Below are 86,468 nucleotides of genomic sequence, written 5' to 3'. Positions count from 1 at the left end.
GCCAACGGCATCATGCACGTGACCGCCAAGGACCTGGGCACGGGCAAGGAGCAGAAGATGACCGTCACCGGCGGCTCCTCGCTGCCGAAGGACGACATCGAGCGGATGATGCGCGACGCCGAGGCCCACGCGGAGGAGGACCGGCGCCGCCGCGAGGCCGCCGAGACCCGCAACCAGGGCGAGCAGCTCGTCTACCAGACCGAGAAGCTACTCAAGGACAACGAGGACAAGGTCCCGGGTGACGTGAAGTCCGAGGTCGAGACCGCGATCACCGAGCTGAAGGAGAAGCTCAAGGGCGAGGACGCCGCGGAGATCCGGACTGCCGTCGACCGGCTGACCACCGTCGCACAGCGGATCGGCACCGCGATGTACGCCCAGCAGCAGGAGGCGCAGGGGGGCGCCGGGCCCACGGCCGGCGGAGCCGGCGGCGAGGAGGACATCGTCGACGCCGAGATCGTCGACGAGGACAAGCAGGAGGACAAGGGCGAGTAGGCGCGGGAGGGACGACAGCAGCTGAACCGAGGTGCGAGGCGATCGAGCCATGACGGACAGGAAAATCATCACGGTGATCGGTGCGACCGGTAGGCAGGGCGGCGGACTCGTGCGGGCCATCCTCGCCGACCGCGAGGAGGAGTTCACGGTACGCGCCGTCACCCGACACCCCGACGGGGAAGTCGCCCGGGAACTGAAGCGGCTCGGCGTCGACGACATCGTCCGGGCCGACATGGACGATCCGCCCACCCTCGCGCCGGCCTTCGCGCACGCGTACGGCGCCTTCGTGGTCACGAACTTCTGGGAGCACATGTCCGCCGAGCGCGAGAAGACCCAGGCGCACGCGGTCGCCCGGGCCGCCTCGCACGCCGGAGTGCAGCACGCGATCTGGTCCACCCTGGAGGACACCCGGGAGTGCATCCCGCTCGACGACGACCGCATGCCGACCCTCCAGGAGCGTTACAAGGTGCCGCACTTCGACGGCAAGTCGGAATCCGACCACTACTTCCTCGACGAGGCGGTGCCGACGACGTTCCTGCGCACCACGTTCTACTGGGAGAACCTGTTCGGCGCCTTCGCCCCGCAGCGCGGCCCGGACGGCGCCTTCGAGCTCACGTATCCCATGGGCGAGAGCCGGCTCTCCGGCATCGCGGTCGACGACATCGGCAGGACCGCCCTGGCGATTCTCCGGCGCGGAGCGGACCTCATCGCCGCCACGATCAGCATCGCCGGGGAACACCTCAAGGTCGCCGACATGGCCGCGGCCCTCACCATGTCCCTCGGCGTGCCCGTGCGGTACCGGCCTCTCACAGCCGACGAGTGGCGTGCGCAGGGGACTCCGGGGGCTGATGAATCGGGCAACATGTTCCGGTACTACGCGGACTGCGAGCACCGCTTCACCGCAGCCCGGGACCTCATCGCCATCCGTGAGCTGAACCCCGCCCTCCAGGACTTCGCCACCTGGCTCGCCGCTCATCGTGGCCGACTGCTCACCACATGGCAGTGACACCCGACCGTCGTTGCCGCCTTCGCGCACACCCCCTGCCGGAGTGCGGGGTACTCGGAAAGCCGTAGGGCAGCGGAGGCGCTCGTCGGCTCGGACTCACGACTCATCGCCGGCGCACGCGATCAGGAAAACCGGAGCCTGGAAGCGCCGCCGGTGCGGCCATGAGGAGCGAGAAGGCTGGTGAGATGGCATCCTGGGACGGCCCCGCAACCCGCCCGCTCAGCGACGGGCGGTGCCATCCGGCCCCGCGTAGAACCCGGGCAGCGGACGCGCGAACGGGAGGCCACCATGCTCATCAGTCACGCCATGGACGGCGACACCCTCTGCATGACCATGCACGATCAGCTCGACGTCACCAGCCGGGCCGCAGCCTCCCTGGAGATCGAGGCAGCCGTCCACACGCATCGCCCCGGCCGGATGACCGTACGCGTCCCGGCCGGCGAGCCGACCCCGGCGACACTCAGCGCCGTCGTCCGCGCACACCGCATGTGTGCCGCCCTCGGCATCCCCCTGAGCCTCACCGGGGCGACGGACGTCGCCCCGGGACCGTTCCACTGGATGTGCCCCTCACCCCACTCGGCGAGGGCCGCCCCGCCGCGCAGCTCGACGGCATGACCTGTGTACGTGTCGGCGCCGGTCGCTGTCTGCGGCACCTGCGGTGTCTCCAGCTTCGCGGGGAACCGCTCTCTGCTCTGCTCCTGTACGTGATGACCGCGGTCGCGGCCGTCATCGTGCTGGCTGCCCTCGCCGCGATGCTCGTCGGCACCGGGTGATGGACTGCCCTGTCACTGGCGGAGTACAGGATGACGCCGTCGTGAGGGCCCCGTCTGCGCGTGTCGGCCAGGGGTGGGACCGGGCGGACAGCAGGATGGTCGCGCGCCGGTCCCCATTCCGGAAGGAGACCGCCGTGCTCGGAAGGCAACAGCTCGCGGACCGGAGCGAGATGACGACCTCCGGTCACGGCGGTTGAGTCGATGAGCGATTCGATCCCAGGGGCGGCCGGCGTCCCGTGGTCGCGTGCGGGGTCGAACACCTCGCGGAGCTCCAGCAGCTCTACCGTGAGCGGCCGTTCGTCAACGAGGAACTGTGGACCGCGAAGATCGACCGGGCGATTCGGCAGAACCCGTACGGACTGAACAATGAAGCGCTCGCCAAGGAGACCGGCCTCAACCTGATCCAGATCGAAGCCGCCGCGGCGTGGCGCCTGCGCGGTGAGGGGCGGTTCGGGGCTCCCGAAGGGCCGTCGACCACGTGAACGACGCGCACGTCATGTGTCCCTTCCCGCTCCCGCGGCGGTAGTACCGGGACGGACGATGACGACCGGGCAGGAGGCGTGCACGGCACACTGCTGACTGACCGAGCCGAGGAGCAGGCTGGCGAATCCGCCCCGCCCTCTGCTGCCCACGACCAGCAGGTCCGCGCCCACCGACGCCTCGGTCAGGACACTGGCCGGATTGCCGCGAGCCACGTGTTCTTCGAGGGGCACGTCGCCGGTCTGATCGATCACAGCGCGGATCTCGTCGGACACCGCCTGTCTGGCCTGTCCCGCGTCGAAGGCGGCGTCCACGGCGGGCGCCGACCAGCCCACCGCCCCGGGTACGTCGTAGGCGCCCCAGGCTTCCAGCTTCGCGCCGGTCGCACGTGCCTGCTGTACCGCCCACCGCAGCGCCTCGTACGAGGCCGGGGAGCCGTCCACTCCGACGACGATGCGCGGGGTGGTCTCCTCAATGTGCTCGCTGGTGTTCATGACCGCGCTCCCTTCACTCGCGCGTACATGTGCCCACCCGTCACCGCCCGCTGCCGCAGCGGCCCCGTACGTCTACCGGTTACCCGGACCGCTGACTGTCACGCATCGGTCAACGGCCGCTCCCCTCCGGCGCAGCCCTGCTGACTTCCGCGCCCGGGCAGGAGTTCGGCCTTGCCGAAGAGAAGGGCATAGCCGGAGGGCAGCTGCCTGATGATGCGGTCGGTGAGGTCGGGGCCGACCAGTCGGGCGATCGGGGTGAGGACCGCACCGACGTCCCAGCGGATGGTGGCCAGGCTGTTGCCGGTGCGCTGGGCGAGATCCTTGACGAACTCCCAGCCCGTGAGCGGGATGGTGGCGGGGATCTGCGCGGTGAGGGTCAGCGCCGCTTCGAGAGGGAGGCGGGCGGCGAGCTCGACGCGTTCGTCCCCGACGAGTTGTCTTCCCAGCGCCGCGAGGACGGAGCGGACCGCGTGCTCGGCGCGCTCGCGGGTCGGGTAGGCGCCCTCGTGACGGACGCGTTCGAGGAGGCCGGCGTAGGAGGCTCCGCCGCGCTCGGTCGCGGACCTGCCGGCCGGAGCCGTGGTCTCGGTCCCGTTCTGGGTCTTGGTCGTGGTCTCGGTCTGGAGGGTCATGGTGGTGCAGGTCGCCGTTCTCTGCGGGCCCGAACCTCGCGGCCGGGCGGAGCGAACAGGTGTCGACAGGAGGGCCGGGCTCACCGGGGAAGGTGCGGTCGGCCGAAGAGCAGGTCGTATCCGGGTGGGAGCTGCAGGAGTGTCTGGGCGGTGAGTTCCTCGCCGGCCGCGTCGGCGGTGACGCTGAGCACGGCGCTGACGTCCCAGGCCGCCGTCCGTTCGGTGGCTCCCTCGATCCAGGCGGCCGTCGCCCGCACGAAACGTTCCGGTGAGAGCGGTTCGGCGGCCTGGAGCGGGTTGAGCAGGACGACGGCGAAGGTCTCCGGCAGGCGGGCGGCGAGCGCGGCCCGCACGTCGCCGACCAGATGGGCACCGAGCAGCGCCAGCACGACCCGGGCGGCCCGTTCGGCCTCCTGCGGTGTGCCGTAGTCACCACGTTCCTGCACCCGGTCGAGGAACGTCTGCCATGGCAGTCTCATCGCGACCCCTTGTGTACGTGGGGGATGCGGGGTGACGGGAGCGGAGGGGCGAACGAGGGGGAGAGGATGTCGCCCTCCGCTCCCGGCCTAGGGCCTGTCCGGCGGATCAGGGTCGGACCCGGCCATGATCCGCCGGGCAGGCCCTAGGGGCGGCTCAGCCGCTGATCTCCTTGCGGTCGTCACCGCTGCCGATGGCGATCTTGCGCGGCTTCGCTCGTTCGGCGATCGGTATGCGCAAGGTGAGCACGCCTGCCGCGTAGTCCGCGGTGATCTTCTCGGTGTCGAGGGTGTCGGCCAGCACCAGCTGGCGGGAGAAGACACCGAGGGGCCGCTCGGACAGTTCCATCTGGACGTCGTCGGCCTTCTCGACCGGCCGGCGCTCGGCCTTGACCGTCAGCATGTTCCGCTCGACGTCGATGTCGATCGCGTCGGTGGAGACGCCGGGCAGATCCATCATGATCACGTACTCGTCGCCCTCGCGGTAGGCGTCCATCGGGACGGCGGCGGGACGGGACCAGGTGCCGGTCGTGCCCAGCAACTGCTGGGTGAGGCGGTCGAGTTCGCGGAAGGGGTCGGTGCGCATCAACATCGTGGAACACCTCCATCGGTTCAGGCAGTGGTTGCAATGCGCTTCACCTGACACCGTTGTAACATGTCAACGGATGGATGACAACTGCGGATGTCATCGAACCGACGACACTCAGGAAGAGCGTGATCCCATGGCCGGAGGCGGCGACCCCGTGAGCTTCCAGGCGGCGCTGGTCGCGCTCGCCGCGATCGACGAGACCGTCCGTGCGGCACGGTCCGCGAGCACTCCGGTCACACCCCCGATCACCTCCTCCGAGGAGGCGATCGCCGCACTTCTGCTCCTGCGCGAGCTGCGCGAGCAGCTTGCCGGCTGGGAGCCCGGCCTCATCGAGGTCGCCCGCGACGCGGGCGCCAGTTGGGCCGACCTCGCCCAGCCCCTCGGCGTCACCAGCAGACAGGCCGCGGAACGCCGCTATCTGCGGGTACGCCCCGGCCGCCCCGGCGCCACCCGCGAAGAGCGCGTCCAGGCCACCCGCGACCGCCGAGCCGCCGACCGCACCGTCACCGGCTGGGCCCGCGACAACGCCGCCGACCTGCGGCAGCTCGCCGGGCAGATCACCGCCCTCGATGCCCTCCCCGCCGCTCTGCGGCGCGACCTCAGCCAGGCACTCGCGGACAGCGACCCCGCCCGCCTCCTGGAACCCCTCGCCCGCGCCCGCACCACCCGCCTCTCGCTGCCCGCCGGCCTCGCCGAGCGTGTCGACGCCATCGCCCGACGCACCGCAGACCTCCGTATCGAAAGCGACCAGCGCCGTTCCGGCACCTCACAGCCCTGACGGGCATGGGCAGTCGGGTGGGGACCGGCGCCGAGGGGCGAGGCGTCATTGCCGGGTCTTCGAGGGCATTCCGCACCGGGGAGCCGAGCCGTCGCACCCCGGAGGCGGGCGTTCGGCCTCGATGGAATTGATCCGCAAAGGTGTCCCGGACGAGTCGGGCAGTGGGCCGCCCGCCCGGTCTGAGACCTCGGTCCCGCTTTCTCTTCCCGGCGGCGTCCGATCGCCGTCGGCGCCTCTGCCCTGGCCGGGCCAGGTGACCGGCTCCGGCGCGGGTACCGGACCGGGAACCGGCCCCGGCTGCGGGGCCATGACCTGGGCCAGGCGCCGGCGGGGGACTCGGCGGAACAGGATCGTTCGGCGGGGTTCCCATCGCCGTTCGCACTCCCCGAGAACCCGGCTCCGGCGCCGGAACCGGCGCGGGGTGTGGGCCTGGCCGAGGCGTCGGCGGGCTGGGAGGGAACGGGTTCGTCGGGGGCGCGGGCCCGGTCGGCCCCCGCGCGGAGTGACCACTGACCGCCTGCGGCGCGTGTTCCGCGCCCGTCTGGTGCAAGCTCGTTCCCTCGTCCCGGCGGGCGACCGTCCCGAGCGTGTCGAGTCGACGGCGCGCAACTCCGGTCGCCTTGGTCCGGCGCAGCCCGTCGGAGCACGCCAACTTCCTTGAAAGACCTGTCACTTGACCGCGCGATCGGATTCAATGTGACCGCCGAACACGGCTGTGCCTGAGGGGGAGACACATGAGCGACGACGCCTTACCACCCAACAACGTGCCACCGGCACCGAGCTCTCCGCCCACGCCACCGCTACCGACGACCCCGCCCCCGGCAGCCGCCCCGCCGCCGCCCCGGCGCCTGGGAGAGATCGCGGCGCTCATCTCGGCTCTGGCCGCTGTGGCCGGCGTGCTGCTCGGCTTCTTCGGTCTCCCGGCCGTGATCAACTCACCCACGGCCCGCAAGCCCGAGCCACAGGCCCCGGTCGTCACGACGACTCCGCCTCCAACGGTGGCCGACACCACCTCTCCGCCGGCCAGTTCCGACACAACCGGCCCGGAGACGTCGTCGACCACGCCCCTCCCCGCCCTGCCGACGGGAACAGTCCTGCTGAAGGACCTGGAGCCCTTCTCCGGCAGCATCGACTACGAACTCCGGCCGGTGACCATGGGAACCAAGCGATACGACCAGGCCATGGTGTTCACCAACCCTTGCGACGGTTCACCCATCCAGTACAGCGTCAACGAGCGCTACAAGTCACTCACCTTCACCGCAGGTCTGGACGACAACACCACGGTGGACACGATCAAGGTCACCGTCATGGGCGACGGGCGCGCGCGGAAGGCGGTGGGCCTGGTGATCAACCGTCCGCAGACAGTGACAGTTGACGTGACTGGCGTTGTCAAACTCTCGATCGTGGCCGAAGGGCCGTCATGCTCCTACATGGACGGCATCGTCGCCGCTTTGGGAAATCCCACTCTCCACTCCTGACACTCGGATTCGCTGGTGGACACGACCAGGGAGGCCACGAGGACGGTGGCGTATGAGAGTGCGGCGATCTGGTCGATGCGGTATCCGGAGTGGCCTTCGTTGTCGGGGTCGGACATCGAACCGCCCCGCCCCGTACCGACGAAGTCCAGCGGATAGCGTCCGCCGCAAGCCTGTCCCACAACGGCCCCCGGTACGGCATAACCCGCAAAAGTGTGTCGGAGGCGGCGGAGGCAGGGACGACACCTGGCCCGGCCGTGCCGGCCGGCGGCCAGGCCGTCACAACCGGTGCGGTCGGCGGTGAGCTTGTAGCCGTGCAGGTCGGCGCTGCCGGATGTGGAAGTGACCTGATATGCCATGCCGTCGTCGTCCTGAACAGCGTCACGGAGCACGGGCACTCGGGTCACCAGGGCTTCTGGTTGCATGCTCTCGTCAAGAGTCGCCAGGTAAGGGTTGCCAGGCGAGTCAGCGCCCGCGTCCGTGTCGGAATCGTGCCGGGGTGGTTCCGCACGCGTCGGTGAAGACCTGGTAGAAACGGCTGACCGAACCGAAGCCGGCGGCCGCAGCCACCTGGCTCGCGGGAAGGTCGGTGGTCACCAGCAACCGGCGTGCTTCAGCGAGCCGGTACAGCTTCACGTAGTCGCCGATCGTGGTACGTACGACCTTGCGGAACTGGGTCATGGCGTAGGTCGGATGGACATTCGCCGCCGCGGCGACGTCCGCGACAGTGATCGGCTCGCGGAAGTGATGTGCGATGTACCGCGCCATGGACACCGCCTGGCGCAGGGCCGGATCGTCACCGGCGTGTCGATGCACCGGATCACCGACCGTGGCGAGCGCCAGACGCCGGACGCGCGCCTGTATCTCCAGCATCGCGATGTGGTGCAGTTCGTCGTCGCCCGCGGCCAGATCCGCGGCCCACTGGGTGAACTTCGCCGGATCGCTCGCGTCGGCACGGGCTGCGGGAGTGATCATCGGCACGCCCGAGAGCACACGGGCGAGGAGCGGTTGGGGCAGCCCCCAGGCGAGGAACTGGTCGAAGGGCACATGCAGCCAGTGGACGCGCGTCGCCTGGCTCGCCACCAACTGGTGCGGGATCGCGGCCCAGAACACGGCCAGGCCGCCCACCGCGACTTCGAGGAGTTCGCCGCCGTAGAGATAGAGCATCGACCCACCGCCGGCCACGAAGTTGATCTCCAGGTCGTCGTGCCGGTGCGCTGTCGCCATCAGCGTCGGGCGCCCGGACCAGCCGCGCAGGTACGAGGGTTCGTCGACCAGAGCACCCTGAGGATCCAAGAAGTTCTCGCTTCGAAACGGTGCAGACATCGCGTGTACTCGGATCCTATCGTCGTGGAGCAGTGCCGAAGCCCGCACCGTCATGCGACCGGCACCAGCTCGCACCACTCCTACGTTCCTGATGGAGATTTCGCGTGTTCTCACTCGGCATCGTCGGCGCCGGCCAGTTCGCCGGTTCGTTCGCCAAACTCTGGCGCCTGCACCCGAACGTCGGTGACATCAAGGTCACCGATCTGCTCCCGGAGCGCGCCGAGCAACTCGTCACCGAGCATGACCTCGTCGGCACGCTCCCCTCGTTCGAGGACATGCTCGACTCCGATCTCGACGCCATCGCGCTCTTCACCCAGCGCTGGACCCACGGCCCCCTCGCCGTGCAGGCGCTGCGTGCGGGCAAGGACGTCTACAGTGCGGTCCCCATGGGCGTGACCGAGGCCGAGATCGCGAACATCATCGCAGCGGTCGAGGAGACCGGCCGGATCTACATGATGGGCGAGACGAGTTACTACCACCCGGCGACCGTCTACGCGCGCGCCCAGATCGCCGCGGGAGCGTTCGGCCGGATCTTCTACGCGGAAGGCGACTACGTCCACGACATGGACTGGGGCTTCTACGACGCGTACAAGTACAGCGGCGGTGAGAACTGGAAGTCCACCGCCAGCTACCCGCCGCTGCTCTACCCCACGCACTCGATCGGCGGAGTCCTCGGCGCCTGGCAGACCCACGCCGTGAGCGTCTCGGCGATCGGCGTTCCGGACGAGCGCGGCGACGGCGTGTTCGACCGCGAGATCAGCCAGTTCGACAACGACATCTCCAACGCGACCGCACTGTTCGAGGTCGCAGGTGGCGGCAGCTTCCGCACGAACGAGTTCCGCAGGGTCGGATACATCGGCAAGGAGTCACGCTTCCGCTACTTCGGCACGGAAGCAGTCCTCGAACAACTCGGCTCGGTCAGTCTGTGGCAGGACAAGAAGGGCGAGCACGACGTCACCGCGCACCTGTGCCCCGCGCCCACCCTCACACCGGACGACCCGGCGCTCTCCCACGTCGCCCCGGAGCTGCGCGACGCCTTCGCCTCCGGCACGGCACCCGTCCACGACCGCTCTCGACTCCCGCGTGAGTTCGCGCACGCACCCAACGGCCACGAGGGCAGTCACCACTTCCTCGCCGACGACTTCGCCACCGCGGTCACGACACGAACGCCTCCACCGCTGCACGCGTGGACCGCCGCCCGCTACACCCTCCCCGGCATCATCGCCCACCAATCCGCCCTGCGGGCCGGCGTGCGCCTCCCCATCCCCGACCACGGAGACGGGCCGCGCACCACGTAGCACCACCCGACCACGGTGGCGCTGCGGACGGCATCCCCACCGGGCCGTCGAGGTCGGGCGACTCGTGGGCGCCGCCTCGGTGCCGGCGACGGGGGCCACGAGTGTGGCCGCCCCCGCATCGGCCGTCGGGCCGGGCGCAGTGCCATCACCAGGCAGGTGAGGACGCCTGCGGCTGTCAGTACCGCCGCCGTGGTCCACCTCAGGCCGTGTCTGTGCTTGCGCCTGTGCCTGCGCTGCCGCGTTGCCTGCCTCGTTGTCCGCGCGTCCGTCCGGAGCTCGAGCCGATGGTGCACTGCTCAGTTGCCGCCGGAGGCGAAAGGGTTGCCGGAGATCTTCGGAGCGGGAGCCGATCGAGTCTTGTGGGAGACCGGAGACCGGAGACGGGCTGCCGATGGTCTGGATCTACTGAGCCGCGCTGTCGCGCGGGGCGGGACCGGCGGTACGGATGCCGCGAGGTGACGCCCCGAGTTCACGGCGGCAGGCCTTGTTGAACGCCTGGAGGTCGGGGATGCCGACCGAGGCGGCGACGGCGGGGATGGAGAGCGTGGTGGCCCGCAGGAAGTGGCGGGCGCGTTCCATCCGGCGGGCCCGGATGTAGCCGACGACGGTCTCCCCGGTGGCGGCGCGGAAGAGCCGGGTCAGGTGGTTGTGGGAGACGCCGGCGGCCTTCGCGATCTCCGGCACGGTCAAGGGCTCCGTCAGCCGCGCCTCGATCAGGGCCGTCGCGGCCACCACCGCCGGATGGACGGCCCGGGCGCTCTGCTCCCGCAGGGGGGCGAGCCGGGCGATCCGCCACAGGGCGGCCCACACCTCGGCAGTGGCCCCGGCCGGGGTGTTCGGCCAGGCGGCCAGTGCCTGCCGCAACTGTGCGGTGAGCAGGTCGAGGTCGTGTCCGGTGGGCTGGATCACGGGAATGCTGTGGGGTGTTCCGGCCCTGCCCAGGCGGAGGTGGGCGTAGAGGTGTTCGGAGCGACCCCGATAGCGGTAGCGCACCTCGGTCCCGGGCGGTACGAGGCTGACCCGCCCGGGTCGGATCGCATGCTCGGTTCCGTCGACCGTCAAGTCGGCCTCGTAGCCGTACAGATGGAGCTGCCACAGGTCGGGCAGCGAGAACACGTCGACCCGGCCGGCCGGACCGTGCACGCCGATGCCGAGGGCGGCGAGAGCGGGAGGCTCGTCGAGATGGGCGAGGACCGTCTGCATGGTCACGTGTTCTACCCCGGCGCACGTCGCCCACTCCTGGGGCGCGGTCCTCGATGGACGCCTCTGGCAGCCTGGTGAGAATCGACCAGTGGAGGGTGAGCGCTGCCCACCTGGTGCGCGGCCGGCGGGACCTAGCGTGGCCGTCATGGAGAACAGACAGGAACTGCTGAACTCGGTGCAGATGGCGCGCTTCGTGGCGCGCGGGTCACTACGCCTTGACGCGGTGGTGCCGGCGGAGATGAACGCCGAGGGCTTGGCGGTACTGGCGGGCGGGGTGCCGCCGGTGCCGTACGGGACGCCGCTGTCCGATGCGTACGCGAAGGGCTCCTTCGTCCGCAGGCTGCTCGAACTGCCGCAGGTGGCAGGGGCCCTGCGCAGCCTGGTCGGCCCGGAGCCATGGGTGGACCACCACTTCGTGCACATCCGCGAGCCTCACGGAGGCGCCGCGCAGCCGCTGCACGGGGACGCCATCATCGACGTCCGACCGGACGCCTTCGACGTCCAGTTGATGTACTACCCGCAGACCGTGACGCTGGAGATGGGTGGAACGCTCAGCGTGCCGGGCAGCCATCTGCGGCGGATCAACGAATCGGACACCGGCCGCTACCAGAACCTGCGCGGTCAGGACCGGTTGGTCTGCCCGGCCGGCACGGTGGTGCTTCTGCACCACGGCATCTGGCACGGGGGCCGGCGCAACGACAGTGACGTCCTCCGCTACATGTTCAAGATCCGCTTCAATCCCAGGGTGCGTCAACGACGTCTGTGGGACACCTCGGACCTCCACGACCCGCAGGTGACCGCGGAGCTGGACGCGATGTTCCCGTGGTACGAGGGAGCGACCGGCCGGCTGGAGCGGTACAACCGCATTCTGCTGTGGCGGGAGCTGACCGGCGACGACGGCTTCGACCTCGACCACTGGGTGACCAGGGTCTCCAACCGCCCGAAGGAGACCGCGGCATGACGACCGAATCGGTCCCGCCCGCGTCGGCGGACACCGGAGACGCCACCGCCGCCCCGGTGCTGCGGCAGCAGGTGCTCGTGCTGTACCTGGCAAGCTCGGCGCTGGACTCCCCTGTCGTCGGCTGGTCGCGCTACGACGGCACCGGCCGCACCTCACCCACCACGGGTGACGGCGACGAGCCGCCGTACGAGTCGGGAGTGGCCGCGCTGCAGGACGGTTGGCGGCTGTTCCAGGCCGCCCAGCTGATCCCGCCGTACCCGGGTCACGAGTACGACGTCTCCTTCCTCAAGCACGAGTTCTTCTTCGAACGAGTCGTCGACGTGCGGGCGCAGACCGGATCCTGACGTCGAATCGCTTGACTCGACAAGGGAGGGTGACGGAGTGGTTCGGCCGGACACGGAAGAGTCGACGGCGGGAAGCGCATTCTCTGTCGCTTTCATTGACAGGTCATGAAGTGAATGGGACCGTCGAAGCGCTTCGACGAACGGCCATCGTCATCCGCTCGCCTGAGGGGTTTCCCACGTGAGTTCCGCGCCCGCATCCGCATCCGCATCCGAGCCGCCCGATTTCCGTGATCCCGCCCTGCCACTGCAGAAGCGCGTCGACGACCTGCTCTCACGGCTCATGCCCGAAGAGCGGATCGCGATGCTGCACCAGTACGTGCCGGCCGTCCCACGGCTCGGCCTCGCTGCCTTCCGTACGGGCAGCGAGGCCCTGCACGGGGTCTCCTGGCTGGGGGTGGCGACGGTCTTCCCGCAGGCCGTCGGCCTCGGCGCCACCTGGGACGAGGACCTGGTGCGCCGGGTCGCCGAGGCCGTCTCGGTCGAGCTGCGGGCCTTCCACCACCGCCGGCCCGCCACCGGCGGCGGCTTTCACAGCCTGCAGGCCTGGGCACCCGTCCTGAACCTGCTGCGCGACCCGCGCTGGGGACGCAACGAGGAGGGCTACTCCGAGGACCCGGTGCACACCGCCCGGCTCGGCGAGGCATATTGCCGGGGCCTGGCCGGCGACCACCCGACCTACCTGCGGGCGGCTCCCGTTCTCAAGCACTTCCTCGCCTACAACAACGAGGACGACCGCTGCACCACCTCCTCCGGACTGCGCCCGCGCGTGCTCCACGAGTACGACCTGGCCGCCTTCCGGCCCGTCGTCGCCTCCGGCGCCGCGACCGGAGCCATGGCCGCGTACAACCTGGTCAACGGCCGCCCCTGCCACATCAGCCCGCTGATCGAGACCGAGCTGCGCCGCTGGGCGCGGCCCACCGGACACGAGCTGTTCGTGGTCAGCGACGCCGAGGCCCCCTCCAACCTGGTCGACCCGGAGCACTACTTCGACGACCACGCCGAGTCCCACGCCGCCGCGCTCAAGGCCGGCATCGACAGCTTCACCGACCACGACGAGGACAGCGCCACGCCGGTCGGCCGACTGCGCGAGGCGCTGGAGCGCGGCCTGATGGACCAGACCGACGTGGACCGCGCGGTGCGTCGCCAGCTCGAACTACGCTTCCGGCTCGGCGAGTTCGACCCGGACCTCGACCCGTACGCCGGGATCGGCCCGGAGGCGGTCGACAGCCCCGAGCACCGCGCCCTGGCACGGCACGCGGCGACCGAGTCGGTGGTACTGCTCAAGAACGACGGCCTGCTGCCGCTGGACCCGGCGCGGACACCGAGGATCGCCGTCATCGGCCCACTCGCCGACACGCTGTGCGAGGACTGGTACAGCGGCACCATGCCCTACCAGGTGACCGTCGCCGACGGCCTCGCCGCCGCACTCGGCGCCCACGGCGGCGAGGTGGTCCGGGTGGAGGGCGCCGACCGTATCGCGCTGCGCTCCCGCACCACCGGCGAACTCCTCGGCAAGACCGCCTTCGACGTGACCGACTGGGGCCGTGGCGCGCTGACCCTCCGCGCCGCCGACACCGGCCGCTACCTGAGCCTCAAGGACGACGCCTCCGTGGCGGCCGACCAGACGGTGCTCAAGAACTGGTTCGTCAAGGAGGCCTTCCGGCTCGAACCGGCCGGGGAGGACACGGTGCTGCTGCGCTCCGTGCTCACCGGCCGCTACGCCGCCGTGGATCCGACCGACGGCCGCGTCACCGTGACGGCCGATACCCCGGACTCCGCCGAACGCTGGGAGCGAGAGCTGCTGCGCGACGGCGCGGCCGAGGCCCGGGCAGCCGCCGGGGCGGCCGACGCGGCGGTCGTCGTCCTCGGCAACCACCCCATGATCAACGGCCGTGAGACCGAGGACCGCGCGGACACCGACCTGCCCAAGGGGCAGGAGGAGCTGCTCCGCGAGGTCGCCTCCGTACGCCCGGAGACGGCGCTCGTGGTGATGAGCAGCTACCCGTACGCCGTCGACTGGGCCGACGAGCACCTGCCCGCCGTGGTGTGGACCTCCCACGGCGGGCAGGAGACGGGCCACGCGCTGGCCGCCGTGCTCGTCGGCGAGGCCGACCCCGCCGGGCGCCTCCCGCAGACCTGGTACCGAGGCGACGATCCGCTGCCGGCCCCGCTCGACTACGACATCATCAAGGCGGGCTGGACCTACCAGTACCACGCGGCCGCGCCCCTCTACCCCTTCGGCCACGGCCTGTCGTACACCGACTTCTCCTACCGCGACCTGCGGCTGTCGCGGTCGTCGACCGGCCAGGACGGCGCGGTCGACATCACGGTGACCCTGGCCAACAGCGGTGCCCGGGCCGGCAGCGAGGTGGTGCAGCTCTACGTCCGGGAGCTGGACGCCCGTCACGAGGCGCCCAGACTGCGCCTGGCCGACTTCCGCAAGGTGCGCCTGGAGCCAGCGGGGAGCCGCGAGGTGACGTTCCGGCTGCCCGCCGAACGGCTCGCCCACTGGGATGTCGCCACCTCCTCCTTCACCGTCGATCCCGGCGGCTACGAGATCATCGTCGCCCGCTCCGCCGATCACCCGGTCCTCACCGCACCGCTCACGGTGACCGGGACGGCCTCGGGGCCCCGGGTCGTCGTGGACCGGCGGACCCTGGCGGTCGACTTCGACGACTACGCGGACGTCACCCTCGTCGACGCCACTCGGTCCGACGGTGACGCGGTCACGCCCACCGACCCCGCTCGGCCCGGGACGCTTCTCTTCCACGGCGTCGACCTCTCCGGGGCCGTCCGGATCGAGGCCGAGACCGCCCGCGAGGACGCCGGACCCGGCGAGGCGCGGCTGGTCGTCCGCGCGGGCGACCGGGTCCTTGCCGAGCTCGACGTCCCCCTCACCGGCGACCGCTACGCATGGCAGACCGTCGCAGGCGAACTGGCCACCCCGCCCGAGGGCGTCCACGACCTGCGCCTGACCCTGCACGGTGGCTTCCGCCTCTCCGCCTTCCGCTTCGGCAGCCCTGGCAGGGTCGACCGACCGCTTGCGCCCTCCCCGTAAGCCGGCGGCCCGTCCGACGGAGGGGAGGACGGGCCGCCGCTCCCTTGCCCAGCCGTGCCTTGGACTCGCGAGGCGGGTGGTCCCGATGCCACTCGATCCCCCGCCGCCTCGTCCGCACTCCGACCAGAGGAAGCCCCATGCCGCTCACCGACCTCGGGGCCGACGAACTCGTCGGCTACCAGCCGCAGCTGCCCGCCCCGAACGACTTCGACGCGTTCTGGCGCCGCACCCTTGCCGAAGCCCGGTCCTACGACGGGACGATCAAGGTCGAACGGGTCACTTCCGCGCACCTGCTGCACACCGTCGAGGTCGACGACGTGCGCTTCCCCGGCTGGAACGGCGAGCCGGTGGCCGCCTGGCTCCTGCGCCCGCGCGGAGCGGAAGGACCGCTGCCGGTCGTCGTCACGTACATGGGCTACAGCGGCGGCCGTGGTCTGCCCACCGAGCACCTGTTCTGGTCGGCCGCCGGCTACGCCCAGCTCGTCGTCGACAGCCGGGGCCAGGGCCACGACACCCCGGACCGGACGGCGGGCGACGGCACGCAGTGGGCCGGGGGGTTCATGACCCGAGGCATCGACTCCTCCGAGAACTACTACTACCGGCGGCTGATCACCGACTGCGTACGCGCCGTGGACGCCGTCGCCGAGCTGCCCGGCCTCGACCCGCGCAGGATCGTGGTGGCGGGAGGCAGCCAGGGCGGTGGCCTGACCCTCGCCGTCGCCGCTCTCGCCGGAGACCGCGTGGCGGCGGCACTGCCGGACGTCCCGTTCCTGTGCCACTTCCGCCGTGCCGTGCAGATCACCGGGGAGGGCCCGTACCCGGAGATCGCCGAGTACCTGCGCTGGCACAGCCGCGACCGCGTGGAACAGACCCTCGCCACCCTCGACTACTTCGACGGCGTCCACTTCGCCCAACGGGCCACCGCACCGGGGCTGTTCAGCGTCGCCCTGATGGACCCGATCTGCCCACCCTCGACGGTCTACGCCGCCTACAACCACTACCGGGGCGAGGACCGCACCATGACCGTCTGGCCCTTCGGCGACCACGGCGGCGGCTACGGCTCCAACCCGCCGGTCCAGCTGTCCTGGCTGCGCGAGCGTGGTCTCGCACCGGAACTCTGACCGCCGCGTGAGCACCTCGGTGGAGGAGCGAAGTCCCTGTTACTACACGTCCCGCCGGGTGTCCCCCGCCCTTCAGAGGTGCCGCCTCCGGCGCCGCGCCGCCGGCAAGGCGGGCCACGCGGACACGACGGCCGCGTTCGCCAGTAATGGGCCGAGCATGTAGGCATCCGACGCGCCGGACGCCAACCGCCGCTTCTTCCGGTACGCCTCCGGTCGCCATCCGCGCCGCTACGGCCACGCGCCGTACGTGCACCCCTGCCAGGTCGGCCCCTGGGCCTGACCTGGCCGACCCGCCCTGTCCTTCGCGAGCTGCCGCCACGGCGGCACGGCGTGCGCACTCGCCCTCCACGCGGTAGGGCCTCGTCCGGCGGCGCCGGAAACCGCGAACCACCTGCCACCGCACCCCTTCGGGCGACCCGGCTCCGGGCCAGGACGCTTGAACCGCCTACTCAAGGATGTGAGAGGTCACCATGCGCAGACGCCGACTCCGCCGCGGATATCGGTCCCTGACACTCCCCGCCGTGCTCGCGGCCCTGGTCTCACTGGCGGCGATGCTCGTCGCCGGCCCGGCCCACGCAGCCACCAGCGGCGCCTTGCGTGGTGTCAGTTCCGGCCGGTGCCTCGATGTGCCGGGCGGCGACCAGGCCGACGGCACGAACCTGCAGATCTGGGACTGCCACGGCGGGACCAACCAGCGGTGGACCCTGACGGACGACAACCGGCTGACCGTGTACGGCGGCAAGTGCCTGGACGTTCCGGGCCACGCCACCACGGCCGGGACCCGACCGGTGATCTGGAGCTGCAACGGCGGTACGAACCAGCAGTGGCGGGTCGACGCCGACGGCACGGTCGTCGCCGTGGAGTCCGGACTGTGTCTTGACGTTGCGGGCGCCGGTACGGCCAACGGCACGGCGGTGCAGCTCTGGGCGTGCAACGGCGGCGGCAACCAGAAGTGGACCGGCCTGTCCGAGCCGGGCAACACGTGTTCCCTCCCGTCGACGTACCGGTGGACCTCGACCGGTCCGCTGGCGCAGCCCGCGAACGGGTGGGCCGCGCTGAAGGACTTCACCACCGTGCCGTACAACGGCCAGAACCTGGTCTACGCGACCACCTCCGACGGTTCGTCGTGGGGCACGATGGCGTTCCGTCCCTTCACGAACTGGTCGGACATGGCGACGGCCCCCCAGACCGGGATGACCCAGGGCCTGGCGGTGGCGCCCAAGCTGTTCTACTTCGCGCCCAAGGACATCTGGGTCCTGGCCTCGAACGGGTGGGGCACCGCCTGGCCCTTCAGCTACCGCACGTCCAGCGACCCCACGAACCCCAACGGCTGGTCCGCCCCGCAGCCGCTGTTCACCGGCAGCCTCCCCGAGTCCGGCCCCATCGACCCGACCCTGATCGGCGACGACCAGAACATGCACCTGTTCTTCGCCGACGACAACGGCAAGATCTACCGGTCGACCCTGCCGATCGGGAACTTCCCCGGCAGCTTCGGCTCGTCGTACACGACGGTCATGAGCGACACGGTGAAGAACCTGTTCGAGGCGCCGGAGGTCTACAAGGTCCAGGGCCGGGACCAGTACCTCATGATCGTCGAGGCGCGGGGTGCTAGCGAGGACCGCTTCTTCCGCTCGTTCACCGCCTCCAGCCTGACCGGACCGTGGACCGTCCGGGCCGGCAGCGAGAGCAGCCCCTTCGCGGGCAAGGCCAACAGCGGTGCCACCTGGACCGACGACATCAGCCACGGTGACCTGGTCCGCGTCAACGCCGACCAGACCATGACCGTCGACCCCTGCAAGCTGCAGTTCCTCTACCAGGGCTACGACCCCGCCACACCGCAGGGGACCCCGTACCAGCGACTGCCCTACCGGCCGGGCCTGCTCACCCTGCAGCGCTGAGCCCCCGCGCGCGTACCTGAACGCACGCTCATGCCCCTGACCGATCCGGCACGCACGGCGGCTTCCGCCGTGCGTGCCAGGAAGGACCCCCCATGGTCTCCCTGCCCAGACGATTGACGCGTCTCCTCGCGGCCTCCGCCATGACGCTCGCCGCCTGCGTCACCGCCTCCGCCCCCACGACCGCCGAGGCCGCGCCCGGCAGCCCGGCGCTCACCCCGCCGATGGGCTGGAACAGCTGGAACAGTTTCGGATGCGGGATCACCGAGGCACAGGTCCGCCAGGCCGCCGACACGATGGTGTCCTCGGGCATGAAGGACGCGGGCTACCAGTACGTCGTCGTCGACGACTGCTGGTTCGACCCGCAGCGCGACGCGGCGGGCAACCTCCGGGCCAACCCGACCACGTTCCCCAGCGGCATGAAGGCGCTCGGGGACTACATCCACGGCAAGGGCCTGAAGTTCGGCATCTACCAGGCGCCCAACGAGAAGACCTGCGCGCAGGGCGTGGGCACCTACCCCGGCTCCACCGGCAGCAAGGGCCATGAGGCCCAGGACGCCGCCGCCTTCGCCTCCTGGGGCGTGGACTACCTCAAGTACGACTGGTGTTCCGGCAGCGGCACCTTGGGCGAGCAGGTCGCACAGTTCACCATCATGCGCGACGCCCTGCGCGCCACCGGCCGCCCGATCGTCTACAGCATCAACCCCAACAGCTTCCACGCCCCCACCGGCGCCACCTACGACTGGGGCCAGGTCGCCGACCTGTGGCGGACGACCGAGGACCTGCTCGACATCTGGCAGAACGACAACACCAACAGCTACCCGATGGGCGTCGGCAACGTCCTGGACATCACCGCGCCCCTGGCCGCGCAGTCGGGTCCGGGACACTGGAACGACCCCGACATGCTGGTCGTCGGCCGCCCCGGCCTGTCACTGACCGAGTCCCGCACCCACTTCGCCCTCTGGGCGCTGCTGGGCGCCCCGCTCATGGCCGGCAACGACATCCGCACCATGTCCGCCGACGTGAGCGCCATCCTGCGCAACCCCCGCCTGGTGGCGGTGAACCAGGATCCGCTGGGCGCGGGCGGACGCAGGGTGCGCGACGACGGCGGCACCGAGGTGTTCACCAAGTCCCTGGCCGACGGCTCGGTCGCCGTGGGCCTGCTCAACAGGGGAGGGAACGCGACGACCATCACCGCCACGGCCGCGCAGGTCGGCCTCGCCGGCCAGTCGTTCACCCTCACCGACCTGTGGACCGGCGGCACGTCCAGCACCTCCGGCCAGATCTCGGCGAACGTCCCCGCACACGGTGTCGCCGTGTTCAAGATGACCGGCGGCAGCCCGCTGGCCGCCACCACCGCACGTCTGCGCGGTACCGGATCGGGCCGCTGCCTGGACGTGGACCGCGCCTCCACCGCGGCCGGGACGCGGACGCTGATCTGGGACTGCCACACCGCCGCCAACCAGCTCTGGACCACGTGGGCCGGAGGCGAGATCCGCGTCTACGGCGACAAGTGCCTGGACGCCTCCGGCCAGGGCACCGCCAACGGCACGCCGGTCGTCATCTGGCCCTGCAACGGCCAGAACAACCAGAAGTGGACCAGGCAGGCCGACGGTTCGATCCGCAACGTCCACGCCGGTCTGTGCCTCGACGCGAACGGGGCCGGCACCGCCAACGGGACCCCCGTCGTCCTGTGGACCTGCAACGGCCAGAGCAACCAGAAGTGGACCACGCTCCCGTGACGCGCCACCCCGAGAGAGGGAACCCCATGAGAAGGTCCTGGATCCGCCACCTGATCGCGCTTGTCTCTGTCGTGCTCGGGGTGACGGCGGCAGGTGTCGTCCCTGCCTCCGCCGCCTCCGACACACCCTTGCGGGTCATGCCGCTGGGCGACTCGATCACCTGGGGCGTGGGAAGCAGTACGGGCGACGGCTACCGGGGGCCGTTGTGGGACAGGCTTGCGGCGGACGGCCATCCGCTGGACTTCGTGGGTACGGGGCGGGGCGGTTCGATGTCCGACGCCGACAACGAAGGCCACTCCGGATACCGCATCGACCAGATCGCCGCCCTCGCCGACGTCGCGCTGACCCGCTACCGGCCCAACGTCGTGACGCTGCACATCGGCACCAACGACCTCCAAGGGGCCTCCGAGGTCAACACGGCCATCGCCGGGCTGAAGTCGCTGGTCGGCCAGATCACCGCCGACGTCCCCGACGCGACCGTCCTCGTCGCCTCCCTGGTCGTGTCCACCAGCAGCTCGGAGGAGCAGCACCGGGGCGCCTACAACCAGGCCATCCCCCAGATCGTCAGCGAGGCACAGGCCGCGGGCAAGCGCGTCGCATTCGTCGACATGAGCGCCCTGACCGCCACGGCCGACCTGGCCGACCCCCTGCACCCCAACGACTCCGGCTACCGGAAGATGGCCGACGCCTTCCACCGCGGCATCCAGGCCGCGGACAGCGCCGGGTGGCTGAGGAACCCCGCCCCCGCCCCCGCGCGCGTACAGTCCGGCATCGCCGGCAAGTGCCTGGACGTCAACGGCGCCGGCACCGCCGACGGGACCGCCGTCCAGACGTGGAGCTGCGGCGACGGTGCCAACCAGTTCTGGTCCGCCTACACCGACGGCACCCTGCGCTCCCTGGGCAAGTGCCTCGACGCCGTCGGCTGGGGCACCGCCAACGGGACCAAGGTGCAGCTCTGGGCCTGCCACGGCGGCGCCAACCAGGTCTGGCAGCCCTACAACGGCGGCTACCGCAACCCCGCCTCCGGCCGCTGCCTCGACGTCCCGGCCGCCTCCACCGCCGACGGCACGCAGCTCCAGCTGTGGGACTGCCACGGCGGCTCCAACCAGAAGTGGACCACCCTGACCGCCGGATGACCCCCCGTTCCCGAGGAACCGTCCGGCACTGACCTCGAAAGGGCCGCCATGACCAAGGAGGAAGGGACCTTCCGCTGGGGGCACGAGGCCCTTCTCCTCGACCTCGTCCTCGATGACGACGGCAGCCCGCGCCTCACGTACCTCGGGCTGCCCGGCGAAGGGCGGAGCATCCCCGGCGCGTCCCTCCCCCTGGTGGAGGTGACGGCCGCGGGTCACGGCCGCCACTGGTCGGGCAGCCGTCTGATCGGGACCGCTCTCGGCGGGCGGCTGCGCCACCGGGCCCACCACGCGGCCCGCGACGGCGACTGGCACGCGCTGACCGTGCATCTCCACGACCCGGAAACCGGGCTGGTCGCGGAGGTGGCCTACCGGTCACCGGACGGCATCCCCGTGCTCCGCGGCGAAGTGACCCTGCGCAACGAAGGGCAGACCGCCTTGCACCTGGAGTCGGTCAGCTCGCTCGCGGTGGGCTGCCTCACCCCACGGGACCCGGCGGCCGTCGACGCCGCCGACCTGTTGTGGGCGGACAACGACTGGCTCGCCGAGTGCCGTTGGCAGCGACAGCCGATGCGCCAGACCACGCCCGGCGTCAGCGGTCGCGTGACGTACGGGCACGGCAAGGCCGGCTTCGCCCTGAACGGACAGGGCGCCTGGTCCAGTTGCGGACACCTCCCCATGGGCGGCCTGACGGACCGGCGCACCGGCCGCAGTTGGGTGTGGCAGATCGAGCACAACGGCGGGGGCTGGCGCTGGGAGTGCCAAGAGCACGACGAGGCGGCCTACGCTGCGCTGTTCGGGCCCACCGACACCCACCACGGCTGGCGGCACCCCCTGGAACCCGGCGCCGTCTTCCGCACCGTACCCGCCGCGCTGGCCTTCGGCGCCGACGGCGGCCCCGACTCCGCGTTCGCCGCGCTGACCCGCTACCGCCGCGCCCAGCGCCGCCCTCATGCCGACCACCAGCGCCTGCCCGTCATCTTCAACGACTACATGAACTGCCTGATGGGCGACCCGACCACCGACAAGCTGCTGCCGCTCATCGACGCGGCGGCCGAGGCCGGCGCCGAGCACTTCGTCATCGACGCGGGCTGGTACGACGACGGTGACGGTGGCTGGTGGACCAGCGTCGGTGCCTGGGAGCCGGCCGCCTCACGCTTCCCCGGCGAGAAGGGGATCCACGAGGTACTGGACCACATCCGCCGACGCGGCATGGTTCCCGGTCTGTGGCTGGAGCCGGAAGTCATCGGCGTCCACAGCCCCATGGCCAAGTCTCTGCCCGACGAGGCGTTCTTCCGCCGCGACGGCGCCCGCGTCACGGAGACCGGCCGGCACCACCTGGACCTGCGCCACCCGGCCGCCCGTGCCCACCTGGACCAGGTCGTGGACCGCCTGGTCGGCGAGTGGGGCGTCGGCTACCTCAAGCTCGACCACAACATCGACCCCGGCTCCGGCACCAGCGCCCACCCCGGCGAGACCCCGGGCGACGGCCTGCTCGGCCACAACCGGGCGCACCTCGACTGGCTCGACGGCGTCCTCGACCGGCACCCGCACCTGGTGGTGGAGAACTGCGCCTCCGGCGGCATGCGCTGGGACGACGCCATGCTCTCCCGGCTGCAGCTGCAGTCCACCAGCGACCAGCAGAACCTCCACCTCTACGCGCCCATCGCGGCTTCCGCGCCCACCGCCGTCACCCCCGAACAGGGTGCCGTCTGGGCGTACCCCCGGCCGGAGGACTCCCTCGACGAGGTGGCCTTCACCATGGCCAATGCGCTGCTCGGCCGGATCCATCTCTCCGGCCGCATTCCCGAACTCGGGCGGGAGGCCCGCGCCCTGGTCCACGAGGCCGTAGCGGTGTACAAGGCCATCCGCGCCGACCTGCCGCAGGCCGTGCCGTCCTGGCCACTGGGCCTTCCCGCCTGGGACGACCCCTGGCTCGCCCTGGCCATGCGCACGCCCGCCACCACCTACCTCACGGCCTGGCGCCGCCCAGGAACCGACGCCACGGCGACGCTTCGCCTGCCCCACCTGCGGGACACCCCCGCCCGTGTCGACCTGCTCTATCCCTCGGTCGGTAGGGCCGATTCCGCCTGGCTGCCCGACACGGCCGAGCTGAGCCTGACCCTGCCCACCGCGCCGTCCGCCGTCCTGCTCCGCATCACCCCCACGGCCCCCGGCGCTCCCTGAACCACCCCGACCACGCCACGACTCCCTCACGAATCGACGAGAGGACCCATCGGGTGCCAGCACTGCGCCGACCGGACCAACGCTTCGCCAACCCCGTGATCCCCGGCTTCCACCCCGACCCCAGCGTCTGCCGCGTCGGCGACGACTACTACCTGGCCTGCTCCAGCTTCGAGTACTTCCCCGGCGTACCCCTCTTCCACAGCCGCGACCTGGTGCACTGGACGCAGATCGGCAACGCCCTGGACCGGCCGGAGCAGTTGCGCCTGCCGGTGGACATGCCGTCCTCCGGCGGGATCTACGCCCCCACCCTGCGCCACCACGACGGCCGCTTCTGGTTGATCGTCACCAACTGCAGCGAGGGCGGCGGCAACCTGATCGTCACGGCCACCGACCCCGCCGGACCGTGGTCGGACCCCATCTGGGCGCCGGGCGTCCCCGGCATCGATCCCGACCTGGTCTGGGAGGAGGACGGCACCTGCTGGTGCACGGTCGCCGGGGTCTCGCAGGTCCGTCTCGACCCGTCCACCGGGCAGACGTACGGAACACCGCACCGGCTCTGGTCCGGCGGGCCCGGTTCCAAGGCCCCGGAGGCGCCGCACCTGTACCGGATCGGCGACTACTGGTACCTCCTCATCGCCGAGGGCGGCACGGAGCGCGGCCACGGTGTCTCGATCGCCCGCGGCCATACGCCTGCCGGTCCGTTCGAGCCGTGCCCGGCCAACCCGATCCTCACCCACCGCGGCACCGACCACCCTGTCCAGAACACCGGGCACGCCGACCTGGTCCAAGGCCCCGACGGCTCCTGGTGGATGGTGCTGCTCGGCGTCCGCCCGGGGGGCGGCACGCCGGGCTGGCACGTGCTCGGCCGGGAGACCTTCCTGGCCCCCGTGACCTGGGTGGACGGATGGCCGGTCGTCGGCGAGGTCGCCCTGGACCTGCCCGAGCTCCCGTGGCCGCTCTCCCCCGGCCCTGTCGAGGAGCAGCGGGACGACTTCGACCTGGCCGAACTGCGACCGTCCTGGATCTCCCTGCGCGACCGGCCGGCCGCATACTGCACCACCAAGGAGCGCCCCGGCTGGCTGACCCTCCGCGCGCGGGGAGGCTCCCTGGACGAGCCCGACGTGGTGTTCACCGGCCGGCGCCAGCAGCACCTCGCGTGCCGGGCGCGCACTCTGGTCGATGCCGCGGAGGGGGACGGCGGCCTCGCCGTCCGACTCGACGAGCGGCACCACTACGCGATCGAGGTGTCCGGCACGGAGGTACGGGCCATCGCGCGCGTCGGCTCCCTGCGCACGGTCGTGGCCGCGCAGTCCGTGCCCGCCGGGCCGGTGGTCCTCGTCGTCACGATCACGGACCCGCCGACTCCGCACGGACCGTGCACGGGACCCGACGTCGTCTCCCTCGGCGTCGAGCAGACCGACGGCACGTTCACAGAGCTCGCGACCCTCGACGGCCGCCACCTGTCGACCGAGGTCGCCGGCGGCTTCACGGGCCGGGTCATCGGCATGTACGCCGCGGAAGGCACCGTCCACTTCGACTGGTTCGACTACGAGCCCCTCGGCGGCTGAACGGAGGCTCCCTCCCTCGGCCGGCAGGGACCTGCCGGCCGGCGCGGCCCAGGCCGCCTGGCCGCCCTGCTGCTGACGCTGGTCACCAGACGACACGATGCAGCGGCGCCACGCTCATCTATCACGTACTCGTCCTTCGGCGGAGCCGCGCACTCATCGAAGCGCTTCGACGAAGAGCTGGACAGTGTGCCAGGCTGGGGCTAGGGTCAGCGTACATTTCACGCAGGAATGATAGGCTCGCATGATCGAAGCGCTTCATGAGGCTGGGAGAGCTGGATGGTAACCCTCGCCGAGGTCGCACGGCACGCCGGAGTGTCGGCGAGCACGGTGAGCTATGTCCTCAGCGGCAAGCGGCCCATCTCCGCGGCCACCCGGCTGCAGGTCGAGCAGAGCATCCGTGAGCTGGGATACCACCCGAACGCGGGCGCACGGGCCCTGGCCAGCAACAGGTCGAACATCATCGCACTGATGGTTCCCCTGCGCACCGACATGTACGTGCCGGTGATGATGGAGATCGCCATCGCGGTCGCCACGACGGCCCGGACACACGGGTACGACGTACTACTGCTGACCGGCGAGGAAGGCCCCGAAGCCGTCCGCCGCGTCACCGGCAGTGGGCTCGCCGACGCGATGATCCTCATGGATGTCGAACTGGACGACGAGCGGTTGCCGTTGCTGCGCAGCACCGACCAGCCGTCCGTGCTGATCGGACTGCCCGCCGACACCTCAGGACTGACCTGCGTGGACCTCGACTTCAGGGCGACCGGCGCGTTGTGCGTCGAGCATCTGGCGGCGCTCGGCCATCGTGACATCGCCGTGATCGGCGAGGCCCCCGCGGTCTACGAACGGCACACCGGCTTCGCCGAGCGCACCCTCGACGGAATCCGTTCCCGGGCACGGGAGTTGGGGATCAGGGTGTTGCACCGGCCGTGCGGCGGCGGCTACGACGCGATAGCCGCCATCCTCACCCGCATCCTCGATGAGCGCCCGGGCACCTCCGGGTTCGTCGTGCAGAACGAGCAGGCGGTCGAGCCGCTGCTCGCCCTGCTGCGCCGACAGGGCCGCGCCGTCCCCGAGGACGTTTCGGTGGTCGCGATCTGCCCGGAACAGGTGGCCGTCCAGGCCTCGGTGCGGCTGACATCGGTCTCCATCCCCGCGCAGGAGATGGGCCGGCAGGCGGTGGAACGTCTGGTCGCCAAGATCGACGGTCGCGGCACCGACGAAGTCCTGCTGATCGCACCCGAGTTGACGGTGCGGGCGAGTAGCGGATCGGCGCCCTGACGCGTGGACCGGTGAGAGGTACGGGGGCGGTGCGACCGTGACGATCGGCACCCTGCTGGACCTCGTCCCGCTGTTCCTGCGGGACGGGCACGGCCACCACGGTCACGCACTCCGTGCTGTCGATCTCGGACTCGCACCGCTGTCCCCTGCTCTGGGAACTGCTCACGCCCGACCAGCACCCGCCCGCTCGACCTGGAGGGCATCGGCGCCACTGGCTCGGCCTGCTGAGCCGCTCCGATGTCGAGCCCGCGTTCGCGGACTACAACACACTGCGGGCCGAGGTCGACCACGTCTGAGGAGAACGCGGGACCGACCTCGGCCCGGGTGCCGGGTCAGCCGCCGTTGATGGTCAGGTTGTCGGTGTGGAAGTCGAGTCCGCCGGGCGACGAGGTGATCTCATAGCCGAACTGGACGTCGCCGATCGTCTCGCTGCCGGGCATCCAGCCCTTGGTGTAGGCGATCCAGTTGAGGATGGGCTTCACGTCCACGGTGCCGGAGTGGGAGTCGGACGTCCGCAGGAAAGAGAACACCTGGTTCGACCCGTTGGTGCCCTTGTAGACGTTCCAGTTGTGGCCGCCGAGGGTGACGTTGCCCTGATAGCTGCCGATAGGGCCTACTGCTCCGTTGTAGTTGACCCAGAGCATGATCTCGTACTGGTGGTCGGTGTCCCAGATGTCGTACGACGTGTTGTACGCGCCGGCCGACGGGACGCTGACGTTGTAGTCGCTGGTGAGCCGGCCGAGCGAATCGATCGTCTTGCTGATCGTCTTCGTTGCGTTGGGGTAGGACTTGATGCCCCCGGTGTCGGGGTGGTCGGCCCAGACGCCCCAGCCGGTCCCGGAGTTGGCCCAGACGCACTGGCTGCCGGCGCCGGAGCCCCAGATGTTGTTGTAGAGCCTGTAGCCGTCCAGACTGGTGTTGCCCCAGCGGTCGCAGGAGTGCCAGACCGCTGCCGAAGCGGGGGCGGAGGCCAGACCGACGGTGGCACCGAGAGCCATCGCCGGCGCCAGCACCGCCATGGTGATCCTGCGCATCGTGTCTTTGACCATGGTGTCCCTTCCACGGGTGGGGGGAATTGTGGGGGGGTACTACCACGCCCCCTGGCTGAGGACGTTCTCCTCTCCGGGGACGAGATCGACAGCGGTCATGGCCGGAGCACGGCCACGCCGTAGCGGCCGAGGGTGACCCGGTCGGTGACGACCGTCCCCGTGAGGAGCTCGTGGTGGGTGCCCGGCACCTCGACGGTCACCGGCTCCCGGCCGTGGTTGAGCACGAACAGCACCTCGCCCCGGCGGACGGCCTCGACCTGCTCGGGGAGGCCGTCGAGCACCGGCCGGACGCCCGCGGCGGAGGCGATCCGGGCCAGCAGGTCGCGCAGCGCCTCCGGCTCCGGGAGCGTGGAGACGTACCAGGCCCGGCCCTTGCGCAGGACGGCGGGCAGTCCGTCGAGGTCACCGCCCTTGTACGGCACGCTCTCGTCGGCGGAACCGTCGGCCTCCAGCTCCTCCGACCACAGGGACGCCGTGAAGCCCTCGCAGGTGACGGTCTCCCCCACGTCCAGCGGCCACCACTCGTGCAGGGTGCGGATGCCGAACAGCTCGCGCAGCCGGGGATCCATGCCACCGGCGCGGACCCGGTCGTCCTCGTCGGCGACGCCGGTCTGGAAGCCGCAGACGAGCGTGCCGCCCTGGCGGACGTAGGCGAGGAGGTTGTGCATCGCCGCGTCGGAGAGCGCGTAGAGCTGCGGCACGACCACCACGGCGTACGGCGTCAGGTCGTGCTCGGGGTGGGCGAAGTCGGTGGTGAGGTGCGCCTGCCAGAGAGCTCGGTGCCAGGCGCGCAGGACGTCCGGGTACTCCACCTGGCCGGACAGGCGGCCGTCCTGGGCGCCGGCCCACCAGGAGTGCCAGTCGTGCAGGATCGCGATGTCCGCGGTGATGTTCCGGCCGGTCGTCTCGGCGGCGATCCGCTCCAGCTCCGCGCCGAGCTGCCTGACCTCCTGGTACGTCCTCCCTTCCTCCCCGGCATGGCTGACCATGCCGGAGTGGAACTTCTCCGCGCCCTGCCGGGACTGCCGCCACTGGAAGTAGCAGACGGCGTCGGCACCCCGGGCCACGGCCTGCAGGGACCAGAGCCGGTTGAGGCCCCGGGGCTTGGGGTGGTTCACGCCCCGCCAGTTGACGGGCCCGGCGGCCTGCTCCATGAGCATCCACGGCCCGCGCGCCTGGGAGCGGGTCATGTCCTGGACGAGGGCGCCGCTCTGGGCGCCCAGCGGGTCGCGCGGATCCGGGTAGATGTCGACGGAGACGACGTCCTCCTCCTCGGCCCAGCGCCAGGCGTCCTGGCCCATCCACAGCGGCATGAAGTTGCTGGTGACCGGGATGTCCGGGGTGTGGCGGCGGACGATGTCCCGCTCGGCGACGTAGCACTCCAGGAGCATGTCGGAGGTGAAGCGCCTGAAGTCGAGGACCTGGGTGGGGTTGCGCAGGTAGTGGGGCAGGCGGGGCGGCAGGATGCCGTCCCAGGTGTCGTAACCCTGGCTCCAGAAGGCGGTGCCCCAGGCCTCGTTGAGGGTGCCGAGGGCGCCGTACTTCTCGCGCAGCCAGCGGCGGAAGCCTGCCGCGGCCTCGTCGCCGTAGTCGACGGTGCAGTACTCGTTGTTGATGTGCCACATCGTCAGCGCCGGGTGGCCGGCGTAGCGGGCGGCGAGGTCCTCGGTGATGGCGGCGGCGTAGCGCCGATACGTGGCGCTGGAGTGCGAGAAGTGCTGCCGGCCGCCCCACCACTCGGTGCGGCCGTCCTCGGTGACGGGCAGGGTGTCCGGGTGCAGTCGGCCCATCCAGGGCGGGGGCGAGGAGGTCGGGGTGGCGAGGACGACGCCGATGCCGTTGTCGTGCATCAGATCCATCACCGTGTCCAGCCTGCCGAACTCCCGTGCGCCCGGCTCCGGTTCCAGCGTCGACCAGGAGAAGACACCGAGGGTGACCGAGTTGACCCCGGCCGCCTTCATCAGCCGGACGTCCTCGTGCCAGGTCTCCTCGGGCCACTGCTCCGGGTTGTAGTCGCCGCCGAAGAGAAGGCGGCCGCGGGTCGCGTCGCTCAGGGCGGGCATCAGACGGGCTCCCCGTACTGCACGCCGCGCCCGTTGGTGCCGAGGTAGACCCGGCCGTACACGCGCGGATCGCCGGTGACGACCCGGCCGGTCCAGCCCCACTGGTGCTGGTCGTCGTTGATCCGCACCCAGCTCCTCGCCTCGTCGTCGGAGCGGTGGACGGCGTTGAAGCCCTCGGTCGCGCCGACCATGTAGATCGCCGGGTAGGCGGCGCCCGGGGCGGCCTTGCCGAAGCCCAGGGTGTGCGAGGACCGGCAGTTGCCGACCCTGGTGAAGGTGGCGCCGCCGTCGGTGGAGCGGTACAGCCCGGCCTCCTTCGCGCTGAGCCACAGATCACCGGAGCGTCCCGGAGCCGCGGTCAGCTGGAACTGCGCGTCGCCCGAGGGCAGGCCGGTGGCCGTGGCGGTGAAGGTGAGGCCGCTGTCGGTGCTGGCGTGGACCGTGCCGACGGTCGTGTCGTAGGCGTAGAAGAGCGTCGGGTCCATGGGGTCCGCGACCAGGACGGCGCCCTTGGGGACGGAGGTGGCCTCGGACCAGGTGGCGCCGTTGTCCGTCGAGCGGTACACCGGGTTGACGGTGCCGTTCGAGGACCCGAGGGACCACAGAAGCACACTGCCGTCGGCGTTGGTGACGATCGGGCCGGGCGCGTCCTTGGCGGCGCCCGGCTGTGACGCGAAGGGCGACCAGGTCTGTCCGCCGTCGTTCGACCAGGCGCCGTTGGCGCTCCCGCTCCAGCCGGTGCGCACGACGTACGAGGGCCGGGCCGCGGCCTGGGCGAGTCCCGTCGTCGAACCGAACACGGGGTTGGACGCCATGCCGCGCGCGGGGGATGCCGTGAGCGACTCGTGGTACATCACGCCGATGTCGCCGTTGCCGCTGATCAGATGCGCCTCTCCCACCGGCGGCGAGATCAGATGGAGGATGGCGGTCTCCTCCAGGCCGCGGATCTGCGGCGCCCAGCGCCTGAGGTCGCGCGTGCCGTACAGGGTCGCGCCGGTGCCGTAGACGACGTGCCCGGAGTCGAACGGGTCGAGGCCGAGGGCCTGGATCCACCAGCCGAACTTGGGCTTGTCGCCACCCCACTTGAGGTAGGGGGTCTCGGAGACGTCGAGGACGGCCTGGTCCTTCAGGGACGTCCATGTGCGGCCGCCGTCGGTGGAACGGAAGACGGTGTCGATCTCGGACCAGCGGTTGTTGGTGGACACGACGAGCGTCCCGGGCCGACGGGCGTCGACGGCGACGCCGCCGTAGCCGAAGGCGTCGGTCCCGCCGTCGCTCGTCACCCCGCCGGGCTTCACGGGGGTGACCTCGGTCCACTTCCCGTTCGCCGTCAGCAGCTTGTGCACGCTGCCGTCGGACTGGCCGTTGGGGCCGGGGGCGTTGGCGTACGTCACGTACAGCTCGCGGGTGAGGCGGTCGTACGCGGCGCGGATCGGCACCCTCGCGGCGGTGCTGGTCGGCTGCCCGGGGACGGGCTCCCAGGTCCTTCCGTCGGACGTGCGGTACAGGTTGGGGCGGTCGGTGGTGCCGTCGGAGTCGCCCCAGCCGGCGTAGACGGTACGGCCCGCGGCGACCAGGAGGGTGATGCCCTGGCCGGTGGCGCTCGGGGTGGCGGGGAAGTCCGCGGGCTGCCATGTGGCGCCTCGGTCCGTCGACTTGAGAAGCCCGTCGTGCCGGGTGCCGAGCCAGAGCGTGTCGCAGGTCCGCGGGTCGACCAGAAGCCGTTCACCGCATCCGCGCCCGTCCTCGTTGGCTCCGAGCTTCACCGTGAGGTCCGTGCGCTGCCAGGTGGCACCCCGGTCCTCGGACCGCAGCACGGCCCCGTTGCCGGCCCAGGGCTGCGTGTACGTACCGAGGGCCAGGTACAGCCGGTTCGGGTGGACCGGGTCGACGGCCATGGCCTCGACGCCGAGGAGGTTCCAGTCGTCCCAGCCGAGGTGGTCGGTCAGCGGGATCCAGCTGTCGGTGGGGTCGTCCCAGCGGTAGGCGCCCCCGATGTCGGTCCTGGCATAGGCGAGCCCTCGTACCGACGGGTGGAACAGCACCCCGCTGATGAAGCCGGTGCCGCCCATGGCGGCGGTGCGCCACCGGTAGCCGCTCTCGGCGGCGGCCGAGGGGGCGGCGGCCTGCGCCTGCCCCGACACCGCGGGCAGGGAGACGACCGCGGCGGCGGCCGCGGAACCGGCGAGAACGGAGCGCCTGCTGAGGTGGAACGTGTTCATGACATACCTCGGTCCTGGCGAAAGGGGGCGGGCGGGCTGGGATCAGGGGCACGGGGCCGTGTCGATGCGCGGCTCCGCCGCGTGGGCGCGACCAGGGGGCGTCAGCCCTTGACGGCTCCCGTGAGCATGCCCTTCTTGAAGTGCCGCTGGACGAACGGGGAGGCCACCGCGACCGGGATCAGCGCGAGGACCATGACGGCCATCTGCAGTCCCAGGGAGGAGAGTTGGCCGGTGCGGACCGCCTGCTGGAGGCCGGTCGGCGCCTCGGTGTTCTTCTGGACCAGTTGGATGAGCACGTTCTGCAGCGGCATCATCGACTGGTCGCTGAGGTAGATGGACGCGTTGAACCACGCGCTCCAGTACCCGACCGCGTAGAACAGCGAGACGACGGCCAGCACCGCGCGCGACAGCGGCATGATGATGGTCAGCAGGATGCGCATCTCGCTGGCCCCGTCGATGCGGGCGGACTCGGTGAGCTCGGGTGAGATCCCCATGAAGAAGGCCCGCAGGACGAGGATGTTGAAGACGCTGACGGCACTCGGCAGGATCAGCGACAGATAGGTGTCGGTGAGGCCCAGCGACTGCACCAGAAGGTACGTGGGAATGAGGCCGGCCCCGAAGAACATGGTCGCCATGATGGCCATCAGGAAGAACCGATGGCCCAGACTCCCCGGCCGCGACAGGCCGTAGGCCGCGAGCACCGACACCGTCATGGAGAACAGCGTGCCGACGAGCGTGACACCGACCGAGACCATGATGGCCCGGCTGACCTGGCCACCGCTGAGCAGTTCCGTGTAGTTGACGAGGGTGAAGCCCTGGGGGATCACGACGAGGCCGCCGACCCGGTCGATCACGGGCTTCGGGGAGAGGCTGGTGACGATCACGATCCACAGCGGACCGAGCACTCCCAGGCAGCAGAGCACGAGGAAGCCGCCCTTGGCGGTGAGTCCCGCCTTGCTCGGCGGCTCCTCCCACACAGGGCGGGCGGGAGCCTTGAGGCTGCGGATGAGCTGCGTGTTGAGGCTCACTTCTTGTACACCCCCTGCTCGCCCAGCAGGTGCGCGAACTTGTTCGCGCCCAGGACGAGACAGACTCCGATGAGTCCCTTGGCCAGGCCGACCGCGGCCGCGTAGCTGAAGTCGCCGTTCTGGATGCCCATGTTCCACACGTAGGTGTCGAGGACCTCGCTGGCCCCCGCGCCGACCGCGTACCGCTGGAGCAGGAACTGCTCGAACCCGACGCTCAGCGCGTCGCCCACCCTGAGGACGAGGAGCAGGGCGATCACCGGGCGCAGCGCCGGCAGCGTGACGTGCCACATGCGTCGCCAGCGCCCCGCGCCGTCCATGGCGGCGGCCTCGTACAGGTCGGTGCTGACGGCGGACAGCGCCGCGAGGAAGACGATGATCCCCCAGCCGGCGTCCTTCCACACGGCCTGCGCGGTGACCAGATACTTGAAGAGGTCCGCGTCGGTCATCAGGTCGAAGCCGCTCCACCCGTGCTCCTCCAGGGTCTGCGCGATGACGCCCGCGCCGCCGAGGATCTGCTGGAACACGGTGACGACGAGGACCCACGAGAAGAAGTGCGGCAGATACATGATCGCCTGCGCCACGGCCCGCACCCGGGGCCGGATCACACTGTTGATGACCAGCGCGAGGGCGATGGGGACCGGGAAGAACAGCACCAGTTGGAGCACGAACAGGACGACGGTGTTCTGCGTGGCGCTCCAGAACAGCGGGTCTTCGACCATCCGCGAGAACTGCTCGAAGCCCACCCACGGGCTGTGGAAGACCGCCGTGATGCCGTTGCTGGAGGCGTACGGGTCGTAGTCCTGGAAGGCGACGACGTTGCCGAGTAGCGGGACGTAGTTGAAGAGCAGGAGCAGGGTGATGACGGGCGACGTCATCAGGATGAGCGCGCGGTCGCGGCGCCACCGGACCCGGAGGGGGACCTTGCCCGCCCTGCCGGCCCTGCCTGCCCCGCCGGCCCTGCCTGCCCTGCCGGCCCTGAGCGGCGCGCTCTCCTTCACGGTGGCTGCGGCGGCCGCGGCCCTCGGCTCCTCGACGGCCGCGGGGGGACGCGTCCCGTCGGGCCTGCTCCCGGCCGTGATGGACATCAGTTGCCGCTGCCGTTCTTGTCGAGGAGCTGCTTGTACCAGTCGCGCAACTTGTCGCCGCCGGAGGACTTCCAGGTGGAGATGGCCTGCTGGATGTCGGAGAGCTTCTTGTTGCCGCGTACGAAGTCGATCTCCAGCTGCTCGAACTGGCTGGAGAGGGTGGCGTATCGGGTCGGCTCGACGATGTTCATGCCGTAGGTGGACGTCTTCCTGACGAAGGCGCCCTGCCGCTGCTGCCACTCGACCTGCATGCGGGTGATGTCGGGGAGGTCGGGGTGGGCGGTGTACGGGGCCGGGGCCGCCAGGAGCACCCAGGCGTTGTTCACCTCCTGGATGCCCCGGTCGTTCTTGACCGGGGCGCCGTTCTCGACCGTGTAGTGGGTGCCCTCGACGCCGTAGTCGACGAACATCCGCTCCTTGGTGCCGTAGGGTGCTGCCGCGAAGTTGGCGGCGGCCAGCGCGTTCTCGACCGTCTCCTTCGAGGCGCCCTTGCGGATCATCGACCAGATGCCGGCGGGCTGGCCGGAGTACAGCGTCGGGCTGCCGCCGTCGGCGCCGAAGTAGTCCATGCCGGAGATCTCGAACTCCGGGTTGGACCGGGCCTGTTCGGCGGTCTTGCCGTACCAGGCGGACATGTCGTCGTTGTAGACCAGGATCTGTCCGGAGGTGAACCGCTGGCTCTGGTCACCCGTGTTCGCCTTGTCGTCGGGATGGACGACGCCCGCGGCGAACAGCTTGCGGACCCACTCCAGGTGTTCGAGGTACTCGGGGTGCTCGATGCGGTACGTCAGCTTGCCGTCGCCCCCGATGTTCCAGCCGAGGGACCCGGCAGGGCGGACACCGAAGACGCCTGCCGCCGACCATCTCATGTCACCGCAGGCCCACACCTTGGCCTTGGCGCTGGTGGCCTCCTTGGCCCAGCCGAGGAACTCGTCGGCCGACTTGGGAACGGTGTAGCCCTTCTTGTCGAAGACGTCCTTGCGGTAGAAGGGCACGATGTTGGGCACGGCGGCAGCGGGCATCGGGATTCCGCGCAGCGCGCCGCCGAAGATGCTCATGCGCCAGGAGTCGGACGGGATCGCGGCCAGGTTCGGGTACTTCTTGACCTTGTCGCCCGCCAGGTAGGAGCCGAGGTCCAGGAACTTCGCGGTGACCGCGCTCGAGATCTTGCCGACCAGTTCCCAGCTCGGCACGACCACCATGTCGGGTATGGAGCTGGAGGCGAGAACGGCTCCGAGCTTCTCACCGTAGGTGATGCCGTCCTGGTTCTGCCAGGTGATCTTGGTGCCCGCCGCGGCGTCGAGCGCCGTGTAGTACGCGCACCCGGCCTTCGGCGGGGTGCCCCAGAGCGGGGCCATGATCTCGAGGGGAGCGCCGGTGCCGAGCTTCGCCGGGACCGAGCTGGCGAGGGTCGCGAGATCGACCTTGCTGGTGTAGCCCGCTGACGAGCCGTTCTTCGACGGAATGTCCGGCTGGGCGACCGTGCTGGCGACATAGGTCGGGAGCAGCTTGTCCGCGGCCTTGCCCGACGTGGCGCCCTCTCGCGACCCGCCGCTCTCCGAGTCACTGCAGGCGGTGAGGAGCGGCATTCCCCCGGCCACCGCTGCGGTGGCGACCGCCGTGGAGGCGAGAAAGCTTCTCCGGCTCAGTCCGGAGGAGGCGGCATTCGGCGTCATTGCGTCAACCCTTCGTGGCGCACCTGGACACCCGGCGGTGGGCCGTCGGCTGCGGTGTCGTGACTGGAACCGGCTGAGCTGAAAGCGGACATCCGACCACTGCGACGCGATGCGCAGTCGAAGCGCTTCGATGTTGCAGTGAGGTTAAGTGAACACCCAAGGGCGCACAAGAGTCGCTTCCAAGATTCCTCCGAGGGGCGGGAGGCGGCTCTTGGCCATTTCCTGTACGCCCTGCTTGATGCGACGGCGCTGCTCTCTTGACGCTCGCCTTGGGGTCTGCTGAGCATCGAAGCGCTTCAAGAGCACTCGCCCCTCCACCTCAAGGGGATCCCACGTATCCGCACACACGCCGCACCCCCACTCTCTCCGTCGCCGAGGACGGCCGTGTCCGAGCCTCCGCCGACCAGCCCGGAGGCTGGTTCGTCCAGGAGACCTTCCGACTGGAACCGCACGAGAACGGCCACCTCCTTCGGCACATCGCTACGGGTCATCCCCTCTCTGTCGCCGCCGACGGCATGAAGGTTGCCGACGAGAACGGGGAGATCTTCGAGGTCGTCGTCATCGAGAGCGGCGAGGATGCGGTGAACGGGGCCGCCTCGCAGGCGGACGTGGTGGTGGTGGTCGCGGGCAACGATCCGCACATCAACGGACTGGAGACCGAGGACCGCACGACCCTCGCCCTCCCGCGGCCGCCAGACGTACCTCTACTTCGAAGGCACGCCTCTCTTCTCGTTCGCCAACACCGGTGATGTCATCGCGGACGAGGTCGCCCAGCGCTACACCCGGGCCCTGGAGCCGTCGATGCCACGGCCCCGCAGGGAACTGGCCGCGCACCGTCAGCCTCGACGGCATGCCGTCCGTCCCTCGGCCGGTCATGGTGGACGGCCTGGACGCGGTGGACTTCGACGACCAGTGCACGTGACGCTGTCCGCACCGTGGCGGCGGGTGGTGACGGCGGGCCGGCTCCCGACGTGCGGCGCGGGGTTCGAACCGCCGTCGGGGCCGGCGAGCGGCGGGGGCGCGATCCCGGCAACCGGGGCCCGGCCCGCTCGAAGGGGGTGCTGCTCACCGTGGAGCCCGCGGACGGCAGACAACGGCTCTCTGGTGACTCATGACAGCAGCCCCTTCGGCTGATCGTCGAAGCGCTTCACTTGATAGCGCAAGGTAGTGAGGAACTTATGACGAAACAAGAGGGGCTGCGGCAAGGGACCCTTCCTTCTTGCCAGGCATTGACATCACATCTTAGGAGGTGACAGCGTCGAAGCGCTTCACCAACCGATGTCTATCACCTCGTGAGGTGTCCCTCCCGTGGGTTCTGCTTCCCAGCCCGCCGTCCGTCGGTGGCCGTTCCGCGATCCCGCGCTCCCGTGGAACCAGCGCGTCGACCACCTGACGCAACGCCTCACACTCGACGAGCGGATCGCTCTGCGTCACGACCAACGGCACGGCGGGGCCTGGCTCGGCGGGGCCACGGTATGCCCGCAAGCGGTGGGGCTGCGGCCGCGGCTCCGACCTGCCCATCCGACTGGCCTGGCCGCGCCGGCCGTCACGCCCTACCACGGGGATCTCCCGCAGTCCTTGGCCACTCCGTCCCATGGCGGCTCCGCCGGGGGCGGTGGCCGGCGCGTCAGGGAGACCGTCGAGGCGTTCGCGCAGTACGCGGCCCTCGCGGCCGAGCGCTACGGCGACCGGGTCGAGCGCTGGATCACTCTCGACGAGCCGTACTGCTCCGCCTTCGTCGGCGGCGCCGAGGGGCTGCACGCGCCCGGCGCCCATCCCGGGGACCGGGCCACCTGGACCGGGCTGCTCCTCGCCGGAGGCCACCCCTCGCACGAGGCCGACACCTGGGCCGGCCTCGCCGCCGGCCCCTGGCAGTTGCCCGGTGACCTGGAGCTCCTCCGCGACCTGCACTCCCGCTACCCGCGCCCCCACCAGTCTGGATCACCGAGAACAGCTCAGCCGAGGACGACGCCCTCGCCCCCGACGATCCGGTCCACGAGCCGGACCGGATCGCCTACCTGGCCGACCACTTCGCCGCCGTCGCGGATGCCGTCGCGGCCGGGGTGGAGCACGCCTACCCGAACGCCCGAGGACAGCCACCACTGGCACCGGGGCCTGATCACCGCGCACCGCGCGCGGACGGAGGAAGCCACCCGATGAAGTTCACCGACGGCTACTGGCTGATGCGTCCCGGAGTGACCGCGCGCTACGCCACCGAGGTCGCGGACGTCCGGGCCGACGAGCACCGGGTAACCCTCTACACGCCGGTCAAGCATGTGCGCGGCCGCGGCGGCATGCTCAACAGCGCGCTGCTGACGGTCGAGTGCTGGTCGCCGGCCGAGGGCGTGATCGGGGTACGTGCCACCCACCACGCCGGCTCGGTGCGCCGGGGGCCGGAGTTCGCACTGCCCGGCACGCAACCGGATGTGGGAAAGGTGTACCGGGACGGCGCGGTGGTCGAGCTCGGAGCGGGTGAGCTGACGCTGCGGGTGGACACCTCCCAGCCGTGGCGCCTGGAGTTCTCCGCCGGCGGCCGCGAGCTGACCTCCGTGGGCGAGCGCGGCATCGGCTTCGTCACCGACGCGGCCGACCGGCACCACATGCTGGGCCAACTCGCTCTGGGCGTCGGCGAGCTGGTGTACGGACTCGGTGAGCGTTTCACTCCGTTCGTCAAGAACGGCCAGGTGGTGGACATCTGGCAGGCGGACGGCGGCACGAGCAGCGAGCAGGCGTACAAGAACGTCCCCTTCCACCTGACGAACCGCGGCTACGGGGTCTTCGTCAACCATCCCGGCAGGGTGAGTTACGAGGTCGGCTCCGAGTCGGTCGGCCAGGTCCAGTTCAGTGTCGAGGACCAGTCGCTGGAGTTCTTCGTCGTCCACGGCCCGACCCCGAAGCAGGTCCTGGAGCGTTACACGGCCCTCTCCGGCCGCCCCGCGCTGCCGCCGGCCTGGGCGCTCGGCCTGTGGCTGACCACCTCCTTCACCACCGACTACGACGAGGCCACCGTCAACCGGTTCGTGGGCGGCATGGTCGAACGCGGCATCCCGCTCAGCGTGTTCCACTTCGACTGCTTCTGGATGCGCGGCTACCAGTGGTGCGACTTCGAATGGGACTCCGACACCTTCCCCGACCCGACCGGCATGCTCACCCGCCTCAAGGAGCAGGGGCTGCGGATCTCCGCCTGGATCAACCCGTACATCGCGCAGAAGTCGGCGCTGTTCGAGGAGGGCATGCGCGAGGACCACCTGGTGCGGCGCCCGGACGGCAGCGTGTGGCAGTGGGACCTGTGGCAGCCGGGCATGGCCCTGGTGGACTTCACCAACCCCGCCGCCCGCGCCTGGTACACCGACAAGCTCCGCACCCTCCTCGACATGGGCGTGGACTGCTTCAAGACCGACTTCGGCGAGCGCATCCCCACCGACGTCGTCTGGCACGACGGCTCCGACCCCGAGCGGATGCACAATTACTACACCCACCTCTACAACGAGGCCGTGTTCGAGCTGCTGCGCGAGGTACGCGGCGAGGGCGAGGCGCTGCTGTTCGCCCGCTCAGCCACCGCCGGCGGCCAGCAGTACCCGGTGCACTGGGGCGGTGACTGCGAGTCCCACTTCAACGCCATGGCCGAGTCGTTGCGCGGCGGACTCTCCCTCGGCCTGTCCGGCTTCGGCTTCTGGAGCCACGACATCGGCGGCTTCGAAGGCACCCCGACGCCCACCGTCTTCAAGCGCTGGGTGCAGTTCGGTCTCCTCTCCTCGCACAGCCGCCTGCACGGCAGCAAGTCGTACCGCGTGCCATGGGACTACGGCGAGGAGGCCGTCGAGGTCACCCGCGAGTTCACCCTGCTCAAGCACCGCCTCGCCCCCTACCTCCAGCGCGCCGCCCAGCAGGCGCACGCCGGCGGAGTCCCCGTCATGCGGGCCATGGTCCTCGAGTTCCCCGACGACCCGGCCGCCGCCACGCTCGACCGGCAGTACATGCTCGGCGACGACCTGCTCGTCGCCCCCGTCTTCACCGACGACGGCACGGTCGACTACTACGTGCCCGAGGGAACCTGGACGAACATCCTGACCGGCGCCCAGGCCACCGGCCCCCGCTGGGTCCGCGAGCAGCACGACTTCCACACCCTGCCCCTGCTCGCCCGCCCCGACTCGGTCATCCCGCTCGCCGCGGACGACCAGCGCCCGGTCTCCGCCTGGGCGGACGGTGTCGAACTGCGGGTGCACGCCTTCGCCGACGGCGCCGAGCGCACCGTCGTGATCCCCAGCACCGACGGCCCCGGTGAGACTGCCCGCTTCCACCTGTGCCGCCGTGGCGGCCGCCTGCACGTGACCACCGACAGCCCGCACCCGTGGCAGCTGCGGATCGGCAGCCCGAACGCGACGTTGCACACCCGGCCGGCCGGCACCTCGGAGGCCGACCTGCCGTACCCGGCCTGAACCGGACATTCGGGGTGGGGCTCTCGGTATCGTCGAGTGCACCGCGTGGGACAGGGCCGCCGACCGCCTGACCCGCCCGGCCGAGGCGGCGGCACGCCGCGAGACACCCGTGCATCTGCTGTACCGCCAGCACACGAGGAATCCTCTGGTCAGCCACTCGCCGAAGAAGCCGGGCTTCTTTAGCGGAGGCACGAAAGGAGGCACCCGACCTGGGCTTCTGCCCGTCAGGCGCCGCTCGCATCGTGCGAACCGGCCACCGACTCCGCCTCCGGGAGGTCGGCTCTGACGACGATCGACACGGCCACCGCTCGCTGCCGGGCGGGCGGGAGCAGTTCCCTCATGAGGCGGATCACCGCCGGAGTGAACAGGGGATACAGCGCGCAGTCGTCGACACTCAGCGCCTCCCGGTGCACCACCTCGACGTCCCGGAATCCGGCCTTCTCCAGCTTCCGTACGAACGCGGGCTCCGAGAGCGCGCCGGCGACGCAGCCCGCCCAGGCGGCCGGCTGGGTGAGGATCTCCGGCGGGAGGTCGTTCTGCCCGACGGTCAGGTCCGACACGCACAGCCGTCCACCGGGCCGCAGGACGCGGGCGCATTCGGCCATCACCCGCGACTTCCTCGGGGAGAGGTTGACGACACCGTTCGAGATGATCAGATCGACCGTGCCGTCGGGCAAGGGAATGTCCTCCATCTCGCCTTCCAGCGGGTCGACGTTGGCAAGACCGGCCTCGGACACGGCCTTCGCCGTCCGCGCGAGCATCTCGGGGAGGAAGTCGAGCGCGATCACCCGGCCGGGGAGGCCGGTACGCCGGGCGGCGAGGATCGTGTCGATGCCGCCGCCGCACCCGATGTCGAGGACGCGCTCGCCGGGCCGGATGCCGGCGTGACGGAGGTGATCGGCCACGCCCAGCGAGCGGTCGATCGCGGACTGCGGGACGTCCGCGAGCTCGTCGGCGCCGTACAGGCGGCGGGCCACCGCGGCCGTGGTCGGGGGAACGTTCCGGTAGGCGGCGCGGACCAGGTCCTTCACCTCGGCGCTGTGCATCAGGTCCCTCGTCATGGCTCCAGCTCCTCGAGGGCCCGGTTCAGGCGCCGCAGGACGTCGCCGGGAATCTCCGCGCGGCCGGACGCGGCCAGGAATCTCCGAAGTTCCTCGGCGAACTCCAGCTCGCCGCAGCAGCGCAGGCAGCCGGCCAGGTGCTCCTCCAGTGCGGCCCGGTCCGCCCCGCCGAGGGTGGCGTCGAGGTACTCCCAGAGCCGCTGGGTGGCCTCGGAACAGGTGATCAACGCGACGCACCCTCTTTCAGCAGCCCGTGCTCCTCCGCGTACTCCCACAGCTGCATCTCGAACAGCTTGCGCCCGCGGTGCAGCCGGGCCAGTACGGTCCCGAGCGGCGCGTCGAGCATGGCCGCGGCCTCCCGCGCGAGGAATCCCTCCATGTGGACCAGGACGAGCGGGACCCGGTAGAGCTCGGGGAGCCTCATCAGCACCGCTCTCACGTCCTCGTTCCCGAATTCGGCGAGGAAGTCGAGATGCAGCGAGTCCGAATACGGAAACGGATCCTCATAGGCGATCTTCCGGTACAGGGAGAAGTCCTCCGCCTCGTCGAAACGGACCTGCACGGGCTGCCGGGCTCTCGAACGGCCGAGGTCACGGCAGCAGTTGACGAGGATCTTGCGCAGCCACGCGGGACCGGCGGCGGTGTCGTGGAGGCGCCCGTACCCCTGGAACGCCTTGAGCAGGCAATCCTGCACCGCATCCTCGGCGTCCTCGCCGACGAGGGCCCGGGCGATCGAATAGAGGCGAGGGAGCTGCTCGCGCGCGAGGCGGCGGAACTCCTCCGCCCTTCTGGTCCGAATCTCCTGCATGGACGGCACACACCTTGGGACGACCCCAGCGGCTATTTTATTGCGTTCCATTCCGATTTTCGGCGCGGGCAATAATCCGGGGATCGGCGCCGTCCTCGTACTCACAGGCACCAGCTCTGCCGAAAGAGGGCGAAGGCCATGGCCACGGTGAATACTCTGGACCTGGACGAGAAGGTCCGGGCTCTGTACCGCCTGGTGGCGCAGGAGCCACACGGCTCCTACCACTTCGAGATGGGCCGCGACCTGGCCCGTCGCCTGGGCTATCCCGCCGGTCTGCTGGACCGCGTTCCGGCCGGGGCCGTCGAGTCCTTCGCCGGGGTCGGATACTTCCTCGACCTGGCCGCGCTCGGCGAGGGCGAGCGCGTCATCGACCTGGGCAGCGGCTCCGGCACGGACTCCTTCTGTGCCGCAGAGCAGGTCACAGCCTCAGGACGGGTCGTCGGTGTCGACTTCACGCCAGCGCAGCTGGACAAGGCCCGGCGGCTCGCCGAGGCAGGCGGCTTCGACCAGGTCGAGTTCCGCGAGGGCCGCATCGAGTCACTGCCCGCCGAGGACGCCGGCTTCGACTGTGCGATCTCCAACGGCGTCATCAACCTCGCCGCCGTCAAGGAGCGGGTCTTCGCCGAAGCGGCACGCGTCCTGCGCCCCGGAGGCCGCCTCGTACTCGCCGACATCGTCACCGAGCAGCCGCTGGCCGAGGCCATCGTCTGCGACGCTGGCCTCTGGGCCTCGTGCATCGGCGGCGCCGCCCACGAGACCACGTACCGGCAGGCCATCGAGAACGCCGGACTGCGGATCAAGGAACTCCGCGGCAACGTCTATGAGTTCCTCTCCGGCCAGGCCCGCCGGGCGAGCGCCAGATACGGCGTCAAGAGCATCTCCCTGCTCGCGGTCAAGCCGGACTGAGGACCGCCCGCCCACTCCGATGGCCCTCTCGTCTCTGACGGGAGCGGCCGAGGGCGGTGCCTGCTCTCGCCAGGGTCGGTCGAGGTCGGTCACGATCCGACAACGGACCGTCGCCGTGGATGGTTTGCCGCTGCCGCTCGCCCGGGCAGGCGCCCCGCCGACCGGCGGCACCTCTGGACCTCGGGCCGCACACTCCGTCATACTTCTGCCAGGATTCATGCTCGAAAGTGCTCGAAGAGTGGCCATATCGATCAGCCTCACGCGCCGAGGCGATCCCGGCTACCACTCGTCGCCCGGCTCACCAGGGAGTCACTCCACATGTCCACCACCTGCCGCACCACCGTCGAGATCACCTCACAACCGGACACCTGGCTACGGGCCAAGGCCTCACCGGCCCTCCACGCCGACGCCCTCGGGAGCGCCCATGCGTGACGAGACCGAGGAGCGGGGCTGCGTCGTCGCGCTGGACGTGGGCGGGACCGGTATGAAGGGCGCACTCGTCGACCGCGACATGACGGTCCTGCACACCGTGCGCAGGGCGACGCCCCGCAGATGGGGCGCGGACGCGGTGATCGCCGAGATCGCGGCCGTTCTGCACGAACTCGACAGGAACGCCGTCACGCGCCGACTGGCCGTGCGGGGTGCGGGGGTGGTGGTCCCCGGAATCGTCGACGAGGAGAGGCGGACCGCCGTCCACTCGGCCAACCTCGGCTGGCGTGACCTGCCGCTCGCGGACTACCTGGAAGAGGCCTCGGGCCTGCCCGTGACCCTGGGACACGACGTACGGGCCGGCGGGGTCGCCGAGTGCCGGCTCGGCGCGGCCCGGGGCGCGCACGACGTCTGGTTCGTGCCCGTCGGGACCGGCATCTCCGCGGCGGTCTTCTGCGAGGGGCGGCCGGTCCGTGCCGGCGGTTACGCGGGCGAGCTCGGGCATGTGGTGGTCGACCCCGGCGGGGAGCCCTGCGCCTGCGGTGCCCGGGGATGTCTGGAGGGTGTGGCGTCGGCCGCGGCCGTCGCCGCGGCGTACAGCGCACGCTCCGGGCACCCGGTCGAGGGGGCCGCCGCGGTGGCGGAGCGGCTCAGGCAGGGCGATCCGGACGCGCGGGCGGTGTGGGCCCGGGCTGTCGAGGCCCTGAGTGCGGCTCTGGCCACGGCCACGACCCTGTTCGCGCCCGAGGTCGTCGTCCTCGGCGGCGGCCTTGCCGAAGCCGGAGATCTGCTCCTGGGTCCCCTGCGCGCGTCCCTCGCCCGACGCCTGACGTTCCAGCGGCGGCCCGAACTGGTTCTCGCGGAACTCGGCGACATGGCGGGATGTCTCGGCGCCGGCCTCGCCGCGTGGGAGGCGGCAGGCGGCGCGTCCTCGGCGCAGCGCCCTCCGGCGTCGCTGTGGGAGGTGGTGTCGTGATCCAGGAGGGGCATGGAGAGCTCAGGCGGTGACCACCTCGATGCCCGCCTCGGTGAGCCGGGCGGCGAGGTCCGGCGAGATGCCGGAGTCGGTGACGACGACGTCGATCCGGTCCAGGCCGCAGATCCTCGCGAAAGCGCGCTTGCCCATCTTGGAGGAGTCCGTCACCAGGATCACCTTGCGGGCACGCTCGGCGAACAGACGGCTGATGCCCGCCTCGTCCTCGTGGTGGGTCATGACACCCAGCTCCGGGTCCACGCCGTCGACTCCCAGTACGGCGACGTCGAGTACGACCTCGTTCAGCACCCCGACGGCCAGCGGGCCCACGAGCTCGTAGGTCTGCGGCCGTGCGACCCCACCCGTGGTCACGATCTTGAACTGCGGTCGCACCGCCAGCTCGCAAGCGATGTTCAGGGCGTTGGTGACGACGGTGTACATCGGGCCGGAAGGGCTCTCGCCCGGCTCGGCCGCCGGGCCTCCCGCGCGCAGAGTCAGCGCCCTCGCCACTTCGGTCGTGGTCGTTCCCCCGTTGAGGCCGATGACGTCTCCGACCGCCAGCAGGTCCGCCACGGCGCCGGCGATCCGCTGCTTCTCGGAGGCCCTGCGGGAGGACTTGTACCGCAGGGGGAGCTCGTAGGAGACGCCGTGCGCGATCGCTCCGCCCCGGGTGCGGACGAGCAGTCGCTGCTCGGCGAGCTCGTCGAGGTCCCTGCGGATGGTGGCGGGTGACACCCGCACGGCGGTGGCCGCCTCCTCCACGTCCAGCTTGCCCTCGACCGCGAGCAATTCGAGCAACCTGCTCCACCGCTCCTGCTTGGACATGCGTCACACCCTTCCCTGAGAAGTTTGATCGTAACTCCTCGGCGCCAGGCATCAGGGAGGAGCGGAATGCTCGGCCGACGCGGGCCTCGGGGGCGGGCCCCCTGAGCCACACTTGCTCGAATCTGCTCGAATTCTTGGGCATTCGCGCAACTATTGACATTCATCGAGCGCATGCCGGAGCATTGGTCTAGTCAAGCCCCTCAGCGTCCCCACGAGCCCAAGGAATCGCGTGACCACCCACCCGACCTCCCGTACGTCCGTCGAGATCGCGTCCCAGCCAGGGACATGGAAGCGTGCGGCCGAATCGGCCGCCCTCTTCGCCGAGGCCTTGCCCCGGCGGGGGGAACGCGTGGCCGTCGTCGGCTGCGGCACCTCCTGGTTCATGGCCCTCGCCTATGCGGAACTGCGGGAGAAGGGCGGCCACGGCGAGACCGACGCGTTCGCCGCCTCCGAGTTCCCGCACGGCCGGCGCTACGACCGGGTGATCGCCATCACGCGGTCCGGAACCACCACGGAGGTGCTCGACCTCCTGGGCCGGATCAAGGGCGCCATCCCCACCGGTGCCATCACGGCCGACCCCGAGACCCCCGTCATGACGGCCGCCGACGCCGTCGCCGTACTCGACTTCGCCGACGAACAGTCGGTCGTCCAGACCCGGTTCGCCACCGCGGTCCTGGCCCTGCTGCGCGCGCATCTCGAAGCCGAGAACGCGCTGCCGGCGGGGGTGCGCCCGCTGGCACGGGCCGTCCTGGACGCCGAGCGCGCGCTCGCCGAGCCGCTCGACGAATCCATCTGCGGTGCCGAGCAGTTCACCTTCCTCGGGACCGGCTGGACCTACGGCCTCGCCCTCGAAGCCGGCCTCAAGATGCGCGAGGCGGCGGGCGCCTGGACCGAGGCCTACCCGGCCATGGAGTACCGCCACGGCCCCATCAGCATCACCGGCCCCGGCCGCGTCGCCTGGCTCTTCGGCCCCGCACCGCACGGCCTCGCCGACGACATCGCCCGCGTCGGTGGCCTCCACTGCGCCGCGTCCGGCGACGAGGCCGACGCCCTCGACCCGCTCGCCGACCTCGTACGGGCCCAGCGCCTGGCCGTCCACCTCGCCGAGGCCCGCGGCTACGACCCCGACCGTCCCCGCAACCTCACCCGCTCCGTCATCCTCGGTGACGCCCGCGCCTGAGAGCCCAGTGCCGCACCCTTTCCCGCACGTTTCCCGCACGTGCCTCACGGAGAACACCCATGCCCCTGACACCCACCGCCGACATCCTCGGCCCCGCTCAGGCCGCCGGCACCGGCATCGGCGCGTTCAACGTCGTCCAGATCGAGCACGCCGAGGCCATCGTCACCGGAGCCGAGCGCGCCGGACTGCCGGTGATCCTCCAGATCAGCGAGAACACCGCCCGCTACCACGGCGCTCTCGCTCCGACGGCCCTCGCCTCCCTGGCCGTCGCCCGCGCGGCCGCGGTCCCGGTCGCGGTCCACCTCGACCACGCCGAGTCGGCGGAACTCGTGGCCGAGGCCGTGGAACTCGGCTTCGCCTCGGTCATGTTCGACGCCTCGAAGCTGCCGTACGACGCGAACGTCTCGGCCACCCGGACGATGACCGAGCTGTGTCACCGGGCCGACATCTGGATCGAGGCGGAGCTCGGTGCGGTCGGTGGCAAGGACGGTGCCCACGCTCCGGGCGTCCGCACCGATCCCGACGAGGCCCGCGCCTTCGCCGCCGCCACCGGCGTCGACGCCCTGGCCGTCGCCGTGGGCAGCTCACACGCCATGCTCACCCGCGACGCCGCACTCGACTTCGCCCTCATCGCACGTCTGAAGGCCGCGCTCGACGTCCCTCTCGTGCTCCACGGCTCCTCCGGGGTCGCCGACGCGGGTCTGGCGAAGGCGGTCGCCGCGGGCATGACGAAGGTGAACATCTCCACGCATCTCAACAAGCTCTTCACCGCGACGGTCCGCGAGCGTCTTGAGGCCTCCCCCGCTCTGGCCGACCCGCGCAAGTACCTCGGCCCGGCGCGCGACGCGGTGGCGGCGGAAGTGGCCCGGCTGCTGGGCGTCCTGGCCGGCCGCTGACCGCCCCGCGGGGTATCGGGCTCAAGGGCCACGATCAACGCTGATACGTGCCGACCAGGGTGCCGACGGCCAGTTCCCTGCCCTTGACCGCCCGGTGCACGGCATCGACGGTCGGCCGGCCGCGCAGCGGGAGCGGCTCGGACAGCGCGTACAGGCGGAAGACGTAGCGGTGCGGCCCGTGCCCCGGCGGAGGCATCGGGCCGCCCCAGCCCTGGCGCCCGAAGCCGTTGGGCCACGGCAGCCCGCCCTGGGGCTTCTGGCCCTCCTCGGCCTCGGTGACCTCCGGATCGATGCCGGTGACCAGCCAGTGGAGGAAGCTCGCACCCGGCGCGTCGGGGTCCTCACAGAGCAGCACGAGCTCCGTCGTCCCCTCGGGCGCGACCGACCAGTTCAGGGGCGGGGAGACGTTCTCTCCCTCCCCGCTGTACCGCCGTGGGATAGCGGTGTGGTCGTCGAAGGCGGCACTGCTCAGTTCCATTTCGGTCATGAGCGGCGAAATACCCGGCGGCAACCGGGCGGACACCGGCCCGCAGGGCAGTACACCCGATCAGGGGGCGGGGAGCGGGCTGGGGCCGGGGCGCCGGGGTGCCCTGGAAGCGGCGCGGGCGCGGGCTGGAGCAGGCCGTCGTCCTCGTGGTACGTGCCGCCGGGCGAGGTTGTGCGGGGATCAGCGGGCGGCGAAGGAGTGCACCGTCGTCGAGCGGTAGGTCTGTCCCGGGCGGAGCACCGTCGACGGGAAGGACGGCTGGTTGGGAGAGTCGGGGAAGTGCTGGGTCTCCAGGCAGAAGCCGTCACCCTGGCGGTAGACCTTCCCAGAGGGACCCGTCAGCGTGGCGTCGAGGAAGTTGCCGCTGTAGAACTGCACGCCGGGCTCCGTGGTCGCGATCTGCATCACGCGGCCGGAGACGGGCTCCGTCACGGTCACGGCATGCCGCGGGGTGTCGGTGAGTCCCTTGTCGAGCACGAAGTTGTGGTCGTAGCCGCGGCCGAAGACGATCTGCGGGTGCGCCTCGCGGATGTCCCGGCCGACGGGCTTGCCGCCGCGGAAGTCGAAGGGCGTGTGTGCGACCCTGGCGAGTTCGCCGGTCGGAATGAGGGTGGAGTCGACGGGGGTGTAGCGGGACGCGGCGATCCTCAGGGTGTGGTCGAGAATGCCACCGCGGCCCTCGCCCGCGAGGTTGAAGTACGTGTGGTTGGTGAGGTTGACGACGGTGGCCCTGTCCGTCGTGGCCTCGTAGTCGATGCGGAAGTCGCCGTGCGGCGTGAGGACGTAGTCGACCCGGATGCGCAGGGTGCCGGGGTAGCCCATCTCGCCGTCCGCGCTGATGTAGCGCAGGGTGAGGCCGGTGTCCGGCCCTTGGGCGTACGGCTCGACGTCCCATACGCGTTTGTCGAAGCCCTTGTCCCCGCCGTGCAGGCTGTTCGGGTCGTCGTTGACGGGGAGTCGGTACGTACGGCCGTCGAGGGTGAAGGCGCCGCCCGCGATGCGGTTGCCGTACCGGCCGATGATCGCGCCGAAGTACGGGCTGCTCGCCACGTAGTCCTCGAGCGTGTCGAAGCCCAGCGAGACGTTCGCGTACCGCCCATGCCGGTCCGGGACTTCGAGGGCCTGGACGATGCCGCCGTACGACAGCACGCGCAGCCGGGTGCCACCCGCGGCCACCGTCCACCGGTGGACGCGTGTGCCGTCGGGCAGGGTCCCGAACAGCTCCTTCGCCGGCCTTCCTCCCGGCCGTCCCCCGCCTCCCGAGGCGAACGCCGGGGCCGTCCCCACGGCCGCTGCCGCCACTCCGGCGGCGCCCGCCGCCATCACCGTGCGCCTGTCGATGGTCATGTCGTTGTGGCTCCTGAACGTAGAAAGAAGTTTGATGTCCCGGCCGCGTTCGACGTCGCGGCCGTGGCGGGCCCGGTGGTCTGCCGGGCCCGCCTCCCGGCTCCGCACCGGAGCCGGGGTCATGTCCTCAGCGCTGCAGCGTCAGCAGGCCCGGCCGGTAGGGCCACAGGCCGTAGTCGCCGCCGGAGTTGGGATCGCGCCCCTGGTAGAGGAACCGCAGGTTGCACGGATCGACGGTCATCGTCTGATCGGGGCCGGTGCGGATCAGTTCGCCGTGGCTGATGTCGTTGGTCCAGGTCGCGCCGCTGTTGGCCTTGCCGGCGAAGGGATTGCTCTCGGTCGCCGCCTGGGGTGTCCACGCGCCGTTCAGGCTGGTGGCCGTGAACGAGCGGAAGTACCGGCCCTGCGAGCCGATCGCCTCGACGATCATGAGGTAGCGGTTCTGGCCCTGGAGCTTGTAGACCTGGGGGGCCTCGAACAGGTTGTTGGTCGTGTCGCTCATGATCACGGTCGAGCTCGTGCCGAAACTGCCCGGGAAGTTCCCGATCGGCATGCTGGCCCGGTAGATCTTGCCGTTGTCGCCGGCGAAGAACAGGTACATGTTCGTGCCGTCACCGATGAGCGTCTGGTCGATGGGCCCGGTTCCGGAGCCGGTGATGCTGCCGGAGAAGAGCTCCTGCTCCGCCGACCAGCCGTTCGGGTTGGTGGGGTCGCTCGACGTCCGGTAGGAGAAGGCGGTCCTGCCCCACTGGTAGGAGAGCACCCAGATGTTCTTCGGAGCGAAGTAGAAGAGCGTGGGCGCGACGGTGGACGTCGACATCGTGTTCTGGCCGGCCGAGGCCATCTCCGACCAGTTGGTGAACGGGCTGAAGTTCATCGAACCCCACCTCGTCCCGGTGTCGTGCGTCGTGGCGTAGACGAGTTGCCGGCCGTTGTAGGGCACGACGGTGAAGTCCTTGAGCGCGACCCAGCCCGGCTTGGGCTGCGCCAGCGCGCCCGTCGACGTCCAGCGGTACGTGGACGGAAGAGCGCACGCGCCGGGGTCGCCGCCGCCGACCTTGACGAGCTGCCACTGCTGGTTGGCTCCGCCCCAGTCGTCGTACTGGACGATGTTCGCGCCGTCGGCGGTGGAGCCGCCCTGCACTTCGAGGGCCTTGCCGCTGTGGCGCGCGATGAGCCTCACGTTACCGTCCGGGCTGTCGGCCAGCCGCCACTGCTGGTTGGTGCCGTTCAGGTCGGTCCACTGGACGATCGCGCCGCCGTTGGCGGTGGACCTGCCCTGGACGTCCAGCACCTTGCCCGAGTGGCGGGACTTGATGCGGTAGTAGCCGTCCCCGGAGTCGACGAACTGCCATTGCTGCTGGTTCTGGTCGTTCCTGGTCCACTGGGTGATGCGGGCCCCGTCATTGGTCGCCAGGTTGTAGACGTCCAGGGCCTTGCCGCTGTTGCGGTTGACCAGCACATAGAAGGCGTTGGTGTCGACGGTCGCCGCGGCGGCGGGCTGGGCACCGAAGAAGGTGGCCAGGAGCAGCAGGGGCGAAAGGACGGCGAGCAGGCGTTTCGTTAAGCGCACCGGTGACCGATGGTGAAACGGCATCAGAACCGCTCCTTCGAGGTGTGGGGTGTGGGGGGCGAGGCATGGGACCTCCGAGTGAGGATGCCGGTTCGCGCCCGAAAATGTTTCGAAAGACTCTCGAATTCCGCGTTGCCATAACCTAGGAACGCCAGGCCTCCCGGTCAAGCCCTGAACACGGACTCGCTTGAAAGCAGTGGCAGTTCACTGCCTTGACAGGCAGGTTACGCGACCGGAAACTCTTCGAAAGTTTGCGAGATCCGAAGCCGGTCAAGGCGAACGCGCAGAGGAGAGAAGTTGAGCGAGAAGCGCCCGACCCTGGCCGTCATCGCCGCGGAGGCCGGAGTCTCCCAGGCCACCGTGTCCAAGGTGATCAACGGCCGCTCCGATGTCGCGCCCTCGACACGCGAACGGATCGAGCGCCTGCTGCGATCACGCAACTACCTCCCGCCCGGCCGGCAGGGCAGAGCCCGCAGATCGGGCCTCGTCGACCTGATCATCGGCGGTCTGGACAGCGCGTGGGCGGTGGAGATTCTGCGCGGCGTCGAGGCCGAGTGCGCCCAGCGGAGTGTCGCCACCGTCGTGTCGCTCGTACCGCCGGGCGAGGCCACGCCGTCCAGTTGGGCCGCACTGCCGGTCCTGCACCACAGCGACGGCGTCATCCTCGTCACCGCCTCGGTCACCCACGCCCAGCGCGCCCAGGTGGAGCGGGCCGGGGTGGCGCTGGTCGTCATCGACCCCGTCGACCTCCCGGGCAACGGCGTGCCGAGCGTCGGAGCGACCAACTGGGCGGGCGGCCTCGCCGCCACCGAGCACTTGCTGGAGCTGGGGCACCGTCGGATCGCCGTGATCGGCGGACGCAAGGAGATGCTCTGCAGCCAGGCCCGGATCGACGGGTACCGGACCGCTCTGGAGCGGGCCGGGATCGAGGTCGACCGCGACCTGATCCGGTTCGGCGACTTCCAGCACGAGGGCGGGTTCCTGGGTGCCCGGGAACTGCTCGCCCTCCCCGATCCACCGACCGCCGTCTTCGCCGGCAGCGACCAGCAGGCGATGGGCGTCTACGAAGCCGCCAGACAGAGCGGGCTGAGCATCCCACAGGACCTCAGCGTGGTCGGCTTCGACGACCTGCCGATGTGCGAATGGCTGTCGCCTCCGCTGACGACGGTGCGTCAGCCGCTGGAGGAGATGGGCCGGGTCGCCGCCCGCACGCTGTTCCAGGTTCTGGAGAACCAACCCCTCGTCACCCCACGGATGGAGCTTGCGACCGAACTCAAGGTCCGGCTCTCCACAGCCCCGCCCCGTCCCCTTGACCGACCCCTGGCGTGACCCCTGTTCAGGGGCGATCCCGTCGAAATAGTTTCGACGAGGATCGCCCTCCTGAAAGCGGCTGTGCGTCTCTCCAGGAGCAGGAGTCTCGAAATCATTTCGAAACTCTTGACATGTTTCCGTCAGATTTCACACACTGAATCCCGAGCCGGTGTCGCCCTCTGCCCGTGTGCCGCGCGCCGGCTTTCGAATGGTCACACCTTGCTGGTGCGCGTCCTTTTCGACGGACGCGGGCGTCGCTCACGCGGACCTATTCCGCCGCGCTCACATCGTTCCGTGATTTCCGCCCCTCCCGGAGGTTCAGTCATGCGCTCACATTCCCTTCCCCCATCCACTGTCCGCCGGAAGATCGGCGGCCTGTGTGCGGCGCTGATCGTCGGTGTCCTCGGTTCCGCCACCGTGCTGGTGGCGCCGTCGGACTCACACGCCGCCGAGAGCACACTCGGCCGTGCGGCGGCGCAGAGCGGCCGCTACTTCGGCACCGCCATCGCCTCGGGCAGGCTGGGCGACTCGGCGTACACGACGATCGCGGCCCGCGAGTTCAACTCGGTGACGCCCGAGAACGAGATGAAGATCGACGCCACCGAACCCCAGCAGGGCCAGTTCAACTTCACCGCCGGCGACCGCGTCTACAACTGGGCGGTGCAGAACGGCAAGCAGGTGCGCGGCCACACCCTGGCCTGGCACTCCCAGCAGCCCGGCTGGATGCAGAGTCTCAGCGGCAGCACGCTGCGCCAGGCGATGATCAGCCACATCAACGGTGTGATGGCCCACTACAAGGGCAAGATCGTCCAGTGGGACGTCGTGAACGAGGCCTTCGCCGACGGCACCTCGGGGGCCCGGCGCGACTCCAACCTGCAGCGCACCGGCAACGACTGGATCGAGGTCGCCTTCCGTACCGCACGCGCCGCCGACCCGGCCGCCAAGCTCTGCTACAACGACTACAACGTCGAGAACTGGACCTGGGCCAAGACCCAGGCGATGTACGCCATGGTCCGGGACTTCAAGCAGCGCGGTGTGCCGATCGACTGCGTCGGCTTCCAGTCTCACTTCAACAACGACAGCCCGTACAACAGCAACTTCCGCACCACCCTGCAGAGCTTCGCCGCCCTCGGCGTCGATGTGGCCGTCACCGAACTCGACATCCAGGGCGCCTCGGCCACGACCTACGCCAACGTGACCAACGACTGCCTGGCCGTCCCGCGCTGCCTCGGCATCACCGTCTGGGGCGTGCGCGACACCGACTCCTGGCGAGCGGACCAGACGCCGCTGCTGTTCAACGGCGACGGCAGTAAGAAGCCCGCCTACACCTCCGTCCTGAACGCACTCAACGCCGTCTCCCCCACCCCCACTCCGACCCCCACGCCCGGTTCCGGACAGATCAAGGGCGTCGCTTCGGGCCGCTGCCTGGACGTGCCCGGCGCCAGCACCACCGACGGCACCCAGCTCAACCTGTGGGACTGCAACAACCGCACCAACCAGCAGTGGACCTACACGGCCGCGGGTGAGCTCAGGGTGTACGGCGACAAGTGCCTGGACGCCGGCGGCACCGGCAACGGCACCAAGGTGCAGATCTACAGCTGCTGGGGTGGCGACAACCAGAAGTGGCGCCTCAACTCCGACGGGACGATCGTCGGCGTCCAGTCCGGCCTCTGCCTCGACGCCGTCGCGAACGGCACGGCCAACGGCACCCTGATCCAGCTCTACTCCTGCTGGAACGGCGGCAACCAGCGCTGGACCCGCACCTGACCTGCCCCGGCGCGCCCAGCGCATGAAGGGGGGAGCCAGGAGGATCCTGGCCCCCCCTTCACGGTGGTCGCGGGGTGTCGGGTCAGGCGCTGGCGCGGGTGACCAGGCGGGTGGGCAGGATCAGCGGGGTCGGGTCCTGTCCGTCGATGAGCGCGACGAGCATGCGCGCCATCTCCCGTCCGAGCCCGTCTACGGGCTGGTGCACCGTGGTCAGCGGCGGATCGGCGAACCGGGCCACGGCGAGGTCGTCGAAGCCGACCACGGCGACGTCACCGGGGACCGACCGACCGGCCTCGCGCAGTGTGCGCAGCGCACCGGCCCCCATGTTGTCGCTGGCGGCGAACACCCCGTCCACGTCGGGATGGTTCGCCAGCAGTGCGGCCATGGCGGCGGCTCCGCCGGACTCGGTGAAGTCCCCGGCTTCCGCCGGGTACGGTTCGAGGCCCGCCGCCAGCATGGCGTCCCGGTAGCCGCGGTACCGGGCGCGCCCGGCCTCGGTGTCCAGCCGTCCGCAGATCGTGGCCACGCGGGTCCGGCCGGCCGAGAGCAGATGCTCGGTCGCCGCGCGCGCTCCGCCGACGTTGTCGACGTCCACGTACCACCGGGGGTCCACACCGACCGGACGCCCGCCGAACACGACGGGCATCTCCGCCTCCTGGGCCATCCGGGCCAGCGGATCGTCCTCGCGCAGCGCCATCAGCATCACGCCGTCGGCGCCCTTGGACCGCAGAAGCCGCTCCACTCGCCTGCGCCCCCGGTCGGAGGCGGCCAGGCACAGCATCAGGTGCAGATCGGCGTCTTCCAGGGCGGCGGAAGCCCCCACGATCACCTGGGCGAAGAACGGATCCGCGAAGATCGACGGATCCTCGCCCGAGACGACCAGGGCGGCCGCGCCGGTCTGACGGGTCGCCAGCGCGCGTGCGGTCGGGTTCGGTACGTAGCCGAGTCGGCGGACGGCCCGTTCGACGGCCTCGCGTTTGGCGCGGCTGACGTGCGGGGCGTTGTTGAGCGCGCGGGAGGCCACCGACCGTGAGACACCGGCCAGTTCGGCCACCTCGTCGAGTGTCGGCTGCCGGCGTGGCGCACCTTCGGGCATGAGTCGCCTTCTCTGTCGCGACCTGAACGGACGGAAGGCTGGGAGCGCTTCCAGTTACACGACTGTAAAGCCTTCGATCTGCCATGTGAAGTGCGGGTTAACCAGGGGTACTTGACAGGCTGAATGTGGCGTCACACGATACCGGCCACACCCCCAGATCTTCGGAGTGCGTACTGGGATCGCTTCCAGTGGGAGCGCTCCCATTCGTTCCGACACGTCAGGAAACGAGGTACAGTCATGCGCCGCCGCATCCGCGCCCTCGCAGCAGCCGTCTTCGCGCTTCCCTTGGCGCTCGCCCTTGCGCCGTTCGCACACGCGGCGGACCCGACCAGCATGACCAGCGGGTTCTACGTGGACCCGAACTCCAGCGCCAGGCAGTGGGTCGCCGCCAACCCCGGCGACGGCCGGGCGCCGGCGATCAACGCGTCACTCGCCAACACCCCCATGGCCCGCTGGTTCGGCTCCTGGAGCGGCACGATCGGCACCGCCACGGGCGCCTACGTCGGCGCGGCCGACTACTGGGACAAGCTGCCCGTCCTGGTCGCGTACAACATCTACAACCGCGACACCTGCGGCGGGCACTCCGGAGGCGGCGCCGCCTCCCCGTCCGCCTACGCGAGCTGGATCGCGCAGTTCGCCGGCGGGATCGCCGGCCGCCCGGCCGTCGTCGTCCTCGAACCGGACTCGCTCGCGGACTACGGCTGCATGAACCAGGCCCAGATCCGTGAGCGCCAGGCCATGATCAGCGGCGCCCTCGCCGAATTCGGCCGCCAGGCGCCCAACACCTGGGTCTATCTCGACGCCGGCAACCCCGGCTGGGTGAGCCCGGCGACGATGGCCCAGCGTCTCCACGAAGCCGGGCTCCGACAGGCCCACGGCTTCTCCCTCAACGTATCCAACTACTTCACCACCGCTCAGAACACCGCCTACGGCAACGCCGTCAACAGCGAACTGGCCGCCCGCTACGGCTACACGAAGCCCTTCGTCGTCGACACCAGCCGCAACGGCAACGGCTCCAACGGCGAGTGGTGCAACGCGGCGGGCCGCCGCATCGGTACCCCCACGCAGCTCGGAGGCGGCGCCGAGATGCTGCTGTGGATCAAGGCCCCGGGCGAGTCCGACGGCAACTGCGGCGTCGGGACGGGGTCCACGGCCGGACAGTTCCTCCCCGAGGTCGCCTACAAGATGATCTACGGCTACTGACCTCCTGTGGCCCGGTGCCTCCCGGCCTGCCCCGCGGCCGGGCCACAGGAACCACCGACCCGCCTGTCCCCCATCCTTCGACCTGGAGCATCGATGAAGCCACTCAGACTGAGGCGGCGCGCGACCGCCGCCCTCGCGGCGCTCGCGGCCTGTGCCGCCCTCACCGCGACACAGGGGCAGGCGCAGGCCGCCCCCGCCGGTGACGGGATCGCCCCGACCACGAGGTTCTACGTGGACCCGCACAGCAAGGCCGCCAAGCAGGCTCTCGTGGATCTGCGGAACGGCGACTTCGCGAACGCGGTGAACATGGCCAAGCTCGCGAGCTGGCCGCAGGCCGAGTGGTTCACCGAAGGAACGCCCGACGAGGTACGGGTCAAGGTCAAGGGTCTCGTCCGCGAGGCCCGGGCGGTGAACCGGACCCCCGTCCTGGTCGCCTACAACGTGCCGGGCCGGGACTGCTCCCAGTACTCCAGCGGCGGAGCCGCCTCCTCGGCCGCCTACCGGCAGTGGATCGACGCCTTCGCCGCCGGTATCGGCGACAGCAAGGCCGTCGTCGTGGTCGAGCCCGACGGCCTCGCCCTCCTCCCGAGCGACTGCGGTCCGGGCGTGGACCCGACCGGCGAACTCACCGCGACCCGTATCGCCGATCTCGCCTACGCGGTCAGGACCATCAAGTCCAAGGCACGCACCGCGGTCTACCTGGACGCGGGCAACGTCCTGTGGCGGCCCGTCGGCGACATGGCCCGACGCCTCCTGGACGCCGGCGTCCAGGACAGCGACGGCTTCGCCCTCAATGTGTCCAACACCCACCCCACCGACCACAACGCGCGCTACGGCACCTGGATAGCCAAGTGCATGTGGTTCGCCACCGAAGGGCCCGAGTACGCCCGTGGCCACACCGACTGGTGCGCCACCCAGTACTACTCGCCCGCCGCGCCCAACGACGGCGTCCCGGGCAACGCGGTCGACTCCGCCGATCCCGCCACCTGGCGCTGGACCGACGCCTGGTTCGACCAGAGCGTGGGCACCCCGTCGAGCGACGCCCTGCGCCACTTCGTCATCGACACCAGCCGCAACGGCCTGGGCGCATGGAGCCCGGAGCCCGGCAAGTACACCGGGGACCCGGAGATCTGGTGCAACGCGCCCGGCCGCGGCCTCGGCCCGCGCCCGACCGCCGACACCGGCGTCCCGCTCGTCGACGCCTACCTGTGGATCAAGATCCCTGGTGAGTCCGACGGCAGCTGCACCCGCAACACCGGTGGCACGATCGACCCCGAGTACGGCATCGTCGACCCGCCCGCCGGCGCCTGGTGGCCCGACCAGGCCCACTCGCTCGCCCGCAACGCGGCCCCGCGGCTGACCCTCAACCGCTGAGCCTCAACCGCTCAGCCCCCGCCCCTTCCCGACCTCGGCCGGGACCGGCCACCGGCGCGCGCCGCCGATCGCGCGCCGCCGCCGGACGGACCGACGTCGGGAAGGGGCCGGCGGCCGGTGCACCGTGGTCGGCGGCGGATCCGTCCACGCCACGGACACGACCGGCGGACTCACCGTCCCCACGCAGTTCCGCGGTGACCGGCTGGCGACCATGCCCGTCAGTCGGTGTGATGCGGAGGAGGCGGCGGCATGGTCGGAAGCCCCGGCGGCGCCTCGGGCCAGACGAGCAGCACCGGGCAGGGGGCGTGGTCGACGACGAAGCGTGCGGCGGGGCCGAGACTGTGCGGTCCGAGGTGGGTACGGTCGCCGTCCCGGGCCAGGATCAGCAGGTCGCAGCCCTCGGCCGCGGCGACGACCTCGCGCTCGACGCGACCCGTTCGCTCGGTACGGGTGCAGGGGCGGCCCAGGCGGTCGGCGGCGTCCTGGAGCAGTCGCCGCCCGGAGGCGGTGGCGAGGTGTTCCACGCGTGTGCCGGGGTCCCTCTCGGGGTGGCCTCGGCCGAGGAGTCCGGCGAAGGCGCCGTGTGCCGCGCCCGGGACGTCGGCGGGTGTGACGTGGAGGAGGACGATGTCGTCCTCCTCCGGAGTACGCGCGCGGGCGGCGTCGACACAGGCGGGCCAGGTGCCCTCGACGATCCAGACGACCACGGCCATGGGTCAGCCTCCTCCGATGACGGTCAGCGAGAGCCACAGTGCCAGGACGGCGGCGAGGAGGCTCGCGGGTACCGCGTACGCGCCGAGCCGGGTGAACTCCTTCAGCTCCACCTCGCCGTCGTGGGCATGGACGATACGCCGCCACAGCAGGGTCGCCAGCGAGCCGGCGTAGGTGAGGTTGGGGCCGATGTTGACCCCGATCAGGACGGCGAGAACGGCGCCGGGGCCCGACGGGGCGGTCAACGGAAGCAGCACCAGGACGGCCGGCAGGTTGTTGATGACGTTCGCGAGGACGGCGGCGAGGCCGGCGAGGGCGAGCAGTTCCGGCAGGCCCGTTCCCTCGGGGATCAGGTGCCCCAAGGCGTCGTCGAGACCGTTGTCCACCACGGCGAGGACGACGATCCCGAGGGCCAGCACGAAGGCGAGGAAGGGCACGGACGCGGCACGGACCAGCGCCCGCGGCGTGGTGCGGCGGCGGATCAGAGCCCGGACGGCCAGGGCCAGTGCGCCCGCCAACGCCGCCCACGCGGGGTCGATGCCGACCGCCGAGGTCAGTACGAACCCGGCGAGCGTGCACCCCACCGTCACGAGGGCGAACAGCGGCAGCGCCGGCGGCTCGGTCTTCGAGGGGGCCTGGGCTCCGGCGTCCAGATCGGTGGCGAAGAAGCGCCGGAAGACGAGGTACTCGACTCCGATCGCCGCCGCCCAGGGCAGGGCCATCAGCGCCGCGAAGCGCGTGAAACTCAGCCCGCTGGCCGCGAACGCCAGCAGGTTGGTGAGGTTGGAGACGGGCAGCAGCAGGGAGGCCGTGTTCGACAGGTGGGTGCAGGCGTAGACGTGCGGCTTGGGGCGCGCGCCGATACGGGCGGCGGTGGCGAACACCACCGGGGTGAGCAGCACCACCGTGGCGTCCAGACTGAGCACGGCCGTGATCGCCGACGCGGCCAGGAACACCTGGGCGAGCAGTCGGCGTGGCCGGCCCGCCGCCGTACGGGCCATCCACGCCCCGCAGGCCTGGAACAGCCCCTCGTCGTCGCAGAGCTGAGCCAGCACCAGGACGGCCGCGAGGAAGCCGATCACCGGCCCGAGCCGTTCCGCCTCGGCCAGCGCCTCGTCGAAGGAGACGGCCCCGGTGGCGATCACCAGTGCCGCGGCCGGGACGGCCACGACCGCCTCCGGCCATCCGAAGGGGCGGATGACCGCACAGGCCAGCACGAGCACGAGCAGGGCCGCGGACAGCGTCTCCGCGAGCTGGGGGTTCAGGATCGGGTCCTTCCGTAGCGGCGGCCGAGCCGCCGGCACCGTCACGCCGAACGCTATCGCGTCGGACCTCGCACCCCGCGAACCGGCCGTCATCCGCGACACGGCCGACCGCCACCCGTTCTTCGGCGACGGCAGAGGGCCGGAGATAATGGTGCGATGAGTGAACCGACGAAGCCCGAGGTCGACGTTCCGGAGGGTGACGCTCCCACCGAGCTGACCATCCGGGACCTGGTCGTCGGGGACGGGACCGAGGTGAAGCCGGGCATGGTCGTCCGGGTTCACTATGTCGGGGTGACCTTCGAGACCGGGAAGGAGTTCGACGCCTCCTGGAACCGGGGCGAGCCGTTCAAGTTCGCACTGGGCGCCGGCCGGGTCATCAAGGGCTGGGACCGCGGAGTGAGGGGCATGAAGGTCGGCGGCCGGCGCGAGATCATCGTTCCCCCGCGTCTCGGCTACGGCAAGCAGTCGCCCTCGCCGTCGATCCCGCCGAACTCGACCCTGATCTTCGTGGTGGACCTGGTCGACTCGTACTCCAGCACGGCCGGGTGGAGCAGGACCTAGAGACACCGGCCGCTCACCGGGGACGGAGTACCGCCCGGAAGCGGACGGTCCCGAGCCGTGGTCAGGCCAGTACGCGCAGAGCCGCGGGCCTCGCCCTGACGGTCACCGGCAGGGTCGCGTCGACCTCGCCGTCCGCGCCGTACGGGAGGGGCCGGTCCGCTTCGATGCGGATCTCCTTGCCGCGCAGGATCTCGATCTGCGGGCGGTTCACGTGCGCGCCCGTCTTCAGTTCGTTCATCATGGCGAAGAAGAGCCGCTTGGGCGCCTCCTTGATCACCACGACGTCGAGGAGGCCGTCGTCGACCCGCGCGCCCGGCGCGATGTTCCTCCCGAAGCCGTAGAAGCCGGAGTTGGCCGCGACCACGGTGTAGCCGGTGCGCTCGTGCCGGATCCCGTCGATCGTGATGCGGTACGCGGCGGGCTTCCAGCCCAGGACCGCCCGGAGGCCGCCGGCGTAGTAGGAGGCCGCCCCGCGCAGCAGGCGGGAGGCGTTGGCGTGGCGGTTGGCCACCGCGTCGACACCCGCGTACACGCTGCCGAGGACGCAGATCCCGGTGTGCTCGGCGGACTCCACCTCGATGGTGTCGACGGCCCTCGGTTCGGCGCCGAGCAGCACCTCGGCGAGGCCCGGGGCGTCGGTGGGAAGCCCCAGAGCGCGTGCGAAGTCGTTGCCGCGGCCCGCGGGGACCAGGCCGAAGACCGTGTCCGTGCCGCTGAGCGCGCCGCCGACGGTGCCGGCCATGCCGTCACCGCCGACGGCCAGCACGACGTGCCCCTTCGCTCCGGCGCCCCGGGCGAGTTCCTGTGCGTGCTCCAGGCTGCGGCTGTAGACGGTGTCGAGCCGCGCGCCCGCCTCCCGCAGCAGCCGGGCCACCGGGAGCAGGCTCGCCGTGCCGCTGGAACCCCCTGCGGTGGGGTTGACGACGGCGGTGAACTGTCGCATGGATCTGGCCTCCGGGCGGCAGGAGTAGGGAATTCGGGAGAAAGGAGTTCAGGAGGAAGGGGTTCAGGGGGTGGGGATCAGCGGACGGGGATCAGGACCCCGGGGCTGAGCACCCCGGTCGGGTCGACCTCGGCCTTGACCGCCTGGAGCATACGGATGCCGAGGGGGCCGATCTCGCGGGCGTACCAGTCGCGGTGGTCGGTGCCGACGCCGTGGTGGTGGCTGATGGTGCCGCCCGCCGCCAGGATCGCGTCGTTGGCCGCCCGCTTCACCGGCGCCCAGTGCGCGACGGCGTCCTCGCCCTGCGCGGAGACGACGGTGAAGTACAGCGAGGCGCCGTTCTCGTACGTGTGCGAGATGTGGCACATGACGAGCGGCGGGGTGCCGGCCTCGGTGAGGGTGCTGGTCAGCGCGTCACGTACCGCCGTGTAGAGACCGGGGATCGCGGACCAGAACGCGGCCGTCTCCAGCGTCTCGGCGAACGCGCCGGCGTCGAGGAGAGCGTCGCGCAGGTAGGGCGCGTTGTACCGGCCGTGCGCCCACTTGTCGCCGGCCTCCTCGCCGATGAACTCGCCGTCGCAGGCGAGGAGGACCTCACGCGCGGCGGCGCGGCGGGCGGCCGTGTCGGCCTCGGTGCCCTCGAAGCCGACGATGGCCATGCAGCCGGGATTCTGCGGGAGTTCGGTGGTGCCGATGGCGTCCGGCTGCGCGAGTCCGATGAAGGTCTCGGACTCGTCCGACAGGCGCAGCACCGTGGGCCGCGGGCCGTCCTGGGCGAGGCGGCGCAGTGCGGCCGCGCCCGCCTCGAAGGAGGCGAAGCGCCAGCCTTCGTAGATCCGCCGCTGCGGCAGCGGGCGGATGCGTACGGTCACCGACGTGATCACGCCGAGGGCGCCTTCGGAGCCGAGGATCAGCTGGCGCAGGTCGGGGCCGGCGGCGGAGCGCGGGGCGCGGCCGGTGCACAGGGTGCCCTCGGGGGTGGCGACCTGCAGGCCGAGGACCATCTCGTCGAAGCGGCCGTAGCCGGCCGAGGCCTGGCCGCTGGAGCGGGCCGCGGCGAATCCGCCGATGGACGCCCATTCGAAGGACTGCGGGAAGTGGCCGAGCGTCCAGCCCTGTTCGTTGAGCAGGGCCTCGCACTGCGGGCCGCGCAGGCCGGGGTGCAGGGTGGCCGTGCGCGACACCTCGTCGATGGCGAGCAGCTGGTCGAGGCGCCGCAGGTCGAGGGCGACGAACGGCCGCTTGGTGGTGGGTGCGAGGCCGCCGACGACGGAGGTGCCGCCGCCGAACGGGACGGCGGACAGGCCGTGGTCCGCGCAGGCCCGCAGGACGGCGAGGACCTCGTCGTGGCTGCCGGGGAGCACGACGGCGGCGGGGATGTCGTCGACCTCGCCGGCGCGGATGCGCAGGAGGTCGGGTGTCGACTTGCCCCGGGTGTGCCGGATGCGGCTCTCGGCGTCGTCCCGGAGGCCGTCGGGTGCGGCGACGGCGGCGCGCAGTGCGCTGCTCGCCTCGTCGGTGAGCGCCGAGGCGGGCACGTCGATGTCGGCGAGGACGGAGGGGCCGCTCTCGCGCGGGGTGACGCCGAGCAGGTCCCGCAGCAGGCCGGTCACCGATTCGGGCAGGGGCGCCGCCTTGGCCGGGTCGCCCCAGCCGCTCCACAACATGTCCACTTCGAGAGGTTCCTCACGGTCTGTTTCACGGACGGCGCTGCCGCTCGGCCCGCACTGGCATTACACTGTGACAGATGACGCCCATTCGTCACAACCATGCGGACGCAGATCCCGTACTCGACGCGGCACGCGACTGCGTCCTCGCCGTCGGCGTACGGCGAACCACCCTCACCGACGTCGCCCGGCGGGCCGGCGTGTCCCGGATGACGCTGTACCGACGCTGGCCCGACGTGCGGACCCTCGTCGGCGACCTGATGACCCGCGAGTGGATCGCCGTCGCCGCCGGCGCCATGCCGGCCCCCGACGACGACCGGCCCGAGCGGGAGCGGATCGTCGAGGGGCTGGTGGCGGGAGTCGCCGCGTTCCGGTCCCATCCGCTGTTCCGGAAGATCCTGGACGTCGATCCCGAGCTGCTGCTGCCGTACGTCCTCGACCGGCGGGGCGCCAGCCAGGACGCCCTGCTCGGGCTCCTCGTCACGGCGCTGGACGAAGGGCACGAGGACGGTTCCGTACGCCGCGCCCACCCCGACCTGCAGGCCCGGTCCCTGCTGCTGGTCGTCCAGTCCTTCACGCTCTCGCTGCGCACCATGGCCGACCAGGACGATCCCGAACTGAGCGAAGCCGCCTTCCTCGAAGAGCTGCGCACCCTCCTTGAGAGGACCCTCACGCCATGAACCCCACGAACAGCACCGCCCTGCCCGGCTCCTCGCTCGACGCCGAGCGGCGCCGGCGCGAACTGGACCGGCTCGCCGACGGCGAACTCGTCGACGTCCTCGTCGTCGGGCTCGGCGCCACCGGAGCCGGAGCCGCGCTCGACGCCGCCACCCGCGGGCTCAGCGTCGCCGCGATCGACGCCCACGACCTCGCGTTCGGCACCTCCCGCTGGAGCTCCAAGCTGATCCACGGCGGGCTGCGCTACCTCGCGTCCGGGCAGCTCGACGTCGCCCACGAGAGCGCCGTCGAGCGCGGCATCCTCATGGAACGCACCGCCCCCCACCTCGTGCGCGCCCAGCCCTTCGTGCTCCCCCTCACCCCGCTCGTCAGCCGCGGCCAGGCCGCCCTCGCCCGCGCCGGATTCGCCGCGGGCGACCTGCTGCGCGTCGGTGCCCGCACCTCGCGCCGCACGTTGCCGCAGCCGCGCACGCTGTCCGCGGTCGAGACCCGCCACCTCGCCCCCGCCCTGCGTCCCGTCGGCCTGCGCGGCGGACTGCTCTCCTGGGACGGACGGCTCTCCGACGACGCGCGTCTGGTGACCGCGATCGCCCGCACCGCGGCCGCCTACGGTGCCCGCGTCCTCACCCGCACCCGGGCCCTGGAACTCGACGGCGACGGCGCGCTGGTACGCGACGAGACCACGGGCCAGGAGCTGCGCGTCCGCGCCCGCACGGTCATCAACGCGGCCGGGGTCTGGGCGGGCGGCCTCATCGGCGACGTACGTCTCCGGCCCTCGCGCGGCACCCATCTCGTCCTGCGGTCGGAGACCCTCGGCCGGCTCTCCGCCGGACTGCACATCCCGATCCCCGGGGAGACGAACCGCTTCGTCCTGGTGCTTCCCCAGGGCGACGGGCGTGTGTACGTCGGCCTCACCGACGAGCCCGTCGACGGCGACATCCCGGACGTGCCGGAGGTCCCCGAGACCGACATCGGCTTCCTCCTCGACGTCCTCGGCTCCGCCCTCGACGTCACCGTCCACCGCTCCGACGTGGTCGGGGCCTTCGCCGGACTGCGGCCCCTGCTCGACACCCAGGACTCGGCGGGCCGCACCGCCGACATCTCGCGCAGGCACGCCGTGCTCACGTCGCCCGACGGCATCGTCACCGTCGTCGGCGGCAAGCTGACCACCTACCGCCGCATGGCCCAGGACGCCGTCGACGCGGCCGTCGACGCCCGCGGCCTGACCGCCGGCGCCTGCCGCACCGCGTCCGTCCCCCTCGTCGGCGCGGCCCGCCCGCAGACCCTCGCGGGTCTCGACGTCCCGCCCCGCCTCGTACAGCGCTACGGCTCCGAGGCCCCGGCCGTCCACGCCCTCGGCCTCGCAGACCCCGCCCTGGCCGAGCCCGTCGTGCCCGGCCACCCCGTCACGGGCGCCGAACTGGTGTGGGCGGTCCGCCACGAGGGCGCCCTCGACACCTCCGACCTCCTCGACCGCCGCACCCGCATCGGCCTGGTCCCGGAGGACCGCGCCGCCGCCGAACAGGCGGCCCGGGACGCCCTGTCCCGTACGGCCCAGGTGCGGTGAACGGCCACGGCGCCCCCGCCCGGGATCCGGGCGGGGGCGCCGTCGCATCGGACGGCTACGCGACGCCCCCTGGTGACAGCAGGCGCTCGACGAACCAGACGAGGCCGACGGCACCGACGGCCGCCGCCCCGACGTGGGCGAGGGCCGACCAGGAGCGGCGGCGCGCCAGCAGGATCAGCGGGAACGCGGCCAGTACGACGCCGAGTTGGCCCAACTCGATGCCGAGGTTGAAGCTCAGCAGCGAGACGAGCGGCCGGCCGCTGAAGTGGCCGGTGAAGTCCAGCGCGCCGGCGAACCCGAGGCCGTGCAGCAGGCCGAAGCCGAACACGACGAGGACCCGGTGCCGTGACTTACCCCGGGTGATGTTCTCCACCGCCACGTACACGATCGACAGGGCGATGAGGGGTTCGACGATCTCGGAGGGGACGTCGAACCACCCGAGCACGGCCAGGGCGAGCGTCACGCTGTGGGCCACGGTGAAGCTGGTCGCGAGCCGGACGACGCTGCGCCATCCCCGCGCGCCGAGCAGCAGGAGCAGCAGGAAGAGGACGTGGTCGAGGCCGAGCAGGATGTGTTCCAGGCCCATCGACACGAAGCGGCCCGCCGACGCCCACGAGACGTCCGTACCGTCGGAACGCGCGCCGGCGCGGCGGCCACCGCCGAGACGGTCTCCCTGGCGCCCGGCCCACGGCTGCTCACCCTCACCAGTACCGGGCAGGTCACGACCGTCGACAAGGCCGACCCGGACGGCCGACGCGCGGTGTCGAAGACCAGGTGCGACCGCGTGTACGCCGCCGCGGGCACGGTGGCCTGTCTGTACGCCGACGGGGTCTTCGGCACCGTCACGATGCGCGTGCTGTCGCCGGACCTCAAGGAGCGCGAGGCCATCCCGGTCAGCGGCGTGCCCAACCGGGTCCGCGTCTCGGCCGACGGCCGCATGGTCTCCTGGACCTCCTGCGTCGGCGGAGACAGCTACGCGACCCGCGACTTCGCGACCCGCACCGGAATCTACGACACCCGGACGGGCACCCTGTTCAAGACCCTGGAGACCTTCTCCGTCGTCAAGGACGGCAAGCCCTACCAGTCGGCGGACGTCGACTACTGGGGCGTGACGTTCACCAAGGACGACAACATCTTCTAGGCGACCATGTACACCAAGGGCCACCGCTACCTGGTCCAGGGCGACTTCGCGGCCCGTACCGTCCGCACCCTGCGCGACCGCTTCGCGTGCCCGTCGCTCTCCCCCGACGGCACCCGGCTCGCCTTCAAGTCACCCATCGGCGGCGACCCCGCCCGCGGCTGGCACCTCTCCGTCCTGGACCTGGCCACGGACAAGGTCACCGCCACGGCCGAGACCCGTAGCGTCGACGACCAGGCTGCCTGGCTGGACGACGCCACCCTCGGGTACGCCCAGGTGCACGACGACGGCACCAAGGACCTCTGGTCCGTCCCCGCCGACGGCTCCGTCACCCCCCCCCGCCTGCTCCTCCGGAACGCCCACTCCCCCGCCGCCCTCGGCTGACCCGGCGGCCCCGCCCCCGACCGGTCTCGACCGGCCTCGCGGCGCCCGTCGGCGTCGGTTCAGGAGGGCAGGTCGTGTTCCGCCCAGACCACCTTGCCGGTCGCGGTGCGACTCGAACCCCAGCGGCGGCACAGCATGTTGATGAGCTGGAGGCCCCGGCCGCCCTCGTCGCCGAGGTCCGCGTGCTGGATCTGGGGCAGGTCGGGGCCCGTGTCCGAGACCTCCACGACGAGGCGCTCGCCGCGCAGCAGCCGGAGCATGCCGGGGCCGTTGCCGTAGCGCAGGGCGTTGCCGACGAGTTCGGACACGACGAGTTCGAAGACATCGGCGAGCTCCGTCAGATCCCACACGGCGAGCTGGTCCGTGACCAGGCCGCGGGCGACGGACGCCGCGCGCCCCTCCTGCGGCAACGGCCACTCGCGCAGGTCGGCGGCGCCGTCCGAGGCGGTCGTCCGGGCCGCCGCGGTCGTCTCGGCCGTCGCCGTCGTCGCGACGAGGAGCACGGCCTCGTCGAAACGGGCGGCGTCGGCAGGAGCGCACTCGAACAGGCCGCCGCTTTCGAGAGCCTCGGGTGCCAGGCCGTGCGCCGCCGAGCGCAGACCCTTCAACTGGTGGTCCACGTCCCGGTGCCGGGACTTGACGAGGCCGTCCGTGTACATCACCAGATGGCCGCCCGCCGGGACTTCCAGACGGATCCGGTCGTACGGGATCACTCCCGCGCCGAGCGGCGCGCCGACCGGTACGTCCACGAACTCGGCGGAGCCCTGCCGGTCGACCAGCAGCGGTGGCAGGTGCCCGGCGCTGGCCAGCGTGTAGGTGGAGTCGGCCGGGTCGAACACGGCGCAGAGGAAGGTGGCGACCTGCTCGTCCTCCAGGTCACGCGTGGCGAGGTCCAGCCGGGCGAGGACGCGCTCCGGGGACATGTCCAGGGTCATGAGGGTGCGGGCCACCGCCCGCAGACGCCCCATGGTGGCTGCGGCGGGCAGCCCGTGGCCCATGACGTCGCCCACCATGAGGGCCGTACGCCCGCCGGGCAGGGCCATGACGTCGTACCAGTCGCCGCCCACCCCGTGGTGGCCCGCCGGGGGCGCGTACTCGGCCTGGACGCGCAGGCCGGGCGTCACCGGGGTCTCGCGCGGCAGCAGTGTCCGTTGCAGCGTGACGACGTGCTCGCGCTCGCGCCCGTACAGGCGGGCGTTGTCGATCGAGACGGCGGCCTGGGAGGCCAGCTGTTCCGCCAGCGCGAGGTCGGTGGAGGAGAACGGTCGTGTGCCGGGGCCGCGGACGAAGTCCACGCTGCCGAGCAGCAGCCCGCGGGCGATCAGCGGCACCGCGAGATAGCTGTGCACTCCGGCGGCCCGCATCTTCTCCGCGGCGCTCGCGGTCGGCGCGACCTTGATGAAGTCGTCGTTCCGCATGCGGCTCACCAGCACCGGCCTGCCCTGGCGCAGGCAGTAGCGGTGGAGCAGCGTCTCGTGCGCCTCCTCGGCGCGGACGAAGGTCTCGCCGACCGGAGTGGGTTCCAGGGAGGACAGCTCCTCGACGGCGCTCACCGCGATGGCCCGCATCAGCGGAACGCCCGTTCCCGTCCACCGTGAGCCCTCGTCGCCCCGCAGGACGCTCTCCAGGATGTCGACGGCGGCTCCGTCGGCGAAGCCGGGCACGGTGAACTCGGCCAGCTCCTGGGCGGTGCGCTCCAGGTCGAGGCTGGTGCCGATCCTGGAGCCGGCGGCGTTCAGCCAGGCGAGCCGGCCGCGGGTGGTGAGCCGGTCGAGGGGGACCTCGCCGCCGGTCCGTCCGAGCCGCCTGCGGGCCGCGGCCGAGCGGTGCGACGCGGCACCCCTCCCGGCCGAGGCGCGGGCTGCCAGGCGTCGTCTCCCCATGCCGCCGTTCAACTTTTCGGCCTCCAGACAGGAACTCGACCGCTGCTGGTGCCCAGCATGCACCTCTTCCCGGCCGATCGGGGCGCTCCCCGCCCGGCAGCCCGCCAGGAGCCCGGCAGGTGCGGCGCGGAAGGGGCCACGGGGCCGGGACCGTCGGTCATCGTCCTGCGACACGCGGTGACGCCGGGCGGGCGGCGGGGCGTGAGATCCGCCGCCCGTCCGCCGGGCCGCTATATCGTCCGAGGGCGGGACGGCGACCGCCGCCGCGCAGTCGACCGTAAGGGCCTCCGACGTGACCGGACGCAGCACCGAGCCAGCCGAGAGCCCCAGCCGGCAGGAGCCCGTCGGTGAGGCGCGCTGGCCGATGGCCACGGCGGTCGTCACCGCCATGGTGCTGACCGTCCTGCTTCCCGACGACCTGCGGCTGGCGCCCCGCTGGGTGCTGCCGGCCGTCGAGGGGCTGCTCCTCGTCGCGCTCATCGCGGGCGACCCGGGGCGGATCGACCGGCGCTCGAACGTACTGCGCACCCTGTCGATCGCCCTGGTGGGTGTGCTGGCGCTCAGCGCCGTGTGGTCCACGGTCCAGCTGATCGACGACATCCTCCACGGCGGCGAGGAGACGGCCTCCGCCACCAGCCTGCTGCAGTCGGGCGGGACCGTGTGGGCCGGTACCGTCCTCGCGTTCTCCCTGCTGTACTTCGAACTCGACAGCGGCGGGTCCGCCGCCCGGGCCCACCACATGCCCCGCACGCCCGCGCTCGCGTTCCCGCAGCAGCTCGACCCCGAACTGGCGAGCGCCGGCTGGCGGCCCCGCTATGTCGACTACCTCTACCTCGGACTCACCAACGCCACCGCGTTCAGCCCCACCGACGTGATGCCGCTGGCCCCGTGGGCCAAGATCGCCATGGGTGTCCAGTCGCTCGTCTCCCTGCTCATCCTCGGTCTGGTGGTCGCCCGTGCCGTGAACGTCCTCGCCTGAACGGGCGAGACACCACTCAGGGCTCCGCCCAGCCGTTCCGCGCGGCGTGGGCGCCCAGTTGCATCCGGGTCCGGACCCCGGCCAGGTCCATGAGGCGGCGCAGGCGCCGGTGCAGCGTACGGGGTGACAGGCCGAGTTGCGTCGCGGCCGTCAGGTCCGTGAGGCCGGCCAGGAGCAGCGCGAGGATCCGGCGGTCGAGCTCGGTCGGGCCTTCGGGGCCGGCCTCGACGATCCCGACGTTCTCGTCTCCCGGGGCCGGTTCCGGGTCCGATTCCGGGTCCGACAGCCGGAGCGGTCGGGCCGCGCGCCACACCGTCTCGAACAGCGCGTCCAGCGCGTCGAGGAGGCCGCTGCGGTGCAGCAGCACAGCGCCGGGTTCCCCCGCCGGGGTGACCGCGAGCGGGACCAGGCCGAGATCGGCGTCGGCGAGCACGAGCTTCATCGGCACGTGGTCCGCGACCCGCAGTTGTACGCCGTTGCGCAGGGAGTCGACGGCGTCGCGGACGATGCCCGGCTCGGCCAGGACCTCGCGGTCCAGGACGGCGCGGAAGCACACGCCGCGGCCGAGGGCCATGGGTTCGGCCGTGTTCTCGTCGGGCGGCAGGGCCACGAAGGGCGCGGTGATGAAGGAGCGGACCTGGGTCCGGGCCGCCTGCTGCACCTGGAGGAAGCGGTGCCGGATGGCGTCGACGCCGGTGACGACCTCGATCAGGTCGGTGATGCTGCTGCCGGTCATCGCGGCCCGGTGTTCCTCGGCGAAGGCGACCAGGGCCTGCTCGGCCGTGCGCAGTCCGTCCCGGCGCTGGCTGATGAGCGCGCCGAGGGCCATGGCCGGCGGCGCGGCGGTGAACCGGGCGTCCGCCGACCTGGTCGCCAGGCCCCACTCGACCAGACGCGTCAGAGCCTTGTCGACCGGGGCGTGGGACAGCGCGAGCTGGTCCGAGAGAAGCGCCGCGGTGGTGTCGGGTCGTCCGATCAGCGCCCGGTAGACGCGCTCCTCGTCGAGTTCGAGGCCCAGAACATCCAGCATCGGCGATCGACTCTCTTCCGCTTGCCGCAGCGGGGAGAGTATGCGCCACGGCGGCAGACCGTGAAAAGACCCTGCTGGGAGCGGGTGCGCGGGGAAGGGCCCCGGGGAGTCGCCTCCCCGGGGCCCGGTGGTGCGGCTCATCGCAGGCCGTACGCCCGGATGATCTCGTTCTTGACGCCGAAGCCCCGGTCCGTCTCGGCGCCCGCGCGGAGCGAGACGAAGCCGCCGGGCTTCCCGGCCGTCCTGAACTCACCCGTCCAGGAGCCGTCGGCGCCCTTGGCCAGGGTCACCTTCCGCCAGGTGGCGCCGTCGTCGTACGAGACGTCCAGCGTCACCGTGGTGACCTTGCCCGGCACGGTGCCGAGGTCCATCGACACCGGCTTGAGCGCGATCTGCTGGGTCGCGTTGGCCCTGACGTCACCGTGCAGGTCCGTCTCCAGCCGGTAGTCCAGGTTGAGCACCGAGAACGGCTCGAAGTCGTCCGCATCGACGGTGTCGGACCTGAAGGTCCACTCGCTGTGGGTGCGCGTCGACAGCCGGAAGAGGTCGGCGGGCCGCTCCGCGTCGAGGACGGCGCGGTAGGGCAGGTCACCGGCGGGCACCTCCATCCACTGCATGTCCGCGCTGTTCGGGTTGTCGTGGATGAGCGTGTCGCCCTGGAAGACCCGCAGGTGGGTCGGCGTCTCGCCCCACGGCAGGTAGCCGCCGAGGCGCATGGTGTCGTCGGCGGAGGCCCAGGGCTGCACGTTCCAGGTCATGTAGTTCTGCCACCGGGAGTTGTAGACACCGAAGGACTCGCTCTGGCCGGGCCGGGTCGCCGGAGCGAACCAGTCGAGACGGGTGGTGCTGCCCTTGGCGTACGTGTTGTCCCCCGACACCATCGACCACGGCAGGGCGGTGCCCATGCCCTGGGTGTGGAACTCCCGCCAGACCTGCCCCGGGGTCACCCATTCGGTGCGGGTGCCCGGGTGCCACTCGGCCTCGGGGAAGTTGAACGACGGGCTGAGGGTGAAGTCGGACCGGTAGCCCTCGGCGAGGCGGCCGCCCGCGGCCGCGTGGTAGCGGGCGTCGATCCGGGCGAGGTCGGCCTTGGTGGGCTTGTAGACCAGGGCCCGGTCCGGCACCTGGCCGGGGTAGTCGCGGGTCAGGTCGTAGACGAACGGCGTGTACTCGGTCTGCCGCACGGTCAGCTTGAGGTTGCCGGCCTCGGCCTTCGCGACGAGGGCGCGACCCGCGTCGCGGTGCACGGTGGCGACCGGGATGGCGGACTCGCCGACGTACTCCAACAGGCCGCCGACACCGTCGTGGACCACGATCAGGGCCTTCGCCCCGGCGGCGGCCGCGGCGGCGGCGCGCTCCTCCGGCGCGACCTCGTCACTGCGGTCGACGACGGCGACCTTGCCCTTGGCGTCCCGTCGCTCGTAGTCGGCGGCGGCGCCCTTGCCCGCGTAGACCGCGGTCAGCCGGTCCGTGGCGGTGCCCAGGGCGCTGCCGCCCTGCACCAGGGTCTCCGGGTCGAGGCGGCCGTCGGCCGTGCTCAGGCCGAGCTGCGGCTCGCCCTTGCGCCAGCGGGTGATCAGCGTGAACTCGCCCTGCGTCATCGGCTCCGTCGGGGAGACGTAGACGTCGTCGTACGTCGGGGGCAGCACGTACGCGCCGCGGTAGTCCCACCACGCGTCGAAGCCGGTGTAGTGGACGTTGAAGTCGACCTTGCGCTGCCGGTCCTGGGTGCGCTCCGGCGCCTCGGTCCGCAGCAGGTGCGCCTTGCTCGCGTCGAGGACCACGTCCGCGGAGGCGTCCTCGAGCACGGTCTCCGGGTCGACGAGGACGGCCATGCCCGAGCGGTCCGCCTGCTCGCCGGTCACGTCGAGGTAGGCGGCGACGGTGTACCGGCCGGGGGCCATGCGCATGGTGGTGGAGCCGTCGACGTAGACCGACCAGGGCCAGCCGTCGCCGGCCAGGTTGACCGAGACCCAGCCGGCGGCGGGCTTGCCGTCCCGGCCGACCAGCTTGATGTTCAGGTCGTAGCGCTCCTCCTCCTTGAGCAGCGCCACGGAGGTGCGGGTCACCGGCTGTCCGGTGGCCGCGTCGGTGCCGATCACGTAGCCGACGTGCCGCCCGGCCGAGGCGGCCTGCGGGTCGCCGGTCACCGGGACGGTCGCCTTGCCGCCCGCCGGGACCGTCACCGTGGAGGCGCCCAGCGCGAACGGGCCGTCCGTGTCGGTCAGCGCCAGGTTCAGCGTGACGTCGGCGGATCCGGAGTTGGTGAAGGTCAGGTCCTTCGTGACGGCGACGTCGCTCGGCTCGTGGGGCCAGGTGTAGTTGCCGAAGAAGAGCGATCCGGTGCCGCGGACCGCGGTGCGCACGGCGGCGGTCACGTCGAGCCGGCCGGTACCGACCTCGTACGGCGAGTACGCGGCGTCGAGGCCCTTCGCGGTGCTCATCAGGTGTTCCTTGAGCTGCGCGCCGGTCCAGTCCGGGTGCTGCTGTGCCAGGAGCGCCGCCGCGCCGACGACGTGCGGGGTGGCCATCGAGGTGCCGCTGATGGTGCGGTAGAGGCCCTCGCCGCCGTCGGTCATCTCCTGCGAGCGTGCGGCGGTGATGTCCACGCCCGGCGCCGCGATGTCCGGCTTCATGCCGCCGGAGTACGCCAGCGGGCCGGTGCTGGAGAAGTACGCGAGCCGGTCCTGCTTGTCCGTGGCCGCCACGGTCAGCGCGGCGGCCGCCGCGCCCGGGGTGGAGATGGTCTCCGGGCCGGAATTGCCGGCGGCTATGACGAACAGCGTCCCGTACTGCGCGGAGAGCGCGTCGACCAGCTGCGACATCGGGTCGCTGCCGTCCGTGGGATAGGAGTCGCCGAGGCTCATGTTGACGACGTCGGCGCCGGACTCGGCGGCCCACTGCATGCCGGCCATGACCCAGGAGTCCTGGCCGGAGCCGTCCGCGCCGCCGAGCACCTTGCCGACGTACAGGTCGGCGCCCGGCGCGACGCCCTTGTTCTCGCCCCCGGACGCGGCGCCCGAGCCGACGATCGTGCCGGCCACATGCGTACCGTGCCCGTTGACGTCGGTGACGCCCTCACCCGGTACGAAGCTGGTGGTGCCGTCGATCAGACCCGCGAAGTCGGGGTGGTCGGCGTCGATGCCGGTGTCGAGCACCGCGACCTTGACGCCCTTGCCGGTGTAGCCGGCCGCCCATGCCCCGGGCGCGCCGATCAGCGGCACGCTCTCCTTCAGGGCGGGCTTCACCCGCCCGTCGAGCCACAGCTTCTCCACGCCCGCGCCCAACTGCGTGCCGCCCTGCGGCGCGACGGTGTTCCAGAAGGTGCGGGCCTGTCGCTTCTCGGTGCTGAGCGCGGCGCCGCCGATGCCCTTGAGTTCGCGGGTGAGCCTGCTTCCCCGGGGCGCGGTGTGCTCGACGGCCGCGCGGGACTTCGCCGGGGTGTACGTCGCGATCAGCGGCACCGCGCCCGACTTCGCGTCGTCGTAGCCCATCTCGATCAGGTCGGTGACGTTGAACAGGCGCCGGTCGAGCCTGCCGGCTCCGAGCAGCGGCCCGGCTTCGTCGGGGACGACGAACAGGTCGCCCTTGATCTCCTGGAGTTTCACGCCGCCGAGGGCGTTGTCCGGTCGGTCGACGTCTGCCATCTGCTTGCCGTCGGCGGTGGTGGTGACCGTGACCACGTCGCCGGTGACCAGGGTGACCTTGTGGGTCGCCGAGGGCTTCGCGGGGACGGCGGGCCTGCTCGGCGCCGCCTGGGCCGGCACGTGGACGAGGGCCAGGCCCGATGCCAGGAGGGGCACCGCGAGGGCTGCCGAGATCAGCTGCCGGCGCCTGCGCCGACGGGCGGAAGAAGGAAAGGGGGAGGACATGGCATGGGTCTATCGACCGGTCGACGCCGTCGTGAAGGTCTCGTGGCGGCAAGTCCTCGCCATGGCAAAGGCTTGCCAGCCGCGAAGCGTGCGAAATCCGGCCCGAAGGGTGCTGTACGGGCACGGGTGCGGCGACACCGGTCGGCTCGTCCCGCCGACCTGCGAGGACGTTCACCGACAGGCGCCGACGTGCACGGTCGCGCGGCGGAGGCCAGATTGGAGGTATCCGACCCGCCGGACGGTGACGTCTCGGCGGGCAGACCCGGGAGGAACCTGGCATGACGACCCATGAACAGCCGGCGCTGGTGCTCCTCGTCGGCGTCGCCGGGTCGGGCAAGTCGACCGTGGGGCGCCTGCTCGCCGAGCGGCTGGGCTGGGCGTACCGGGACGCGGACGAGTTCCACTCCGAGGCCGACCGCGCCAAGATGGCCGCCGGTCATCCCCTCACCGACAGCGACCGGGAACCGTGGCTGGAGGCGATCGGCCAGTGGATGGACCGGGCGATCGCGGCCGGCCGGCGGGCCGTCGTCACCTGTTCGGCGCTGAAGCGCGCCTACCGGGACACGCTGCTGACCGGGCGCCCGGGGGTTCTTCTGGTGTATCTGCGCGGCTCACGCGAGCTGCTCGAATCCCGGCTGGCCGGGCGGGACGGCCATTTCTTCCCGGCGGACCTGCTGGACAGCCAGCTCGCGGTGCTCCAGGAGCCGGAGCCCGACGAACGCGCGCTGGTGGTGGAGATCGACCGGTCTCCGGAGGAGATCGTCGCGGCGGTGCTGGCGCAGATGCCCGGGGCCCCCGCCGGTGCCCCGACGGTAGGCGACGACTCCTCGGCGTCCCCCGGCCCTACGGGCGACACATGGCGCCTGGTCCGGGGAGACCAGAGCGCGGTCGTGGTCCAACTCGGCGGCGCCCTGCGCGAGTACGCCGTCAGCGGCCGACCGCTGCTCGACGCCTTCTCCGCGGAGTCCGCCATCACCGGCGGGCGGGGGCAAGTGCTCGTCCCGTGGCCGAACCGCGTGGGCGACGGACGCTACCTCTTCGAGGGCCGAAGTCTGCAACTCCCGCTGACCGAAGTGGAGAAGCGCAACGCGATCCACGGCCTGCTGCGCTGGAGCCTGTGGCAGCCGCTCTCCCGCACCGACGACTCGGTGCTGCTCGGCACGAGGCTCTGCCCCCAGCCGGGGTATCCCTTCCTCCTCGACGTCCGTGTCGAGTACCGGCTGGACGCGGACGGGCTGAGGACCGCCGTCCGCGCCACCAACCTCGGTGCGGAGCCCGCGCCTTACGGAGTGGGGCAGCATCCCTATCTGACGGTCGGCACCGATTTCGTCGACGGCGCCGTGCTGACCGTTCCCGCGCGATACCGCCTGCTCACGGACGACAGGGGCCTGCCCGTCGGCCGAGAGGACGTCGACGGCACGCCGTACGACTTCCGCGTCGCCCGCCCCATCGGCGATCTCCGGCTGGACACCGCCTTCACCGGGCTCGACCGCCACCCCGACGGGCGGGCGGTCGTACGGCTCGCCCATCCCTCCGGGCCGCACGGCGTCGACCTCTGGCTCGGCGAGGGAACCCGCTACGTGCAGGTGTACACGGGTGACACCCTGACCGAGTCCCGGCGGAGGCGGGGCGTCGCCGTGGAGCCGATGTCCTGTCCGCCGGACGCCTTCCGGAGCGGCACGGACCTCACCGTTCTGCGGCCGGGCGCGACGCATGTCCTGCGGTGGGGACTGAGCCCCTGGGGGTACTCATGACCTCGGACGATTTCCGGGATCTCTACGAGCGCCTGCGACGACAGGCGGTACGCGAGGCAGCGGGGGCGACGGGGGACGACCGGTGCGGTGCGCTTCGCCATCTGACGCCCGAGCGGGTGGCGGCGGCCGCCGCCGAGGTACGCATGGGGCGCTCGGTGTCGTTGGCGGCTCCGATCGACACCGAGCCGGGCCCGGACGATCCCGAGCCGGCGGTGCACCGGATGACCGGACCGAGCCCGGGCGCCATCGACTCGGACGCGCTGCGGTTCGCCACGGACCGCTTCGCCATGAACGTGCACGGGGACGCGGACAGCCATCTCGACGCCCTCTGTCACGTCATCTTCGACAGGGAGCTCTACGGCGGGGTGCCCGCGAGCACCGTGACCGCGGAGGGCGCCCGCAGTCTCTCCGTGGACCTGGTCGAGAACGGCATCGTCGGCCGGGGCGTCCTCCTCGACATCCCGCGGCTGCGCGGCGTGCGATGGCTGGAGCCCGGCGACCAGGTGACCCCGGACGATCTGGCGTCGGCCGAGGCCGCGCAGGGGGTCCGCGTCGGACCGGGCGACCTGCTGTTCGTCAGGGTGGGTCACCGTCTCCGGCGCACCGAACTCGGGCCGTGGAACGCCGCCGATGCACGGGTGGGTCTGCACCCGACGGCCGTGGAGTTCCTGGCCGAGCGCGAGGTCGCGGTCCTCGGCGGGGACGGCAACAACGACACGGCGCCCAGCGCGGTGCCGGACGTCGCCTTCCCCGTACACGTCCTGGCCATCCACGCCCTGGGCATCCACCTCATGGACTACCTGCGGTTCGAGGATCTCGTCCCGGTCTGCGCGCGGGCGGGCCGCTGGAGTTTCCTGTGTGTGGTCGCGCCCCTGCGGCTGACCGGAGGCACGGGATCGCCCGTGAACCCGATCGCGGTGCTGTGAGTGCCACGCGCACCGGCCGAGCCGCTCCGGTCGCCGCTCACCGGGAACGCGGATACGTTCGACGCGGCCTGTCCGGCCCTGGTCCGGAAGACACGGCCTAGGCGCCCGGCACCAGGTCGGGGCCCTGATCCCAAGGACGGTGGTCGCCGTGGGCGACGCCCCTCACTACGACGTCATCATCATCGGCACCGGCGCCGGCGGAGGGACTCTCGCCCATCGCCTCGCCCCGTCGGGCAGACGCGTCCTCCTCGTCGAACGCGGCGGCTATCTGCCCCGTGAGCGGGACAACTGGGACTCGACGGCCGTGTTCGTGAAGGGCAAGTACCGGGCCCCGGAGTTCTGGCTCGACAAGCACGGAACCGAGTTCCCGCCCGAGGTCAACTACTACGTCGGCGGGAACACCAAGTTCTACGGAGCCGCCCTCTTCCGGCTGCGGCCCGAGGACTTCGGCGAGCTCCGTCACCACGGCGGCCTGTCACCCGCCTGGCCGATCCGGTACGAGGACCTGGAGCCGTACTACACCCAGGCCGAGCATCTGTACCTGGTCCACGGACGGCACGGCGAGGATCCCGGCGAGGGTCCGGTGAGCGCGCAGTACGCCCATCCGCCCGTGGAGCACGAGCCGCGCATCCAGCAGCTGAGCGACGACCTCGAGAAGCGCGGTCTGCACCCGTTCCATCTGCCGATCGGCGTCGATCTGAGCCAGGAGGACGGGGGCCGGCCCACCCACTCCAGCGCCTGCATCCGGTGCAACCGGGTCGACGGCTTCCCGTGTCTGGTGCGCGCCAAGTCCGACGCCCAGGTGATCTGTGTCGAGCCGGCCCTGGAGCACCCCAACGTCGAGATGGTCACGCACACCCAGGTGGTGCGTCTGGAGACCGACGACCGGGGGCGCAGGGTCAGCGCGGTCGTCGGCCGGCTCGCCGACGGCTCGGAGGTGCGGTTCACCGCGGACGTGGTGGTCGTCTCCTGCGGAGCGGTCAACTCCGCCGCGCTGCTGCTCGCCTCGGCGAACGAGCACCATCCGCGGGGGCTCGCGAACAGCTCGGACGTGGTCGGCCGCCACTACATGCGGCACAACAACATGGCCCTGATGGCGGTGTCGAAGGAACCCAACGACACCCAGTTCCAGAAGACCCTGGCCCTGCACGACTGGTATCTCGGCGCGGACGACTGGGACTTCCCGCTGGGCGGCATCCAGATGCTGGGCAAGTCGGACGCCGAACAGATCCACGGCGAGGCCCCCCGGTGGGCCGGCGCCGTGACTCCCGACATGCCGTTCGAGGTGCTGGCCCATCACGCCGTCGACTTCTGGCTGTGCGGCGAGGACCTGCCGATGCCCGACAACCGGGTCACCCTCGACGGCGACGGGCGCATCAGGCTCGCGCTCGACGAGAAGAACAACATCGAGGGCCTGAGGCGGCTGCGGCACAAACTGCAGTCCATGCTCGGCCACTTGGGCATGCACGAGCACCATCTGCTGTCCCACAGCATCTATCTGCACAAGGGCATGCCGATCGGGGCGACCGCGCACCAGGCCGGCACGGTGCGCTTCGGCACCGATCCCGCCGACTCCGTGCTCGACGTGAACTGCAAGGCCCACGACCTCGACAACCTGTACGTCGTGGACACGAGCTTCTTCCCGAGCATCGGCGCGGTCAACCCGTCCCTGACGGCCATCGCCAACGCGCTGCGGGTCGGCGACCACCTCCTGGCCCGGCTCGGCTGACGACGGGCACGGGGCACGGGCACGGGGGGGGCGGCCGGTGGTCCGTACGGACGAAGCCGCCGCCCCCAACGGCCCAATCGCTCTTCCGAGGAGATGCCGACCCGGTCGTCGGGTGATTGCGTGGCTGAGCCCGGCCCGAGCCGGCGCCGGGCTGGGCGCGACCGCGCAGCGAGGAGGCAGGACGGCATGGATTCCACGGTGGGAGCGCCGCAGGGTGTGATCCCGGCGCGTTTGCTGCACGGCCAGAAGGCTCTGGTCACCGGGGCCAATTCGGGCATCGGCAAGGCCACGGCCATCGCCCTGGGCCGGGCCGGCGCCGACGTGGTGGTGAACTACGTGGCGGGTCGCGAGGCCGCCGAGGAGGTGGCCGAGGAGATCGCCTCGTTCGGGGTGCGCTCGGCGGCCTACGAGGCGGACGTGTCCCAGGAGGACCAGGTCGTCGCCATGACGGACCGGATGGTGAAGGAGTTCGGCACCGTCGACATCCTCGTGGCGAACGCGGGGCTGCAGCGCGACGCCTCGGTCATGGAGATGACCCTCGCCCAGTGGCAGAAGGTCATCGACGTCAATCTCACCGGTCAGTTCCTGTGTGCGCGCGAGGCGGCGAAGGAGTTCCGGCGCCGGGGCGTCAACCCCGAGGTGTCCCGGGCCGCCGGGAAGATCGTCTGCATGAGTTCCGTGCACCAGATCATCCCCTGGGCGGGTCACGTGAACTACGCGTCCTCCAAGGGCGGTGTGCAGATGATGATGCAGACCCTGGCCCAGGAGCTCGCGCCGGAGAAGATCCGGGTGAACGCCGTCGCGCCGGGGGCGATCAAGACGCCGATCAACCGCGCGGCCTGGGAGACGCCCGAGGCGCAGAAGGACCTGCTGCGGCTCATCCCGTACGACCGGATCGGCGACCCCGACGACATCGCCCACGCCGTCGTCGCGCTCGCGTCCGATCTCATGGACTACGTGGTGGGGACCACCCTGTACGTCGACGGCGGCATGACGCTCTTCCCCGGATTCGCCACCGGCGGCTGACCCGCTCCCGGCCCTTCACCCACCGATCCGACGAAGGCGCGTATGTCCACCTCGCTCCACCTGCTGGCGGAGGCCCCGGCCCAGCTCCTGCCGGCCCGGGAACTCATGGCCTTCACGCTGGCCGCGCACATCATCCTGGTCCCCCTCGGCGTGGCGTTCCCCCTGATCACCCTGGTCATGCACTATCTCGGACTGCGCCGGAACGACCCCACGGCGCTGCTCCTGGCCCGGCGCTGGTCGGCCGTCATGGCGGTGCAGTTCGCGCTCGGCATCGTCACCGGCACGGTGCTGTCGTTCGAGTTCGGTCTTTTGTGGCCGGGCATGATGGGACGGTGGGGTGATGTCTTCGGCGTCGGATTCGGGGTCGAGGCCTGGGCCTTCTTCCTGGAGGCCGTGCTCATCGCCATCTATCTGTACGGGTGGCGGAGGCTGAAGCCGCGCACCCACTTCCTCCTCGGGCTGCCCCTGCCGTGCGCCGCGCTGCTCGGGGCGTTCGGCATCCTGGCCGCCAACTCGTGGATGAACACGCCGCAGGGGTTCTCGCTGGACTCCTCGGGCAACCCGGTCGACGTGAACGTCTGGAAGGCGATCTTCACGCCGATGTTCGGGCCGGAGTACTGGCACTTCGTCGTGGGGATGATCCTCACCGCGGGCTTCGTGGTGGCCGGTGTCTACGCCACGGGCTGGCTGCGCGGCCGCCGGGACCGCTACCACCGGCTCGGGTTCGCCGTGCCGTTCACCCTCGCCGCCGTCGCCGCGCCGGTGCAGTTCGTCCTCGGCGACTCCATCGCCCGGTCGGTGTTCCACAAGCAGCCGGTGAAGTTCGCCGCGCTGGAGATCGTCTGGAAGACGGACACACGGGTCCCGGAGTATCTCTTCGGGCGCCTGCAGGAGGACGGGAGCGTCAAGGGCGGCCTCAAGATCCCGGTGCTCGACTCCGTCCTGGCCGGATTCAGCCCGAACACCGAGGTGGTCGGGCTGACCTCTGTTCCGGCCGATCAGCGGCCGACGGCCACTCAGGCGACCATCGCCCACTGGGCCTTCGACATCATGGTCCTCATCGGGTCCGTCCTCGTGCTGCTCGCCCTCTGGTACGGGCTCGTCTGGCTGCGGCACCGCCGGCTGCCCGCCTCCCGCTGGTTCTACGGCGCCGCCGCCTGTGCCGGTGTCGGCTCCGTCGTGGCCGTCGAGTGCGGCTGGATCGCCACCGAGGTGGGTCGCCAGCCCTGGATCGTCTACGAGAACATGCGGGTGGCCGAGGCCGTGACCTCGACCCGTTCCACCAGCCTGTGGATCATGTTCGGGGTGGTGGCGGCGGTGTACGTGTTCCTCTTCGGGTCGTTCCTCGTCCTGCTGTTGAAGATGCGCACGCGCTGGCGGCTCGCCGACGAGCGGCAGCCCGCCGGGGCGGGCGCGCACACGCCGGAGGACGACATCCCCTACGGTCCGCGCGCGTCGGTTCCCGCAGGGGACGTGCCCGCCGCCGGCCCCGGGGCCGGACGGTCCGGGGGTGAGGGCTCATGACCGCCGACCTCATCGCCGTGGTGCTGCTCCTGGCCGTGACCGCGTACGCCTGCGCGGGCGGCACGGACTACGGGGCCGGCTTCTGGGACCTGACGGCCGGCGGGACGGAACGCGGCCGGCGTCCCAGGTGGCTCATCGACCACGCCATGGCTCCCGTGTGGGAGGTGAACAACGTCTGGCTGATCTTCGTTCTGGTCATCATGTGGACCGGCTTCCCCGTCCTGTTCCAGACCGTGTTCTCCGCGATGTGGCTCCCGCTCGCCCTGGCCGCCGTGGGCATGGTGCTGCGGGGCGCCGGATTCGCGCTCCGCAAGCCCACTCAGCGGCTCGCCGGCCGCCGCCTGTACGGTGCCGTGTTCGCGTGCGCCTCACTCGTCACGCCGTTCTTCCTCGGTGCCGCCGTCGGCGGAGTCGCGTCGGAACGCGTGTCTCCCGGCACCGAGGCCTCGGCGGACGTCTGGGCCGGCCCGACCTCGGTGGTGTTCGGCCTTGTCGCCGTCGCGACCACGGCGTTCCTCGGCGCGGTGTTCCTCACCGGGGACGCCCGCAGGTTCGACGCGCCCGATCTGGTGGGCTACTTCAGGCGGCGGGCACTGGGCGGTCTCGCCGTGCTCACCGTCCTCGCCGTGGTCACCGGGTTCGTCACCCATGAGGACGCCCCCTACGTGTGGCACGGACTCACCCACGGCCTGGGGCTGCTCTTCGTCATCGTGGCCGGAGCGGCCGCCCTCGTGACGGCCTGGCTGCTGCTGCGGACGCCGGGCACCTGGGTGCGCGTCACGGCGGTCGGCGTCGTCGCGTGCGCCATCGTCGCCTGGGGCATGGCCCAGCGCCCGTACCTCCTGCCGACCTCGCTGACGGTGTCCGACGCCGCGGGCGCGCCCTCCACGCTGACCTGGCTGGCGATCGTCACCCTGGTGGCCCTCCTTGTCGTCATGCCGGCCGTCGTCCTCCTCTACTGGCTGGACACCCACGGTGAGCTGGAGGAACTCACCGACTCCGAACTGCGGAAGCCGGAATGAGCGAAGACGAGATCCTTCTCGGCCTCGCCCTGACGGTGGTGCTCGCCACCGGCTCGCAGATCCTGGCGAGCAGACTGCGCGTCCCCGCCCTGGTGGTGCTGCTGCCCGTCGGGTTCGCCGTCGGCGCGATGACGGACGTCATCCACCCCGACCAACTCCTCGGGCCGGACTTCTCGGCCCTGGTGTCCCTGTCGGTCGCGGTGATCCTCTACGACGCGGGGCTCGGACTCGACCTGCGCAAGCTGACCGGCCACACCCGACGGGTCGTGGGCCGGCTGCTCGTGTACGGCGTGCTGCTCACCTTCCTCGTCGTCGCGGCCGTGTCGCCGGCGATGTTCGGCATGGACCTGCGCGTGGCCGCGATGCTCGGCGTGATCCTCGTCGTCTCGGGTCCCACGGTCGTGGGACCGCTGCTCGACTTCGTGCGGCCGACCGACAGGACGCGGCGCATCCTGATCTGGGAGGGGACGCTGACCGACCCGATCGGCGGCATCCTCGGCGCACTGACCTTCCACGCGGTGGCCACGTCGCAGAAGGTCGACCTCGGCCGCGGCTACCAGGTGGGCCAGTTCTTCCTCAGTCTGGCCGTGGGTCTGGTCGGCGGAGTCGTGGGAATCGCGCTGCTGTGGTTCACCCTGCGCATCCTCCGGCTGGGCGAGACCCTGGGAACGCTGGCGCAACTCGCCGTCGTGATCGGCGTGTCGGCGCTCTGCGACATCGTGCGCGACGACACGGGGCTCATCGCCGCGATCGTGGCGGGCCTCGCCGTCGCCAACATCCGCGGCTTCGACATGCCCGCGCGCAGGCCCTTCTTCGAGACGCTCGTCCAGCTGATCATCGGACTGCTCTTCGTCTCCATCTCCTCCACCGTCACCCCGGCGTCGGTGGTGCCGGTGCTCCTTCCCGCGCTCGGCCTGATCGCCATCCTCGTCCTGGTCGTGCGCCCCCTCGTGGCCTTCGGCTCGACAGCGCGGACGGACCTCTCCCGGGGAGAGCGCGCCTTCATCGGCTGGATGGACCCACGCGGCATCGTCGCCGCCTCCACGGCATCGGCCTTCTCGGCCGGCCTGGTCGAACAGGGCGTGACCGGAGCGTCGAAGATCCTTCCGGTGACCTTCCTGGTGATCGTGGGAACCGTGCTGCTCTACGCGCTGACGGCCGCACCGGTGGCCCGACGCCTGGGCGTCGTCAAGGCGACCGGCACGCGGGTGCTCCTGGTGGGCGGCGAGCCCTGGGTGGTCGACCTCGGCAGGGCGCTGCGCTCCGCGGGACTCGACGTGCTGATGTGGGCGGGACTCGACGAGCAACGGGAAAGGATCCGGGCAACGGGTCTCGAACTTGCCGAGGGCGAGCTGCTGGCCACGGCCATCAACCCCGGGGCGCGTCTGGAGGGCGTGACGACGGTCTTCCTGGCCACGGACGACGACGACTTCAACGCGCTCGCCTCGATCGTGATGCAGGACAACGTCGACGGGTCCGTCTACCGGGTGGGGCCGCCGCACGACAGCCACGGCGTGGTGGCTCCGTACACCGACGACAACATCCTCTTCGGCCGCTCCCTCGTGCGCCACGTGCTCGCCGAGCGCCACGCACGGGGCGCCCGGTTCGTGGTGCGGCCGGCCGCCGACCCGCTGCCGCCGGAGCACGACCCGCTCTTCGTGGTGCGGGCCGGCCGCTGGCTTGATCCGGTCACGGAGCGGCGGGAGAGCGCCCCACGGGACGGGGACGCCCTCGTCCTCCTCGGGCCCGCGCCTACCGACGTTCCCGGAGCATCGAGTCCAGGGTGATGGCCGCGTCGATCAGGGCCAGATGCGTGAACGCCTGTGGGAAGTTGCCCAGTTGCCGGCCCGTCAGGTCGATCTCCTCGGAGTACAGGCCGAGGTGGTTGGCGTAGGTGAGCATCTTCTCCAGGACCAGCCTGGCCATGTCGACGCGTCCGGCCCGGGCCAGGGCGTCGACGTACATGAACGTGCAGAGCGAGAAGGTGCCCTCGGAGCCGCGCAGCCCGTCCGGGGACGCCTCCGGGTTGTAGCGGTAGACGAGGCTGTCGCTGACGAGTTCGTTCTCCATCGCGTCCAGGGTGGACTGCCACATCGGGTCGTCCGGCGTGATGAAGCCGACCGTCGGCATGCGCAGCAGCGACGAGTCGAGCACGTCGTCGCCGTAGTGCTGCACGAAGGCCTGCTTCTTGGGGTCCCAGCCGCGGTCGAGCACCTGCGCGTAGATCTCGTCCCGCGCGTCGACCCAGCGTCCGCCGGCCGCCGGGCGGCCGTCGTCGTAGGCGATCCGCAGGGCGCGGTCGAAGGCCACCCAGGACATCACCCGGCCGTAGGTGAAGTCCTTGCGGCCGCCGCGCGTCTCCCAGAGGCCTTCGCCGGGCTGGTCCCAGTGGTCGACCAGCCAGTCGAGCAGGGTGTGCAGCGCGGTCCAGCCGCCGTGGTCGAGGTGCATGCCGTGTTCGTGCGCGAAGTAGATGCTGTCGAGCGCCTCGCCGTAGATGTCCAGCTGGAGCTGGGTGGCGGCCCCGTTGCCGATGCGGACGGGGGCGGAGCCGCGGTACCCCTCCCAGTGGTCGAGGGTCTCCTCGACCAGGTCGGCGGTGCCGTCGACGCGGTACATGATGTTCAGCGGTCCGGAGCCGTTCCCCCGGCCGGCGTCCTGTTTCACCCGGTCGTGGAGCCAGTTGATGAACGCGGCCGCCTCCTCCTTGAAGCCCATGCCCAGGAGGGCGTACACGGAGAAGGAGGCGTCGCGGATCCAGGTGAACCGGTAGTCCCAGTTGCGTTCTCCGCCCAGCTGCTCGGGCAGTCCCGCGGTGGGGGCGGCGACCACTGCGCCGGTCGGCGCGTACGTCATGAGCTTCAGCGTCACCGCGGAACGTTCCAGCGCCTCCCGCCAGCGGCCGGTGTACGTGGACTGGCCCAGCCACGAGCGCCAGAAGCCGACCGTCTCGTCGAAGAGCCGCTGGAACTCCTCCACGCGGACCTCGTGCGGAGGCCCGTCGGGGGACGATTCCAGGACCAGGCCGCGCTGCTGGCCGGCCCGCAGGGTCAGGGAGTAGCGCACGTCCTTGTCGTCGGTCGTGAGGATGCGCACCAGCCGTTCGTCCTGCGGCTCGCGGACGGCGTGGACGGCGAGGGTCAGGTCCTCCGAGGTGAACAGGGCCCCGTGTTCGGTGAAATGCACCTGGTGCGGCTTGCGGCCGTAGTCGAAGCGCGGGGCGACCTCCCCCTCGAACGTCATGCTGCCGCGCACGCAGCGCAGCATGCGGACGATGCGGTGCCGGTCGGTCGCCGTCTTTCCGGTCACCGGCATGAAGTCGACGACCTCGCCCGCGCCGTCCTCGGTCATGAACCGGGTCACCAGAACGGCCGTGTCCGGGTGGTAGAGCTGCTTCGTGGTGTACGTGTCCGCAGCGGGCCGCACGGTGAAGTGACCGCCCTCGCGCCGGTCGAGCAGAGCGCCGAAGACGCTGGGCGAGTCGAAGCGCGGACAGCAGAACCAGTCGATCGTCGCCTCGGTCGTCACGAGGGCCGCGGTCTGCAGATCACCGATCAGGCCGTGGTCCTCGATCAGGGGATAGTCGTCCATCGTCGACCCCTTTCAGCCCCGGTCGACCGCACTCGGGGCACCGTCGCGCCGCGGTCGGAGCGGACCGGGCGCACCCGATCAGCTTAGGTCGCCGACGCCGGTCCGTCCTGACGTCACCGTCGCCCCAGGTGACGGCGGGGCCGCGCCGCCACTGCGCCCGGGCCGGAGTCGCCCTAGCGTGGTGCGCATGATGTCGTGGGCCACCAGATTCCGACTGCGGCAGTACGTCAAATCGAGCCTGTGGATCGTGCCGATGCTCGGTCTCGTCCTCGGCACGCTGCTCGCCGAGCTCGCGCTGACCGCCGACGACACGAAGTGGCTGCCCGGTGACTGGAACTACTCCGCCACGACGGCGAGCGGCGTGCTCACCGCCATCGTGGGCGCGATGGTGGCGCTGCTCGGGTTCGTCGTCACCATCGGCGTCCTCGTGGTGCAGCAGGCCACGGGTACCCTCTCGCCCCGGTACATGCGCCTGTGGTACCGGGACCGGCTGCAGAAGGCGGTTCTGGCGACCTTCACGGGAACGTTCGCGTTCGCCTTCTCCCTGCTGCGCAGCGTCGAGTCCGACTCGGTGCCCGATGTCGGGGTCGCCCTGGCCGGCTTGGCGGTGGCCGTCAGCCTGGTGCTGCTGCTCATCTACCTGAACCGGTTCATCCACAATCTGCGGCCGGTGGCCGTCGCCGAGCTGGTGGCGCGGATGGGAGAGGCCGTCTTCACCAGCGGCGCGGCGCAGATCCGGGGCGCGTCCGCCCGGAAGGCCGAAGGCGTGCCGTCGGACGGTCCGGTGCTGCGTGTCCGTGCCGTACGGGGCGGTGCTGTCCAGGCCTTCGACGGGCCCGGCCTGGTCGCGGAGGCGGCCCGGCACGACTGCGTGTTCGTCGTGACGCGGCTGATCGGGGACTTCGTACCGCCGGACACCGTGCTCGTCGAGGTCCACCGGGCCAAGGGAGCGTCCGCAACCACGTCCCGGCCGGACCCGGCGCGGGTGGCGGGTCTGATCGCCCTGGGCCCGGAGCGCACCATCGACCAGGACCCCGCCTTCGCGCTGCGGGTCCTCGTCGACATCGCCATCCGGGCGCTGTCCCCGGCGGTGAACGACCCCACGACC

General features: G+C 71.2%; 72 protein-coding genes and 2 pseudogenes (1 of these 74 cut by a window edge). 44 read left to right on the top strand and 30 right to left on the bottom strand.

Going from position 1 to position 86,468, the window contains the following annotated elements; translation table 11 throughout:
• The 5 genes from AB0M18_RS16290 to AB0M18_RS16270 form a co-directional block, all read left to right on the top strand.
• Nucleotides 1-492: Hsp70 family protein (locus AB0M18_RS16290; RefSeq protein WP_365758277.1), on the top strand; the 492-nt coding region annotated here is incomplete at its 5' end.
• A 49-nt stretch (nucleotides 493-541) separates the two neighbouring features.
• Nucleotides 542-1,498 (top strand): NmrA/HSCARG family protein, encoded by a 957-nt coding sequence (locus AB0M18_RS16285; RefSeq protein ID WP_365758275.1) that lies wholly within the window; start codon nucleotides 542-544, stop codon nucleotides 1,496-1,498.
• A gap of 288 nt (nucleotides 1,499-1,786) precedes the next feature.
• Entirely contained in the window at nucleotides 1,787-2,113 is a 327-nt protein-coding gene (locus tag AB0M18_RS16280; RefSeq protein ID WP_365758273.1) for a hypothetical protein, read from the top strand.
• Nucleotides 2,110-2,271 carry a hypothetical protein gene (locus tag AB0M18_RS16275; RefSeq protein WP_365758271.1) on the top strand — a complete coding sequence of 54 codons (162 nt, stop codon included), beginning with the start codon at nucleotides 2,110-2,112 and terminating at the stop codon, nucleotides 2,269-2,271. The genes AB0M18_RS16280 and AB0M18_RS16275 overlap by 4 nt, the downstream gene beginning before the upstream one ends.
• Nucleotides 2,272-2,507: 236 nt before the next feature.
• A complete protein-coding gene (locus AB0M18_RS16270) occupies nucleotides 2,508-2,753 on the top strand; it encodes a hypothetical protein (RefSeq protein WP_365758269.1) in 246 nt (81 codons plus the stop codon).
• A gap of 12 nt (nucleotides 2,754-2,765) precedes the next feature.
• Here AB0M18_RS16270 and AB0M18_RS16265 read toward each other — a convergent pair whose 3' ends face one another.
• The 4 genes from AB0M18_RS16265 to AB0M18_RS16250 form a co-directional block, all read right to left on the bottom strand.
• Nucleotides 2,766-3,245: a universal stress protein gene (locus AB0M18_RS16265; protein WP_365758267.1), complete on the bottom strand. Its 480-nt coding sequence runs from the start codon at nucleotides 3,243-3,245 to the stop codon at nucleotides 2,766-2,768.
• A gap of 98 nt (nucleotides 3,246-3,343) precedes the next feature.
• Nucleotides 3,344-3,877, bottom strand: coding sequence for a DUF2267 domain-containing protein (locus tag AB0M18_RS16260; RefSeq protein ID WP_365758265.1), 534 nt, complete (start codon nucleotides 3,875-3,877; stop codon nucleotides 3,344-3,346).
• 80 nt (nucleotides 3,878-3,957) lie between these two features.
• Nucleotides 3,958-4,356 carry a DUF2267 domain-containing protein gene (locus AB0M18_RS16255; protein WP_365758263.1) on the bottom strand — a complete coding sequence of 133 codons (399 nt, stop codon included), beginning with the start codon at nucleotides 4,354-4,356 and terminating at the stop codon, nucleotides 3,958-3,960.
• 154 nt (nucleotides 4,357-4,510) lie between these two features.
• Nucleotides 4,511-4,945: an Hsp20/alpha crystallin family protein gene (locus tag AB0M18_RS16250; RefSeq protein ID WP_365758261.1), complete on the bottom strand. Its 435-nt coding sequence runs from the start codon at nucleotides 4,943-4,945 to the stop codon at nucleotides 4,511-4,513.
• 130 nt (nucleotides 4,946-5,075) lie between these two features.
• On the opposite strand from AB0M18_RS16250, the gene AB0M18_RS16245 reads away from it, so the two are divergent.
• Both AB0M18_RS16245 and AB0M18_RS16240 read left to right on the top strand, forming a co-directional pair.
• Nucleotides 5,076-5,720, top strand: a complete 645-nt coding sequence (locus tag AB0M18_RS16245; protein WP_365758259.1) for a type III effector protein — start codon at nucleotides 5,076-5,078, stop codon at nucleotides 5,718-5,720.
• 734 nt (nucleotides 5,721-6,454) lie between these two features.
• The gene (locus AB0M18_RS16240) at nucleotides 6,455-7,198 is read left to right on the top strand and encodes an NPCBM/NEW2 domain-containing protein (protein ID WP_365758257.1); all 744 of its coding nucleotides are present in this window, start codon (nucleotides 6,455-6,457) and stop codon (nucleotides 7,196-7,198) included.
• Between the two features lie 8 nt (nucleotides 7,199-7,206).
• Here the strand turns inward: AB0M18_RS16240 and AB0M18_RS16235 are convergent.
• A pseudogene (locus tag AB0M18_RS16235) lies at nucleotides 7,207-7,397 on the bottom strand (hypothetical protein); the annotation flags it as partial.
• A gap of 263 nt (nucleotides 7,398-7,660) precedes the next feature.
• A complete protein-coding gene (locus AB0M18_RS16230; protein WP_365758255.1) occupies nucleotides 7,661-8,521 on the bottom strand; it encodes a helix-turn-helix domain-containing protein in 861 nt (286 codons plus the stop codon).
• Nucleotides 8,522-8,625: 104 nt separating this feature from the next.
• Here AB0M18_RS16230 and AB0M18_RS16225 point away from each other — a divergent pair, with 104 nt between their 5' ends.
• Nucleotides 8,626-9,819, top strand: coding sequence for a Gfo/Idh/MocA family oxidoreductase (locus AB0M18_RS16225; protein ID WP_365758253.1), 1,194 nt, complete (start codon nucleotides 8,626-8,628; stop codon nucleotides 9,817-9,819).
• Between the two features lie 402 nt (nucleotides 9,820-10,221).
• Here AB0M18_RS16225 and AB0M18_RS16220 read toward each other — a convergent pair whose 3' ends face one another.
• Nucleotides 10,222-11,022 (bottom strand): helix-turn-helix transcriptional regulator, encoded by an 801-nt coding sequence (locus tag AB0M18_RS16220; RefSeq protein ID WP_365758312.1) that lies wholly within the window; start codon nucleotides 11,020-11,022, stop codon nucleotides 10,222-10,224.
• A 145-nt stretch (nucleotides 11,023-11,167) separates the two neighbouring features.
• Here AB0M18_RS16220 and AB0M18_RS16215 point away from each other — a divergent pair, with 145 nt between their 5' ends.
• The 11 genes from AB0M18_RS16215 (at nucleotide 11,168) to AB0M18_RS16165 (ending at nucleotide 26,608) form a co-directional block, all read left to right on the top strand.
• Nucleotides 11,168-11,983: a phytanoyl-CoA dioxygenase family protein gene (locus AB0M18_RS16215; protein WP_365758251.1), complete on the top strand. Its 816-nt coding sequence runs from the start codon at nucleotides 11,168-11,170 to the stop codon at nucleotides 11,981-11,983.
• A 59-nt stretch (nucleotides 11,984-12,042) separates the two neighbouring features.
• On the top strand, nucleotides 12,043-12,327 hold the full coding sequence (locus AB0M18_RS16210; RefSeq protein WP_365758310.1) for a hypothetical protein: 285 nt from the start codon (nucleotides 12,043-12,045) through the stop codon (nucleotides 12,325-12,327).
• A 178-nt stretch (nucleotides 12,328-12,505) separates the two neighbouring features.
• Nucleotides 12,506-15,385, top strand: coding sequence for a glycoside hydrolase family 3 C-terminal domain-containing protein (locus AB0M18_RS16205; protein WP_365758249.1), 2,880 nt, complete (start codon nucleotides 12,506-12,508; stop codon nucleotides 15,383-15,385).
• A 137-nt stretch (nucleotides 15,386-15,522) separates the two neighbouring features.
• Nucleotides 15,523-16,506 carry an acetylxylan esterase gene (locus tag AB0M18_RS16200; protein WP_365758247.1) on the top strand — a complete coding sequence of 328 codons (984 nt, stop codon included), beginning with the start codon at nucleotides 15,523-15,525 and terminating at the stop codon, nucleotides 16,504-16,506.
• Between the two features lie 470 nt (nucleotides 16,507-16,976).
• Nucleotides 16,977-18,404: a non-reducing end alpha-L-arabinofuranosidase family hydrolase gene (locus AB0M18_RS16195; RefSeq protein ID WP_365758245.1), complete on the top strand. Its 1,428-nt coding sequence runs from the start codon at nucleotides 16,977-16,979 to the stop codon at nucleotides 18,402-18,404.
• 92 nt (nucleotides 18,405-18,496) lie between these two features.
• Entirely contained in the window at nucleotides 18,497-20,143 is a 1,647-nt protein-coding gene (locus tag AB0M18_RS16190) for a ricin-type beta-trefoil lectin domain protein (RefSeq protein ID WP_365758243.1), read from the top strand.
• A 26-nt stretch (nucleotides 20,144-20,169) separates the two neighbouring features.
• Complete coding sequence (locus tag AB0M18_RS16185; RefSeq protein WP_365758241.1) at nucleotides 20,170-21,279, top strand: ricin-type beta-trefoil lectin domain protein; 1,110 nt, start codon at nucleotides 20,170-20,172, stop codon at nucleotides 21,277-21,279.
• A gap of 48 nt (nucleotides 21,280-21,327) precedes the next feature.
• A complete protein-coding gene (locus AB0M18_RS16180; RefSeq protein WP_365758239.1) occupies nucleotides 21,328-23,463 on the top strand; it encodes an alpha-galactosidase in 2,136 nt (711 codons plus the stop codon).
• Nucleotides 23,464-23,516: 53 nt separating this feature from the next.
• Nucleotides 23,517-25,031 carry a glycoside hydrolase family 43 protein gene (locus AB0M18_RS16175; RefSeq protein ID WP_365758237.1) on the top strand — a complete coding sequence of 505 codons (1,515 nt, stop codon included), beginning with the start codon at nucleotides 23,517-23,519 and terminating at the stop codon, nucleotides 25,029-25,031.
• A 276-nt stretch (nucleotides 25,032-25,307) separates the two neighbouring features.
• Complete coding sequence (locus AB0M18_RS16170) at nucleotides 25,308-26,312, top strand: LacI family DNA-binding transcriptional regulator (RefSeq protein ID WP_365758235.1); 1,005 nt, start codon at nucleotides 25,308-25,310, stop codon at nucleotides 26,310-26,312.
• Nucleotides 26,313-26,425: 113 nt separating this feature from the next.
• Entirely contained in the window at nucleotides 26,426-26,608 is a 183-nt protein-coding gene (locus AB0M18_RS16165) for a hypothetical protein (protein ID WP_365758233.1), read from the top strand.
• A 36-nt stretch (nucleotides 26,609-26,644) separates the two neighbouring features.
• On the opposite strand, the gene AB0M18_RS16160 is transcribed toward AB0M18_RS16165, so the two are convergent.
• The 6 genes from AB0M18_RS16160 to AB0M18_RS16135 form a co-directional block, all read right to left on the bottom strand.
• A complete protein-coding gene (locus AB0M18_RS16160; protein ID WP_365758231.1) occupies nucleotides 26,645-27,361 on the bottom strand; it encodes a hypothetical protein in 717 nt (238 codons plus the stop codon).
• A 95-nt stretch (nucleotides 27,362-27,456) separates the two neighbouring features.
• On the bottom strand, nucleotides 27,457-29,424 hold the full coding sequence (locus tag AB0M18_RS16155) for a beta-galactosidase (RefSeq protein WP_365758229.1): 1,968 nt from the start codon (nucleotides 29,422-29,424) through the stop codon (nucleotides 27,457-27,459).
• Nucleotides 29,424-31,646, bottom strand: a complete 2,223-nt coding sequence (locus AB0M18_RS16150; RefSeq protein WP_365758227.1) for a 1,4-beta-glucanase — start codon at nucleotides 31,644-31,646, stop codon at nucleotides 29,424-29,426. The genes AB0M18_RS16155 and AB0M18_RS16150 overlap by 1 nt, the downstream gene beginning before the upstream one ends.
• A 101-nt stretch (nucleotides 31,647-31,747) precedes the next feature.
• Nucleotides 31,748-32,674, bottom strand: coding sequence for a carbohydrate ABC transporter permease (locus tag AB0M18_RS16145; protein ID WP_365758225.1), 927 nt, complete (start codon nucleotides 32,672-32,674; stop codon nucleotides 31,748-31,750).
• Nucleotides 32,671-33,759: an ABC transporter permease subunit gene (locus AB0M18_RS16140; protein WP_365758223.1), complete on the bottom strand. Its 1,089-nt coding sequence runs from the start codon at nucleotides 33,757-33,759 to the stop codon at nucleotides 32,671-32,673. Before AB0M18_RS16140 ends, AB0M18_RS16145 begins: the two co-directional genes overlap by 4 nt.
• Nucleotides 33,759-35,435: an extracellular solute-binding protein gene (locus tag AB0M18_RS16135; RefSeq protein ID WP_365758221.1), complete on the bottom strand. Its 1,677-nt coding sequence runs from the start codon at nucleotides 35,433-35,435 to the stop codon at nucleotides 33,759-33,761. Before AB0M18_RS16135 ends, AB0M18_RS16140 begins: the two co-directional genes overlap by 1 nt.
• A 362-nt stretch (nucleotides 35,436-35,797) precedes the next feature.
• Between AB0M18_RS16135 and AB0M18_RS16130 the strand changes: the two are divergent.
• The 3 genes and pseudogenes from AB0M18_RS16130 to yicI all read left to right on the top strand — a co-directional run.
• A pseudogene (locus AB0M18_RS16130) lies at nucleotides 35,798-36,275 on the top strand (hypothetical protein); the annotation flags it as partial.
• 468 nt (nucleotides 36,276-36,743) lie between these two features.
• Nucleotides 36,744-37,595, top strand: a complete 852-nt coding sequence (locus AB0M18_RS16125) for a family 1 glycosylhydrolase (RefSeq protein WP_365758219.1) — start codon at nucleotides 36,744-36,746, stop codon at nucleotides 37,593-37,595.
• Nucleotides 37,592-39,874 carry an alpha-xylosidase gene (yicI, locus tag AB0M18_RS16120; protein WP_365758217.1) on the top strand — a complete coding sequence of 761 codons (2,283 nt, stop codon included), beginning with the start codon at nucleotides 37,592-37,594 and terminating at the stop codon, nucleotides 39,872-39,874. The genes AB0M18_RS16125 and yicI overlap by 4 nt, the downstream gene beginning before the upstream one ends.
• Nucleotides 39,875-40,098: 224 nt before the next feature.
• On the opposite strand, the gene AB0M18_RS16115 is transcribed toward yicI, so the two are convergent.
• Genes AB0M18_RS16115 through AB0M18_RS16105 form a run of 3 tightly spaced genes read right to left on the bottom strand, consistent with a single transcriptional unit; the run spans nucleotide 40,099 to nucleotide 41,743 of the window.
• On the bottom strand, nucleotides 40,099-40,935 hold the full coding sequence (locus AB0M18_RS16115; RefSeq protein WP_365758215.1) for a methyltransferase domain-containing protein: 837 nt from the start codon (nucleotides 40,933-40,935) through the stop codon (nucleotides 40,099-40,101).
• Nucleotides 40,932-41,162, bottom strand: a complete 231-nt coding sequence (locus AB0M18_RS16110) for a zf-HC2 domain-containing protein (protein ID WP_365758213.1) — start codon at nucleotides 41,160-41,162, stop codon at nucleotides 40,932-40,934. Before AB0M18_RS16110 ends, AB0M18_RS16115 begins: the two co-directional genes overlap by 4 nt.
• Nucleotides 41,159-41,743 (bottom strand): sigma-70 family RNA polymerase sigma factor, encoded by a 585-nt coding sequence (locus AB0M18_RS16105; RefSeq protein ID WP_365758211.1) that lies wholly within the window; start codon nucleotides 41,741-41,743, stop codon nucleotides 41,159-41,161. The genes AB0M18_RS16110 and AB0M18_RS16105 overlap by 4 nt, the downstream gene beginning before the upstream one ends.
• A 138-nt stretch (nucleotides 41,744-41,881) precedes the next feature.
• On the opposite strand from AB0M18_RS16105, the gene AB0M18_RS16100 reads away from it, so the two are divergent.
• Nucleotides 41,882-42,649 (top strand): methyltransferase domain-containing protein, encoded by a 768-nt coding sequence (locus AB0M18_RS16100; RefSeq protein WP_365758209.1) that lies wholly within the window; start codon nucleotides 41,882-41,884, stop codon nucleotides 42,647-42,649.
• A 424-nt stretch (nucleotides 42,650-43,073) separates the two neighbouring features.
• The gene (locus AB0M18_RS16095; RefSeq protein WP_365758207.1) at nucleotides 43,074-44,054 is read left to right on the top strand and encodes an ROK family protein; all 981 of its coding nucleotides are present in this window, start codon (nucleotides 43,074-43,076) and stop codon (nucleotides 44,052-44,054) included.
• Between the two features lie 21 nt (nucleotides 44,055-44,075).
• Here the strand turns inward: AB0M18_RS16095 and AB0M18_RS16090 are convergent, their stop codons facing one another.
• Nucleotides 44,076-44,876, bottom strand: a complete 801-nt coding sequence (locus tag AB0M18_RS16090) for a DeoR/GlpR family DNA-binding transcription regulator (RefSeq protein WP_365758205.1) — start codon at nucleotides 44,874-44,876, stop codon at nucleotides 44,076-44,078.
• Between the two features lie 229 nt (nucleotides 44,877-45,105).
• Between AB0M18_RS16090 and AB0M18_RS16085 the strand changes: the two genes are divergently transcribed.
• Both AB0M18_RS16085 and AB0M18_RS16080 read left to right on the top strand, forming a co-directional pair.
• A complete protein-coding gene (locus AB0M18_RS16085) occupies nucleotides 45,106-46,056 on the top strand; it encodes a sugar isomerase (protein ID WP_365758203.1) in 951 nt (316 codons plus the stop codon).
• A 59-nt stretch (nucleotides 46,057-46,115) separates the two neighbouring features.
• Entirely contained in the window at nucleotides 46,116-46,952 is an 837-nt protein-coding gene (locus AB0M18_RS16080; protein ID WP_365758201.1) for a class II fructose-bisphosphate aldolase, read from the top strand.
• 34 nt (nucleotides 46,953-46,986) lie between these two features.
• On the opposite strand, the gene AB0M18_RS16075 is transcribed toward AB0M18_RS16080, so the two are convergent.
• The 3 genes from AB0M18_RS16075 to AB0M18_RS16065 form a co-directional block, all read right to left on the bottom strand.
• Nucleotides 46,987-47,439: a YbhB/YbcL family Raf kinase inhibitor-like protein gene (locus AB0M18_RS16075; RefSeq protein WP_365758199.1), complete on the bottom strand. Its 453-nt coding sequence runs from the start codon at nucleotides 47,437-47,439 to the stop codon at nucleotides 46,987-46,989.
• 180 nt (nucleotides 47,440-47,619) lie between these two features.
• Nucleotides 47,620-48,786 (bottom strand): aldose epimerase family protein, encoded by a 1,167-nt coding sequence (locus tag AB0M18_RS16070; protein ID WP_365758197.1) that lies wholly within the window; start codon nucleotides 48,784-48,786, stop codon nucleotides 47,620-47,622.
• A gap of 127 nt (nucleotides 48,787-48,913) precedes the next feature.
• Nucleotides 48,914-50,383 (bottom strand): non-reducing end alpha-L-arabinofuranosidase family hydrolase, encoded by a 1,470-nt coding sequence (locus AB0M18_RS16065; protein ID WP_365758195.1) that lies wholly within the window; start codon nucleotides 50,381-50,383, stop codon nucleotides 48,914-48,916.
• A 273-nt stretch (nucleotides 50,384-50,656) separates the two neighbouring features.
• Between AB0M18_RS16065 and AB0M18_RS16060 the strand changes: the two genes are divergently transcribed.
• Nucleotides 50,657-51,688 (top strand): LacI family DNA-binding transcriptional regulator, encoded by a 1,032-nt coding sequence (locus tag AB0M18_RS16060; RefSeq protein ID WP_365758193.1) that lies wholly within the window; start codon nucleotides 50,657-50,659, stop codon nucleotides 51,686-51,688.
• A gap of 306 nt (nucleotides 51,689-51,994) precedes the next feature.
• The gene (locus AB0M18_RS16055; protein ID WP_365758191.1) at nucleotides 51,995-53,437 is read left to right on the top strand and encodes an endo-1,4-beta-xylanase; all 1,443 of its coding nucleotides are present in this window, start codon (nucleotides 51,995-51,997) and stop codon (nucleotides 53,435-53,437) included.
• An 82-nt stretch (nucleotides 53,438-53,519) separates the two neighbouring features.
• On the opposite strand, the gene AB0M18_RS16050 is transcribed toward AB0M18_RS16055, so the two are convergent.
• Nucleotides 53,520-54,533, bottom strand: a complete 1,014-nt coding sequence (locus AB0M18_RS16050; protein ID WP_365758189.1) for a LacI family DNA-binding transcriptional regulator — start codon at nucleotides 54,531-54,533, stop codon at nucleotides 53,520-53,522.
• A gap of 237 nt (nucleotides 54,534-54,770) precedes the next feature.
• Between AB0M18_RS16050 and AB0M18_RS16045 the strand changes: the two genes are divergently transcribed.
• Together AB0M18_RS16045 and AB0M18_RS16040 are read left to right on the top strand one after the other, a co-directional pair.
• Complete coding sequence (locus AB0M18_RS16045; protein ID WP_365758187.1) at nucleotides 54,771-55,736, top strand: glycoside hydrolase family 6 protein; 966 nt, start codon at nucleotides 54,771-54,773, stop codon at nucleotides 55,734-55,736.
• A gap of 93 nt (nucleotides 55,737-55,829) precedes the next feature.
• A complete protein-coding gene (locus AB0M18_RS16040; protein WP_365758185.1) occupies nucleotides 55,830-57,110 on the top strand; it encodes a glycoside hydrolase family 6 protein in 1,281 nt (426 codons plus the stop codon).
• A gap of 218 nt (nucleotides 57,111-57,328) precedes the next feature.
• Here AB0M18_RS16040 and AB0M18_RS16035 read toward each other — a convergent pair whose 3' ends face one another.
• Both AB0M18_RS16035 and AB0M18_RS16030 read right to left on the bottom strand, forming a co-directional pair.
• Nucleotides 57,329-57,823, bottom strand: coding sequence for a universal stress protein (locus AB0M18_RS16035; protein ID WP_365758183.1), 495 nt, complete (start codon nucleotides 57,821-57,823; stop codon nucleotides 57,329-57,331).
• A gap of 3 nt (nucleotides 57,824-57,826) precedes the next feature.
• Nucleotides 57,827-59,086 (bottom strand): SLC13 family permease, encoded by a 1,260-nt coding sequence (locus AB0M18_RS16030; RefSeq protein WP_365758307.1) that lies wholly within the window; start codon nucleotides 59,084-59,086, stop codon nucleotides 57,827-57,829.
• Between the two features lie 156 nt (nucleotides 59,087-59,242).
• Between AB0M18_RS16030 and AB0M18_RS16025 the strand changes: the two genes are divergently transcribed.
• Nucleotides 59,243-59,647, top strand: a complete 405-nt coding sequence (locus tag AB0M18_RS16025) for an FKBP-type peptidyl-prolyl cis-trans isomerase (RefSeq protein WP_365758181.1) — start codon at nucleotides 59,243-59,245, stop codon at nucleotides 59,645-59,647.
• A gap of 61 nt (nucleotides 59,648-59,708) precedes the next feature.
• Here the strand turns inward: AB0M18_RS16025 and AB0M18_RS16020 are convergent, their stop codons facing one another.
• Together AB0M18_RS16020 and AB0M18_RS16015 are read right to left on the bottom strand one after the other, a co-directional pair.
• Nucleotides 59,709-60,590 (bottom strand): YegS/Rv2252/BmrU family lipid kinase, encoded by an 882-nt coding sequence (locus tag AB0M18_RS16020; protein WP_365758180.1) that lies wholly within the window; start codon nucleotides 60,588-60,590, stop codon nucleotides 59,709-59,711.
• Nucleotides 60,591-60,667: 77 nt separating this feature from the next.
• Nucleotides 60,668-62,263: an FAD-binding oxidoreductase gene (locus AB0M18_RS16015; RefSeq protein WP_365758179.1), complete on the bottom strand. Its 1,596-nt coding sequence runs from the start codon at nucleotides 62,261-62,263 to the stop codon at nucleotides 60,668-60,670.
• A 74-nt stretch (nucleotides 62,264-62,337) separates the two neighbouring features.
• On the opposite strand from AB0M18_RS16015, the gene AB0M18_RS16010 reads away from it, so the two are divergent.
• Together AB0M18_RS16010 and AB0M18_RS16005 are read left to right on the top strand one after the other, a co-directional pair.
• Nucleotides 62,338-62,937 (top strand): TetR/AcrR family transcriptional regulator, encoded by a 600-nt coding sequence (locus AB0M18_RS16010; RefSeq protein WP_365758177.1) that lies wholly within the window; start codon nucleotides 62,338-62,340, stop codon nucleotides 62,935-62,937.
• Nucleotides 62,934-64,502 carry a glycerol-3-phosphate dehydrogenase/oxidase gene (locus AB0M18_RS16005; protein ID WP_365758175.1) on the top strand — a complete coding sequence of 523 codons (1,569 nt, stop codon included), beginning with the start codon at nucleotides 62,934-62,936 and terminating at the stop codon, nucleotides 64,500-64,502. Before AB0M18_RS16010 ends, AB0M18_RS16005 begins: the two co-directional genes overlap by 4 nt.
• 55 nt (nucleotides 64,503-64,557) lie before the next feature.
• Here AB0M18_RS16005 and AB0M18_RS16000 read toward each other — a convergent pair whose 3' ends face one another.
• Complete coding sequence (locus AB0M18_RS16000; protein ID WP_365758174.1) at nucleotides 64,558-65,088, bottom strand: HupE/UreJ family protein; 531 nt, start codon at nucleotides 65,086-65,088, stop codon at nucleotides 64,558-64,560.
• Between AB0M18_RS16000 and AB0M18_RS15995 the strand changes: the two genes are divergently transcribed.
• Both AB0M18_RS15995 and AB0M18_RS15990 read left to right on the top strand, forming a co-directional pair.
• Nucleotides 65,053-65,643, top strand: coding sequence for a hypothetical protein (locus tag AB0M18_RS15995; protein WP_365758173.1), 591 nt, complete (start codon nucleotides 65,053-65,055; stop codon nucleotides 65,641-65,643). The genes AB0M18_RS16000 and AB0M18_RS15995 overlap by 36 nt on opposite strands.
• 6 nt (nucleotides 65,644-65,649) lie before the next feature.
• On the top strand, nucleotides 65,650-66,024 hold the full coding sequence (locus tag AB0M18_RS15990; protein WP_365758171.1) for a hypothetical protein: 375 nt from the start codon (nucleotides 65,650-65,652) through the stop codon (nucleotides 66,022-66,024).
• 59 nt (nucleotides 66,025-66,083) lie between these two features.
• Here the strand turns inward: AB0M18_RS15990 and AB0M18_RS15985 are convergent, their stop codons facing one another.
• Complete coding sequence (locus AB0M18_RS15985; protein WP_365758169.1) at nucleotides 66,084-67,907, bottom strand: SpoIIE family protein phosphatase; 1,824 nt, start codon at nucleotides 67,905-67,907, stop codon at nucleotides 66,084-66,086.
• A 292-nt stretch (nucleotides 67,908-68,199) separates the two neighbouring features.
• On the opposite strand from AB0M18_RS15985, the gene AB0M18_RS15980 reads away from it, so the two are divergent.
• Nucleotides 68,200-68,886 carry a hypothetical protein gene (locus AB0M18_RS15980; RefSeq protein WP_365758167.1) on the top strand — a complete coding sequence of 229 codons (687 nt, stop codon included), beginning with the start codon at nucleotides 68,200-68,202 and terminating at the stop codon, nucleotides 68,884-68,886.
• Between the two features lie 16 nt (nucleotides 68,887-68,902).
• Here AB0M18_RS15980 and AB0M18_RS15975 read toward each other — a convergent pair whose 3' ends face one another.
• Both AB0M18_RS15975 and AB0M18_RS15970 read right to left on the bottom strand, forming a co-directional pair.
• Entirely contained in the window at nucleotides 68,903-69,916 is a 1,014-nt protein-coding gene (locus tag AB0M18_RS15975; protein WP_365758165.1) for a winged helix-turn-helix transcriptional regulator, read from the bottom strand.
• 137 nt (nucleotides 69,917-70,053) lie between these two features.
• A complete protein-coding gene (locus AB0M18_RS15970; protein ID WP_365758163.1) occupies nucleotides 70,054-73,788 on the bottom strand; it encodes a S8 family serine peptidase in 3,735 nt (1,244 codons plus the stop codon).
• Between the two features lie 278 nt (nucleotides 73,789-74,066).
• On the opposite strand from AB0M18_RS15970, the gene AB0M18_RS15965 reads away from it, so the two are divergent.
• From AB0M18_RS15965 to AB0M18_RS15935, 7 genes are all read left to right on the top strand, one after another.
• On the top strand, nucleotides 74,067-75,542 hold the full coding sequence (locus tag AB0M18_RS15965) for a gluconokinase, GntK/IdnK-type (protein WP_365758161.1): 1,476 nt from the start codon (nucleotides 74,067-74,069) through the stop codon (nucleotides 75,540-75,542).
• On the top strand, nucleotides 75,539-76,468 hold the full coding sequence (locus AB0M18_RS15960) for a cyclase family protein (protein ID WP_365758159.1): 930 nt from the start codon (nucleotides 75,539-75,541) through the stop codon (nucleotides 76,466-76,468). Before AB0M18_RS15965 ends, AB0M18_RS15960 begins: the two co-directional genes overlap by 4 nt.
• A 148-nt stretch (nucleotides 76,469-76,616) precedes the next feature.
• Nucleotides 76,617-78,197, top strand: coding sequence for a GMC family oxidoreductase (locus AB0M18_RS15955; RefSeq protein ID WP_365758157.1), 1,581 nt, complete (start codon nucleotides 76,617-76,619; stop codon nucleotides 78,195-78,197).
• 186 nt (nucleotides 78,198-78,383) lie between these two features.
• On the top strand, nucleotides 78,384-79,223 hold the full coding sequence (locus AB0M18_RS15950) for an SDR family oxidoreductase (RefSeq protein WP_365758155.1): 840 nt from the start codon (nucleotides 78,384-78,386) through the stop codon (nucleotides 79,221-79,223).
• A gap of 42 nt (nucleotides 79,224-79,265) precedes the next feature.
• Complete coding sequence (locus AB0M18_RS15945) at nucleotides 79,266-80,747, top strand: cytochrome ubiquinol oxidase subunit I (protein WP_365758153.1); 1,482 nt, start codon at nucleotides 79,266-79,268, stop codon at nucleotides 80,745-80,747.
• The gene (locus AB0M18_RS15940; protein WP_365758151.1) at nucleotides 80,744-81,769 is read left to right on the top strand and encodes a cytochrome d ubiquinol oxidase subunit II; all 1,026 of its coding nucleotides are present in this window, start codon (nucleotides 80,744-80,746) and stop codon (nucleotides 81,767-81,769) included. The genes AB0M18_RS15945 and AB0M18_RS15940 overlap by 4 nt, the downstream gene beginning before the upstream one ends.
• Nucleotides 81,766-83,556 (top strand): cation:proton antiporter, encoded by a 1,791-nt coding sequence (locus AB0M18_RS15935; RefSeq protein WP_365758149.1) that lies wholly within the window; start codon nucleotides 81,766-81,768, stop codon nucleotides 83,554-83,556. The genes AB0M18_RS15940 and AB0M18_RS15935 overlap by 4 nt, the downstream gene beginning before the upstream one ends.
• Here the strand turns inward: AB0M18_RS15935 and AB0M18_RS15930 are convergent.
• Nucleotides 83,522-85,360, bottom strand: coding sequence for a glycoside hydrolase family 15 protein (locus AB0M18_RS15930; RefSeq protein WP_365758147.1), 1,839 nt, complete (start codon nucleotides 85,358-85,360; stop codon nucleotides 83,522-83,524). The two genes, AB0M18_RS15935 and AB0M18_RS15930, sit on opposite strands and share 35 nt — an antisense overlap.
• A 187-nt stretch (nucleotides 85,361-85,547) precedes the next feature.
• On the opposite strand from AB0M18_RS15930, the gene AB0M18_RS15925 reads away from it, so the two are divergent.
• On the top strand, nucleotides 85,548-86,468 hold the 5' portion of the coding sequence (locus AB0M18_RS15925) for a DUF2254 domain-containing protein (protein WP_365758145.1). The gene runs 372 nt beyond the window's last position; only the first 921 of its 1,293 coding nucleotides appear in the window; the start codon lies at nucleotides 85,548-85,550; its stop codon lies off the right edge, out of view.

Origin of the sequence: Streptomyces sp. NPDC051909 (assembly GCF_040681095.1) — a bacterium.
Classification (GTDB): domain Bacteria; phylum Actinomycetota; class Actinomycetes; order Streptomycetales; family Streptomycetaceae; genus Streptomyces.
This window is presented reverse-complemented; position numbering and strand designations above follow the sequence as displayed.

Bases quoted from the DNA above. Each gene is read 5' to 3' on its own strand.
- AB0M18_RS16070 (WP_365758197.1), bottom strand. From the start codon at position 48,786: ATGACCATCGACAGGCGCACGGTGATGGCGGCGGGCGCCGCCGGAGTG.
- AB0M18_RS15990 (WP_365758171.1), top strand. From the start codon at position 65,650: ATGTACACCAAGGGCCACCGCTACCTGGTCCAGGGCGACTTCGCGGCC.
- AB0M18_RS15935 (WP_365758149.1), top strand. From the start codon at position 81,766: ATGAGCGAAGACGAGATCCTTCTCGGCCTCGCCCTGACGGTGGTGCTC.
- AB0M18_RS16075 (WP_365758199.1), bottom strand. From the start codon at position 47,439: ATGACCGAAATGGAACTGAGCAGTGCCGCCTTCGACGACCACACCGCT.
- AB0M18_RS16280 (WP_365758273.1), top strand. From the start codon at position 1,787: ATGCTCATCAGTCACGCCATGGACGGCGACACCCTCTGCATGACCATG.
- AB0M18_RS16260 (WP_365758265.1), bottom strand. From the start codon at position 3,877: ATGACCCTCCAGACCGAGACCACGACCAAGACCCAGAACGGGACCGAG.
- AB0M18_RS16160 (WP_365758231.1), bottom strand. From the start codon at position 27,361: ATGGTCAAAGACACGATGCGCAGGATCACCATGGCGGTGCTGGCGCCG.
- AB0M18_RS16265 (WP_365758267.1), bottom strand. From the start codon at position 3,245: ATGAACACCAGCGAGCACATTGAGGAGACCACCCCGCGCATCGTCGTC.
- AB0M18_RS16105 (WP_365758211.1), bottom strand. From the start codon at position 41,743: ATGCAGGAGATTCGGACCAGAAGGGCGGAGGAGTTCCGCCGCCTCGCG.
- AB0M18_RS16275 (WP_365758271.1), top strand. From the start codon at position 2,110: ATGACCTGTGTACGTGTCGGCGCCGGTCGCTGTCTGCGGCACCTGCGG.
- AB0M18_RS16155 (WP_365758229.1), bottom strand. From the start codon at position 29,424: ATGCCCGCCCTGAGCGACGCGACCCGCGGCCGCCTTCTCTTCGGCGGC.
- yicI (WP_365758217.1), top strand. From the start codon at position 37,592: ATGAAGTTCACCGACGGCTACTGGCTGATGCGTCCCGGAGTGACCGCG.
- AB0M18_RS16285 (WP_365758275.1), top strand. From the start codon at position 542: ATGACGGACAGGAAAATCATCACGGTGATCGGTGCGACCGGTAGGCAG.
- AB0M18_RS16215 (WP_365758251.1), top strand. From the start codon at position 11,168: ATGGAGAACAGACAGGAACTGCTGAACTCGGTGCAGATGGCGCGCTTC.
- AB0M18_RS15945 (WP_365758153.1), top strand. From the start codon at position 79,266: ATGTCCACCTCGCTCCACCTGCTGGCGGAGGCCCCGGCCCAGCTCCTG.
- AB0M18_RS16255 (WP_365758263.1), bottom strand. From the start codon at position 4,356: ATGAGACTGCCATGGCAGACGTTCCTCGACCGGGTGCAGGAACGTGGT.
- AB0M18_RS16090 (WP_365758205.1), bottom strand. From the start codon at position 44,876: ATGTCCAAGCAGGAGCGGTGGAGCAGGTTGCTCGAATTGCTCGCGGTC.
- AB0M18_RS15970 (WP_365758163.1), bottom strand. From the start codon at position 73,788: ATGTCCTCCCCCTTTCCTTCTTCCGCCCGTCGGCGCAGGCGCCGGCAG.
- AB0M18_RS16245 (WP_365758259.1), top strand. From the start codon at position 5,076: ATGGCCGGAGGCGGCGACCCCGTGAGCTTCCAGGCGGCGCTGGTCGCG.
- AB0M18_RS16230 (WP_365758255.1), bottom strand. From the start codon at position 8,521: ATGTCTGCACCGTTTCGAAGCGAGAACTTCTTGGATCCTCAGGGTGCT.
- AB0M18_RS15950 (WP_365758155.1), top strand. From the start codon at position 78,384: ATGGATTCCACGGTGGGAGCGCCGCAGGGTGTGATCCCGGCGCGTTTG.
- AB0M18_RS15930 (WP_365758147.1), bottom strand. From the start codon at position 85,360: ATGGACGACTATCCCCTGATCGAGGACCACGGCCTGATCGGTGATCTG.
- AB0M18_RS16035 (WP_365758183.1), bottom strand. From the start codon at position 57,823: ATGGCCGTGGTCGTCTGGATCGTCGAGGGCACCTGGCCCGCCTGTGTC.
- AB0M18_RS16180 (WP_365758239.1), top strand. From the start codon at position 21,328: ATGACCAAGGAGGAAGGGACCTTCCGCTGGGGGCACGAGGCCCTTCTC.
- AB0M18_RS16055 (WP_365758191.1), top strand. From the start codon at position 51,995: ATGCGCTCACATTCCCTTCCCCCATCCACTGTCCGCCGGAAGATCGGC.
- AB0M18_RS16195 (WP_365758245.1), top strand. From the start codon at position 16,977: ATGCGCAGACGCCGACTCCGCCGCGGATATCGGTCCCTGACACTCCCC.
- AB0M18_RS16005 (WP_365758175.1), top strand. From the start codon at position 62,934: ATGAACCCCACGAACAGCACCGCCCTGCCCGGCTCCTCGCTCGACGCC.
- AB0M18_RS16150 (WP_365758227.1), bottom strand. From the start codon at position 31,646: ATGAACACGTTCCACCTCAGCAGGCGCTCCGTTCTCGCCGGTTCCGCG.
- AB0M18_RS16190 (WP_365758243.1), top strand. From the start codon at position 18,497: ATGGTCTCCCTGCCCAGACGATTGACGCGTCTCCTCGCGGCCTCCGCC.
- AB0M18_RS16200 (WP_365758247.1), top strand. From the start codon at position 15,523: ATGCCGCTCACCGACCTCGGGGCCGACGAACTCGTCGGCTACCAGCCG.
- AB0M18_RS16040 (WP_365758185.1), top strand. From the start codon at position 55,830: ATGAAGCCACTCAGACTGAGGCGGCGCGCGACCGCCGCCCTCGCGGCG.
- AB0M18_RS15940 (WP_365758151.1), top strand. From the start codon at position 80,744: ATGACCGCCGACCTCATCGCCGTGGTGCTGCTCCTGGCCGTGACCGCG.
- AB0M18_RS16065 (WP_365758195.1), bottom strand. From the start codon at position 50,383: ATGCCGTTTCACCATCGGTCACCGGTGCGCTTAACGAAACGCCTGCTC.
- AB0M18_RS16025 (WP_365758181.1), top strand. From the start codon at position 59,243: ATGAGTGAACCGACGAAGCCCGAGGTCGACGTTCCGGAGGGTGACGCT.
- AB0M18_RS16010 (WP_365758177.1), top strand. From the start codon at position 62,338: ATGACGCCCATTCGTCACAACCATGCGGACGCAGATCCCGTACTCGAC.
- AB0M18_RS15965 (WP_365758161.1), top strand. From the start codon at position 74,067: ATGACGACCCATGAACAGCCGGCGCTGGTGCTCCTCGTCGGCGTCGCC.
- AB0M18_RS16135 (WP_365758221.1), bottom strand. From the start codon at position 35,435: ATGACGCCGAATGCCGCCTCCTCCGGACTGAGCCGGAGAAGCTTTCTC.
- AB0M18_RS16050 (WP_365758189.1), bottom strand. From the start codon at position 54,533: ATGCCCGAAGGTGCGCCACGCCGGCAGCCGACACTCGACGAGGTGGCC.
- AB0M18_RS16100 (WP_365758209.1), top strand. From the start codon at position 41,882: ATGGCCACGGTGAATACTCTGGACCTGGACGAGAAGGTCCGGGCTCTG.
- AB0M18_RS16250 (WP_365758261.1), bottom strand. From the start codon at position 4,945: ATGTTGATGCGCACCGACCCCTTCCGCGAACTCGACCGCCTCACCCAG.
- AB0M18_RS16185 (WP_365758241.1), top strand. From the start codon at position 20,170: ATGAGAAGGTCCTGGATCCGCCACCTGATCGCGCTTGTCTCTGTCGTG.
- AB0M18_RS16240 (WP_365758257.1), top strand. From the start codon at position 6,455: ATGAGCGACGACGCCTTACCACCCAACAACGTGCCACCGGCACCGAGC.
- AB0M18_RS16080 (WP_365758201.1), top strand. From the start codon at position 46,116: ATGCCCCTGACACCCACCGCCGACATCCTCGGCCCCGCTCAGGCCGCC.
- AB0M18_RS15985 (WP_365758169.1), bottom strand. From the start codon at position 67,907: ATGGGGAGACGACGCCTGGCAGCCCGCGCCTCGGCCGGGAGGGGTGCC.
- AB0M18_RS16020 (WP_365758180.1), bottom strand. From the start codon at position 60,590: ATGCGACAGTTCACCGCCGTCGTCAACCCCACCGCAGGGGGTTCCAGC.
- AB0M18_RS16115 (WP_365758215.1), bottom strand. From the start codon at position 40,935: ATGACGAGGGACCTGATGCACAGCGCCGAGGTGAAGGACCTGGTCCGC.
- AB0M18_RS16220 (WP_365758312.1), bottom strand. From the start codon at position 11,022: ATGCAGACGGTCCTCGCCCATCTCGACGAGCCTCCCGCTCTCGCCGCC.
- AB0M18_RS15960 (WP_365758159.1), top strand. From the start codon at position 75,539: ATGACCTCGGACGATTTCCGGGATCTCTACGAGCGCCTGCGACGACAG.
- AB0M18_RS16095 (WP_365758207.1), top strand. From the start codon at position 43,074: ATGCGTGACGAGACCGAGGAGCGGGGCTGCGTCGTCGCGCTGGACGTG.
- AB0M18_RS16140 (WP_365758223.1), bottom strand. From the start codon at position 33,759: ATGTCCATCACGGCCGGGAGCAGGCCCGACGGGACGCGTCCCCCCGCG.
- AB0M18_RS16170 (WP_365758235.1), top strand. From the start codon at position 25,308: ATGGTAACCCTCGCCGAGGTCGCACGGCACGCCGGAGTGTCGGCGAGC.
- AB0M18_RS16000 (WP_365758174.1), bottom strand. From the start codon at position 65,088: ATGGGCCTGGAACACATCCTGCTCGGCCTCGACCACGTCCTCTTCCTG.
- AB0M18_RS15975 (WP_365758165.1), bottom strand. From the start codon at position 69,916: ATGCTGGATGTTCTGGGCCTCGAACTCGACGAGGAGCGCGTCTACCGG.
- AB0M18_RS16045 (WP_365758187.1), top strand. From the start codon at position 54,771: ATGCGCCGCCGCATCCGCGCCCTCGCAGCAGCCGTCTTCGCGCTTCCC.